The following is a 113927-nucleotide window of genomic DNA, read 5'->3' on the forward strand; positions in this document are numbered from 1 at the left end:
GTCGAGCGGCGGCGGCGGCGGCGACGGCGGTTTGGCCGGAGCAGGCGGCCTGTTCACCGCGGTTGGTGTCGGCGGCCATGGCGGCGGCGGCGGCAATGGCGGCGAGGTCGAGGTCGTCAACACCAATAGGATCACCACCACAGGCGACCTGTCACACGGCATACTCGCCCAGTCGGTCGGCGGTGGCGGCGGCAATGGCGGCAGCGCCGGTGCGGTGTCCGTCGGCGCCTTTGTCGGCGTCGGCGTGGCGGTCGGCGGCGACGGCGGCGTTGGCAGGGACGCGATGGCGGTCAACGTCACGCATACCGGCGACATCACGGTCAGCGGCGCGGAATCCAAGGCTATTCTGGCACAGGCGATCGGCGGCGGCGGCGGATGCATAGAGACCGGCACTGAACGCGCCGGAGAACGCTTTGCCGCCATTGCCGCCGCCGCCGTAGCGGTCAGCGTCGGCGGCGGCGGTGGCAATGGCGGCTCGGGCGGCGCTGTCACGCTCAAGGCGGACGGCAACCTCATTTCACTTACCGATGCCACGGGTTCGGGCGGCATCGTGGCGCAATCGATCGGCGGCGGCGGTGGCAATGGTGGCCGCACGACCTCGATTGCGGGTGCCGTCAGCAACGGCGTGGCGGTCAATCTCGGCGTCGGCGTGGGCGGTGGCGGTGGCGGCGGTGGCGAGGGCAAGACGGTCCGGGTCGAGACCGGGCTTGCCGGCGGTGGCAGGATCGAAACCCAGGGCTTCCAGGCCGTTGGCATCATGGCCCAATCGATCGGCGGTGGTGGCGGCAACGCCGGTGATACGTTCGGTGGCGCTGGCGGCTACGGCAACAATGTGACGGTCAGCGCCACCGTCAATATCGGCGGCGGCGGCGGCAATGGCGATTTCGCCGGTGACGTCCATGTGACCAATGCGATGTCGGTAACGACCACCGGCGATTCCAGCAGCGCGATCGTTGCGCAGTCGATCGGCGGCGGCGGCGGCAATGGCGGCACCAGCACCGGCGGATCGGCCAATGTCGGCGGCGGCAGCGGTGTCAATGTCGCGGCGAATTTCGCCATGGGTGGCGGCGGCGGCACCGGCAGCTACGGCAACACAGTCGACGTCATCAATTCGGGCACGCTGACCACCACCGGCGCCTTCTCGTCGGGCATCATCGCCCAGTCGATCGGCGGCGGCGGCGGCATTGGCGGCTCCAGCACCGCCAAGTCCTACAATATCGGCGGCAGCAGCCAGACCAGCGTCAACGTGAATATGGGCTTGGCTGGACATGGCGGCGGCGCCAGCGAAGCCAGAAAGGTGACCGTCATCAATTCCGGCCTCATCACCACGCAGGGCTTCGGTTCGTCCGGTATCATGGCGATGGCGGTCGGCGGCGGCGGCGGCGCGTCTGGCGCGGCTTCAGCTTCCGACGAGGACGTCGGTGGTGGTGCCGGCGACAACGGCGAGACGACCGTTTCGATCGGCGTGGCCCTGTCTCTCCCGGGTGGCACGGCCGGCGACGGCGGCGAAGTGTCGGTCACCAACAGCAACTGGATCATCACCGACGGCGCCTTCTCCTACGGCATCAGCGCCAGCTCCATCGGCGGCGGCGGCGGCGTCGGCGGCTCTGCGTCGGCCGGTGCCAAAGCCGAATACGCGATCGGCGGCGCGATAGCCGGCTTCGGCGGCAGCGCCGGCGAAGGCAAGCTCGTCGAGGTCACCAATCAGTCCACCGGCCTGATCTGGACCAGGCAGGAAAATTCCATCGGCATTTTCGCGCAGTCGATCGGTGGTGGCGGCGGCGCCGGCGGCGCCGGCAAGAGCACGGGCAGCGACGGCGGCACCGTGGACGTCAAGTTCTCGATGGGCGGTCTTGGCGCCGGCGGCGGCGATGGCGGCGAGGTCCATGTCACCAACAGCGGAATTGTCCTGACGGACAAGGCCAATTCGCACGGCGTCATGGCGCAGTCGATCGGCGGCAGTGGCGGTGTCGGCGGCGCGGCCGGTTCGACATCCGCCGACGCCTCTGTTTCCATTTCGGCGGCTCTTGGCGGCCTTGGCGGCAATGGCGGCATCGGCAAGTTCGTCCATGTCATCAACAATACGACCGGAACCATCATCACCCAGGGCGACAATTCCTATGGCGTCTTCGCGCAGTCGATCGGCGGTGGCGGCGGTGCGGCCGGCAGCGGCTCGACCGAAACCGGCGAGGCCGAGTCGGTGGCGGTCAATTTGTCGATCGGCGGCATCGGCGGCGCAGGCAGTCGCGGCGGCGACGTGACGGTCGACAATCATGGCCTGATCCAGACCACCGGCTATCTGTCGCACGGCATCTTCGCCCAGTCGGTCGGCGGCGGCGGCGGCGCATCAGGCGCCGCGGCCAGCGCCTCGACAGCCGACATGTCGATCGGCGGCGCGGTTTCGCTGCCGAGCGGCGACGGCGCTAATGGCGGCCATGTCATCGTCAACAATGACGGCGTCATCGAAACCACTAAGGACGGCGCGATCGGCATCTTCGCGCAGTCGATCGGGGGCGGCGGCGGCTATGGCGGCACAGTGTCGGCAGACACGGCCGGAGACAACTCGATTGCGCTGCAACTTGGCGGCTTCGGCGGCAATGGCGGCAATGGCGGCGAGGTGGACGTCACCATCTCCGGCGCGATCATCACCCATGGCGAACGCGCGCATGGTGTTGTCGCGCAATCGGTCGGCGGCGGTGGCGGCTATGGCGGCGACGCCAAGGGCAAGAGCTCGAATGCGCTCGCCATTGGCGGGCTCGGCGGCAATGGCGGCGATGGTGGCGACGTCACCGTCATCCGCACCGGCACGATCACGACGACGGGCAAGGATTCGATTGCCATCATCGCGCAATCGGTCGGCGGCGGCGGCGGCTTCGGTGGCGCCGGCTTTGGCCGTTTCGGCGCCGACGACGATGGCGGCGGCCCGAACGCCATCGGCTTCAACACCCCTGGCGGCACCAAGGGCACCGGCGGCAAGGTCACCATCATCCAGGACGGTGAGATCGAGACGGACGGCGACCGCGCCCATGGCATTATCGCGCAGGCTGTCGGCGGCGGCGGTGGCGCTGGTGGCATGGCCTCGCTGGCGATGGGCCAATCGGCTGCCGGCTCGCAAGGCGGCATCGGCGACGCAGCCGCGGCCGAAGCGACGGCGATGAGCCAGGTCTGGGTAAAGGGCGCGAGTTCGTATGCGCTGTTCGGGCAAAGCGCCACCGGCCAAGGCAATTCCGGCGCAGTCGACCTGATCGCGGAGGGCAATTTGTTCGCACAGGGTGCGGATTCGGTCGCAGCCTATGCCGAAAGCACGGCCAGCGGGTTGAAGGGCAATATCAGTCTGGACCTGAAAGGCCAGTATACAATAGGCGGCGGCGGCACTGGCGTGGCAGCCATGCTGGTCGGCGGTCAGAACAATACGCTGAACAATAACAGCCTGACTTATGCGATGGGGCTGACGGGATCCTTTTCTTTCCAGAATGAGGCAGACCTGGCCGAATACCTCCAGGAGCTTGTGGCCGGTGGACCCGTTGCCCCGAAGAAGGCGATCCTGGAATCGCTGCTGGACGATTTCAGCCCGTTGTCGATCACCGGCACCTCGGGCAACGATCTGGTCAACAATCAAAGGACAGCCAGCACGCTTGGCCGCGTTATCGGCAATATCGATCTCGGCGGCGGCATAAACGGTTTCCACAACTTCGCCAATTCCTCGATGGTCGGCCTCAAGACCATCGACCTCGGCGGCGGCACCTTCCTCAACGACGGCCTGATGACCAACAAGGGTATCGCGGTCGTGGAGACAGTTGATGTGACCGGCGGCTTCACCCAAATGGCCACCGGCGATTTCGTCACCGACGTCGATCTCAACAATCAGATCACCGACGCCCTTGCCTTGACCGGCGCCGGCGACTTCAACGGCGAGGCGCCGCTCAACTTCCTGTCGATCGACAAGCTGTTTACCGAATATCTGCTGGCGAAGGGCTCCTCGATGGTCGATTCCGGCATCACGCCGACGACCTTGCATCCGGCGGTCGGCTTCAATTTCCTGACCAGGGTGGACGACGGCACCGATCTCGTTCTCTACGCCGACAATCCGACCTTCCTGGAACTGGCGCAGGATCCCAACTCCGGCACCAACGACCCGGGCGTGTTCGAGATGGCGCAGTATCTCGACGATGTCGAGGCGTCGTCGAGCCCGGACAATCCGATGGCGCGGCTGATCAATATGCTGCGGTTCCTGCCGGATGAGGCGTCACTCGGCGCAGCGCTGACGCGACTGACGCCGCATTACGCGGTGCATGCGTTCGAGATGGTCAACCGCTCGGCCGACATCATGCTGGAAACGGCGCGCGAATGCACCGGCGTTCCCGCATACAGCAATCCCGACGGGCGCTGCGTCTGGGGCGTGATCAGCCCGCAGGCCGACTACAGCCGGGACGCCGGGGCGGGAACGACCAGCCGCGACGATGTGTTGAAGACGATGTCGTTCGGCGCCATTGGCGAGGTCAACCAGAACTGGTCGCTGGGCGGCACAATCGGGCGGACAGAGTTCGATTCCGAGATCCATTTCAACCAGGACCTGCTGTCGACCACCCAGGGTGAATCCTGGCAGGCCTACGCGTTGGCGAAATACGAGAACAAGAACTATTTCGTCGACTTTGCCGTTGGCGGCGGCACCGGCATGTTCGACGGCCAACGCGACACGCATGTCGACCAGGTCGGCTATATTCCCGGCGAAACGCTCGAAGGCGTCTATCTGCCGGAACTGCTGCTCGAGGGCATCGGCAACAGCGTCACCTATACGCAAAGGACCGCCCAGTTCGGCGGCTCGGCACGGTTCGGCGTGACCCAGCAGATGGGCGCGTTCTACCTGCAGCCGACCTTGCAATTCGATGCACGCTGGCTTCGCGTCTCCGGCAAGGAAGAGGGTTCGGTTGCCGCCTTCAATTTCGACGACAGTTCCAACACCTATTATTCCGCGACGCCAGGCCTCGAGCTCGGCACCGACATCGCGCTTAGCGACATCGCCAGCCTTCGCGTCTACGGAAAGGCAGGCGTGGAGTTCTCGAACAAGAAGTGGGAGATCGAGGGCCAATTCGCGGCCGCGGAAGATCTGCCCGGCAATCCGGCGCTGCACTTGACACAGGAGGTCGATTCGCCGCTCTATCGCGTCGGCGCCGGACTCGAACTCAATGGCGTGAACGGCGTCGGCATGGCCGTCAGGTACAATGGCGCCTTCGGGGAAACAGTAAAACAGAACGCGGTCAGCGCGTCCCTCAAGGTCAGCTTCTAGTTGGCTTGAGGTGAAGGGTAAGAGGGGCTTCATGAGAAAGCGGGCCTATTTCGCGGCCGTGCTGGGCATCGCCTTCATCGCTGGCCTGCCGGCGGCAATGGCGCTGGCGCAGACCAAGACCGACAAAGCGGTGCCGGCCGACGTGGCCAAGCCGCCGCAACTGCCCGGTGGCGCGTCGGCCCTGTCCGAGACGCATGGCGACTGGACGGTCAATTGCCAGATCATTGGCAAAACCAAGGCATGCAGCCTGTCGCATCAGCAGTTCAACAAGCAGAACGGCCAGCGCCTTCTGGCGATAGAATTGGCGACCAAGGCCGCAGAGCAAGCCAACGGCACCTTGGCGCTGCCGTTCGGGCTGGCCCTGGCCAAGGGCATCAATCTCGAAGTTGACGACAAGAAGCTGGAGGGCATCCTGCAGTTCAGCACCTGTCAGGCCGTCGGTTGCCTGGTTCCCGTGACATTCGACGCGAAAATCACGCCGCTGCTCAAGGCCGCCACCATTTTGAAGATCAACGCGGTCGCGGTCGATACGGGCCAGCCGATCAGCTTTCCCATCTCGTTGGCCGGCTTCAGCGGCGCGCTTGCCCGAACCGCGGGACTCTCGGCAGACTGAGCGTTGTCCACCCGGATTGTATTCAGTCAACTTCTCGCAAGCGGTATCCGACGCCGGTTTCGGTGGTGATGTAGCGCGGCTGGTCGGGCGTTTTCTCGATCTTCTGCCGGAGCTGCCGCACATAAACCCTGAGATACTGCACGTCGGTCGAATCGCCCCAGACCTGGTTCAGCAGAAACCGGTGGGTAAGAACCCTGCCGGCGTGCTGGACGAGGATGCGGAGGATGTCATATTCCTTCGGCGAGAGCTTTATCTCCCTGCCCTCGACGGTGACGATCCGTTTCACCAGATCGACCGTGAGATCGCCAGTGTGGAAAACAGGCTTCTCGCCCTGCTGCTGTAATTTGTGGCGAAGCGCCACGCGAATGCGCGCGACAAGCTCGTTCATGCCGAACGGCTTGGTGACATAGTCGTCGGCGCCCAGTTCAAGTGCCGAGACGATGCCGGCCTCATCGGTGCGGCTGGAGAGGATGACCACGGGGACGTCAAGGCCATCATCTCGCCATTTGCTCAGCAATTCGTGGCCGCCCATGCCGGGCAGGCCGAGATCGAGCAGGATCAAGTCCGGTTTTTCCGTCTCCATGAGCTCGATCGCCGCCTTGGCGTTCGGCGCCTCGCTGATCGCATAGCCCTGGCTGCCAAGGCCGACGCGAAGCAGCTTGCGGATCGGCGGTTCGTCATCGACGACCAATATCCTGACGTCCAGATTCGTCATGCCAAATCATCCAGATCGGGGCCGCCCACATTTTGGTCATCGCCGTTGGGGTCGTCCACGGCGGGCAATTCCGTCGGCACCGGCATTCTGACGGTGAAAACCGCACCCGAGCGGTCGGTCCTGCTGGCCGCCGAAATTGTCCCGCCCATCGCTTCGATGAACCCGCGGCAGATCGACAGCCCGAGCCCGGTGCCGGCACGGACCTGATCGCCCTTGCGCACCCGGTAGAATGTGTCGAAAACGCGTTGCAGATCGGCCGGCGGAATGCCCGGCCCCTCGTCCATGATCTGCAGGATGACGAAGCCATTGTCGAGCCAGCCCTGCAAGCGGATCGTCGAACCAGGCGGCGCATATTTTGCGGCATTGTCGAGGAGGTTGAACAGCACCTGCTCGAACAGGACGGGGTCAAGCCTCAGCATCGGCAGGTCAGCGGGAATGTCTATGTCGGTCTTGTGTTCGCCGATGATTTTCCTGGCTCGGTACAGCGCGGAGCCGACAATATCGCCGACATAGTGGAACGCGTAGTTCGGCTCCATCGCTCCGGATTCGATCTTGGTCATGTCGAGCAGATTGGCGATGAAGCGGTTTAGCCTTTCCGATTCGTCGAGCACGGTCGAAAGCAGGTCCGCACGGTCCTGTTCGGGAAGTGCCGGCGCGAATTCCCTTAGCGTGCCGGCCGCGCCCATGATGGCGGCAAGCGGTGTTTTCAAATCATGGGAAATGGAGGTGAGCAGCGCAGAGCGCAGCTTGTCCGCCTCGGCGGCGAGCTTGGCCCGGTCGACGTCGGCGACAAGCTGGATGCGCTCGATGGCGACCGCCGCCTGGTCGGCGAGCGCATCGAGCAGGCGCTGCTGCTCGGGCGTCAGCAGCGGGCCTTGCTTGTCGTTGTCGAGGCCGACGACACCGACGGCGGTGCGCCCCGTCCGCAGCGGGAGATAGAGGCGTTTTGCCCCTGGCAGCGTGTCGGCGCCGCGTCCCGCGGCGCGGTTGTGTTCCCAGGCCCAACGGGCGGCCGCGATGTCGGCCTCGGCCAGCGTGTCGTCGGGCGGATAGCCGGCCTTGACGGTGATCGAGCCGTTTTCGGGCAGAAGCAGCACGACCCGCAGCTTCAGCATGGAGGCGATCTGGAAGGCAGTCGCCCAAAGCACGTCATCGAGCGTGGCAGTTCCCGCTAACTTCTTTGAGAACAGATAAAGGTCCTCGGTGGTGCGAGCGCGAGACTGTGCCGCCACGGCCTGGCGCTGCACTCGTGCCGTCAAATTGCTGGCGATGATCGCGACGCAGAAGAGGAAGCCGAGCGCGACGACACTTTCCGTGTCGCTGATGTTGAAGGTGTAAAGCGGGTCGAGAAAGAAGAAATTGAAGGCCAAGGTGCTGAGAACAGAAGCGAATATCGCAGGCCACAGACCCGCGGTGACCGCAGATACCAGCACCGCCATGAGGAAGACTAGGGCGATGTTTCGCACGTCGAGCACACGCGACAAGAGCAGCCCGAAAAGTAGCCCCGCGACGACGTAGCCGGTAACGATCAAATAGGGCTTGATGTCGAAACGCGCCGGGTGGGCCGGGGTGATACCGCGCGACGGCTGCGCTTGTGCCTGGACGTCGCCGGAGACGACATGGACACTGATCTTTCCCGCGTCGCGTATCAAATCATAGGTGACGGCGCCGTCAAACAATTGCCGCCAGCGCGGCTTGCGCGGCTTGCCAGTGATGATGTGGGTGACGTTGTTCGCGCCCGCGTATCGCAGAATGTCGGCGGCGACGTCCTGGCCGGGTATGGTGACGGCAGCGCCGCCCAATTGTTCGGCAAGGCGAAGCGTCGATGCTAGCCTGTCGCGATCCTGCTCGGACAGGCCCGTCGAACGCGGCGTCTCGACGTAGAGCGCGAGCCATGGTGCGCGCAGCCGCTCGGCCTGGCGGCGAGCATAGCGCACAAGGGACGCGCTGCGCGGATCCTCGTCGACCCAGACCAGGACACGTTCGCTGGCCGCCCAGGGCCCCGGTATCGCGTGGGCCTGCATGTGGATCAGCAACTGCTCGTCGACGCGCTGGGCGGTGCGGCGGAGCGCCAGTTCCCGAAGCGCCGTCAGATTGCCCGGCGAGAAATAGTTCTCGATGGCGCGCTGGGCGGTGCTGGGGATATAGACCTTGCCTTCCTCGAGCCGCTTGATCAGGTCGTCGGGAGTGAGATCGATGATCTCGATGTCGTCAGCCTGGTCTATGATAGAGTCTGGGACCGTCTCGCGTACCCTGACGCGGGTGATCTGCGCCACGACATCGTTCAGGCTTTCGACATGCTGGATGTTGAGCGTCGTATAGACGTCGATGCCGTGCGTCAGGATTTCCTGAACGTCGAGATAGCGCTTGGGATGGCGGCTGCCCTGCGCGTTGGTATGGGCAAGCTCATCGACGAGGACCAGCGCTGGACGCCGGGCAAGGATGGCATCGAGGTCCATCTCCTCGAGGATGCGCCCCTTGTAGTCGACCTGACGACGGGGAATCAGCTCATAGCCGTCGACCAGAGTCTGGGTTTCTTTGCGGCCGTGCGTTTCGACGACGCCGATCACCACGTCGACCCCGTCGGCCAATCTTGCACGGCCCGACATCAGCATTTCATAGGTCTTGCCGACACCGGGCGCTGCGCCCAGGAATATTCGCAGGCGACCGCGCGCCTCCCGCTCCGCATGATCAAGCAGCGCGTCGGGTGAGGGTCTGGTTTCGTTGCGGCTGTCGTCCGGCATCAGAATCGATCATGAATGGCGCCGGGGATGGTGTCGATCCCCGGCCCACCATTCATTGCTTGGTGGCCTCGTCCAGTGCCAGATTGAGCGTCAGCACATTGACCACCGGCTCTCCCATGAAACCGAGCTCGCGGTCCTCGACATGGCTGTCGACAAGGGATTTGATCCTGGCTTCATCAACGCCCCTGGCCTTGGCTACCCTGGCGACCTGGAAGTAGGCGGCTTCGGGGCTGATATGCGGATCGAGGCCGCTGGCTGAGGTCGTGACCAGATCCATCGGCACCGGCTGGTCCGGATTTTCCGCCTTCAGCCTGTCGGCATCGCCCTTGATGCGGTCGATCAGCTTGGGGTTGGTCGGGCCGAGATTCGAACCACTCGAAGCGGCGGCGTTGTAGCCGTCGCCGGCAGCCGATGGGCGGTCATGGAAATAGCGGTCGCTCGCAAAAGCCTGGCCGATCAGTTCGGAACCGATGACCTTGCCGTCTTTCTCTATCAGACTGCCATTGGCCTGGCGCGGGAACACAGCTTGAGCAATGCCGGTCATGCCGATCGGATAGACCAGGCCGGTTAGCACGGTGAAGAAGACAATCATGATGATCGCGGGTCTGATTTGCTTGAGCATGGACGTAATTCCTTATGCGAGGCCAAGCGCGGTGATGGCCATGTCGATCGCCTTGATGCCGACGAACGGGACGATGATGCCGCCGAGGCCGTAGACAAGAAGGTTGCGGCTGAGCAGCGCGCCGGCGCCGATCGCGCGATACTTGACGCCTCTCAGCGATAGCGGGATCAGCGCGATGATGATCAGCGCGTTGAAGATGATGGCCGAGAGAATGGCGCTCTGCGGCGTTGCCAGATGCATGATGTTGAGCGCCTGCAGCGGGCCTGATGTCTGCCCCGGCGCGACGTAGAAGACGGCGAATATGGCCGGGATGATGGCAAAATACTTGGCCACATCATTGGCGATGGAGAAGGTGGTCAGCGATCCGCGCGTCATTAGCAGCGCCTTGCCGATTTCCACGATCTCGATCAGCTTGGTCGGATCGCTGTCGAGATCGACCATGTTGCCGGCTTCGCGTGCGGCGACCGTGCCGGTGTTCATGGCGACGCCGACATCGGCCTGCGCAAGGGCGGGCGCATCATTGGTGCCGTCGCCGCACATGGCGACCAACTTGCCCTTAGCCTGTTCGTCGCGGATCAGCTTCAGCTTGTCCTCGGGCGTCGCCTGGGCAAGGAAGTCGTCGACGCCGGCTTCCGCCGCGATCGCCGCCGCCGTCATCGGATTGTCGCCGGTGATCATCACCGTGCGGATGCCCATCTTGCGCAGCTCGGCGAACCGTTCCCTGATGCCGCCCTTGACGATGTCCTTGAGATGGACGACGCCGAGCAGGCGGCCGTCGCGCTCGACCGCCAGCGGCGTGCCGCCGGATTTGGCGATGTCGTCGGCGATTGCCTGCAGGTCGCGGACGGTGTCGCTGCTGGGGCGCGTGGCATGGGTGGCGACGGTCGACTGATTGACATGAGCGAGCACGGAATCGACCGCGCCCTTGCGAACCGATGAGCCATCGATGTCGACGCCGCTCATGCGGGTTTGTGCGGTGAAGGGCACGAAAGTGGCATGCAGTGTTGCCATGTCGCGGGCGCGGATGGCGTATTTCTCCTTGGCCAGCACGACGATGGAGCGGCCTTCCGGCGTCTCGTCAGCGAGCGAAGCGAGCTGCGCCGCGTCGGCCAATTCCTGCTCGGTGACGCCTTTGACCGGACGAAATTCCGTCGCCTGGCGATTGCCGAGTGTGATCGTGCCGGTCTTGTCGAGCAGCAGTGTGTCGACATCGCCCGCCGCCTCGACGGCGCGGCCCGACATGGCCAATACATTGAACCGCACCAGGCGATCCATTCCGGCGATGCCGATCGCCGAAAGCAGCGCGCCGATCGTCGTCGGGATCAAGGTCACGAACAGGGCGACGAGCACGGTCACCGAGATGTAGCCGCCCGAATAGGAGGCGAAACTCGGGATCGTCGCCGTCGCCAGCACGAAGATCAGCGTCATGCCGACGAGCAGGATGTTGAGCGCGATCTCGTTTGGCGTCTTCTGGCGCTCGGCGCCTTCGACGAGCGAGATCATGCGATCAAGGAACGTATGGCCAGAGGCCGCGGTGATGCGCACGCGGATCCAGTCGGACAACACCTGAGTGCCGCCGGTCACCGCGGAACGGTCGCCGCCGGATTCTCGAATGACCGGGGCGGATTCGCCGGTGATCGCCGCCTCGTTGACCGAAGCGACGCCTTCGATTACCTCGCCGTCCGACGGAATGATGTCTCCGGCCTCGACGAGCACCGCGTCGCCGACCTTCAGGCTGGTGCCGGGCACCAGCTTGAATTTGGTGCGGTCGTCGCCGGTCAACAGCTTGGCCTGAGTCTCGGTGCGCGCCTTGCGCAGCGAATCGGCCTGCGCCTTGCCTCGGCCTTCGGCGACCGCTTCGGCGAAGTTGGCGAAAAGCACGGTGAACCACAGCCAGATGATGATCTGCAGGGAGAAGCCGAGATCGCCGCCGCCGGTGACGAGATCCTTGACGAACAGGACTGAAGTGAGCGCCGAGACGACAGCGACGACGAACATCACCGGGTTCCGCATCAAGGTGCGCGGGTTCAGCTTCCTGAAGGCGCCGCCGATGGCGGGCAACAGGATACGAGCATCCATGATAACAGCGGATTTGGACTGGCTCATTTGGTGGCTCCAGTGTCGATGTTGTTGGATGGCACCGACCGATCGGATGCCGAAAGCAGATGCGGAAGCCCGTAAGCCAGCAACCAGATCACGATCATGACTGCCGCGATGCCAAGGAAGGTGGACATGGTCGGGAAAGGAGGAGGGGTTGCCTCCCCCTTCCGATCGGCGCGATGCCGGATCTTGCGACGAATAGTTTCGAACCAGGACATGACATTGATCCAAGGTGGGGATCCAAGGTGGGGCGGTTTCAGAATGTCTGCCCGTGGATGCCAGCCAGGTGCTCGACGATCGGTCCGACCGCCAGCGCCGGGAAAAACGTGAGGCCGCCGACGATCAGGATGACGCCGACCAGCAGCCCGACGAATAGCGGCCCGTCGGTCGGGAAGGTGCCGGCTGAGGCAGGGGCCGTCTTCTTGGCGACCAGCGAACCGGCGATTGCCAGAGCCGGGATGATGACCAGGAAGCGGCCCATCAGCATGCCGATGCCGAGCGTGATGTTGTACCAAGGGGTGTTGCCGGTCAGGCCGCCAAAGGCCGAGCCGTTGTTGGCGGCAGCCGAGGTGTAGGCATAGAGGACCTCGGAGAAACCGTGCGGGCCGGCATTGGCGATGGAAGCGACGCCTGTCGGCAGCACCACCGCAATGGCGGTGAAGATCAGCATCGCCAGCGGCAGGCAGAGAATGGCCAGCATTGCCATCTTGATCTCCTTGGCCTCGATTTTCTTGCCGAGATATTCGGGCGTGCGTCCGACCATCAGCCCGGCAACGAAGACAGCGATCACGATGTACATCAGGATGCCGTAGAGACCGGCGCCGACGCCGCCGACAATGACCTCGCCGAGTTGCATGTTGATGATCGGGATCATGCCGCCAAGCGCGGTGAAGCTGTCATGCATGGCGTTAACGGCGCCGCAGGACGCGGCCGTGGTGATGACCGCAAACAGCGCCGATAAAGCGATGCCGAAACGTGTTTCCTTGCCTTCCATGTTGCCGCCGTCGATACCGAGCGCATGCACCAGCGGATTGCCTGCGGCTTCCGCCCAGTAGCAGACGGCGACGCCAGCGATGAACAGGACGCCCATCGCGGTCAAGATCGCCCAGCCCTGGCGCTGGTTGCCGACCATGCGGCCGAAGACGTTGGTCAGCGCCGCGCCGATGGCGAAGATCGTCACCATCTGGATCAGGTTCGAGATCGCATCGGGATTTTCGAAGGGATGCGCGGCATTGGCGTTGAAGAAGCCGCCGCCATTGGTGCCGAGCATCTTGATGGCGATCTGTGAGGCGACAGGCCCGACTGCGATCGTTTGCTGCGCGCCTTCCAGCGTCGTTGCGTTGACATAGGCGCCGAGCGTCTGCGGCATGCCGAGATAGACATAGATCAGCGTCAGCACGATGCAGAGCGGCAACAGCAGGTAAAGGGTGGACCGGGTCATATCGACCCAGAAATTGCCGATCGATTTGCCGGAAGCCTTGGCGAAGCCGCGGATCAGCGCGATCGCGATGGCGATACCGGTCGCCGCTGACAGGAAATTCTGCACGGTGAGGCCGGCCATCTGCACGAGATAGGACATCGTGCTTTCGCCGCCGTAGTTCTGCCAGTTGGTATTGGTCATGAAGCTGGCGGCGGTGTTGAAGGCGAGCCCGGGTTCGACGGCGGTCATGCCAGCCGGGTTATAGGGCAGGCTGCCCTGCAGCCGTTGCAGGAAGTAAAGCACCAGGAAGCCGGCCAGGTTGAAGAACAGCAGGGCCGCCGCATAGGAGGTCCAGTGCTGCTCCTCGCGCTCGCTGGTTCCCGAGATGCGATAAAGGCTCCGTTCGAGAGGCCCCAAAATCGGCGACAGGAATGTGCGTTCGCCGCTGAAAACGCGATACATGTAGCCGCCGAGCGGCTTCACGAGCAAAATGACGATCCCGCAATAAACGAGGATCTGTATCCATCCGTTGAGAGTCATTGAAATAGCTTTCCGTGCCTGGCCAGTTGAAGTCAGAAGCGTTCTGGCCGAACGAGGGCGTAGGTGAGATAGGCGAGCAGGAACAAAGTCACGCCGCCACCGAGGATGTAGTCGAGAAGCATGTTGCGATCCTCCCGCTTAAAGACTGTCGCAGGCTTTGATGTAGGCAAAAGAAAGGGCGAAGAACAAAACCCCTATCCCGAGAACGACGATGTCCATCGTGCATGTTCCTTATTTTCGTTTGTTTTCGCGTCTCCTGCAGGCGGCAGGCCGAAATCATGCGGAAACGTCCCGCCACAACGGCAGAATGACCGAGATGTGTATTTCCGGTAGAATATGGCTCGAAACACCATAAAGGTTCGAGACGTGGCGAGCGGGAAAGAAATAAAAATCCTATAGGGATTTTGCTGTCGCGATCTCAACAGAGGCACGGCGTTTGAAAACAAGATGGCCCGGACAGGCCGTGCGCCGGCGCGAGACGCTGCTGAAAATCAATGATCGCGCATGTAGATCACAGCATAGTCGTCCGTATATGCCCGCTTCCAGCCCAGCTCGTCGAAGAACGGAATGCGGCTGTCGTCCGCCGTCAGCAAGGCCCAGTCTATCGCATACTTATCGAGCTGGGCTTGGAGGACAGGCTTTCCGCCGCTGCGCCCCATTTGCTCATCTGCTTTCGCGAAGCCATTCAGAAAGAGCTGGTCTGTGCGGCCATCGATGAACGTCTTGATGCCATGGAAAATCAACGTGCCGCCGAAATCGTAGGAGTTCAGCAGATTGGCTGATAAATTGCGGGTCTGGGCGAATGCGAGCGCATTCTTGGCCGAGGTCTTCTGGCTCGGCGCGACCGGATAGGTGGCAATGAAGGCCGCCGATGCCAAAACCAGCAAGACGGCAATTCCACCCCAGACTTGGCGGAACCGCCGCACGAAAAATTGTTCAAGCCCGTCGCGCTTTTCCTCCGCCCATTTCCGGGCCGAAAGTGCTGGATATTGCTGCGCAACCTCCACGGCGAGGACGATCGGGACAAGCAGAAAGAACAGGTAAATGAAACGTATGTGGGTGAGATAGATATGCAAGGTGAAGACAAGGAACAACGCCTTGGCCCAGCCGATCTGCAGTCTCGAAACCAGCAGCCCGAAAAAGACAATCAGCAGGGCCATCTCCTGGAAACCATGCTCAGAAGCGTTGAACGGCCGCCACTCCATGATGTAGGGCACCGCTTCATTGCCATAGGCCACTGTGAATGTGGCGAGTATGGCCTTGACGCCATAGGGATTGAGCAGGCTGACCAGCGGACATAGCAGCCCGAAGGCGACCCATTTGGCAAGGAGCGCGGGGTTGGACAGGCGTATGCGCATGAGAAGATCGAGGCCGGCAAAAGCCGCGATGACGAAGCCGAAGGTGAACGTCGCGTGGAGGTTGGCCCATAGGCAAAGCAGCGGCAGCAGCCATAGAGGCGGGGCCTGCTCGTTGCGCGCGGCGCCGAAAAGATACGCGGTCCAGACGACGATGATGGGCAAGGTGAAGATGTGCGGCCGCGCGATGTAGACGGGGTCGATCAGGAGCGCCAAAACGATCGTTAGTCCCACCGCCAGTGTCGGCTTCAGCCAGACGCTGAGATGCCACGACATCAAGAAGACCGTCAGGACGACCATGGCGATCGTCAGCAGCGCCACACCGCTCCAGCCAGCTGCGTCATAGGCAAGCGCTAGAAGAACCTGCCCGAGCCATTCCTTGGCGATCCATGGATGGCCGGCAAAGGTGTAGGAATAGGTATCGATCGTCGGGAATGCGCGGCTTGCCAGGATATCCTGCCCGACCTTGATATGCCACCAACTGTCGGGGTCCTGGAGCAACGAAGCGGCGAGGGCAAGGAGCGCAGCCGCCATGACACCCGCGGCGACCAGGCAAAACACCAGCCTTGCGCGCCGGGCGTCGTCTATCAACGGCGGTGCTTCACGGGAAGCCTGTATCTGGAGCATAGAATATCCCTGAGCTGCTTGCTGCCGAGCATCTCTATTGATGGTCAGACGGCAGGCTTGATCGCATGCACGAAATACTGGGCTCCAAGGGGAACCGTGGCGAGGAAGCGCTCGAACGGCCGCAATCTTGCGAATAGGCGCGGGAAAAAAATCCGGTAGACGATATCGGCCCTGGAGAAGCCCGCCGCGGCCACTCGCGCACGCATGTCGCGGCCGTTGATCAGAACCGCGTTCTCGTCGAAAGCACAGCTTCGCACTGCGTGCGTCGTCAGCGGATTCAAGGGATTGTGCTCGAACAGAAAGAAGCTGCCGCCACTGGCCAGCACTCTCTCGATCTCCTTGATCAGGCCGACATGGAGGTTTTCAGGGATGTGATGGAACACGCAGGCGGCGAAGGCGAGATCGAAACTCGCGTCCTCATATGGGATCGTTTCGCCGTCGAAGTGCCTGAAATGAGCCTGGCCGGGAAAGCGCTTGGGGGCGATGTCGAGCGACTGCGAGGACGGGTCGAGCAAGGTGATTTCGCTGTCGGGAAAGGCGGCGCGCATGGGTCCCAGCGAGTTTCCGACGCCCGCGCCGAAGTCGAGTATCCGCCGCGGCTTCACGCCCGAGCGGGCGAGCCTTGCCGCGACGTCATCGATTTTGTACTGCGCAAAGAAATCCGGCGTCTCGCCGCTCAGCCGGATGCTTGCGGCATGCTGCTGCTGATATTCCTGCGCGAATTGGTCAAATTCTGCCTGAAGCACGCGCGGCTCCCTTCGTCAGCTGCCCGGCCATCTCCTGCAGGCGATGGACGGGCAGCTTCTCGGAGGCGGGATCGTGGGCGGCAATCTCGTTTACCAGGTAGAGGGGCCGTCGCTTGGTCTCCATATACATGCGCCCGAGATACTCGCCGAAAATCCCGAGGACCAGAAGCTGAACACTGCCGAGGATCAGGACGATCGCGGCCAGGCTGGTCCACCCCGGCAACACGCTGCCGACGAACCACGAGAACAGTGTGTAGCCGAGAGCGGCAAGCCCGAGAAAACCGAAGATCATGCCGAGATGCGAGGCAAACCGCAGGGGTACGGTGGAGAAACTCGTCATCGCATCAATCGCCAGCAACACCATCTTCCTCAGGGGATAGTGCGTGGCGCCGGCGAAGCGCTGGTGCCGTTCATAGGGAAAGGCCACCTGTTTCAAGCCGATCCAGCTCACCATGCCGCGAATGAAGCGGTAGCGCTCGGGCATCGCATTGAGATGATCGAGCGCACGGCGGCTCATCAGGCGAAAGTCCCCGGAATCGAGCGCCATGTCGACATCGACCATCTTGCGCAGCAGGCGGTAGAACACGGCCGCGGTCGTGCGCTTGAACCAGCCTTCGCCTTGCCGCTTCAGCCGCTGGCCATAGACGACGTCGAATCCCTCATCCATCTTTGCCATCATGGCTTCGAGCAATTCCGGCGGGTCCTGAAGGTCGGCGTCGAGAATGAGAATGCGCTGGCCGCGACAAAACTCCAGGCCGGCGCTGAGCGCAATCTGGTGGCCGTAGTTGCGGGCAAGATCCAATCCGACGACGTGGCTGTCCTGTCTGGCGAGATCGAAAATGGCCTCTCGGGTACCGTCGGTTGCTCCATCGACGACCAAGATGATCTCGTAAGAATGCCCCGCTTGTTCACGGCAAGCGGCTGTCACGCGCCGGTAAAGCTCGGCGATTCCGTCGATTTCGTTGTAGCACGGCACGACAACAGACAGCGCGATAGCGCGTCGCGTGGCGATTTTCTCTGTTTGCGCCAAAAGCCCAGCTCCCGTTACTAGAACGGGAATAGGCCGAATTTGTTAGAAAACCGATAAACCGCTCAGGCCGGCCCGCGACGTCAGACAAACGACGCGTGACGGACACATGCGACGGGGATACGGAGAGGGCGGACGCTCCGCCAAATCGGCCGTTCAGCCTTCGGCCTTGAAGTTCTTGGCTTCCTTCTCGACCTTGGCGCTGTCCTTGCCGTGCTTGCGCATCAGATCCTTCGCTTGGTTGGGAGAAACGTCGGTGGTCTCGGCCAGGCGCAGGGCCTCCTTGTCGTCCGGCTCGCGTTTCTTCCGGTCGGCCATTGCGGTCTTCTTGTCAGCCATCACAACGCCTTTATGCTCTCGGCGATTTCGTTCAGCACCTTGCGGTCGGTGCCGTGGCGCTTGATCAGCGTCCGTGCCTGGTCGGGAGTGATGCCGGCTTCCTCGGCGAGATGCCTCACCTCATAGTCTTCGTCGCCGGCTACTTGTGAGCGATCGCGGTTGTCGGTCTTGGTCTTGTCGTCGGCCATGGCAGTTCTCCTCGTTTCGACCTAGGGCATAACGACGGAGATTTCGTGAGGTTCCTTAGTGCCGGCCTTCGCGCACGAACACATCGGCTTCCTTGGCGGCGGCCGCGAATGCCCGCCGCGCACTGCCAACCGCCCGCCGCTGCTCCATCGCATCCATCATGGCTTTCAAGGCCGCGCGATATTTCGGCCCGCGCTTTTCGTCTGGCCACTTGTCGACCAGAAGCGAGGCTGCCTGGACCGTCCTCGTCACAGAGAGGGGGCGGCCGATCCGTTCGCTCTCGATCGTCACGGGAATGTCGAATTGTTCATCACGCATTGACGCCACTCCTTGACTCCGAAGACAGCAACGGCGCAGCGGGGTTATACGTTCCGATGACGAATGGCGTGATCCATCCCGATCACAATTCATGGTTACTGAGTGGCTTACGTCGCCGGTAGTTCAGACAGTGCGCAAGCTAGGGGCGGCATGCACTAGCGAGACCGATGGTCGAACACGACCCCCATGGTCCTACCAATTGCGGTCATGACGACAAGCTCGACCAGATGATCGTCGCTGTCCTCACAAGCTGGGTCTGCTCGGCGGATGGCATCTATTGCGGCTCTGGTCGATATGGTGTCGCCGGCGCGGAATTTTGAAAGCGCAGATGAAACAAGTTCCTGGACGGTCAAGTCAACGGCAGGCGCTCTCGAGACGATGTTCATTGGCCTCCTCCGCCCTGAACCCTCTCCCATGAGAATATTACGCCGAATGGCAGTTTTCGCCAGCGAAATAGTGGTCAGACCAGAGGCCAATCGGGCCGGGGATGCTCACCTTTTTGCAGGGGTCAGCGCGACGCTGCCGATTTCGATTTCTCTCGGCTCCTCGCAGCTGGCTTGATCCTTATACGCACCGCCCCACCCTCGGGATGATCGATCTCAAAGGCATTGGTTTTCCGCACGAGATCGCTCAGCTTGCGAAAGCCGAAGGTTCTGGGATCGAAGTCCGATGCCAGATTTGCGAGCTGATTGCCGACAATGCCGAGCGGCACCCAGCCGTCCTCGGTTTCCATCTGTGAAATGACCTTGGTGATGATCGGCGTCGCGGCGCTGGGCGGCTGCAAAGATTTCGTCGGCGCCGCATCCTGAGCGTTGGCTGGCGCAGTCGGAAGCAGGTTCTCGGTGTATACGAACCGGCGGCATGCCTGCCGAAAACTCTCCGGTGTCTTCTGCTCGCCAAACCCATAAACGTCGATCCCATGCTCCCGGATGCGAGCGGCAAGGCGGGTGAAATCGCTGTCGGAGGACACTAGGCAGAAGCCTTCGAACCGCCCGCTGTGGAGAAGGTCCATCGCGTCGATGACGAGCGTGATGTCGGATGCGTTCTTGCCGGTGGTGTAGGCGAATTGCTGCTGCGGGATGATCGCGTGCTTCGACAGCACATCGGCCCACGCCTTCGAACGGGTGCTAGAGAAGTCGCCATAGATGCGACGAACGCTTGCCTCGCCGATCTTTGCGATTTCCTCGAACAGCCCGTCGGCAATCTTGGCCGAGGCATTGTCTGCGTCGATCAGCACAGCAAGCCGTGGAGAACGCGGTTCGGTTGGCACGGTGGGCCCCCCTGTTTCTGGCTTCGCACCAAATGACATAATGCCATATGGTGCAGCGGTAACCTTTTTATCGAGATTCGACGAACGTCACCTACTTCTTCCGGTACAAGATCATACCTGCGTGGTGCAGCACGCCGTCAATAAATTCGCCATCGGCGGTAAAGCCGGTGTCGTCCCAGTAGTCGATGTGGTTGCCCCGGATCTCATAGCGCCCCTGGTATGCGCTCTCACGGTTTCCGCGCGCTTCGTCATAACGACCGTTTGGAAGCAAGTTGTGACGGATATGGCCATCGGCCGTGACCCACATCCCGACATAGGGGTGGCTTTCCGAAACCTGGGTAGCTGTGGTTTGCTCGATATTCATCTGGGTGAGACCTTTCTGTGCCGGTAGGACGGCCGCGCCGGCAAGAAGCATGGCAGCGGCAAGCATCGAAACCTGTTTCATGGGACAGCTCCTCAGGGTTGTTTGCCGGGAGCGGCGCGACGCTCGGCGAACAGCTCGGAGAGCGCTTGCGATGCTGCGATCGCGCGGGGAAATCCGGCCGGAACCGTCACCATGTAGATGACTTCCTTCAGCTCACCCTCGGACACGCCGATATTCAGCGCATAGCCGGCATGAACTTTCATGAAGGCGGCCTCACCCATGGCTGCGAATACCGCGACGGCGGCGAGTTGGCGTGTGCGGCTGTCGAGCCCCGGGCGGGACCAGACGTCGCCGAGCGCATAGCCCTGGGTTGCTGCGGCCAGAAACGGAAACTCCTGTCTCATGCGTTCCAGCGTCGGTTGCGGAGCGCCACTGTTCAGGCTCCTGACGACAGCGTCGCCGCGCAGCCGCTCTTCCATCGTCTGCGATTTGGCGGTTTGAGGAACCGCACCGAGCAGCAACGCGGCGCCAATCGCGATGCACGAGCTGTGAAAACGGGAATCCATTTTTGCCTCCCTATTTGTTGGCTGTCGGCCGGATGACGATCTCGTTCACATCGACATCGTCCGGCTGTTCGATGGCAAAGCGCACGGCGCGGCCGATCGCGTCGGGCTGCAGCGCAATGGCGCGATAGGTCTTCATCGCTTCCGCCGCCACCGGATCGGTGATCGTGTCGGCGAGCTCGCTCTCGACCACGCCGGGATGGATGCAGGTGACGCGGATGTTGTCGTGCTCCTGCCGCAGACCATCGGAGATGGCGCGGACCGCGTATTTGGTTGCGCAATAGACAGCGGCTGTCGGCGACACCGAAAGCGCGCCGATGGAGGCGATGTTGATGACATGGCCGGAGCCTCGGGCCGTCATCTCCGGCAGCACCGCGGCGATGCCGTAGAGCACGCCCTTGATGTTGACGTCGACCATTCGGTCCCACTCATCGATCTTCATCGAGGCCATCAGCGACAACGGCATGACGCCGGCATTGTTGACGATCACGTCGACGCGTCCCCAGGCCCGGCGCGCCGCATCGGCAAAGGCGGCGACATCGGCGCGGTCGGTCACGTCCAGACGGCGTGTCATTGCCTCTCCGCCCTTTGCCCTGATCTCTTCCGCGAGCGCGTCCAGCCGATCGGTGCGGCGCGCACCGAGCATGACCTTTGCTCCGGCAGCACCGAGCTCGCGGGCGATGGCGGCGCCAATGCCGCTCGAAGCCCCGGTGATGAGCACGACTTTGTTGAGGGACATGTTTCGTCTCCATCTGGTTGATCTTGCGAACCGCCATGCAGCGGTTGCCACGAAGATGGATCTGTTTCACTGTTGCGATAAGACGACCATTCCTTCCCAGGGCGGAAAGCACAGCTAACCAATGCAGCCGGATCTCAATGCGCTCGCGGTGTTCGCCCTCGTCGCCGAGGAGCGGAGCTTTCGCGCGGCTGCGGACCGCATGGGCGTCACCCGCTCAGCGGTGAGCCAGACGATGAAGCGGCTGGAAGAGACGCTCGGTATCGCGCTTGTCCAGCGCACGACGCGAAGCGTCAGCCTGACCGAGGCTGGCGAAAGCCTCTACGCCGAGATAGCGCCGGCCATTGCCGACATGCGCGCCGCAATCGAGACCACCGGGGACCTTCGCGGGCGTCCGCGCGGGCAGTTGCGGCTTGCCGTCTCGTCGATCGCCGAGCGCTTTCTTTCAGGGCCGTTCCTGGCGACCTTTGCCGAAGCCAATCCGGAGGTCCAGATCGACATCACGGTGACGGACGAGGAATTCGATATCGTGGCAGAAGGATACGATGCCGGCGTCAGGCTCGGCGAGGTGATCGAGCAGGATATGATCGCGGTGTCTGTCGCCGGTGACGAGCGGCAGCTGGCCGTCTGCGCGCCGGCCTATCGCGATCGGTTCGGGGCGCCTTCGCATCCGAGGGAGCTCGCGGGCCATCGCTGCATTGGCTGGCGCCGCGCACCGAAGGTCGCGCCCTATCGCTGGGAATTCGCCGAGAACGGCAAGGAGTTCAGCGTCGCCGTTGCGCCGGAGATCACGACCAACGACATGGCGTTGATGATTAAGCTCGCCATCGCCGGCGCCGGCATCACCTTCGGCATGGAAGAGAGCTTTCGCCCGTGGATCGATCGGGGCGAGCTGGTGCCGGTTCTCGAGGATTATTGCCCGCGCTTTGCCGGCTTCTACCTCTATTATCCGAGCCGTCGCAACGTAGCGCCAAAGCTGCGCGCCCTTGTCGATCACCTGCAGCGTTTTGGTTAGCGCGTTTCGGCGCGGCCGCTGATGAAGGCATGGCAGGACGCCGTGCTGACGCGTTTGTTCTACAAGACCTACGTGGCGGCGCCAACCAGCCCACCATCTCTTTGGGGCGGGAGTCCAGATCGTCAACCTCGCTGGACGCACCGGCATCTCGATGTTGCAATTACATTAGCGTAAGCGCATGTTTTCATCAGCCGGCGCAAGCCGGTTAGGCCCGGTAGCCGGCCGGTCACCCCCAATAGGCTGCCGGGCCGCCCGCCTGCCGCGTTTTCGCGATGTCACGGCTTTTCCGGTTTGCTCGGCAATCCGGTCCAGACGTGCTTCGCTACCCATCGGCCACGCAGATGCCGACATCGGCGGCGCGGCAATGCAAGTCGAGCCACGCGTTCAATTTACACACAGCGACAGCCGAGCAAACATGGCAAAAAGTGCACTGTCACCGTAATTCGCAAACCCTTGCGCCATAGGGGATAGAATCAATTCGCGACGAAATGACGGTCGTTTGCGACCTCGCGACGCAACAGGTCACGCGCAATGGGCGGGATCCCACCACAGGGCGCCGCACAGGGTCAGCGGCACCTCGGTCGGGGGAGCGGCTGCTAGTCCCCATGGACGGCGACGTAACTGGACCCGCAGGATTGATAGCAGGTCCCGCCACATCGCAATTACGTGGCGGCCACGTAACTTACACACTGCTGCTGGAACGCCACGAATGCCGAGCCTAGGCTGCTTTGACAGCGGGTGGCGCAATGGCAGCGAGTACCAGACTAAAGGGCAGAGAGAGCGCATTTTCAGCGGCAGCACGACGGTTCCCGCAGTCCGAATTCTTGATCCGTCGGTTGATGGACCGAAGCGAAGCTTTTTGTGACATGTGCGAAGAACTTGCTGAAGCGGAAGACGCATTGTCGAAGGTCTACACCGTTGCGGTGGAATTGCGTGAGACGAGGGGGGCCGAGTGGCAAGAATTGATAAGCAGGTTGACCGAGGAAGTCGGAACCGCACTGCAGGACAAGGAGGGGCTCGTGAAGCCGCGCCCGAACGGCTGATTAGTCGGCGCCTGCGAGCGTCATCCATTTTGTCCCAGCCTTGCTATCGCAGCGTCAGCACAGGACGACGCGCGGGAGCTCGCCAAGACCCAAAAAAATGAGAACACCGGCGCCGCCTGCCGGCGCGAACTGACGAAAAGAATTGTGAAATACACGAACTCGAAAACTGATCGAATGATAAAGGAGTACGGCAAATGTTGACAAAGCGAGATTTACTTCGCTCGGTCGCGGCGATTGCCGCTGGCGCCGCGATTGCGAACCCAAGCCTGCTGATGGCGCAGAGCTACCCCGGCATCATCGAGGCAAAGGACATCGCCGAGGAAGGCTTCATCTACGGCCTGCCGCTCGTGATGAACTATGCCGTGATGAATGAATTCGCCGTCGACCCGAAGTCCAGCCAATTCAAGGCGCCGTTCAACGAAATCAACAACATGCATCAAGTCGCCTCCCCGGCGGACACGGCAATCATCACCCCCAACAGCGACACTCCTTACTCGATCCTATGGCTGGATTTGCGCGCCGAGCCGATGGTGATCTCGGTGCCGGCGGTGGAGAAGGAGCGCTACTACTCGGTTCAGTTGATCGACGGCAACACCTACAATTTTGGCTATATCGGCTCGCGCGCCACGGGAAACGACCCGGGTTCCTATCTCGTTGTCGGACCCGACTGGAAAGGCGAGAAGCCCGTCGGCATCAGCCAAGTCTTTTCCTCGACCACCCCGTTCGTATTTGCCAACTTTCGGACCCAGCTCATCAACGCCGAAGATATGCCGAACGTGGAAAAGGTGCAGGCCGGCTACAAGGCGCAGCCGCTTTCCGCGTTTCTAAAAAAACCCGCCCCGCCCGCCGCACCGACGATCGAGTTCCTTCCTGCCACCACTGCCGGGATCAAGGAGAACTTCTTCCAATATCTCGATGCGGCCCTGCAATTCGTCCCCGAGACGCCACGGGACAAGGATATTCGCGCGAAACTAGCGAAGATTGGCATCGGTCCCGGCAAAACCTTCGAGTTGAAGGACCTATCGCTCGAACACAAAGCCGAAATGCTGATCGGCATGAAGCAAGGTGACGATAAAATCAACAAATGGCTGGCCAGCGGAAACAAGCCCATCAACGGCTGGAACGTCAGCTCGCTTCTTGGCGACGAGGCCTTCTACAACGGCGATTGGTTGCTGCGGGCCGGAGCTGCAAAGGCAGGCCTCTATGGCAACGATGCAGCAGAGGCCATGTACCCCTTCACCAGAACGGATGCCACCGGGGAACCGCTCGACGGCAGCAAGCACAACTACACTCTCACCTTTCCCGCCGGGCAACTCCCGCCAGTGAATTCCTTCTGGTCGGTAACGATGTATGACGGCAAGAGCCAGTTCCTGATCAAGAACCCGATCAACCGCTATCTCATCAACTCGCCGATGTTGTCCGGCATGAAGAAGAACGAGGATGGCTCGCTCACCCTCTATATCCAGAAAGACAGCCCCGGCACGGATAAGGAAGCTAACTGGCTGCCTGCTCCCGATGGCACGATCTATCTCGTGATGCGCCTGTACTGGCCGAAGACGGAAGCGCCTTCAATTCTGCCGGCCGGCGAAGGCAGCTGGCAGCCGCCCGGTATCAATGTGGCGCAATAATTATCCCGACCGTGAATTATCCCGACCATGCTGAGATGTCGATGAGGAGAGAGTTATGATACGCACGACGAGAATGCTTTGCGCCACCGCCGCGGTGGTCCTGATAGGCTTGGGCACCGCTTCCGCCGAAGCGCCGAAGATGAAAATGACGACGCCGATACCGGATTCGATCGTCACGCCGGAGAGTGTGGACACCAGGCTTGGCAAGTTGAACTTTTTCGATGGCTTCCCGGATGACGCCACCTCGGAGAAGATCTACGACAATCTCGATTTCATGCGCGGCGTCGACGCTTTTCTCAACGCCATGCCCGGCGCGTCGGTTGAAGCCCTGCGGGTTGGATTGGCTAGCCAGGGCGCCGACAACAATCAGACCATTCTGATCTTCGAAAACCTGATGGATTCGCATTCGTTGTTCCTCACCGGCAACACCGAAAGCATCTACAATCTGATGTGGCTGGATACCAAGGCCGGTCCGCTGGTCATCGAGACGCCGCCCAATATCCTGGGCATGATCGACAATCACTGGTTCCAATATGTCGGCGATGTCGGCAATGCCGGCCCGGACAAGGGCAAGGGTGGAAAATACCTGCTTTTGCCGCCGGGTTATCAGGGCGAGATACCCGAAGGCTATTTCGTGTTTCGAACCTCGACTTACGGAAACCTGTTCTTCTGGCGCGGCTTCCTCGAAAACGGCAGCACTGCAACCGCGGTCGAAAACACCAAGAAATTCGCCAAGGTTTATCCCCTTTCGGAAGCCGGCAATCCGCCGCCGATGAAGATCATCAACACCTCGGGCAAGGAGTACAACACGATCCATGCCAATGATTTTCACTTCTTCGAGGAAGTTAACGACATCGTCCAGTACGAGCCGAACGAGGCCTATCACCCGGAAGTGCTCGGACAGCTCGCCGCCATCGGCATCGAAAAGGGCAAACCCTTCGCACCCGACGAGCGGATGAAGAAGATCCTCACCGAAGCCGTCGCCGTCGGCAATGCGACGGCGCGCACCATCACATTCAAGACCCGCATGAAGGACGCCTATTATTATCCGGACAGTGCCTGGTTCACCGGCTTTGTCGGCGGCAACTACGAGTTTCTTCTGCAGCCGGGCGTTCGCTATCTGGATGCCCGTGTCCTGTTCCACTACTATGCCACGGGTATCACGCCGGCCATGGCGATAAAGCGCGTCGGCATCGGTTCGCAATACGCCGGCGCCACCACCGACAAGGACGGCAAACCGTTCGATGGCGGCAAGACCTATAAGATCCACCTGCCGCCAAACATTCCGGCAAAAGAATTCTGGTCGTTCGTTGCGTATGACAATCAAACGCGTTCGATGCTGCAGACGGACCAGCAATTCCCCAGCATCGGCAGCGACAAGAAAGACATTGTGATCAACGCGGACTCCTCGGTCGATGTCTGGTTCGGTCCGACAGCGCCGGAAGGCCATGAGGCCAACTGGGTCCAGACAGTTCCCGGCAAGGGCTGGAACGTCCTTCTTCGCCTCTATGGCCCGCTGGAGTCCTGGTTCGACAAGACCTGGAAGCCGGGCGAGTTCGAACTGGTGCAGCAATAGAGCTGGTTAAAGGCATTCCGCGACAGCCTGTCGAATCCGGTGGCCTCAAACGTTACGGCTGTCGATCATTGTAGCTGGCCGTGTTTGACGGCGGGATAAGCTATTGAACGGATCGGATGGATTTTGCTTTCGGGTCATGGCTTTTCGCAAACCTTCTCTCAGAGAACGGCTGCAATGGGATCAAACCCGGGCATCCTGCCGTCGTTGCGGGCGTTTTAGCGAACGTAGTCAGATACCAAGACATCGACCCTTAGGTGGCGTTCGTATGAGATGCCAACGGCCATTTTAGCGTCGCGGACTGAACGGTTTGCATTGCGCTGGGCCAGTACTAGCCCGTAGGTTACAGTTAGTTACGTTCCCTGACGTGAGCCGATCGGCCAAGGTCACTCACAGCCGTCATATCCCATCGCCCCGCAAGAGGACAGCAGCCTCTGGAGCAAATGGTGCCCGTAGCCAAAGAACAATTCAGCCTGCACACAAGGGGAATAGCAATGCGAAAATACATGACACGCATCGCGGCAACGTCAGTAGCACTTTCGACTGCGATGGCAGCCTACGCACAAGATCAAAGCCCCCTTCCAAAGGCCAGCGATGTGCTTGTCCGCTACGGGGACGACGTCGAGGGCTGGACCGTCTATGCCAATCAAACCCGCGGTGATTGCTTGATCGTGCACTCAGATGGCCCAAGTTCGGTGCAAATGGGTGTTACCGCAAATCGGGAGGTCGGCTATCTTGGCGTGTTCACCAAAGAGGATATCGGCCTTCAGAACGGGACCAAGTCGGACATCTTCGTCTCCATTGACGGCCATCTCTATCGTGGTGTGGCCACTAGCACGAGCGGCGAACTCAAGGGCGGATACTCTGGCGGCTACATCTTGACAGACGACCCGAAGTTCAAGCGCGACGTAGCGAAGAAATATAAAATGACCGTGTTTCCGGAAACCAAGGGAGCCTTTGTCGTCGATCTGAAGGGGACCTACAAGGCAATGGCAATGGGCCACAAGTGCCTCACGCAGTGACTCCGGCGGTCAAGGTCTATAACGAAGTTTTTGAAAAATAACGACTTTCATGGAAGTCAGTTGGCGGAGAGAGCGTCCTCCATACTTATGTCCTCCATCGTCTTCTGATGTCCACCAACCTATTGTAAATAGGTGATTTTCTTTGACCAACTGTCGTCCATTGACGTGACGCCAGAATACTCCATAAGTACTACGCCTTCTGGATCCACCGCAGGACATTGTCCTCTATATCCACTAACCTTTCCACGCATTATAGTGCTCTAAACGCACGCGATCATGGTGTGCGGGTTGGGAGGACTATTTCATGGCAAAGCCAGTGTTAGTACCAGTCGGCCCGGATTTCTCGCTGTCGGCGGCAAGTGTCGACCTGAACCTGAAAGCACACAGAGTCCAACTCGAAGAGAACGTCCCGCCGAGCGCGACAGTCACCGACGAGGGCGCTTATTTCGCCGGCGGGACCGCGGTGACAACAGATTTCACGTACACCGGTATCTGGTTCGGTTCGAACTTCTCAGACCGAATGATCGGTGACGACTTCGGCAACCTTTTTTTCAGTGGCCTCGGCAACGATTTCCTGCACGGCGGGGCCGGGGATGACTCCCTCAGCGGCGGTCTCGGCGACGACACCATCAACGGCGGTGACGGCAACGACACTATCAGTGGCAGTGACGGTAATGACATCTTGAACGGTGGGGCTGGCGATGACTCCATCAGCAGCAGCGATGACAGCGGAGGTCACTCCTCTCCCGGTGACGACACCGTCAACGGCGGGGCCGGGAACGACACTATCAGGGACGGTCGTGGGAACGGCATCCTCAACGGTGGGGCCGGGAACGACATCATCGGCGGCGGCGAGGGTAACGACACCATCTACGGCGGTGCCGGCAACGACACCATTCGCGGCGACGGCGGCAGACCCCTCAATAGTAACGGCACCGACATCATTCACGGCGGTGCCGGTGACGACATCATCTACGGTGATGAATTCCTTCCATCCGGCCGGGATAACATCCTATTCGGCGACAAAGGCAACGACACCATATTCGGTTACCTCGGGAACGACACCATCGACGGCGGTGCCGGCAACGATATCATCGACGGGGGTGATCCCGTCTTCGGAGATTCCGGGAGTGATACCTTGACAGGAGGAGGCGGCAACGACACCTTCATCTTCCACGACTGGGTAAAGGACACGATAACAGATTTCAAGCACGGCCAAGACAAGTTCGACCTAAGGGACACCCACGCCACCTCGTTTCTGCAAGGTGTCGATTTCAACTCAGCACAGTCGGCTCTCGATTACCTCGACGCCAACGAAATATCCGCCGAGGGCATGGTAGTAAAGGTCATCGACGGTTCTGCCGGAACCCTCATCGGTTTCAGCGACGACGCCGGCACAATCGACCTCGACGTGTCAGTGGGTGCGAAGGCAGCAGCTCTCATAACCGATTCAGACTTCATCTTCTAACCCAGAGTGAGGGGCGGCGCACAGGTCGCCCCTCACACCTGAGATACACGGAAATGCGGACAGAGCTAGGGAGTGCGCGGCTTAGGGGACGCCCAAACCGGTATCAGAGCCAACCTGACCGCTCCACACACCTCGGCTTCCCCGGGCGGCGGTAACACAGACGGCTTCCAAGTCTCCGACGGGCTCGGCGCCACGACCGCCTGAGCATACGCTCCGCTGAAAGCTTCACGGCTCCCGGAACTGAAGCAAGACCATGCCCAGCTATTCGAAGCGGCGAGCGCGGGCGATTGCTGCAGCGCGTCGGCATCCTTATTTTTTAGCAAAATTTTTGATCACCCTTTGCAGAGGTTAGTCTGCATCTTTGCTAGAAGCCGACCGGTCTACCGCGGGGGTGGTGGGTAGGTTCCACAGGCTTCGCAGGCAATCGAAGGGCAGGTACCTGCTCGGAGGGGCATAGTGGGGAAGGAAATGGGGAAAGATTACAACCAAGCCGTAAAGCCAAACGTTTTCAGCTGGATAGGACGATAGTTGGCGGAGAGAGCGTCTTTCGACTTGACGCTTACGTCCTTGAAAATATTGAGCTTTTCGCGGCATTTGTTACACAGTCTGTTACACGGCTACAGCGTTAATTTAAGCTCTCGGCATCTGAGCTCGCGCGCCCGAGCATCGACCTAATCAAGCGGCTCGAGGAAGGCAAGGTCAATATCCCCAGCACCGCCACCGCGCCATCAAGAATTACTTCTCGCGGGGTAACCTGAGGGCGTAGGGAACTGGCGCTCCGCCGCACCGCTCAGCCTGGTACAGCAAGCCGGCAAGGTTCTCACCCACCAATTTCTATTGAGCGAGGTCTGGGGCGATTCCACCGACGTCAATGTCTCAGAGTTCCGCCAGCTCAGGCAAAAGGCTGAAAAGGTGCCCGTCGGCCGCGCTATAACACGACCGAGCGATACCGGCTGCGCGGAGCTCGAGTAGGTTTGCGGCGAAGGGCAGCCAAACTATTCCACTATGCGGGCAGTCTCAAAAATCCGATACTGGCTCGGGGCAGCGTTGCTCCCGGAGCTTCAGCATAGTCTCGCAAAAATTCCCAAGCCGCTTCGGCGCTGACGAGTCTGCGAAGCCGACGAGCGATAGGCAATACCGAGACGCAGACATTACGTGACGGCACTTGATATTGCAGTGCAGCAAGCGTAGAGCACCGCCCGCTTATCGGAGTGTCGTCCATGGCCCTTACCAATGCTGGTAAAGAGGCAGAACCTGTCGAACAATCGAGCCATTCTGAGGTCGAGCAGCACAGCACCAAGGTGCTGATGCTGGGCGCGTTGGGCGTGGTTTACGGCGATATCGGCACCAGCCCGATCTATGCATTCCGAGAGGCGTTGCACGCATCGGCCGATGGCAACGTCGCCAACCGTGGCGAAATCCTCGGCGTACTCTCGCTGATCATCTGGTCGCTGACGATCACCGTCACCATCAAATACATCATGTTCGTGCTCCGTGCCGACAATCGCGGCGAGGGCGGGGTGCTGTCGCTGATGGCGCTGGCGCGCAACAGTTTCCCGACGCGCTCGGCGGTGATCCTCGGCATCGGCATTGTCGGCGCGGCGCTTTTTTTCGGCGACGCAGTCATTACGCCGGCGATCTCGGTGCTGTCGGCGGTCGAAGGTATGAATGTCGTCACGCCGACATTCCAGCCCTATGTGGTGCCGCTGACACTGGCCATTCTGGCGGTCGTGTTTGCGGTACAGCGGTTTGGCACCGGCGGCGTAGGATTGGTGTTCGGGCCCGTTACCGCGCTGTGGTTCCTGGCCATCGGCCTTTCCGGCCTCAACCACATCATGGACGACCCGGAAATCCTGCTGGCAATCAGCCCGCATTATATCGTGTCATTCCTGATCAACTCGCCCGAAGTCGCCTTCGTCACGGTTGGTGCGGTTTTTCTCGCCGTCACCGGCGCTGAGGCGCTCTATGCCGACCTCGGCCATTTCGGGCGCAAGCCGATCGTGCTTGCCTGGCTGGCCATCGTGTTTCCTTGCCTGTTGCTCAACTATGTCGGGCAAGGCGCCTTCGTGCTGGCGAATGGCGGTGTCGTCGGTCATCCCTTCTTCGAGATGAACGAAGGCTGGATGCTTATCCCGATGGTGGTGCTGGCGACGGCGGCGACCGTGATCGCCAGCCAGGCGGTAATCTCCGGCGCTTTCTCGCTGACCAGGCAAGCAGTGCAGCTCAACATGCTGCCGCGCCTGGAAATCCTGCATACGTCGGAAAGACAATCCGGCCAGATCTATATGCCGCGCGTCAACATGCTACTGGCGCTCGTGGTGATGCTGCTGGTGGTCGGCTTTGGCGAATCCAGCAAGCTTGCCTCGGCCTACGGCATTTCGGTGACAGGCAACATGCTGGTGACGAACATACTGCTTTATGTCGTCATGACGCGCATCTGGAAATGGCCGCTCGGCGTCGCGATCGCCTTGATGGCGGTGTTCGCCTTCGTCGATACCGGCTTCTTTGCCGCCAACATCGTCAAGGTATTCGAAGGCGGCTGGGCCTCGCTTGCCATTGCCGCAGTGATCGTGATGACCATGTGGACTTGGATAAGAGGCACCAGGTATCTATTCGACAAGACGCGCAGGAACGAGATTCCGCTCGATTCCCTTGCAGGCAATCTGTTGAAGAGGAAACCGCAGCTGATGTCCGGTACGGCCGTGTTCCTGACCAGCGATCCCGCCAGCGCGCCGACCGCGTTGATGCACAGCCTGAAGCACTACAAGGTGCTGCACGAACAGAATGTCATCCTCTCGGTGGTGACGGCGCAACAACCCGTCGTGCCCGACAGTGACCGGGTCAAGATGGAAACGATCAACGAGCTGTTCATGCGGGTGACGCTGACCTTCGGCTATATGGAGCAGCCCAATATCCCGCGCGCGCTGGCGATCTGCCGCAAGCAGGGCTGGAAGTTCGACATCATGACGACCTCTTCTTCCTGTCGCGGCGCTCGCTCAAGGCCTCGCCCAATTCCGGCATGCCGGTCTGGCAGGACAAGCTGTTCATCGGGCTGGCGCGCACGGCGGCCGACGCAACGGAATATTTCCAGATCCCGACCGGACGCGTCGTCGAGATCGGGACACAGGTGGCGATTTAGTGCATGCCGCAGTTCAGCAGCTGAGAAGCCACTTGAGCGTGTCCATAGAAAGCGCCTCACTGAATACCAAACATCCCCATCCTCTGTTTGGTACGTTTCCAACTCTTGATTTCTTTAGGAATTGACCCAAGGATCGCTGCTTGGGTTCTGTCTCGGGAGGCGCGACTTCGGTGAGCAGAACTCTAGCAGCCCTTTCCCAGACTCTCCGCATGAATCGGAGTAGTCTGCTTCCATCGGCGATTTACATCATGGGCATCGCCGTTGAGCGACGGCCACGCTTCCGCCCTAATGGGAGGAACAGCTATGGTCAGTAACACCAGCTCAATGAGTGGCATTGACTATCCCAGCGACCTGGCTTTGTTGAAGCAGGTCTTTGATCGTGTCTGCGCCGAGGCAGGTATCTCCGTTAGTAGCATGCAGGCGGAGCGCCTGAGCGTGAGCGTAATGGCACTGTTCTCGGACGGCGAGTTCGATGAGACCGTTCTTCATGAACGCCTTAAGCTTGATGCCCGCTCCCTGCCCAGAACGGGCAGCGTATGACCTCCGATCATCAGGAAGTCCTCACGAGCCTTGTAGCTCGTTATGAAACCGTAGTGTCGATACAGGACCGGATCGTTGAGCACGACCGGCGTTTCGGCCTAGTATCCGAATTGGAAAGGCCTACTGGAGCGGCTGCTCGTCTCGTTACGGAAGGCCCGCGTCGCCCTGGAGCGCGAGATTGGGCCTACTTTTTAGTCCCGCTATAACTTTGGAGGTCCGCCACCGAGAGGAATTGGCGACGGACCTCGACAGTGGCTGCACCGAGACGGATCGACCGCTGCAAGTCTTTAACCGACGTGGACCTGCATTTGTTCCCCTAATGCAACCATTCCCTGATCTGCGGGTTACGCAAAAGGCGGGGAACCTCGGCCGACATGATAAAGCGCGACATAGCTGGGCATAAGTCCCTTGCAGACGCCGTTCGGGAGTTGATCGGAACCGAAGACAATCGTCGTCATGTACAGAAGCTGTTTGGGCCAGTCGACACAGAGCTAAGCCAACCCTAGCTTAATTACTCGAGGCGATTGGTAAGGCCAGAGGCGACGAAGCTCTATAGCCGCCCTACATTCCCCTAATGGTTACCTATTGGTTCTCCCCGCCGGTGTACGTCAAGACCGACCGGGCCTACGGAGTAAACCACCTAGAGGGTGCAGCCGAGGAACTCATGAAGTGGTCCAAGCGTGGACCTAAGTGGAGGAGGCGGTCCAGGCCTGCGTTGACGCGTTTGAGAACCGGGCGACCCCGATGGATATCCGTCAGGCCTTCGAGGCTGCTGCCAAGGAGGAGGGGGTGCTACGGTCCCGTGAGTAGCGCTCCGGGTTTGTTTCCGACTGCCGGCCCAATCACTGGAAGGGAGTCAGGAGCATGTCAGACCGGCATCTAAGGACATCAAAAAACGCGTAGCTTCGCAGGGCCGTTCAGCCGTGCGTCAAGGCTGTGTGAAGCATTTCAAGGGCGAGAAGACCTAGGCCCGCTTCACTAGGAACAATCTCACAGTTCGGCAGTTCTCTTTTGTCACAAAGGAGATTTCAAATGTCAGAGTCGCGAGAATGGCTGGTGCAATGGCTTCGGGACGCTCATGCCATGGAAGAGCAGGCCGAAACAATGTTGAACGGGCAGCTAAGCCGTATTGAGAACTATCCGGAACTCAGCGATCGAATGCGTCTGCACCTTGATGAAACGAGGGAACAGGCTGCTCGGCTGAAAGCCTGTCTCGACGGGATGGATGAGGGTTCATCCACTATGAAGGATGCTGGCGGAAAGTTGACTGCCCTGGCGCAATCCTTGAGTGGCGTCTTCGCAGGCGACGAGGTGATGAAGGGCTCCCTTGCGAGCTACACGTTCGAACACATGGAAATCGCCGTACCGGCTAAGAGCGTTCGCCCCCAGCTGGAGCGGATCATACGCCCGTTCATGCATCATTGCTAATTTAATAAAATGATCATGTTACGTTCCCAGTCGCCAGTGAAGCGCGTCCAGCAGCACGCAGCCCAGAGTGTCAAGAAGCGACCCGCGACCCAGTGGGTGCAGCCGGGGGAGGTCAAGCTGCGCGTCAAGCACCTCCGTGGCGAGCACAATATATACGCAGCGCTTCGCTATTGGGCTTCGGTGATGAGGAGACATAATACCCGTGCGCCGATGGATCCGTCTGTTGATCGCACAGCGTAGAGACCTCGCTAAGAAAGGCGAAGACACCGAGAGAAAGGCGCCGCCATCGCACGTGAGCGGCTCAGCTATCGAGTGGTTGACGCCTGAACGCGGAGGGCTAGCTAGATCCCAATTTTGCTTTTGCCCGGCCCTCTGCGGCAACGGACTCTGTTCCCCAATGTGCCGCTACATGCGGATCGCTATGTTCGAAGTACCGGCCTTCTAGGTTCTGATAAAAGGAGTGACCCCATTTGTTGCGTGCGAGATCTTTTCCCATCGCGGCAAGGGCTGCTTTTCTGGTCACACTGGCCGGTGTCCTCGTGCTCGCGCTCTCACCGGTGTGGCTTCTGCAGAATTTTGGTTTCGGCTTCACCTCTCATGATGACAAGCTCAATCACGCCGCAGCATTCGTCGTGTTGACGGCCATCGGCTCGGTTGGCCAGAGCGCAGGGCAAGACTGATAATTTTTCTCGCCCTTACCGGCGCCGGGATCGAGATCCTGCAGGGCACGCAAATAATAAGTCGCGACATGGGCATATTCGACTGGTTTGCCGATTGTGTCGGCATCGCCTGGCCAACCGACGATCTTGCGTGCTTCTCCCTCAGCCACGTCGAGCCGCGCAAAATATCCAGATGGGATATGGTTGGTGGGTCCCCATTCGGGGCCCGGGTGACCGAGGTCTGGGTCTGGAGGAATGAACCCCTGTTCTCTCCATTGAAAAAGACCATTATCGTTTTCATAGAAGACTACGCGTCGCTTGCCGTCTGCGGATAAGAGGACCTTGGGTGTTTGTTTCATTCTTGCCCCACAGATTCCTTTGAAAAATAATCAATCAGAAATCGAACAATCAATCACGGCGCGTGGTGGCAATAGTGCCCATTCAACCCCGCAAGTCTGGCGTGGCTCCCTCCGCCATACAATCGATTTTATCCGACGTGTCACATCCGCGTGATCTAGCGGTGCCCAATGAAACCGGCTAAGGGGGATCGCGGGTTTGGGGGAAAATTCTCGTGAATAGCCAAAAAGACGCAGAGCGTATCCGTGCCGAAATGTCGATCGCACAGGCGATTTATGACGCCATTTGCGAGATGAACGGATCTTCGTACAGGCAAGACAAAGAACCTTTGCGGTGGGACACTTCGTCGGGCACACCGTTGAGCCTGATGAGTATTGACGGCTTTTTCGAACTGCGGGAACTCGCCCGGCGCATAGCGTCGAAAATCGACACGCCTGCGCTGATCAGTCTGAAAAGCCACACCGCGCAACTGCCAAAAAAGATTGACTTCCACTAGGATAGATTTGCCATCGTGGGCCAGATGAACGTAGCCTCGTCGGCCAGGATCATTATCCCGCGTCTTCGTGCGCTTTTTCGAGCCCCGCCTGAACGATTCACAGCGTCCTCCAAACATCGACGCTGGTATAGAGTTCGGATTCGCCGGAGCTAACGGCGACGCCAAAGCCGGCCGTGTTGCTTGTTGTCGTGCAGAAATGCTCAATGGGGTACGCCTTCCCAGCGACAGCGGTTCCCCATCCAACCGAGTCAGTTTGGGCGTGAGGGCTGGTGTCCGCCACGGAACGCGAGCCCGGATGAGACGACCACTCGGGTTTTGACGTGTGCTTCCCGCCGCAACAGAAACTCGGGTGGTCGCTGATGTCTTCGCCCGATCTCGAAGGAAGCCAACGGCTGGTAGGCGTCGGAGAATCATGGCACGGTGGAGCAATAGGCGTTAGGAGCCCCTAGATGTTCGGCCCTCTAGGTGCTCTGGTTCTGGCCGATAAACTAGGCCCAGAATGGTTTGGCGGACCGGCGTCTTTCGATTTCACGCCTATCGCCATGAAAACATTCGACTTTTCGCGCTCTTTGTTACACCGTTTGTTACGCGGCTGCAAGACGATTCACAATCGCGCGAAGCTCTCAGTATTGAGTTGTTGTAGACACTCCCGCGTGTGTAATTTGGAAGCCTGGTCAGAGGGTGACCCTATGACCAGGTCGCTGTCGCCGGCGGCTGGAAACATCTGACCAGGGCGGCGTATGCCGACGCCATCCGCAGTGCAATCGGGGGTAACGAGCGCGCTGCCGACCTCACGCAGTCAGAGGTGCTCGTGCTGATGTGTGGCGTACTTCCAGCCGATCACCCACGCCGAGTTGTCGTCTTTCTTCGGCAAGGAGATCAGTCGCGATTTTATTGGTCATCTGCGGGGTGCCGGTCTGATCGCGTCCGGTCCGCGCAGTCCGTCGCCCGGCGCTCCTTACACCTACGTCACCACGAAAGCGTTCTTGCTGGAGTTTGGGCTCGACACGCTGCGCAGATTTCGAGGCGCTCGAGGATGCCGGCCTGCTCTCTAAGGAGAAGCTGTTAGCCGGACAGATGCCGACAACTTTTGCCAACAACGCGGAAAACGACCCCGATGGCGACTCGCTGGACGGCGGTTAGGCAACGTTCCAAAGGAGGCGTCAGCGGTGCGGCCGGTGCGCCGCTTGATGGAGCCACGGTGCGACCTGTCGACCGTGGCGGTCGGCGCGGCTCTGGACGATCTCTTTCGACAGGGCGTTGTTAATCCGAATTCGCCCAGCATTCTCGCGATCGAGGATCTTGCGGCGGCGGATGGGGTCAAACTCCCACAGTAGCGCCCCCTGACATTCCAGGATGCCGGCGCGCTCGATCAACACTTTCGGTGCGCGTGCATCCAGCGCGCAAAGGCAATGGCCCCCGGCGTTTGCTGCCAGAGGCCGCCGTAATGCTCCAGATATTCGCGGGCGATTTCTGGTGCGGCGAGGTTCGAGCCGTGCCAGATCGCGAGCGGCATCGGGTCGGGATTGCCACATAGGATTTCGGCGATATAGCCGTTCGCAACAAAGCCGTGACGCAGGCTGGTCGCGGCGGAGACGGGTTGTCCGGCACGGAGCTGCAGCAAGGCGCGCTCATAATGATAGGGTGGATAGTGGGCAGCCTCATCCGCAAAGATGCGGTCGGCTTTCTCTAGCTCACCAGCGCGCAGATATTCCGAGCCGATCAGGTGGCGAATGCCCTGATTGTCGTTGGGATTCCATGCGAGGATCTTTTCCATGAGCGCTAGCGCCTTACGACGTTGACCAAGCCGAAGTTGGCACAACATTGAGCCCTGGGCGGCACGGAGAAAGGGACGGTTCTCCAGAATCCCCCATTCGATTGGCCCCGTGAAACCCGAAGGAATGGCGCTTTCGCCTACTTCGAGGCCGCGCAAGCGCGCCTGAAGCGCGAGCTTCGGCTTGCCCTCTTCCATCAAGGCGCTTCCGAGATGGGCGTAGCCGTCAATGAAGTGCGGCTAATGCTCGACCAGGCGTTTTGAGTGTCTTGAGATATTTCGCCGGCGTGATCCGTCCAGCCTCGCGCTGCTCGAGAGCTTCATCCAGTTTTTCGACGACCTCTTCGTGGTTCTCGCCGTGCCGGAAGACGCCACCGTCTTCGAAGATTTCCAGTGCGAGCGGGCCGTCCATGGTGTCGAGGCTCCTCCTTGCTAGCGATTGCGTTGAGATTGATCGACCGCTCTTGGATCGCACGAATCGCAACACCATATGCAACGATTAACCGGGGAGGGCGTATTTTGGCAGACTATCTTGTTACTTATGACTTCAAGGACGGAGCTAGCAAGCAATGGGAAGAGTTCGTCGATTGTGCTGAGGCGGAAGGGCTGCTTTACGTGTTTCATGCCACGTCAAAGCTCTTCCGTTTGACAAACACGACCCTATGGGGCGTGTTTTCCGACACCGATGCTGCCACAGCCGCCTTCGACAAAGCTCTGTCCGCTGCCGAAAAGGCTGTCGGTCGCAAGATCGTCCTCGAAAAGCGGTTTATTGCAGCGATTCCCACCTGGTCCATAGGGTCGGACAAGAACAAGGCGCCAGAGAGCCGTTGGACGAAATCAACGAAGTTCGAGACTTGCCGCGCGGATCAGAAGAATGATCCATTCTTCGCGTACTGATCCCGTGTGGTGGTGTCCGCCTGTTCGTTCTGCGAGCGTGCCGGAAAAGCCGATCACGCCTGCCTGATGCGACCTGTACGAAGGGCGGAAGGGGTCTCAGCTCTTTCCGATGAACAATTTCACTGCGCAGCAAATATTGACTCGACGTCGAATATGCGATAATTTCATGTTATTCGCTGCGCAGAAAATGACGATGGAAGAACAGACGGTCGAAGCACTCATTGAGAATTTTGCCGAGGCCCTGACCGAAATCGCCGGTGCCGCGCCCCACATTCTGCGGGAGCCGGAGGGCGCGCGAGGCTCGTATCGACCGGACTTCATGATGGAAATGAGCCCGGACGGCGAGCCCTATCGGCTCATTGTCGAGGCCAAGCTATCGCTCTTTCCTCGGGATGCCCGTGAGGCAATCTGGCAGCTCAGGAACTATCTCGCCCACCACGATGTCGGTGCCGATCCGGTTGTGCCCGTTCTTATGGCCGAGACTATTTCGCCAGGCGCCCGTCAGCTGCTCCGCAAGGAACGAATTGGCTATTTCGACTCCAGCGGGAGTCTGTTCATCGCAGCGAGGGGGCTTTACCTGCGTGTCGACAAGCCGGCATCGAGGAAACAGTCCCGCTCACTGAACAACCTGTTCGCTGGCCGACGTGCCCAGGTCCTGCACGCTGTCTGGGTCGCCAAATCGGATTGGTTCGGCGTCCATGAACTCGCGGAGCGGGCCGGTGTGTCGCCCGCGACGGCGTCGGAAACCTTGATCGCTGTCGAGCGCCGGGAGTGGGTCGAGGTGCGCGGCGCTGGTCCCTCGAAAGAGCGCCGGTTGGTCAACCCCCGTGCTCTGCTGGACGCCTGGTCGACCTATCAAGGCTCAGTTAAACCGAACGCCGTGCGGCACTACTACGTCCGTTCGACGACGCCTCCGGACCTGCAACGTCGGCTTGATCATGCATGCCAGGTCGAAGGCGTTCCTTACGAGCTCACCGGCATCTCAGCCGGGCAAATCCATGCTCCTTACCTGTCGAGCGCGTCCCAGGTTTCCTGTCGCATTCCTGCTGGTCGGGCGATGCATGCCGTGCTGGACGCTATCGAGGCACGTCCCGTCCGGGACGGCTGGAATTTTGGCGTTCACGAGTTGAAGTCCGACGACGAACTGCGATTTCGCCAGAGGATCGATGATCTGTGGGTTGCCGATCCGCTCCAAACCTATCTTGACTTGCTGCAAGCGGGAGGCCGGGCCAAGGAACTGGCGCAGCATCTTCGTGCCGAGAAACTGGAGGCATGATGTCCAAGCCGCAGTTTCTCGTCGACTACAGCCAGGAGGTCACGCGGGACTGCGAGCGTGTGCTTGTCACGCTCTTCAGCGGTCTCGGACCGTGGCGAAATTCGGTGTTCCTGGTCGGCGGTCTGACGCCGCGCTATCTGGTGACGGCCCGGCCGCCGGCCGTTCCGGCCCATGCCGGCACGGGTGATATCGACGTCGTCGTTGATCTTGCCGTTCTCGCGGACACCGAAGCCTATCGTACGCTTGAGGAGAACCTCAAGCGGATGGGGTTCGAGCGCGCGGAAAACGACAAAGGCGTGAAGGTCAATTGGCGCTGGAAGACCAAGACCGACCACGGGGTCACGGTCATTCTCGAATTCCTGGCCGACGACCCGAAAGTGAAAGGCGGTGCGCTGCAAGAGCTGCCGACCGAGGGAAACATCTCGGCCGTCAACATTCCTCACGCATCGCTCGTTTTCGATTTCCATGATCGTATGGAGGTGACAGCCGATCTCCTTGGTCAGAAAGGGCGAGCGACCGAAACGATACCTTACGCGAACATCGTATCGTTCAGCTGCCTGAAGGCGTTCGCCTTCGACCATCGTCGCGAGGGCAAGGACGCCCATGACCTTGTCTATTGTCTCGAGCATGGCGAGGGCGGGCTGTACGGCGCTATCGCTAAATTCAAGGATGCCCTGACTAGCAAGCACGCCGGAATCATCGGCGACACGCTGGCTATCCTTCAGAAGCGATTTTGCGACCCCAAAGCGGATGAAGGCTACCTTCGCGAGGGACCGGTTGCGGTCGCGCGATTCGAGATCGAGGGCGATGATGGGGATCCCGACATTCGCGAGCAGCGTGCACTGCGGCAGCGCACGGTGAACGATGTCGTTTCTCGGCTACTCGGCGACTTGGGCATCGGGGGTTGACCGCTTTTTATGTCGCTTCTCGCCGCCACCCAGATTCCAAAGCCTGCCGACGAGCAAGCCTTCGAGCGCGCCTCTGTCGTGCTGTGGCGAGGCTTGCTCAATGATCGGTCGATGCAGCGGAATGGTCGGCGCGGCCAACGGCAGAACGGCGTCGACCTTTTCGGGATCCGTGACGATGACGCGGATTGGCACGTTGGCATTCAATGCAAGCTGAAGAGCGAAGGGCATTTCCTCACCGAGGATGAGGTTCGGGAGGAAGTCCGAAAGGCCCTGACCTTCAAGCCGCCTCTCAAGGAATACTACGTCACGACCACTGCGCCGGACGACGTCGCGATGCAGGAGCTTGCACGCGGGATCACGGCCGAGCTGGCGAAAACGGGACGTAAGCTCCGCGTGTTCGTCTGGGGATGGAACACCCTAGAGGAAAAAATCAGCGAGGACGCGGGGGCCCGCAAGGCATTCGATCCGACCTACGGCCCGTTCAGCGAGCATATTCTCGACGAAACCCGCCAGATCACCATCGCCCAGACCGAGACCCGTGCCGAAATGGGTGCGGGTTTCTCTCGCATGGAAGCGATGCTCACGGAGGTGAGCGCGCGGCTGGCTGTTCCGCCAGGTGACGCAACGGTGGCTTTGAGCGGGTTCGAGGCGCATCTCGACGCGGAGATCGACGAGTACCGGGAGCTCAACAACAGCGGAAAGACGCTGACGGCGTTACCGCTTCTGGAAAAGCTGCTCGAGCGTGTCCGGAGCACGGCCTCTGGCCGCATCCTCTTTCGCGTCAAGGCGAATATTGGCCATTGCCTGCTTGCGCTCGGTAAGGACGACGAAGCCTCAGCGATGCTGCTGTCGTCCTATGACCATGCGCCGGACGAACCGAAAGCCGTCGCCAACAAGGCTTTTGGGCTGCTGTTGCGAGGAGAATGGCGGGAACTTCTCGCCTTTGGCGGAGCGAAGCTTGACGCGGACCCGGGAAACGACGGCCTTGCGGGCTATCTGGTGCAGGCCGCCCGGTTCGATTCTTCCGTCAGCGATCCGCTCAGCATCATTCCCGAACAGCTTCATCACACTGCGGCTGTGCAAATCGGTCGGGTGGATTTTATCCGGCGCCGTGGACAGCCGGGCGAGTGGTGGCCCGTCGCCAAAGAGGTACTCGAAGCACACCCGTCCGAACCCCACGCGGTCCAGTTTGCGGCGGAGGCCGAGCTCGACCAGATTCTGACGAGTGAGGGCTTTCAGCGCACGCGTGTTTTGTCGCCTGCGGAGCGGGCCAGACTGGAAGCCGCTACGGCAACGCTGGTATCGCAATGGGATCGCGAGCGGGTGACGGAGGGCGCCTTACGGCCTGAGGATGCCGCGCTGTGTGGCAATGTCCTGGTTGGACTGCATGCGCTCGGCGATCTGCCCAAGGCGCTCGAGGTCGCGCGCCAGGGTCTTTCGCTTGCGCCCGATGATGTCGAAATCATCACCCGAGCGGCCGTTGTCGCTCTAGACGCCGATGATGAGGCCTTGGCGCACGAGCTCCTCGCCAAACTGCCTCGGAACTCCGATGCGACCGTCCTGAAGTTCCGCTTCCACGCATCCCGGGCCGATTGGGGCGAGGTCGCACGTCTCGTTGAGGAAGATGCCTCTTTGATCCCGCCGGTGGAAGCGCCGATCATTTCGACGACCGACAAGCTGGCAGCGGTCAAGATCGGCGGCAGTGAGGAGGAAGCGCGTCGGCGGGAGATTTCCGCTGTCGCGGTGGAAGCGGCCAGCAACCCGCGCGCAAGCGTCGTTGTCGCCGATTTTGCCCGCCGGGAAGGTTTCGAAGAAATCGCAGACCGCGCCTTCAAAGCCGCCCTAGGTCATATCGCGATTGGAAGTCACGCTGCAGACAGGCTGATGGTCGCGCATCATGCAGCTCGCCGTGGCGATTCTTCGATCGTTGCGGATTTGTTGGATGGCCACGTCGCGGAAGATCACGACAACAACGAGTTGCGGGTGCTGGCTCGCGCCTTTGTCAACGACAGCCCCATCCGGCAACGAGCGCTGTCCTTCTTCGAGCGCCTTCCTGCGGAGGTGCGGGGGCTTCCATTCTTCCTCCATGCCGAGGGCCTGCTGCATTTCAACCGCGGTGCGCTTCCCGAGGCGGAAGCGGCGCTGAGGAAAGCCATCGCGACGCAACCGGAGCTCGACACCTACCTGGCGCTGTTCTCGGTCCTGCATCGTCTCGACCGAGGCGCCGAGGTGAAGGCGGTCATCGAGGGAATTGATCTCGATGAGGTGGTGGGGACGCCTGGCCAGAAGATGTCTTTGGCACAGGTTATGCGCAAAGTGGGGGAGGGAGCCAAGGCGCTCGAATACGCCTACGCCGTTCTTCAATCCGCCAGGAACGATCACGAGGCGGCTCTCCGCTATTTCGGCCTGATCATGATGGAACCGGAGGACGGGTTTATTCCGTCTGCGGAAACCGTGGCCGTCGATACCTGGGTCCGTCTGGAGAGCGATCGTCGTGAGGTGCACGCCTTTCTCATCGAAGAGGGGGAGGACCGGCCTGCGGAGGGTGTTTTAAGCCCGACACATGCGACCGCGGCCGCTGCTCTGGGCTTGAGCGTCGGAGATGAATTCGAAATGCCGGCGGTCTTCGGCGAAGTTCGCAAATGGCGGGTCGCCGAGATCAAGCACAAATATCTGCATGCTCTTCACGACGTGATGGAGAACTTCGAAAAAAGGTTCCCCGACGCGGAGGGCTTCTACAAAATCACAATGGAAGAGGGGGATATTCAGCCTGCGCTGGATCAGGTGAGGCGCGTGTCTGAGAGCAATCGCAAGCTCGCCGATCTCTACCTGCGGAACAATTGCCCGCTCAGCCTGGTCGTCTCCAAACGCGGCGGCGATACCATCCGGTTTGTCGAGTACGTTCGCTCCCTCGATTTCGACATCCGAACCTGCGTCGGCACGGACGCCGAGCGCGTCGCCGCTCGCCAGATCATCGAGCGGCATAGAAGTTCTGGCGCCGTCCTCGATACCTACACCGCCTGGACCGTCTCCACGATGGATGCCTTCGATGTTCTGAAATCGATATTCGGATCGGTCATCGTTGCGCAATCCGTCATTGATGAGCTGCGAACGCTGAGAGACGAGCAGGATCTCACGGCCGAACGCTCGATGACCGTCGCTTGGCATAACGGCGAATACATCAAACAGGAGCACACCGCCGAGGACGCCGCTGCACGGCGTGCCTATATCCAAGAGCAGCTTTCTAGGATCGAGGCGGCCTGCGAGGTCCGCCCCGTTATTGTCGCCGACAATCCGTCCGAACTGGCGGCGATGATCCACCAATCCTTCGGTAGTCATGTGCTCGACGCCGCCAATTTGGCGGGAACGGAGCATGTGCTCGTTTCGGAGGACATGCATTTCCGCCAGTACGGTGAAGCGGCGTGCTCGACCAGGGGTGTTTGGCTACAGACCGTTTTTTCGTTTGCCCAAGACGTCGGAACGATCGATCAATCCCGGTACGTCGATCTCGTCGTGAAGCTGGCGTGGCGTCGCCATGGGCATCTTTCCTTGGAAGCCGACGTGATGCTCACATCTCTTCGACAGGACCAGACCGACGATCTCGCAAACTTCCGCGCCTTATCGAATTTCATGGGTACGGCGAACGCCGACATGAGGTCCCATCTCAAAGTATCCATTGAATTTCTCAACAAGCTTTGGAGTGGGCTTGGGCACTACGATCTGAGATCCCAGCAGGCTACCAGCATTCTGCTCGAACGCATGATCAGGCATCGCGCCAACGGGTGGGCGCTAACGCTAGCGTTCATCAAAAGAGGAAGCGCCCAGCCCGTCAAAGACTACATCAACGGATGGATAACCGGCCACTTCCTTTCTGCCGGCGCGATTGCGCTTGCTGAGACTGAAATCGAGAAAATGGCGCAGCGTTTGAAAGCGCGTCGTGAGCCACAGCCAAGATCTCAGCGCGAAAAAGCAATCCGCGGGAGGGACAAGCGCCGGAAAAAGAGAAGGTAACTAATGTCACCTTGCTGGCGGCGCCGCCGACAGGACTAGCTGCCTGGTCGCCATTGCGACACGGGTCACTTGGAGTGTAGCAACCATAATTAAGAGGAAGCCGGTAGAGACTTCCCAGGACGGATAATCGCCCAGCTGGCATCAATGAGGCCATTCTCGGCTTTTGGCTTGGCTGATTGGTGACTCGAATTGCCGACATACCTCATTTGGCATCTGGAGGCGAAAAGGCAAATCGCCGCTTGTTGACGATGCTGCGCTTTTCAGACAGGACCTGCTATGGCGCATTAGCGGAACGCTGCCGAGTATGTTCGTGATATGTTCTTGTAAAGGGGATTATATCGTTGACAAACCAAGGGAGATAGAAATATGGTCCTTGACAGGCCGGCAACTCAACCCGCACCAAGGAACCGCGTTCAATCGTCCGCGTTGGAGCGGATGGACCAAGACACCCATAGTCTACGAAGCTCGCATGGCCATGCCTATGGACGCGGGGATTGCTCCGTACGTGCATGTCTTGCGCGGGGAAGGGATTGAGACCTCGGAATCCTGCGAGGGCGGGAGCGGTCACGTATTCCCAAGCCTACTATTCGCTTTTTCGGCGGTAAAACGGAAGGCTTCAGGAACTTTGCCGTGGCGGCGGCTCATGGCCTGCCGGTGCTGTCGCTGCGGCGTATCTGGACCGTTGATGATGGGAGTTAACTGGGCCTCTCTGGGAGATGGTCTTCGCCAAAAAGGCCCAGTCCTGATCACGACAAGCGTTTGCAATGATCGCACTTCGGCAAGCCGCCGGTGCCGGAAACTCGGTTCTTCGTTTCGATGTTATTCCCTTCCGTGCACTGATTGTTGTCGTGGTGCACGCTAGTACCGGAAAGTTTTGAGTGGAAGGCTGAAACTTTTGACATTGGCTTTCTCCGAATCGATGGTTTTCTAACGCCACGACATTTATCAGAAAAGAAGCCGAAGAGTCTGTTCTGGATTTATTCCTTTCCATTATTTTTAGAAATTGGTCAGTAATGCAGGCTTATGATGCAATTCGGTGTAAAGTGCAGTGCAATATTTTCCGCGCCTTGCGAGAATTGACCGGGGCCTCTAAAGTCTTCTTGGTCTTTGAGCGGGGCGGGCATGGCCATTCGTCGTCAATGCGTTGTCGCTCTTGGCGTTGCATTGCTCATTAGTTGCGCCCATGCCCAGCAAGCCTGCGATCCAAACTACACAGGCAGTTGCGTCCCCATAGCCAGCGATGTTGATTGCTCATCCGGGTCCGGCAATGGCCCAGCTTATGTGAGCGGACCGGTCAATGTCGTCGGTGCAGATATCTATAATCTCGACCGCGATCACGACGGGATAGGCTGTGAAAATGGCTAAGCCGCGCTACCCCAGCCTAGGGGAATGGCGGCCACTTCGTATCAATTCCAGTATTTTCCGGCCTTCATAAGTAAATGAAGCGTTAACCGGCTAGTCGAAATCTTCCTTAACCATATTCATCCACTCTAGCCGGCGCGGCGAGGAGCTACGGCGATGAATAAGCTGTATTTTGGTGACAATCTCGATTGGCTGCCGAAGATTGAACGCGAAAGCGTCGATCTAATTTATCTTGATCCGCCGTTCAACTCGCAGGCTACCTATAACATTCTATACAAGTCCCCAAGTGGCAAAGACGGAGGGGCTCAGTACCAAGCTTTTGAGGACTCTTGGCAATGGGGGCCAGCCGCCGACTATGCATTTGCCTTGGTTCGAAATAGCCAATCTCCGGCATATGGCATTCTCACGGCTCTGAATAACTTCATGCAGAAAAGCGATCTCATGGCGTATCTCACCATGATGACCGCTAGGCTGTTGGCAATGAAGCGTGTCTTGAAGCCAACCGGTAGTATTTTTCTGCACTGTGACTCCAGCGCTAGCCACTATCTAAAAATCATCCTTGATCAGATTTTTAGCGAAGGCGGATTTCAAAACGAAATCATCTGGCGGAGGTCCACAGGTAAGTCCCTGATGACGCGCCGATTGCCGACGAATCATGATTCGATCTTGCTTTATTCTGGCGGTGACAGCGCATGGAACGCGGATGAGGGGTTTGCCCCCTATGATCCCGACAATCTCCCCGAGACGATCAAAACAAAATATCGGTACGTCGACGATCAAGGGCGTCGCTACCGCTTAGACAATCTTATCAATCCAAACTCAAATCGGCCAAACCTGACCTATGAATTTCTCGGCGTGACGCGCGTTTGGCGGTGGACGCGAGAGAGAATGCAAGCGGCCTACGAAGCCGGTCTTATCGTCCAAAATTCGTCCGGTCGGGTACCTAGCTTCAAGCGCTTTCTGGACAAGCAGCGCGGAATGCCACTGGACGATGTTTGGACTGACATTCCTCCCATAAACTCACAGGCAGCGGAAAGGCTCGGATATCCAACTCAAAAGCCGCTGCCACTTCTGGAGCGCATAATCAGGCTGAGTACAAATCCAGGGGATGTAGTTCTTGACCCATTCTGTGGCTGCGGAACGGCAATTGAGGCCGCTCAACGGCTTGGCCGGAAATGGATTGGGATCGACGTAACCGTGCTGGCAATCGACGTTGTGGAGCGCCGACTCCGCAAGATGAAAGTTCAAAACAAAATTCATTACGAGGTCGAGGGCATTCCAAGGGACGTGGATGGCGCACATCGCCTATTCGAGGAAGATCCCCACGATTTCCAGCTATGGGCCTTAACAATGGTTGATGGCCAGCCGAGAGAAGGCGGGAAAAAGGGCGCGGACAAGGGTGTTGATGGCCTCATCTACTACCAGCATGACGGCAAGACGATTCTTCCGGCGATCGTCTCAGTGAAGGGCGGTAGGAACATTCATGCAGACCACATTCGCGACCTAATCGGCACGATGCACAGTCAGGATGCAGAACTGGGCGTCTTTATCACGCTGAATGAGCCCACTTCGGCTATGATGAAAGCTGCAAGGGAAGCAGGTTCTGTAGAAGCCTTCAACAAGCTTAGACCTCGCGTCCAAATTCGCACGATTGAACAATTATTTGCGGGACAAAAACCCGATTTGCCGCCCGTGCATGATATCATCTCGGCCGCCGCTGCCGCCCGGCGCCTATCTGCTCGTCGCGTGCCGCCACCTGTGACGCCGGAACAAATCCGCGCGCAACCCTCTTTCAAGTATCCAATATCGGGCGGGAGAGCGCAGGACGCACAACAGGCGATGGCATTGGATGACCCCCTCCTGATTCCTCAGCAAGATAGACCGCCACGAAAGAGCGCTCGGCGAAAAGGGTAGCCGCTACTTGGTAGCTTTCTTGTCGCTATCCTTAGGAAGAGGCGACTTCACCACCTTCTTCAACACGCGGTCAAAGTTTTCCTCGGACTCGTCGGTTTCCAGTTCGCGCGCCTTCTCTACAAATTTCTGATACTGTCTGTCCTTCGCTTCGGACTTTTCAGAGTTCTTGTGTTGCATAGCGACTCCTTGGCGGGGGTTGGGCTTGGTGGCTATTCGTGCTTCACCGATGAAACCGATCTCACTGCCCGGTATATGACTATTGGCGGCATTACGTGCGGGACGGCGTTCCTTCCCGATTCATTTTTCGATTCTCGCTCGATACCAGGAGCGAATGCCGTTCCACGGGCGCCTCGAATGGAAGTGTATCACAAAACACAACCGACACGTTTTCGAAGATCTGATTAACGAGTTTTTTGAACTGAACCGCGAGCACCTTGTGGATTTTCACGGCCTTGTCGTGGACATGCATAAGTTCGACCACTTCACCTACAACGATGGGGACCGGAAAGTCAGCTTCGACAAGATGCTTTTCCAGAGCCTTTTCGCTGTCCATAAACGGTACTCCGGCTGCACCAAAGTTCGGTGCTTTCATGGTAACCGCGACTCGCCCTATCCAATCGCGAACCTTCGCGAGATGCTGAACAACAAGGCCTTTGCGTTGAAGTTCGGGCGCATTTTCGTTCCCTATGTGGTGGTCAAAAACTTGGAGGTAAAGCGCAGCCTGCCGATGCAGCTCGCCGACCTGTTGATTGGCTGCCTTGGCGCTCATTGGAACAAGCGCAAGGGTTACACAGCAGGCTCGCCGAAGGACATTGTAGCGCAGAGATTCAAGCTGGAATGCCCCGTTAGTGATCTGCTTCGCAGTTCGCCACGACCATCCAAACACTTCGTAATTTGGGAGCTCAAAGGTAGGCCTGCGGGCCTAGGCGGTTAGCCGTCCAGACGAGGCTGGCACACCAAACTGGTGAGACTTCGGACCCGCAAGGTCACCCTAATATAAGCGAATCTTCCTTAAGAATCAACGTTTATTCCGTTTCCGAAACGGTTCTCCCTTCCAAAGAGGGAACTTCAACTGCACCGGTTTGCGGTAGTGATCCTTCTTGGCGTCAATAAGCTTGTCGATACGTGAGGCGCTTGCCTTTGGCACCCTTCAAGGCAATGAGCGAGCGAACATTATCCTCGATGCCCATGGCCGAACGGTTCGAATAACGGAATTCGAACTCGGCCAAATAGCGGTGCAGATGGTGTTCGGCGCAATGCTGGGTAAACGCCCTTCATGCGGCGCTTGAAGATCGAATAGTAGCCTTCCACGGTATTGGTATGGATCACGCCGCGAACGTATTCCTCGCGACCGTGATTGATCTTGCCATGCGCCGCGAACTCAGGGCCGATGTTGTCGTAAACGCGGGCCTCGTCCGACATGAAAACGCTTTCCTTGTGGATATTTGCGTTGACGATCGGCAGGACGCGGGCAACTGAAGCGCTGTCGATATGGAACGAGCGGGCGATGCCGCCGCGCTCCACAAGGGTAAGCACGTGTTCTTGTGTGCCGCGCCGCTTGTCTGCTTCGGAACACCGACTAGACGGCCAATGTAGGTTTCGTCAACCTCAACGAACTTGCCAGCGCCGCCCATAGGCGTGAAGTCATCCGAGCGCATAGCCTCGCGAATGCGGTGCGCCAGAAACCAAGCCGCCTTGTAGCCGATTTCCAAAGTGCGGTGCAGCTGATGAGCGCTAATACCCTTCTTGGACGAGCACATTAGATGGATAGCCTGTAGCCATGTCGTGAGCGGCAGGTGGCTATCTTCCAAGACAGTGCCCATGCGGACAGTGAACTGTCCATGGCAGTCGCGGCACTTGTACAGGCCATGACGCTCTACACCGTTCGGGTTCTTCTTCGAAGGCTTCGAACGAACGCCGACCAGCTTGTAATGCTTCCCCATCGAGCCGCAGTGATGGCAGACCGGACCATGCGGCCAAAGCATACCCTCGACGTGTTCGAAAGCTGCGGCTTCGTCGCGGAAGTGAGGGCGGGACAGGACGGACATGGCGGAAGGTTCCTAGGTTGTAGGAAGTTTGTACCTTCTATGTTCTGGTTTGTCAACGGTATAATCGCCGAATCCGCAGGCAAAATGGAATACTAGAGGCTCTTGACGAGCCGGGAAACCAAGATGGCAAAGCCTTATGCCGCGGAAATGGAAAAACTCGCTGAGACCTTTGCTTGGTCGGCCGCAGTCGATATTGCCCCGCTTCGCAAAGCCGTGCGCACGGCCGGCCTTTCCTCCCTTCTTGCCATCGGATCTGGGGGCTCGCTGACCGCCCGCCCATGCGCTGGCTGGACTCCACCAGCGGTTCACCGGTCGAATTGCCGCGGTGGCTACACCGCTCGACGCAGTTGCCGATCCACTGGAAGCCAGTGTTGCGCCGTGGCTACTCAGCGCAGGACGGTGGCAACGTAGATATTCTCGCCGCCACGAAAGCCAGTATCGCGCGCGAACCCCGCCAAGTCGGCATTCTATGCGGGCGGGAGAACAGCCCCCTTGTTTGGGCCCAAAACGTCGCAGAAGTTGTTGAATTGGCGAAGGTCGGTGGAAGCGCGTTTGTGTTTGACCCGTCGCGAGCAATCGATCCACGCGACATCGCACAGATTGACCAAGACATTCTCGGTGACCGCAAGCGGCTGCAGGGCGCTTTGGTCCTCGGCTTAGAGCAGCTCAAGCAGACAAGAGCCCAGATCCTTGCTGCCCGCGAACACAGTCGCCCCGAATCGGAGCGGTTGCGATTGGCATTCGATCAACCGCAGCCAATGTTGCCGCGGTTTCAGGGTAGTCTGGGTAGCGCTATGGGGTCGTCAGTCACTCGAAGGACCCTGCTAGTCTTCAGGTGGGGAGTTTAGTCAAATACCCTCATCCCATGTTCATGGTCTGTGCCTCGAAAGTCGTATAATTGGCAGTGTGGAACACAGCGTTGTAAGGACGGCATGGAGAAGCAGTAGCCCCTTCTCTAGTCTCGCTACGGGAAAAATTCTGGAAAATGGGTCTGCTTGGCTGGACGCAGAACGTTGTGGTTATTCAGCCGGCATTTCTGAAGCTTCTCGAACACAAACAGCTTGCCGTCGCGCACACTGTCTTCGAGCGGCTTCGCCTTCGCCAGATGCGCCGCAATCGCGCTGGCCAGCATGCAACCTGTTCCGCGCATTGATGCGGCAAGGCGCGGTGTGTCGAAGCGGGTTGGTGGTTGATCGAAACGCAACAGAATATCGGTCGATTGAGGTCCCGACGCATGCCCACCTTTGATCAGCAGGGCTTGAGCGCCGGCGGCCAGCAGTCTTTTTCCTTGTTGGAGCGCTCCGTCCTCATCCGATGCCAGTTCGGAACCAATAAGGAGCGCCAGTTCAGGGAGGTTGGGCGTGACAATGCCGCAAAGCGGCATCAGATCGCGCTTCATGGCAGCGATAGCGCCTGCTTCCAGAAGTGCGCGGCCTGAGGTGGAGGCCAGCAAAGGGTCGAGTACTGCGGGGACATGCGGAAATTTGCGCAGCACTGCGGCAACGGCAACAATGATCTTGGCAGTCCCCAGCATGCCGATCTTGATCGTGGCCACGTCGTTGGCCTGCAGCGCGCCGCACATCTGATTGGCCACCAGGCTGGGTGGCGAATGATGGATTTCGATCACGGCGTCGTGCGTTTGCACCGTTAGCGCTGTGACGGCCAGACAGGTGCGCACGCCAATGGCAGAGATCGTCTCGATGTCGCGTGCTATTCCAGCACCCCCGCTGGAATCTGATCCGCCAACGACAAGCACATGCGGTTCTTGTCTCATCGCCATCGGTCCGTCTTTTCGATCCATTCTCGCGTGCGCGCTTCGGGGTCGGAGCTCAACGTGATGTCGGTGACCACTGCCGCGCTGTTGGCTCCGGCCTCAAAGACGCCGTCGAGGCGGTCGGGGTTGAGGCCGCCGATGGCGACCAATGGGATCGGCGTCACTCGCCGGTTCCACTCGCTGATCCGCTCTAGCCCTTGTGGCGCCCACTTCATCTTCTTCAAGACGGTGGGATAGATCGGACCGAGCGCGACATAGTCGGGCTCAGCAAACATGGCCGTTTCCAGCTCGACATGATCATGCGTGCTCAACCCGAGCCTGACACCGGCTGACCGTATCCTCGAGAGGTCGGCGGTTTGCAGATCCTCCTGGCCGAGATGCACGAAATCGCAGCCCTCCTCAATTGCCAGGCGCCAATGATCGTTGACGATGAGCTGGCTTTTGTATTGGACACACAAGGCCTTCGACTTGCGGATCTCCGCGCGCAGCCCGGTTTCGTCCATGGTCTTGATGCGAAGCTGCACCAGCTTGACGCCGAGCGGCACCAGCCGCTCGATCCAGGCTGCACTATCGACGATCAGATAGAAGGGATCGAGCTTCATGAAAAAACCGCCCTGCCGATCGTCGGCGTTGACGGCATCGCGACCTCGCGCGGTTCGAGCATTCCCGAGCAAAAGGCTTCGCGGCCGGCTTCGACCGCCTTGCCGAAAGCACGCGCCATGCCGACCGGATCGGCCGCCTTGGCGACCGCCGTGTTCAGGAGCACGGCGTCAAAGCCGAGTTCCATGACGGTCGCCGCGTGCGACGGCCGTCCGAGCCCGGCATCCACGATCATGGGAACGTCGGGGAAATGTCTGCGCATCGAGCGTAGCGCCATGATGTTGATCGGCCCGATGGCGGAACCGATCGGTGCGCACCACGGCATCAGGACCTTGCAGCCCGCTTCCAGCAGCCGCTCGGCGACGACAAGATCGTCGGTGGTATAGGGAAATACCGAAAAGCCGTCCTCGGACAGGATGCGGGCGGCTTCGACCAGGCCGAGCACGTCAGGCTGCAGTGTGTCGTGGTTGCCGATCACTTCGAGCTTGATCCAGCTCGTCCCGAACACTTCGCGCGCCATTTTCGCTGTGGTGACCGCTTCCTTGACGGAGTGGCAGCCTGCCGTGTTGGGAAGGACTCTCGTGCCAAGCGAGCGGATCAGCGACCAGAATTCTTCGCCGGCCCTGCCGCCCGCCATCTCGCGGCGCAACGAGACAGTCACCACCGACGTGCCCGATGCGCTAACCGCATCGGCAAGGATGGCCGGCGAAGGATATTGAGCCGTGCCGAGAAGCAGCCGCGAGGAAAGCGCCGTTCCAAGAAGATCGAACATGCTAGCCTCCCTGCATGGGTGAGAGGATTTCGATCCGGTCGCCGTCGCTCAACTGGAACTCCGCCCGGTTGGCTTGGTGCACCAGGTCGCTGTTGACGGCCGTCGCCAGCCAATCGCCCTCATAGTCGAGCGCGGCAAGCAGTTCGGCCAGCGTGGTGGCGGCCACCTCATGCGCTTCGCCGTTGACCATCAATTTCATGAGCAAGCTCCTTGGTTCCGTCTTGATTGAAAACCAGGTCGGCAGCCTGGCGCGCCATGGCTGGGGCGAGGAGAAAGCCGTGACGATAGAGCCCGTTGATGGCTATGATCTCGCCGTTCGTTTCTACGCGCGGCAGGTTGTCGGGAAAGGCTGGACGGACGCCGACACCGGTTTCAGCGATCTCGGCCTCGCCAAAGGCCGGATGGAGGGCGTAGGCGGCACCCAGCAGCTCCATCATCGATCGCGCCGTGACCGGTCCGACGGACTGGCTTTCAATCATCGTCGCGCCGATCATGAAACGGTGGTCGGTGCGTGGCACCACGTAGAGCGGAAAGCGCGGATGAAGCAGCCTGACTGGGCGCGACAGCGAGACATCAGGCGTATTCAGGATCAGCATCTCGCCGCGAACGCCGCGCAGTCGGCCATCGCCCGCGGCCATTCCCGTGCATTCGATCTGGCGATCGAAACCGGCACCAGCCGAAGCGTCGGCGCCGAAGTGGAACTCGACGCCCATCGCCGCCAGCCCATCATGAAGTGCTGCCATCGCCTGACGCGGGTCGAGATGGGCTTCGTCGGGGAAGAGCAGTCCGCGGCGGAAGCGGCCGGCGAGGTCGGGCTCGAGCAACACGATTTCATCCTCATCGACACGCCGATGACCCGAGGTGCGGCTGGCGAACCGGTCGAGTTCGCCCGCATCGCGCGGTGCGGCCACGAGCAGCGTGCCGGCCCGTGTGACCTGGCCTGGCGTCGCCGCATCCCACCAGTCGGCGGCATCGCGTCCGAGATCGAGCACCGGCTGCTCGGCGCTTTCGCACCACGGCGCCAGCATGCCGCCGGCGAACCACGATGCATTGCCGCCGATGCCGTGCCGGATCTCGGCGACTGTGACCGTCGCGCCTCGGATGGCGAGTTCGAAGGCCGCGGCAAGGCCGGCAACGCCTGCCCCTTTGACCAGCACCCTCATGACGGTTCCGGCGCCTCTGGCATGAGCGGTACGCCGGCCTCGTCCGCTGGCATGTAGAGATCGCCACCTTCGCGATATTTTGCCGCCATGGCCGCCATGCCCTCTTTCTGGGCCTCGGCACGGATGTCGTGGGAGATGCGCATGGAGCAGAATTTCGGCCCGCACATCGAGCAGAAATGCGCCACTTTGTGCGCTTCCTTGGGCAAGGTCTGGTCGTGGAAGGAGCGTGCTGTTTCGGGGTCGAGCGACAGGTTGAACTGGTCCTCCCAGCGGAACTCGAAGCGCGCGCGGGAAAGGGCATTGTCCCTGACTTTCGCCGCCGGATGCCCCTTCGCCAGATCGGCCGCATGGGCGGCTATCTTGTAGGTGATGACGCCTACCTTGACGTCGTTGCGGTCGGGAAGGCCGAGATGCTCCTTCGGCGTGACGTAGCAAAGCATTGCGGTGCCGAACCAGCCTATCATGGCGGCGCCGATCCCTGAGGTGATGTGGTCATAGCCAGGCGCGATATCGGTCGTCAGCGGTCCAAGCGTATAGAACGGCGCCTCTCCGCAGACGGCGAGCTGCTTGTCCATGTTCTCCTTGATCTTGTGCATCGGCACGTGGCCCGGGCCTTCGATCATCACCTGGCAGTCCTTCGCCCAGGCGACCTGCGTCAGCTCGCCGAGCGTTTCCAATTCGGCGAATTGCGCTGCGTCATTGGCGTCGGCGATCGAGCCTGGACGAAGCCCGTCGCCGAGTGAAAAGGACACATCATAGGCGCGGCAGATGTCGCAGATTTCCGCGAAATGCTCGTAGAGGAAGCTCTCCCGGTGATGGTGCAGGCACCATTTGGCCATGATCGATCCGCCGCGCGAGACGATGCCCGTGACCCGGTCTACGGTCAGCGGGATGTAGTGCAGCCGCACGCCGGCGTGGATGGTGAAATAGTCGACACCCTGTTCGGCCTGCTCGATCAGCGTGTCGCGGTAGACCTCCCAAGTCAGGTCCTCGGCAATGCCGTTGACCTTTTCGAGAGCCTGGTAGAGCGGCACCGTGCCGATCGGCACCGGCGAATTGCGCACGATCCATTCGCGGATGTTGCGGATATTGCGGCCGGTCGACAGGTCCATCACCGTGTCGGCGCCCCAGCGGATCGCCCAGACCATTTTTTCGACCTCTTCGGCCATTGACGATGTGACAGCGGAGTTACCGATGTTGGCGTTGATCTTGACCAGGAAATTTCGCCCGATGATCATCGGTTCGCTCTCTGGATGATTGATGTTGGCGGGAATGATCGCCCGCCCGCGCGCCACCTCGTCGCGCACGAATTCCGGCGTGACGAAGTCCGGGATCGCCGCGCCGAAGCTCTCACCGTCGCGCTCAAGCTTGCCGCGCACGATCTCGCGTCCAAGGTTCTCGCGGATAGCCACGGACTCCATTTCAGGCGTAATGATGCCGGCGCGCGCATAGGCAAGCTGAGTCACCGCCTTGCCGGCCTTGGCCCTGAGAGGCCGGTTGCGAATGGGGAATTCCGGCGTCAGGCGCTCGCCCGTGACGAATCCATTGTCTTCCGGCCGGACATGGCGGCCGTCATAGGCCTCGACATCGCCGCGAGCCGTGATCCATTCGTGGCGAAGCCGGGCAAGGCCCCTTTCCATGCTGGTTTCGACAGTCGGGTCTGTATAGGGGCCGGACGGATCGTAGACGGTGACGGGTGGCTCGCCGGCAGTCGGATGAACAGAGATTTCGCGCATCGGCACCCTGATCTGGGGGTGGAGGAGGCCGGGCTTGTGGATTTTCCGCGAGGCGGGCAGTGGTCCCGTCGACACGGCGGGGGTGAGGGCATTCATCGTGAGGCTCCTTTGCTCATGCATTGGAGACCCAGTTCTGTGCCGGAAGGATGAAAAGACGCTTCTGTCGACCTGCCGAAACAGGACCTCGGGCATAAACTCCCGCAAAGCGCTTGCACCGTCCCTACGCCAGTATGAACTGGATCAGGTTCAACGGGTCACTGCGCCGCGAAAGCAAGCAGTATCTCAGCCCCTTGCCGGGACTCCCCTGGTGAATGCGTCAGGTTGGACGGGCCGACGCTATCTTGTCAAGCGCATTCGGGCGCCTTCGGCCGGTGGCGATGACCGGCGGCCTGTCAAAACCGGGCGGAGAGCTCGCGCATGCATCGGGGACAAGTCACGCCCCGGAGACCAGGGCTGGAATGGCCAAAGCCTCTTTCGCTTCGTGAAGGATGGAGAAACTGTATCGGCCATGTGCGTCGAGATCCACCGAGTAGCTCAGGCGGTCACGGATGTGGTTATCCTGGTCCAAGGTGACGATTCGCGGCTTCAGCGAGGTGATTTGCACCTCGTCCAGGTAGATGGAGTTGCAGATAATGATCTGGTCGTCGGGCTGGCAGGTGCGGGCGGCCGCTCGATTCAGGATGCAGCATCGGCGGCGTTCCCGATACCAATGATATCTTGCGGGCAACTTATGCAATCACCGGCTTCGTAAAACCCGACGGCGGCGGCCGTGTCCTGGCGCTGAGGATGTGCCGCTGTTCCAGCAGAGAAATCGCATGGGCCGCGGAGTTTTCGCTCTGCGTGGACGAGTTGACGCAATCGTTTAGCTTGCTTGCAGTTCGTACGACCGCCTTTGAAAGCAACTAAGCTATTGCATGCGGCGATCGATCGCTACATATCCGGCCGCCATTATCCGAGTATTGATCCGCCTGCTGTTGGCGTTGCCGTACATGGCAATCCCTGCGGGGTCGTCGGCGGCCGGATCGGCCGTGCCCTCCAGTCTGAATTCCCCTGCCGAAAACTTCCCTGGCTTGGCTATGCATGCGGTAGATGAGATCGCCGCCTACCGCGACCTGGTCGAGGAAGGCATCGACGCGAAGAATATCGCCGCCCAGTTCGGACAGTCTGGTTATCGCCATGCGTCAGCGGCTCAGACTTGCGGTCTCGAGAGCGGCCTTGCGGGTCACCTCCCTTATGATTCAGATGTTGGAAGACGGCTTCTCGTTACCAATAGAAATGGCGACTACGGAACGCGATCGCGGCCATCAGGAAACACCTGTCTTCGGCTCAACCTCGACATGGCGTCCGATCGACCGCAGATATACAGCTATCTCGTCCATGAGATGATCGCGTTCGCCGTAGATTTCAGCAATCCTACGCAGCTGTGGCTCGACGGCCCTCCGTTGCGCCGGCGTCAAATCAGCATCGCCAAAGACGTATCCCAAGTTGCCAATCGCGCAAATGTTGCAGCCGGCGTCCGCAACTGCTTGCACGAATGCGGGAATGTCTTTTTCTTGCATGGTCTTCATGTCGAATCTCTCGTGAATGGCGAGCTCGCGCCCCCATGCTGCCTTTTCAGCGTGTCCTCTGGGCGGCGCAAGCCTTGAGCGTGGTTGTGCCCGGGCAACCTCGACTATCCCGTCTGCCACGCTCTTTAGAGTCGGTGGGGTCTGGTGATCGCAGGCTGGGCCACTCAAAAGCCTGCAAGAAGAAAGTCATGGCGACCATTGCTCAAGATCGCAAGGGTGCGTGCAAGACCTTCCGTTGGCAGTCATGCACGCCCACTCAGAGAGAGTCCGGCCGCGGAAATTCTCCCTTATTCGTAAGAAAGCTCATTGAGCAACTGGGCATTGAGCAACTGGGTCTCACGTCGCGGGTCTCGTGTGCTTCACAGCCGAAAATAGGGTACCGCCGTGGCAATTCTCGAAAAGTGCAGGTTACCTCGTTCAGGACACGGCGGATTGCCTTCCGACGGCACCCTTGCTGCAACGTGCGACCTAACGAGACATATCTCGTTCGCGTTCCCTCGACCTGTCTTCGTATTGCTGCTTGCCCTGCGATTTCAGGCCCTCTGCTAGCTCCTCGGCCGCTCTTTGGCCTGCAATGTCACTATTCAAGATCATGTCCGGCATCCCTGGATGGTGATAACCGTAACGCGCATGCAGCTTCCCTCAAGCGCAGCGCGTATCCGTCGATTAGTTTCGTCGTCCGGAACCCGAAGCCCTTATCCGGCCTGGTGTATCCATCATTCAACCGGTATACCGTTCCAAACTTTGGCGGACCATTTACCTCAGGCATGATCATCTCGCGTGACATTGTTTTTTGGCGGCGCCATCATCGCACGTGGCATTTTCTAAAAATCAAGACGTGTTAATTTGTAAAATCAGGGATGTGGCCGCGCCCGCTGCGAGGATTTGCAGGTAGCTCTTCAGCTCCAACACGATGTGTGAGGCGGCGGTGGAAAAAGGCAACCGACTTTTAATTGGCGGTACTCACTTCGGAAGCGCTGCAATCGATCCTGAGGATACTAGTGATCGCGAGCGCCCAATGCGTCCGCCGTTGGATCCAGGTGACCTCGCCGCTCGCTCCGCGTTCGGCGCCCGTCGCAGAAAGGTAATCGCGCAATTGCTGCACATGCGCCTCGCGGACGTAGGCGTGGGATTCACGTCCGATTTCCAATTGATCGCGGCGTCGACCCGTCCTTTGATGATCGCGAAGGCATCGGCCCGTCCGGCGATATGCTTCGTCGCGAGCTCAGATTGCGATCTCGGGCACAAGGCGAGATCACAGTTCTGCGATCTGTGGTAACGCGAGCCCGCGAAGCGCCGCCGCGGCCTCTCTTTGGAATCTGGCCGAGAATCGTCGTCGTCTGAGATCAGTTGATCGAGCAGTTCGCGCGCGCGGGACGCGCTTGCGTCCAGTCTCTCCCGCGAGCTCGCCCGTGACAAGCTCCTCCATCAGCTTCTGAAGGATGACGCCCCGACGCGCTCCGGCACCGACCACCTCCGGATGCTCAACGTGGCTCTCTGAGGTCACGACCCCATCGAGAGGGTCGCCCAGCCGATCAGCGTCGTGCCAACTGGGCCGGCGCCAGACGACCGGTGGGGCACTTTCCTCAATGCACCGCTGTTCGGCGGCAAACATGTCGGAAGACTGCTCGTTCGGCCGGGAGGCCAGCGGCTGCGTTTCCCGACGCGCAAAGGACGAAGCTCCAGCTCGGGAATTTCATACTGACGCAGATCGATAGAGCTGAACCAGGAGTCTTTTGACGCCTGAGGGTGTGTGGGACAATCAGAATATCTCGCACCCGTATGCAGGCCACATACCAGGTACGCTCACGCTGATTGGCATCTCGCCGGTTCACCGCCATTGCCTCAAGATGGCGGCCCCGCGACACGCTGTGTGGGGTTTGTCAGGTCCGCGCCACAGGCTTGGTAAGCCGATGTGTTGTTTGCCGTCGGCTAAAGAGCTGAACAGCAAGCATAAACTTCTGTCGCCGGCTCGATCCGTCAGATTGGAACGAGATTTGCACCCTTGAGGGTGAGACGACGGCAGCAGCCGACCGGCTCTCCTGTCGCGGACCCCGCGATCGACATAACCAAGGAAGGAGCCCAGCATAGCACAGGCACCGCCAGCCGAGAACTCCCCGATGGCCGGCGCGAGCCATGGGTCGGTGGTAGATCGGCTGGTCGGCATCGACCTCGCTCGGGGCCTGGCTGTCTTCGGGATGTGTGCCGCCCATCTCGGTCCCGACCCCGGCGAAGGAGGACTAGTCGGGTTTCTGATGGAACTAACCCATGGGCGGTCGTCCGCCCTGTTTGCCGTATTGGCTGTTTTTTCGATTCTCCTGATTACCGGTCGCAAGGCGCCGAAGTCGGGGGTTGCAGGTAGACAGGCCATTGCCAGAGTCGCAATTCGTGCCCTTGTTTTGGTCGCGCCCGGGATGCGGCCCGACGCTTGGGCGGTGCCATGAAAGATGAAATGGCCGCCTCCGGTCTCGTTGACGAATTGGAGGCTATGGTGGCAAATAGGCGCGTTGTCTGATCGCCGCTTTGATACTGGCGGTCCGATCCTGCTCAGACATTTAGATCCTTCAAGTTCACCTTCGGCCGCGTCGGCATCTTGCCGACTGGCTTTACGCATCCACGTCATTCCGCCGATGCTTCTGCACCGGGCCAAGTCGACATTTATCCCCACTTGGTGCCTCTTACAGACCATCGTGTTTCAGCATCAGTCGGTTCCTATTTTGCCGAGACTCAGGACCGATTGATACTGTGCCGTTAGACCGCTTCCTAGCAGTCGGCCTCCGACGCCGCGCCACTACCCGTAAGTAAAATATGTGCGCAGGACGCTGCATACACGTTAGTGGTGGGTTTGGTCGGGTTACGACCGTCGATCAGCTGACCAGCTGTTTGATCGGGAGCTGGATCATCTGCCGCCGGAGGCGCGGTGGCGCGAATGGATGCAGCGCGTCGAGGCGACGATCTTTGCAGCCAGCGAGCCCGTTGGCCGTGCGACGCTGGCGCGGATCGTCGGCAAGAACTGCAGCATCGATCTGCTAATCGACGATATCCGCGAAGAGTTGCGCGGCCGGCCCCTATGATTTGGTCTCCGTCGCCGGCGGCTGGAAACACCTGACCCGCCCGGCCTATGCCGACGCCATCCGCAGTGCATTTGGCAAGGCCGTCGGAGACAGCGTGCGTGGTGTAGACCTGACCCAGTCGGACGTGCTGGTGTTGATGTGCATCGCCTATTTCCAACCGATCACCCGTGGAGAGCTATCGCCATTCTTCGGCAAGGAGATCAGCCGCGACCTGGTCGGCCATCTGCGTGGTGCGAAGCTCATCGCCTCCGGTCCACGCAGCCCGACCCCAGGCGCGCCCTACACCGACGTGACGACAAAAGAGTTCCTGGTGGAGTTCGGGCTCGACACGCTGCGCGACCTGCCGGATTTCGAGGCGCTCGAGGATGCTGGACTTCTGTCGAAGGGGAAGCTGCTGGAGGGCGCCATAGTGCCCGGCTTTTCCTCCCATCACTACAACGCCGACGTCGAGATCGAGGATTAGCTGCTCGCTGCCGCGCAGCAGCCGACCGCCGGCGCGTGATGCTGTTCAAATCTCCGCCGAACGTCGGGATCTTCGGTACGCATAAAGAGAAGCGGGTCTAATCAAACAATGAAGCGACACCCTTCGGTAGCAAGCGCCTCAAGTTGCGAGCTTGGCGTCCTTGGAAAACGGTAGGCGAAGGAGACGTGTACGTCAGTCAGTTATTACTGTGCTCAGGTGCTCTCTGGCTTGGCGCGAAGTCACTTCTTTGGTCTCATCTGCGGTCGAGCTGCCTCTGCGGCGTCACTTTGGATCTGCGATTAAAGTCTCAAGCTCCACGATATCTGCAGTGAATTTATGAGAGACGGACCGCGATGGGTACCGGCAGCTTGATTGTCGTAACTGTGGGTTTTAGCCGATCGTTAAAGATTCCACCCCTTTGCCATGTGGGTAACAGCGCCGTTTTTCCCATTGACGTCAAAACATCAGAACAAAGTACCTTAGCTCTACAGATTTAATAGAATATCGTTTGATCTGGTTTGGTGCGGCCTAGCGCGCATGCAAAGTGTGGGAGATTGATGACTTGGCACGATTATCGGTTCTCGGAATATCGGGCGGCGTAAGCAACCCGTCCCGCACCACGGCGGTGGTCAATGCGCTGGTCAAGGCGGTCGCGTTGCGCGTGCCTGCAGACACCGGTCTGATCGAGATCACGGAGGCGGCACCCTCACTTTTCGCCGGACTATCCCGCGGCGCACTTGGCGCATCTGGAGAAGCGATTATCCAGCGTGTCGAGAAGGCCGATTTGCTCGTGGTCGGAACGCCTGTCTATAGGGCTTCCTACACTGGCGCCCTCAAGCACCTGTTCGACCTGGTCGATTATCGCGCGTTGACGGGCAAGACCGTGCTTCTCGCCGCGACCGGCGGGAGCCCATACCATGGCCTGGTCCTCGAACATCAGCTCCGGCCATTGTTCGGCTTTTTTGGCGCTGTCACCGTCCCTACGGGCGTCTACGGCGCGCCCGACGATTTCGTCGATGGCGAAATCGTCGGCGCAGCCATCATCGAGCGCATTGCAAGGGCTGCCACCGACGCGGTCTCCTTGCTCAACTTCAGTCACGCAAATGCTGCCGTCGCCACCCGCGTCGGCTGAGCCAATCAACAGGGGAAACGACGACATGAGTTCGCATTCCGACGCCATCAAATTCGCCTACTGGGTCCCGAATGTTTCCGGCGGCCTGGTGATCTCCAACATTGAGCAGCGGACAGGTTGGGATATCGACTACAACCGCAAGCTCGCCCAGATTGCCGAGGCCAACGGGTTCGACTATGCGCTGAGCCAGATCCGTTTCACGGCCGGCTATGGGGCCGACAACCAGCACGAATCAGTCTCGTTCAGCCATGCCTTGCTTGCCGCGACCACAACGCTGAAGGTTATCGCAGCGATCCTGCCCGGCCCGTGGAACCCTGCGCTGGCGGCCAAGCAGATCGCTACCATCAACCACCTGACCAATGGCCGCGTCTCCGTCAATGTCGTCAGCGGCTGGTTCCGAGGCGAGTTCGCCGCGATTGGCGAACTCTGGCTCGATCATGACGAGCGCTATCGCCGGTCGGAGGAATTTATCCGAGCGTTGCGCGGCATCTGGACGGAAGACAGTTTCACGCTGAAGGGCGATTTCTACCGCTTCACCAACTATTCCATGAAGCCGAAGCCGATCGAGCCCTTGCCCGAGATATTCCAAGGCGGCTCGTCGCGAGCCGCTCGCGACATGGCGTCTCGTGTCTCCGATTGGTATTTCACCAACGGCAATACCCCGGAGGAGATCCTGAAGCAGGTCGACGACATCCGCACCAAGGCGAAAGCCAACGGCCACAAGGTTAGGATCGGCGTCAACGCTTTCGCCATCGCCCGCGAGAGCGAGCAGGAAGCGCGCGCCGTGCTCGACGAGATCATCGCCAAGGCGAATCCGGAGGCGGTGCAGGGCTTTGCCGATCAGGTCAAGAATGCCGGCAAGGCCTCGCCGGAAGGCGAAGGCAATTGGGCGAAATCCTCCTTCGAGGATCTCGTGCAATACAATGACGGCTTCCGCAGCAATCTCATCGGCACGCCTGAACAGATCGCCGAACGCATCCTGAAGCTCAAGGATGCCGGCGCCGACCTGATCCTGCTCGGCTTCCTGCATTTCCAGGAAGAGGTCGAGTTCTTCGGCAAGCGCGTCATCCCATTGGTGCGCGAACTGGAAGCAGCTCGCGACAGGGAGCTTGTCGCCGCGGAATAGGTCAGGCGCGGCCTTCGGGCCGCCGCCAGCTCTCCTTCAAAAACAGGGACGTTTCATGATTGGTGCTTCGCTGGGAGCCGCCGCATACGAGCGCGCGCCCGAAATTTCCCGCATTCTTGCTGGTGTTGGCCCCGTGGAGGACACGCGCCGGGCGCGCCTGTCGGCAAAGGCTGATGCGATCCTGACGCTGAATGGGATCGGTATTTCCTTTGGCGGCGTCACGGCATTGAGCGATGTCGACCTTGAGGTCAAGAGCGGCGAGATCCGCGCGGTGATCGGCCCCAACGGCGCCGGCAAATCCTCGCTGATCAACATCATCAGCGGCCTCTACCACGCCGACCACGGCACGATCACGATCGACGGACAGCCATTTGCCCGGGTGCCGGCGAGCCGTCTGGCGCGACTGGGCGTTGCACGAACCTTCCAAAACCTGGCGCTGTTCGGCGGGCTTTCGGTGCGTGACAACATCGCGTCCGGCCGCGTCCACACCAGGCGCGCGAGTTTTGTCGAACACATTGCAGGCCTGCCACGCGCCCGGCGCGAGGATGGGGTGATCGCCGAAAAGGTCGATCAGACGATCGTCTTCCTGCATCTTGAGGCCGTCGCCAATCGGCTGGTCGCGACGCTGCCCTATGGCCTGCAGAAGCGGGTCGAACTCGCCCGCGCGCTGGTCGCCGAGCCGAAGATACTGCTGCTCGACGAGCCGATGGCCGGCATGACAGCGACTGAAAAGGCCGAGATGGCTGGCTTCGTGCGTGCGGCGCGCGACCGGCACGGCGTCACCATCATCCTGATCGAGCACGATATCGGCGTGGTCATGGGGCTCTCCGACCGGGTCGCGGTGCTCGACTACGGCCGCAAGATCGCCGACGGCACGCCAGCCGAGGTCAGGGCCGATCCGGCGGTGATCCGGGCTTACGTCGGCACTGTCGAGGGCGAGAATGGCGAGGGCATCTGATGAACTACTATGATTTCCTCTTCGCTATCGAAGTGCTGGTGGGCGGCCTGCTCTCCGGCGTGATGTATTCGCTCGTCGCGATCGGCTTCGTGCTGATCTACAAGACATCGGGTGTGCTGAACTTCGCCCAAGGGTCGATGGTGCTGTTCGCGGCACTCACCTTTGTAAGCCTCGTCGAACGCGGCGTCCCTTTCGCGCTTTCGCTGCTCATCACCTTCGCGGTCATGGTCGCGCTCGGCTTCACCGTCGAGCGGACCGTGCTCAGGCCGCTGGTCAACCGCTCGCCGATGACGCTGTTCATGGCGACGCTGGGCCTCTCCTACATCATCGAAGGTGCCGCCCAGCTTATCTGGGGCACGCAGGTGCACGGGCTCGACCTCGGCATCGACGACACCCCCTTCGAGGTCGGCGGCGTACTGATCTCGTCCTTCGACCTGCTGGCGGCGGCGATCGCCGCCGCCATGGTCGCAGGCCTCAGCGCCTTCTTCTATTGGACGCGGATCGGCCTTGCGTTTCGCGCCGTCGCCGACGATCAGTTCGCGGCCCTCGCCGTCGGGCTGCGGCTGCCTCGCATCTGGGGCACCGTGTGGACGGCGGCCGGCTTCGTCGCGCTGGTCGCCGGGCTGTTGTGGGGCGCGCGTCTCGGCGTCCAGTTCTCGCTGTCGCTGATCGTGCTGAAGGCGCTGCCGGTGCTGGTGCTTGGCGGCTTCGATTCCATCCTCGGCGCCATCGTTGGCGGCCTCATCATCGGCGCCAGCGAGAAGCTGGCCGAGGTCTATCTCGGCCCGTTCGTCGGCGGCGGCATCGAGGGCTGGTTCGCCTATGCGCTGGCGCTGGTGGTGCTTTTGGTGCGCCCCTCCGGCCTGTTTGGCCAGAAAACCGTCAAAAGGGTCTGAACCATGGCCGTGCAAGCTCTCGACACCGCAAGGCTTCCAGTCGACTGGGCGAAACTCGTTCAGAAGCTGGCATTGCCGACCGCCCTGTTCGTCGTCGCCTACGGCGTGGTCCCTGCCTATGCTTCGGGCTATCTGGTCGAGGCGATCCTGCTGCCATTCCTGGCGCTCAGCCTGGCGGCGGTCGGCCTCAATTTGCTGACCGGCTATTGCGGCCAGCTCTCGCTTGGCTCTTCCGCCTTCATGGCGGTGGGCGCGTTCGGCGCCTACAATTTCAACCTTAGGGTCGAAGGCCTGCCGCTGGCGGTGACCATGATCCTGGCCGGAATTTCCGCCGCCGGCTTCGGCGTCGTGTTCGGCCTGCCCAGTCTCAGGCTGCGCGGCTTCTACCTCGCCGTCTCGACGCTCGCCGCCCAGTTCTTCGTGCAATGGGCGCTAACCAAGTTCGGCTGGTTCTCCAACGACAACCCGTCCGGGGTGGTCTCGGCGCCGCACCTGGCCGTCGCCGGTCTTTCGCTCGACAGCGCGACCGGCCGCTATTTGCTTTCGGTGACGACGGTGATCCTGATCACAGTGCTCGTGTCGAGGCTGGTCAACAGCGCCACCGGCCGCAACTTCATCGCCGTGCGCGACAACGAGACCGCGGCACGGGTCATCGGCGTTCCGGTGCTCAAGACCAAGCTGCTCGCCTTCGCGCTGTCGTCCTTCATCATCGGCGTTGCCGGCGTGCTGTGGGCCTTCACCTATCTGCGCACCGTCGAGCCGGCCGGGTTCAACCTCGACCGCTCGTTCCAGATCCTGTTCATCATCATCATCGGCGGGCTGGCTTCGATACGCGGCGCCTTTCTGGGCGCGGCGTTCATCGTCGTCTTCCCGCTCTTTCTGTCCCGGCTCGGCGCCTTCGTGTTCGGCGGCCTGTTCGATTCAGGTGTGCTCGACATGAGCCAGCGCATCGTGCTTGGCGCGCTCATCATCATCTTCCTCATCGCGGAACCGAACGGGCTGTCGGCCCTCTTCGACCGCCTGAAACGACGGATCGGCTCGAGGTCCAGCTGAGCGCCGCTCGACATCCTCTCACGGACCACAACCTCAGGAGATGCAACCCATGACCTTCTTCAGTCACCTACGAAAGGCGGCGATCGCCACGGCCTTCGTCTTCGGCGCGACGGCGGTTCACGCCGACGAACAGTATTTTCCTCTGCAGAGCTACCGCGTCGGCCCCTATGCCGCCGGCGGCACGGGCTTCTTCGGCGGCTTCATCGACTATCTCAACCTGATCAACATCCGAGACGGAGGCGTCAACGGCGTCAAGCTGACCTGGAGCGAAGGCGAGACGCAGTATGAGGTCGAGAAGGGCGTCGAGGTCTACGAACGATTGAAGAGCAATCCCGGCATCGCCGCCTGGAACCCGCTTTCCGTAGGCATCGCATACGCCATGATCGACCGCATCACCGATGACAAGGTTCCACTGATAACCATCAACCACGGCCGCACCGACACGACAGATGGGCGCGTGTTCCCTTACGTCTTCCCGCTGCTGCTCAATCCCTACAGCGAGACCTCCGGCATCGTGAACTACATCGCCTCCAAGGAAGGCGGCCTCGACAAGCTCAAAGGCAAGAAGATCGTGGTGCTCTATCACGGCTCGCCCTACGGCAAGGAGACGATCCCGATCTATGAATTGCTTTCGCAGAAATACGGCTTCGAGCTGTCGCAGATCGAGGTGCCGCATCCCGGCAACGAGCAGCAGGCGCAATGGCTGACGATCCGGCGCGAGCATCCGGATTACGTGGTGCTGCGCGGCTGGGGGGTGATGAACCCCGTTGCCCTGAAAACCGCCCAGAAGACCGGCTTCCCGGCCGACCATATCGTCGGAAACGTCTGGTCCAACTCCGAGGAAGACGTCATCCCCGCCGGCGATGCCGCTAAGGGCTACACCGCCATCACCACCCAGGCCTCGGGCGAGCAGTATCCGGTGGTCCAGGAGATCGTCAAAACCGTCTACGGCGCCGGCAAGGGCAATCTCGAGGACAAGAGCCGCATCGGCTCGGTCTACCATAATCTCGGCATCGTCAATGGCATCCTTAATGTCGAGGCGGTCCGCATCGCACAGGCGAAGTTCGGCAACCGCACGCTGACCGGCGACGAAGTGCGTTGGGGCTTCGAGCATCTCAAGCTCGATCCGGCGCGCGTCGAGGCACTCGGCGCCAAGGACCTGTTCCACTCGATCAACGTCTCCTGGGACAATCACGAGGGTGACGGCTACGTGACCTTCCAGCAATGGGACGGCAAGAAGTGGAATGTCGTCTCCGACTGGATCGCTCCCGACTGGAAGCTGCTGCGTCCGATCATCGAGAAGTCGTCCGAGGCCTATGCCAAGGAAAAGGGCATCAAGATCCGCACAGCCGAGGACGCCGACGCGGTGGTCAGCAACTGAATTTGGTATGGCGCGGCCGACAAATCTGGCCGGCCGCGCCATCCACCTTCCCGAGCGGAGTCATCGATGTCCATCCCGGAATACCCGATACTGTCAGTTAGCAGCGTGGAAGCTGTCTACAACGGCGCCATCGCCGCACTACACGGCGTCGACTTGTTGGTTGGCAGGGGCGAGATCGTCGCGCTGCTCGGCTCCAACGGTGCCGGCAAGACGACACTGCTGCGCGCCGTATCCAATCTCCTTCAGGCTGAGCGCGGCGCCATTACCGCCGGTCGGATCACCTTCGGTGGCGAGGATGTTTCAAGGGCAAGCCCCTCGCACCTAGTCCGCAGCGGCCTTGTCCAAGTCCTCGAGGGCCGGCATTGCTTCCGCTCGCTGACGGTCGAAGAGAACCTCTTCACCGGCGCGCTCGGACGCTCGTCCTCTCGCACTGGCGTCAAGGCCGACCTCGATCGTGTCTATTCACTTTTCCCAAGGCTCGCCGAGAAGCGGCGAACCCGGTCCGGCCTCACTTCCGGGGGCGAGCAGCAGATGACGGCTATCGGCCGGGGTCTGATGTCGCGGCCGAAACTCTTTGTTCTGGACGAGCCGTCGATGGGGCTGGCACCGCTGATCGTCGACGAGATCTTCAGCGCCCTGAAATGGCTCAACCGCGACGAAGGCCTTTCGATCCTCGTTGCCGAACAGAATTCGGCGGTCGCGCTGAAATACGCCGACCGCGCCACCGTGCTCGAGAACGGCGTCAGCGTGCTGGAAGGATCGGCTGCCGACTTGCGCCAGCGCACCGATATCAAAACCTACTACCTCGGCGGCGCGCCGCTTCCACCGCAACATTTTCCCAAGGAGACAGCAGCATGACCATCCAATCCAGGCAGGCGTCGGATAGCCGCAGTGCCGTCCCGCCGGTCGAACGACCCTCTGCCAAGGCGCATGTGATCAAGGCCGATGCCGAGGCAATCGCTGTCGCCGAAAAACTCGCCGCCGAATTCGCCAGGGATGCCTCCAAGCGGGATCGTGAACGCATCTGGCCGAAGGAAGAGCTCGATGCGTTTTCGCAGAGCGGCCTGTGGTCGATCAACGTGCCGAAAGCCTATGGCGGGCCGGAGCTCTCCTATGTGACCCTGTCGAAGGTGATCACCATCATCTCGGCGGCCGATCCGTCGCTCGGCCAGATTCCGCAGAACCATCTTGGCGTCGTCGCCGCTATCCGCACCGTCTCCGACGAGGCGCAGAAGAAGCTGCTTTTCGCTGAGGTGCTGTCCGGCACGCGCTTCGGCAACGCGTTCTCCGAGTTCGGCTCCAAGCGCGCGGCCGACTTCGAGACAAAGTTCGTCGACGCCGGCGACCATGTCGTGGTCAACGGCCAAAAATTCTATTCGAGCGGTGCTCTGCTTGCCCATCTGGTGCCGATCGTGGCCCTCGATGACGAGGGGCGTGCCTGGTATGCCATCGCCGATCGCGGCGCGCCCGGGCTGACGGTCATCGACGACTGGTCGAGCTTCGGACAGAAGACGACTTTGTCCGGCACGGTCCTGCTCGACAATGTCAAGGTGCCCAAAACGCATCTCGTCCCCGGCTATAAGGGCTACGACAGGCCGACGGCCGACGGCGCCATCTTCCAGATCATCCAGGCCGCGGTCGATCTCGGCATCGCCAAGGCGGCGATCGACGAGACTGTCGGCTTCGTGCGCACCAAGTCGCGCGCCTGGATCGACAGCGGCGTCGATCATGCCTGGCAGGATCCTTATACGATCCAGGCGATTGGCGACCTTCGCCTGCGGACCAACGCGGCAGAGGCGGTTCTGGAAAGGGCCGGGCTTGCGGTCGATCGCGCCGTGGCCGACCCGAACGAGAAGACCGTCGCGGAAGCGCAGATCGCGGTTGCCGAATCCAAGATTCTCACCACAGAGATCGCCATCATTGCCACGAACAAGCTGTTCGAGCTCGCCGGCACACGCTCGACGCTGGCCGAGCACAATCTCGACCGGCACTGGCGCAACGCCCGCACCCACACGCTGCACGATCCGGTGCGCTGGAAATACGCGATCCTCGGCAACTACTACCTCAACGACGTAAATCCGCCACTCCATGCCTGGAGCTAGTGAGCGCCTCCAAATCACAGAGGACCATTCATGAGCATTGCCACTCCCGACAGGATCAAGGTCCTGTGGTTTCTGCCGACTCATGGCGACAGCCGCTATCTCGGCACCTCAGAGGGGGGAAGGGCGGTCGACTTGCCCTATCTCACCCAAGTCGCGAAAGCCGCCGATGCCATCGGCTACTATGGCGCGCTGCTGCCGACAGGACGCAGTTGCGAAGATAGCTGGGTCGTGGCGTCGGCGCTGGCACCGCTGACGCAGCGGCTTCGCTTCCTTGTCGCCGTCCGGCCGGGCCTGCAATCGCCGACGCTAGCCGCGCGCATGACCTCGACGCTCGACCGCATTTCCGGCGGACGCCTGCTCATCAACGTCGTCACCGGCGGGGATCCGGTCGAGAACAAAGGCGACGGCATCTTCCTCAGCCATGACGAGCGCTATGAGGTGACGCGGGAATTCCTCGACATCTACAAGGCGGTGCTTCGCGGCGAGACCGTAGCGTTCGCAGGCAAGCACTTCCGTATCGAGGACGGTCGCCTACTGTTTCCGCCCGTGCAGACGCCACATCCGCCGCTCTATTTCGGCGGCTCGTCCGATGCCGGTAACGCGGTCGCCGCCGAACAGATCGACAAATATCTGACCTGGGGCGAACCGCCGGCGGACGTCGCGGCAAAGATTGCCCATGTGCGCGGTCTTGCCGAGAAAGCCGGGCGCCAGGTGACTTTCGGCATCAGGCTGCATGTCATCGTCCGCGAGACCAATGATGAGGCCTGGGCCGATGCCGACCGCCTGATCAGCCGCCTGGACGACAACACGATAACCGAGGCGCAGAAGGTTTTCGCGCGCATGGATTCCGTCGGCCAGTCGCGCATGAGCCGGCTTCATGGCGGCCGCCGCGACAAGCTCGAAATCAGTCCGAACCTGTGGGCTGGCGTTGGCCTGGTGCGCGGCGGCGCCGGCACCGCCCTGGTCGGCGATGCGGCGACAGTTGCGGAACGGATCGACGAATACCGGCGCATTGGCATCGATAGCTTTATCCTGTCCGGCTATCCGCATCTGGAGGAGGCCTATCGGTTCGGCGAACTGGTGTTGCCGTTGTTGCCGCTCGATCATGAAATCTCGACCCGCCCGACGACCGTCAACATGGGACCGTTCGGCGAAACGGTGGCCGGCGACCATCGGCCTTCGGCACCGCGCGCGAGTCAGTCTTGAGCGCCAGAGACTTGGGCAGGGGACCGGTCGTAGCCATCATCGGTGGCGGCTTTTCCGGTGCGGCGACCGCGTTTCATCTTGCGCGGCTGCTGCCCGCCGGTGCTGCCGATATCGTGGTCGTCGAGCCCAGAGACGGGCTCGGCTATGGCCTGGCCTACTCGACGGCCGATCCTTCACACCGCATCAACGTGCCGGCGTCGAGAATGACGCTGATCTCCGGCCAGGACAGCCACTTTGCCGATTGGCTGGAGCAGACCGGCGCGATTCTCGACGATGCCGAGGCTATTGCCGCAAATGGAGCACTCTACCCACAGCGACGCGTTTTCGGGCGCTACGTGGAATCTTATCTCCAACCCTTTCTCTTCGGCAAAGTGATCCGTCATGTCAGGTCCGCCGTCGCGTCAGTCGAGCTCAGTGGCCAGGGCTACATCCTGATTCTCGCTGATGGAAGGACGCTCGCAGCCGACGCCCTAGTGATTGCGGCGACGCATCCGCCACCCGCCTTGCCATCGGCCCTGCGGTCCGTGGCTGCTGCAGCCCGGCTGTTGGCCAATCCCTATGATCTCGGAGGGCTGCAAGCGATCGGCCGCGACGACCATGTGCTCGTAGTCGGCACTGGACTGACGTCGGCGGACATCATTGCCACGCTGGACCGCAATGGGCATCGTAGCCGCATCGTCGCGCTGTCACGTCATGGTTATCGTTCGCGCAGCCACGCGGTGCTCCCGGTCGACCCGATTGGTGATTTCATCAGTCTGCCTTCACGCAGCGCAACAGTGATGCTCAGACGCATCCGGGCCACGATCCTAGATGCCAAGCGTCGGGGCGAAGACTGGCACCCGGTGCTCGATGCCGTCCGACGTCAGGGACAAATCATCTGGCAGGCCCTGCCGCTCGACGAGCAACGCCGCCTCGTGCGCCATTTGCGCACGCTGTGGGATGTGCATCGCTTCCGCATCGCGCCACAGGTCGCGGACGTGCTCGATCGCCGCGTTGCCGAAGGCATGCTCGCCTATCGCGCCGCATCGATCGTCGGCGCCGAGCAGGTCGACGGGCGCATTCGCGTCGCGATGCGGCCAAGGCGCCAACCCACTCAGACAACCGAGACGTTCGACAGGGTGGTCGTCACGACCGGGCCGGCGCATGCCGATATTTTCCGGACCAACACAGCAATTGCCGATCTCGGGCGAATGGGACTGGTCCGGCTAGACCCGATTGGCCTTGGCCTGGCGACCGACAGCCAAGGCCGTGCGCTCAGCACTTCCGGCCGACCGACCGACAGCATTTTCGTCAGCGGGCCGCTGGCGCGCGGCAGCGTTGGCGAATTGATGGGAATTCCCGAAGTCACCGCGCATGCCGAGCGTATAGCCGCTGAAATCCACCAATGGCTTGGATACCAAACGGCGTTGCGTCGTAAGGCGTCGTGAAGCTGCAAACACGACGAGGCTATCCAGATGACACTCACCGAGCGTATTGCGAAGTGGAAGCCCATCGTGTCGTAAATAGGCCACTGGTCGCGTGCCGCTCCTGGCGCTTTTAGCAGATCCGCTCGACCTCGGAGGTGCCGATCTCCATGCCCAGACTTCGCACCGGCGTCCACCGCTTTGATGACGATCCGAGACGATCAGCCCACCGCGGCGGGTCGAGAAAGCACTGGGCGGGAAGACGCCTACAGCGAGGCTGCTCGCCTTGTGGCCGCAGAGAGGGAAAGAATCTGCCGCCGGACATCGACTTCAGTGGTTTAGAGAAGGCGGCTCGGCAGCGACCTCTGCGTGAACCCAGACGCCTTGAAAAGCCCGATGCGTCCGGATTTTTGGCGGTGATCTTCATCAAATGCGATGAGCTGCAATTTCTGGCGACGGCCACGCTAAGGGCGGGCCTCCAGCACCATGTTGAACGGTGTCTCCGCGGCGCGACGCAATCGCTTGAAGCCGCCGCCGGTCACAACCTTGCGCAGCCTCGCCTCACCGGCCTGGGCTCCAAGCGCGAGCCCGACTTCCTGCGACACGGACGCGGGCGTGCACACGAACGTGGAAGCGGCATAGTAAACGCGTCCGACGGGATTGAGGTTCGCCGCCAGATGATCATGCGCGAACGGCTCGACGATCATCCACGTGCCATCCGGCTTGAGCGATCCGTGGACATGGGTGGCGGCGCCCGTCGGGTCGCCCATGTCGTGAAGGCAATCGAAGAATGTGACGAGGTCGTAGGTTCCGGGATAGCTCTTGGCGGCCGCGACGTCGAACCGCGTGTTGACGCCGACGCCGGCTACCTCGGCCGCCTTGCGGGCGCGCTCAATCGAAGGGGCATGATAGTCGAAGCCGACGAAGCGCGAATTGGGGAAGGCCTGTGCCATGAGCACGGTCGATGCACCATGACCGCATCCAACATCCGCGACGTCCACGCCGCGTTCGAGCTTCTCGACGACGCCCTCCAAGGCCGGCAGCCAGGAGTCGATCAGATTGGCATTGTAGCCTGGACGGAAGAACCGTTCCGTACCGCGAAACAGACACGCGCTATGATCGTGCCACCCGACGCCATTGCCGGACTGGAATGCCTGCCTCACCTTTTCTTCATCGAGCCACAGCGCGGACAGGAACTCGAATGCGCCTGCCATGAAGGCCGGGCTGTCTTCATCGGCGAACACCAGCTCTTGCTCGGCGTTGAGATAGAATTTGTCGCTCGCTTCGTCGTAGTCGACGTAGCCCGCCGCCGCCTGCCCGGAAAGCCATTCCCTTACGAGGCGTTCCTGGGTGCCGGTGCGTGTCGAAAGTTCGGCGGCCGTCATCTTGCCGCCTTCGCGCAATGCCTTGAACAGGCCGAGTCTGTCCCCCAGCAGGACTCCCGCGCCCGTTGCGATCGCACCGAGATCGCCGACCATTTTCCCCAAGAATGCGTCCAACTTTTCCTGATTCGCTTCAGACATCTGAATCTCCCTTTGGGTTCAATCTCTCCAGGCGACGGAGCCGTGCTCGTCATGAGGCGCCTTGAGCATCAGATGCTCGAAGACATGCAGATATCCCCGGCGGCTCATCCGCGCTGCCGATCCTGCACCAGACCATATGGGTGACGACCGGCGCGGTGGTCGGGAATGACAGCCACCTCCATGCCGTTGAAAAGCAGGAAATCCGTCACTTTGCCCTCGTCGGTAACCGGCGGAGCCGGAGTGGTCGTCACCAGGGCAAGCCCTGTTGCAGCAGGTATCCTTGGGCAGCCTGTCATAACATCGATGACTCCGGTTGTGGTGCCGGGGCGGGCGATCAGGGGCCAAGTGATTGTTCCGCGGCGGCTGTATGTTGTGGTAAGGTGATCATGCGAATTCTTGTTGGTCGGTCACGTGTTTTGCGGATGACCCGCATGTACTGTGCCAAATGAGAAAACCATTCAAACGCAATCCAGTAGATCTGACTGTATCCGACATTGTCGGAATTTGGACATCGCCGAACGCGAAGCGCTCGGGGCTTGTGACGATACTTGAGCGTGCTGCTTCGGAGGAGGGATGCGCCTCGAACCGGCCGCGAGGCCTTTTTCTGGCAACGGATATTCCGGCCGGGTTAGGCCGCGAGGAAAGCGACGGTGAATAAGAGGTAGAGGACCAACCGTTTTGAGCAGGTAGTTGCCGTGTTGCGCCCCCAGGCAAAGGCCAGCACCACGGAGCAGTATTTCTGGTGGCGATACTACAACGCCTTTAAGTGCCGGTTACCCGTTTTTACCCAGTTGGCCTGGTGCATTCAGAGCGAGGTCGTTGGAAACCGCTTATTGTGGCTATGGGCGAACTCGGGATGGAGGAGTGGGCGATTATATATTTGACAAACCCAACGGGATGAGCGATAACGATTCCAAGGAGTTAAAGCCATGTCCGTTTTGTCCCGCCCCTACTTCCACGACGAAGCCGCCGCATTCGAGCATGTAGAGGCGATGCTTTGGCCGCAGGGTCCGGTCTGCCATCACTGTGGATCAATGGATAAGCACTACAAGCTGGCTGGCGTTCGCTCCAAGCCTTCGAAGAAGAACCCGCACGGCGTCGAGCGCCATGGCCTCTACAAGTGCTCGGCCTGCCGTGCCCAGTTCACGGTTCGCATGGGCACGATCTTCGAGGAAAGCCATTTGCCCCTGCACAAGTGGTTGCAGGCCATCCACCTTATGTGCTCGTCAAAGAAGGGCATTTCCTCGCACCAGCTCCACCGCGTTCTGGAATGCACCTACAAGACGGCTTGGTTCCTGTCGCACCGCATTCGCGAGGCCATGCGCTCGGATGACTTCACGCCTATGGGCGGCAACGGCAAATTCGTTGAGGTTGACGAAACCTACATCGGCCGCCTTGCTGGCGTTCCGAAGCAGAGGACCGGCGCGGCTCACAAGAACACCGTGCTTACCCTTGTGGAGCGTGGCGGCATTGCCCGCTCATTCCATATCGACAGCGCTTCGGTTGCCCGCGTCCTGCCGATCGTCAACGCCAACATCCACAAGGAAAGCGTCTTCATGTCGGACGATGCGCGCGTGTACGACAACATTGGTCCCGAGTTCGCAGCCCATGGCAAAATCAATCATGGCCGCGAGGAATACGTTCGCGGCATCGTCCACACCAACACCGTGGAAGGCTATTATTCGATTTTCAAGCGCGGCATGAAGGGCGTTTACCAGCATTGCGCCGAACACCATCTGCACCGCTATTTGGCTGAGTTTGATTTCCGCTACTCGAACCGTTCGGCCATGGGCATCGAGGACAACGTTCGCTCGCTCATCGTCTTGAAGGGCACCAAGGGCAAGCGCCTGACTTATGGGGGGCCTCGTCAAAGCGAGGCATGAGCACTGCCGCAAGCCGGTCCAGTTGAAGCTGCCGCTATGGAAGTACGAAAAGCGGAAACGGCGCTGCTAAAGGCTCATTTCGGAACCGGAATGAACAATCAAGTGACACCCGCTTGATTTGGTTGACGAACTAAATCATATTGCTGATGCGGTTGGCACCCAATGATAAGCGCCCCGGGGCGCTCCTCTAAAAAAGGTAGTTGGGAGTGCGGCCGCTTTTTTCTTGTCAGTAGTAGTGCTTGTCGCCGTGCTTCCACAGGTCGAATTCGTACGTGATTTTGTCACGGATGAGTTCATAGGAGCGGGTATCCTTGCCGCCCGATTCCCATTTTCGTTGGATGGCCCAAGTGCAATAGTCGGCTATCTGCAAACATGGATCTGTGTTGGCAGGCCAGAACGCAACCCGCCAGCTATCACTGCGAATCTTCTGCTTCACTACGTCCCTTACAGAGTCCTCGAATGCGATCCGCTTTTTCTTGGTTCCGATAGACGCGACGGTGATCATGATTTCGTTGGCCGCCTTAAGATAAGCATCGGACGAATTCTGAAAATGGAAATGCCAACCGATCTTGTAAAATCGATCCTCTGTGACTCGCACCTTTGGAATGGCTTTGGACTTTTCCATCATGGTCGCTTGGATGGTGAACTTCTCATTCGCCAGGACATCAAAGACAGCGTTGCGCACCTCTTGCCGATCGGTCGTGGCGTGGAAGTAGTCGCCTAGCGGCGCACCTTGCCAAGCTAGGTCACGTCTCAACTCCTGAAGTTTGATGCCTATGCTGCAATCGGGTAGAATGGCCGTGCAGACGATGTAATAGCGGCTGACATTTTGCGCCTTGGAGAAATTGAAACAGCCAGCTTCATCGGCGAACAGAAAGATTCGACTCATGCCAGACAAAGAAGCAGCACAGATCGAAAAGTTCAAGCAAGCAGCGCGTGAACTGGAAACCGACCAGTCAGAGGAAGCCTTTGACCGCGTGTTGAAGAAGGTGGTGAAGGCCGCGCACCCTAAGGACGACAAGGCACCGCCGCAGCCTAAGAAGGCCTAGTCATACGGGCTGGGTGTTGACCGGTTAGCTTAGCCTTTTTTCGCGTCCGCCTTTTGGCCAGCAAACCGTCCTTCATATCCCTTTGTGGGAGTGCCAAGCGTCTGCTCAAAAATCAATTGGCAGATCTTCATCCCTATCCGTAACCGCACCGGCAGCTTGTTGTGGTTTACCATCTCAAGTCTGATCTGACCGGTAAAACCAGCATGAATGGTAGGGGCCGTCAGGTGGATGCCAATGCCCAATCTGGCCAGCGAACTCTTTCCTTCCACTCTCGCGGCAATCCGAGAATGAATTTTCAGCTCAACCACTTCACGAGTCCAAGCTAGGACCATCTGGCCGGGCTTAAATTCGTAACCGGCATCGGGATCAATCTTGATGGGACTGGTTGTCTCAACCATCACCTCTTCGTGATTGTATCCCTTCTCCGAAGGATCGATGCAAATACCCAAGCCAATCTTTGGGTCTTTAAAAACGGTGAGCAAATCACCGAGAGTTAGATCGAGGCTGGTGGAACTGTAATATGATAGGTCAGGGACGGGCTCTATTCTTATCGCTTCTGTACTGATTGCGATTTGGATTTCTCTGTCGGTAAGTATCATAGCCCGTCCCCCCGTTTAGTTTTTTAGTCTACGACTAACCCTTGCGGAACCCACACCCGCCATGAACCATTGATTGTCTCGCGGGGCAACTCAACTAAGAGATTTGAGTCCTCACGATCAACTGGCCAACCAATATCCAAACTATCGCCACTCAGCGAGCGATGGTGAACCACCAGACGTTCTGTTCCCGCTACTGTGTCAAGCGATACAACCACCTCGCCAGGATGGTTTCCTTCGCCGATCTGTTTGACCTTTAGTTTCATCAATAACCCTCCATGCTGCTTTTAGTTCTTTTTTTCACAAGATCGAATCGACGTTGATTCGCATATGGTCTCGACACGGTTTCGTCACATTCTCCGTGGGAGTGCTTTCTGAGTCACAGGGAACATAACATGAACAGTGTGGCCCAGATTTGACAACTAAGCGAATCACAACGTGTTTCAAGTGTCGCCGGCGCTGGGTTAATGAACCGTTCGCCGGGTTTGTCAAATATATAATCGCCGAGGAGTGGACCCAAAAATTGGCAAAATGCCCCAGGGAGGATTACATGGGTCGCTCATTCCCCGTACTCGTTACAGGTGCGCGTCGCTACGCAAACAGCTTGCTTTTGACTTGGCGTTTTTTGCCGTCTCGGCATCGCTCACTAATTCGGCCGCTGCCGACACCGTGAACTGGCGTCAATTCGAAGGGACCAGCATAACTTGGGCCTACGACATCCACCCCTATGCGGATGCTCTCGCTGCGCAACTTCCGGAGTTCGAGAAGCTGACCCGGCATCAAGGTCACGCCGGAACTCTACCCAGACGATTCTTACTGGAACAAGATGACGATCCAACTGACGACGAAGTCGCCAGCATGGGATGTGTTCGGCACTGGCATTCAGCCCGCGTAGGACCTCGCTCCGAGTGGCGCCCTGGAGCCGCTGGACAAATACCTGAGCGATCCGAAGCTTACCGATGCTGGATACGACTACATTACGTGGACATGATCAAGAAGTGCGCGGCTCCTTCCTTCGCCAATGATAACTGGTACCAGGTCGTGGACGGCATCTCGTCCGGCCGCACCGCGATGACGATCGACTCAAATATGTTCGGCTTCTGGAACGATGTTGCGGGGAAGCCGGCATCCGGCAAGATCGCCTTCGCTCCGCCGCTGCACGCACCGAGCGCCACGAGCTTGGATTCTGACATCTGGATCTGGGCTCTCGCCATGAACGCGGCTTCCGAAAAGAAGGGCACGGCCTGGCTGTTCATCCCGTGGGCCACCTCCAAGCAGGTGGCGCTCAAGGGTGCCCTTGCCTGCCAGCTCGTCAATCCGCCGCGCACGTCGACCTGGCAGGACGACACCTGGACTAAGTACGCTTCGCAGCCCGAGTTCAACAACTTCGTTGACAGCTTCAAAAAGATACAGGACCACGCCGCGCTGGCTTTCACACCGCGTGTCGGCTTCGGCGAAGCCATGAACGCATGGGCCGTGGCGATGCAGAAGATGGTAAACGGCGATGACGTCGAGACGACGTTGAGGGCGCTTGCCGAAGAAATCCGCACTGGCCTCTGATCAAAAGGAACAGGGCAGTACTATTGCACTGCCCTGTTCCCGCCAACGGCGGAGATCACGCCGTGTCACCCCAAGCACTTAAACCCAGCGTGCCGATGGCAGCCGAAGGACCTGGCGCGCGCGCCTCGTCCGGTTCGGCTTCGCTGGAGGGGCGTTCCATCGACTGTTTCAGCCTTGCAATCATCCAGGCGCTGGCCAAAAGCCAGATGGAGCGCCGGCTCAGGAACCGGCGCAAAAACTCGAGCCTGCCGGCGCTGATCGAGCTGGTGCTGGCGCGGCCGCTGGTGTCGGCAGGTCTGGTCGCGGCCGAGCTGAAAATTAGCCAGCGCGCTGCGCTCGGGCTGGTGCCGAACTCGGCATCCGTGAGGTGACCGGCAGGGGGCGCTACCGGGCGTGGGGCCCCGTTTAGCTGCGGCGGGCTTTGGCGAAAGCGACAGCACTGATGATTTTTGCTGTACGCTCATTCTCCCTCATCTGCGCGTTGACAGAAAACCAGCAGCCGAGGGTCACAGCACGCTGTGCTCCCCGCGATTTCCGGAAAACCAATGAAAAACGACTTTGATCGATCGCGCGGGACGTATCATTCAACCATGTCGAGAACGGGCGTGACGGCACGTACACTATGGACCGAGAGAACTTTGTCTGGCGACTTTGCGCACGCCTGCAGAACTCTTCGGAAAACTTCCTTCTGTTGATCCAATGATCGTAATGAGCTGGAGTGGCATCGCCGCTCTCCTCGGTTCTTGCTCTCTCAGTTGAACTTGATGCTAGCCTGCACGAACACGCCGTAGCGCTTTGCCTTCCAATCGTCGGCCTGCGGGGAACCACGACCGCCCATTGCCTCTTCGAAATGAGCGGTGCCGTTATTCGCCACGGCCCAAGACCGCCTCGAGCTGGACGCCATGCCCATCGCCGTCTTCGGGAATTAGCTTGATCTTGGGGCGCATGTGGTGCTGATCTTTGCCGTCGAGCCGCGTGAAGAGGAACGCCACGTCACCAGAAAGGCTGAGTCGCTCGGTGAGTTGCGTCTGCCCGGCCAAGCCGAGTCGCAGCGAATGCCAATCGTTGTCCTGGCTGATGAGGTTGACGTAGGTGGGACGGTTGGCACACAGGTTCCCCAGTTGGTCGCCTGCTGCGTGCAACCGAAAGCGTCGTAGCTCTCGTGCCAGAAATTGTTGCCAACAAAAGCACCGATGCGGTAGCGCGGCGAGTTCAAGAAATTATATCCAAGATCGGCGGTGAAATAGCTGACGCCGCCCCCGCGCTGATCACTGAATGTGTTTGAGTAGCCCCCCATTTCCGTAAGAAGTCCTCGTCATGAGAAAACCCTCCCTGATGCCGCCCGCACCGAGGAGGCCTTTACGAAAATGCCAGTCGGATTGTGGATCGCGTTGAAGAAGACTTCACTCGAACTCGCGTCTAGATCGTCATAGGTGAGCCGCGAGACCAGGTACCTTTATGATTGTAAAGTTCCTTCGATGCTTTGCCGGTACTGGGCCAGTAGCGTAGTCCACCCTCGAACGAAAAGACTGAGGCCGCCGACCCGGCTACCGACGCCGACTCGCAATCACCGGCACTCGACGGCGGTTCGGAACTTCTCGGTGCCGCAGCGCCGGCCAAGCCGGACGGGCCCGGTGAAAAATTCGTCGTCGAGGGCAAGGCGCCCGCTGCTTCGCCCGGCCGCGCCGACGATTTTTCTTGGCCGCCAAGGCGGCAGCCTGCGGCCGGGGCCACAACCGAAACGACCACGGCGATCAGTCCGTAAGCTGCCCGGGGCAGCGGAAGGGCGGAAAGCGCCTTCAGGTGGCCGCACAAGTAGGGTCTCGAGACGGACTCAGCGCGGCAGCACGCTCGATCCCATCAGCGCCTCATCGATGGCGCGCGCCGCCTGGCGGCCCTCGCGGATCGCCCAGACGACCAGCGACTGGCCGCGCCGCACGTCGCCCGCGGCATAGAGCTTTTCGACGCTGGTCCTGTAGTCCCGGTCATTGGCCTCGACATTCTTCGAGCGGCGGCTGTCAATGGCGATCTTCATCTGGCCGGCCAGTTCCGACACCGGCCCGCGAGCGGCTGGCCCGGCAAAGCCGATGGCGATGAACGCGAGATCGGCGCGGATGACGAATTCGGTGCCGGCGATCGGCTTGCGCTTTTCGTCGACTTCGCAGCATTTGACCCCGGTCAGCTGGCCGTCTTCGCCGATGAATTCAAGCGTCGCCACCTGGAATTCGCGCTCGGCGCCTTCGGCCTGCGAGGATGACGTGCGCATCTTGGTCGCCCAGTAGGGCCAGACCGACAGCTTGTCTTCCTTTTCCGGCGGCTGCGGCCGGATGTCGAGCTGGGTGACGCGCACCGCGCCCTGGCGGAAGGCGGTGCCGACGCAGTCGGAGGCAGTGTCGCCGCCGCCGACGACGACGACATGCTGGCCGCCGGCAACGATCGGGCGCGATGGCCATGCCACCGACTGGATCGGCTCGCCGCCGATACGCTTGTTCTGCTGAACCAGATACGGCATCGCGTCGTGCACGCCGTCGAGATCATCGCCTGGGATGTTGGCCGGACGCGGTGTTTCGGAACCGCCGCAATAGAGGACCGCGTCATATTCGGCGAGCAGTTCGGCGACCGGCTTGTCGACGCCGACATTGACGCCACAATGGAAGCTGACACCTTCGCCCTGCATCTGCTCGATGCGCCGGTCGATATAATGCTTCTCGATCTTGAAATCGGGGATGCCGTAGCGCATCAGCCCGCCCGGCCGGCTCTCTCGCTCATAGACGTGAACGTCATGGCCGGCGCGACCGAGTTGCTGGGCAGCGGCCATGCCGGCCGGCCCCGAGCCGATGACGGCGACGCGCTTGCCGGTCTTCCGTTCCGGCGGATAGGGCCGGATATGGCCGGTTTCATACGCCTTGTCGGCGATCGCCTGCTCGATCGTCTTGATGGCGACCGGAATGTCCTCGAGGTTCAGCGTGCAGGCTTCCTCGCAAGGTGCCGGACAGATGCGGCCGGTGAACTCCGGGAAATTGTTGGTCGAATGCAAGTTGCGGATCGCATTGTCCCAGTCGCCATTGTAGACGAGGTCGTTCCAGTCCGGGATCTGATTGTGGATCGGGCAGCCGGTCGGCCCATGACAGTACGGAATGCCGCAATCCATGCAGCGCGCGGCCTGCTTCTCGACCTCCTTGTCCGACATCGGCAGCGTGAATTCGCGAAAATGCCGGATGCGGTCGGAAGCCGGCTGGTACTTGTGCACCTGCCGGTCGATCTCAAGAAACCCTGTTACCTTGCCCATAGTCCAGTTCCTGCTGTCCAGATGGCGCGCCTGGCGACGCCCTGCAGCTGGATCAGATGGGGCATCCCGTCCACACATGGGCCGCACCAAGTTGCCCAAAATTCGACTATGTACACTTGCCGGGCTCAAAGCTCGTGAGGGGCTCGCCATGCAGCCAGTTCTCGACTCTAATCGAAGGAGCCGGGGACTCCATCTGCAATACCACGTTGCGGCCCAAAGCTATTTCCAAAGGTTTCTGCACGAGCTGGTTTCCTCTCAGAGACGGCACACGGGTTCAGGGAGGAGCGCATCGCTCGTCTTGCCCCATTGAGTGCAGTCACAGTCACTCAGTCTCAAAAGCCATGCCAACGCGCTCAGCGCGCAGTTAGCGCCCATTGCTTCGAAAAACCTCGTCAGTGCCCAGATGTTGGTTGTAATGAACCTGACATTTGTCTGACGCTGTCAGCTTTTGGACACGCGATCACGCGCTTCGTGCCGCCAGAAGGCCAGGCCGAGCCCTGTGTTGCCAGCGGTCGCTTCGATGATTGTACCGCCCGGCGCGAGCTGGCCACGCTGTTCGGCATTAACGATCATCGACAACGCAATGCGATCCTTGATCGATCCGCCGGGATTCTGGCTTTCGAGCTTGACGAAGAGACGACACCTGCCGGTATCGAATCTCTTCAGTTCGACGACCGGCGTCTCCCCAATCAGATCGAGCACTGACAAATGGCGGACGCAGGCGAGAGGACGCCTTTGTCGACGGTCGGCGGAACATCTCGAGGCTCATGCGGCTGCGGTCTCCAGAATGTCGGCATAGTGCCGTTGCGCAATATCGGGATGCGAGCGCAGTCGGCTCTTCAGCAGTTGCGGAACAGTGGATTGTCGGGGTCGCTGGCGGGGCACCCGCTTCGGCAGCCAGTTCAGGCGGCAGGTCAAGAAACCGTATGTCGGCATCAAGCCGCGCGCCGAAGAAGAAGGGAATCGAAACAGTGCCCTTCGAAAGACCCAGGGCGACGGAAATCATTGCATCGGGCGAGTTCATGCGCCTGAAGCAGCGCTGGCTGCAACTGCTTCATAGCGACAGGCGGGCGGAGACTCTAGCGGGGCTTTCGCCGCTTGGTTGATTGAGGCTCTCGACGAAGCCACTAAGATTCGGCGGCCGATAATAGCTTGCTGCTCATTGGGACGCCGACCAACGCCGGGATTGAGAAAGGCAACCCTGCCCCACAAGACGGGTGTCACACGTGCGGTGCGTCCGCTCGTCGCGCCGGATGGTCTTTGAGACCTGGGTTCACGGCTATTCAGATGCACCCCTGTCGGCTTTTCGGTGCAGGCCGCCAGGCGGGTGTTGCAGCAGCGGCAATTAGTTTGAGAGCGTGCGAGCACGGGGCTGCATAGTGAGATCATTTGCCGGCGTGGGGACCAAGGTGTGGCGCAGCCTTAGAGAACTCAACACCGAGACCGGAGCAACGGAGACGGCTCTTTCGTCGAGACAGTTTAATTTGGAACATTATTTCTATGTTTTAGTCGATTATCTTGTTCAATAGCTCTGTCGACTAGCGGTGAGACTTTTCAACGCAGCGCGGACATCCGCTGGCCGGATGTCACTTGCTATCCCTTTCAAGATAAAACAGGAGACCCGCATGAGCAATCCAGTCCTCGTCAACCGGACCATTCCTGACTCCGACGTTGTACCGCTGACCAGCCGTGTTGGAGCTGAAATCAGAGGCGTTCGCCTTGGCGGAGACCTTTCGGACGCAGCGATAGCAGCCATCAACCAGCTTCTTCTAAAACACAAGGTGATCTTCTTCCGCGGCCAGGAGCATCTCGACGATGCGGAGCAGGAATTGTTCGCGCGGCGTCTGGGTAACCTTGTACCTCATCCCACGCAGGGGCCGGCAGCCGGCACGGCCTCAATCCTCAATCTCGATTCCGGCCGTGGCGGTGGCAGGGCAGACCAGTGGCATACCGATGTGACTTTCGTCGATGCCTATCCGAAATTCTCGGTCCTACGTGGCGTCGTCATTCCGGCGGCGGGGGGCGACACGATCTGGTCCAACACGCACGCCGCGTACGAGAATCTGCCGGCGCCGCTCAAAATATTGGCGGACAATCTGTGGGCTATTCATAGCAATGCCTACGACTACGCAGCCGTGCGCCCGCGCGCCACAGCCGAAGAGAAGAAGCACTTCGAGGAAGTCTTCACATCGACGATCTACGAGACCGAGCATCCGGTCGTGCGCGTCCATCCGGAAACCAGGGAGAAGTCGCTGCTGCTCGGCAATTTCGTGCAGCGCCTCGTCGGCCTTTCCAAGAGCGATTCCGCCAAACTCTACGAGGTGTTCCAGTCCTACGTCACTGCCCCGGAAAATACCGTGCGGTGGCGCTGGCAAGTAGGCGACGTCGCTATCTGGGACAACCGTGCTACCCAGCATTATGCGGTCAACGACTATGGCGACCAGCACCGGGTTGTGCGTCGCGCTACGGTTGACGGTGACGTTCCGATCGGCGTCGACGGTCGCCGCAGTATAACCCATGTCAAGGCAGCCAAGGCGGCGGCGAAGGCAGCCTGACCGTCTGAACAGGGTAAAGATGAAAACTTCGTATCGCCGCGGCCATATCGCGCTGCTTAACCGCCCCACAAAGCCTTATGATTTCCGAGAAGCAAGGCGAGTTGCGGGCTCGAGGCTTGGCCCGAAATCGAGGTCCTGCAGCGTGGCGCATGGCTCGAGTCGCTGCTCGTGGCCCCGCTGCAGCGGTACAGGTCCCCCGCCGCCCCACCATCTCGCCCGCCCTGCACCTCGGATAGCGATCATTCACCGTTTGTTCATTATGATAGCGCACGATCATAACTGGACATGCTGGTAGCTCGTACATGCCTGAAGGCCCTGCGCGCCGACCCAGCGCCGGGGCCTTTTTACTTCCGCAAAATCGATTCCAGCAACGCGGGCACTTCGCAGGATGTCGCAATCCCGCGCTTGCGATGATACGCCGCACAGCGAATTGCGCGAGTCAACGAATTTGGGTTTCTCAAATATAGAATCGTCGATACCGATCCTGATGGATCGAGCCTCGACGACGAAGTCAACCATCTTCAAACGGAATTATTCAACATTGCCGAGAGCTCCCGGTGTGCCGTCGAAGCCGACATTCGGGAGGTCAGCGGTCACCAACGATCATGGTGATCGCCAGCATCTTTCGTATTCACATGACCGTCGGCCTGGTACTTTCCCGAGGCCATGACATGAGTGGGTCTTCCAAGCACCGATTTGGCCCGGTAAGATTTGCAGGGGGCGCGGACAAGCGGATGAACAAACGGAATGATGCTGGAAAACTGCGCGCCTGCTGGGGATTTAGCCGACCGTCGATAGGGACGTAGCCCTGGTCGACGGCTTTCTGAAGGGCAAGAGTTTCGCCGACCTGGCTCAGGAACATGGCTTGTCGACAACGAGGGTGCGCCAAATCATCGAGAAGGCCGATCGGCTCGTGGGCCGCGCATTCAGACCAAGACTGAAACGTCCAACGCCTCGCCTCGATCCGATTTCATGGTCGACTATCCCTATGTGTGCAAATTGGCCGAGAAGCACCGGCTGGCTAGCGTCACGCCGCATCATTCTTTGCGGAGCTGGAGCGCGCGGGATCGCTGGAGCGGCTGGTGAAAGCGGTTGCCGGGGCGCACGCCAACAACAACACGTGAGCTGGCGCCTCGTGTGGCAAAAGGAGAGGGCGAGAGCCCATGGCCTGCAATGAAGCGATCAAGCATTGCGATCGTGGAACCAAGCTGCCCAGTCGACCATCCGGACCGCGGCCTTCAATGCCAGCTCGCCTTGGAATCGGCCTTCCAGGAATTGGCTGAGCGCGCAGCGGAATCCGGCTGGACCGAGGAGATAGCCACGCGCTCCTCGAACTCGCCGGCGCGCGCCTCAGGAGCGACTCCGCCAATGACGAGACTGAGAGGACGATTAATCGTGCCAGGGCAACGAGAGAGCGGCAGGTTCAAGAAGCTTCGCCTGACCCGATAGGAACGTCGCTGCGCCAATAAAATTGGCGGTGAAGGCTGACCGCGGCCGAGTCGGGCAAGCGAGCGAAGTGCTGAAATAAGGGCGTGAGAATCCAAGACATCGTTTGTAGAGAGCATCGAGCTTCGCGAGATTGTGGTACAGGATCGACCGCAGGTGTTCTCGGAGCGCTCGCAGAACCCGGGATTCTTCCGCGGCACCCCCCAAGGCGAAGAACGGTCAGAGTTGCACGATAACGCTTAAAAGCGAGCCTTCCTCCGAAAGTCTGCGCGCGCAGTTCCACGGTCCGATACGCCTTCATAGCTATTCCAATCGCCGCGCCCATTCTCTCCCGGATCAGGTCCAGCGGGTCTGCAGTGCATGCGCCCCCAAAGTGGACGCCATTGGGCCGGGTGAACCGGCCTCGATTGCGCGCCGAAGGCCCGTTCCAGGCCCGGAAATCCGGGTCCGTCAGGGCGAGCGCGTGCGGGTCGAGGTAGAGAACGGCCTTGCCGAGAAAACGACCGTGCACTGGCATCGCGTGCGTGTGCCACATGCCATGGATGGCGTGCCTCACCTCACGCAGAAGCCGATTGGAGCGGGCGAGCGCTTCGTCTACGAGTTCGACGCCGTCGACGTCGGCATCTGCTGGTATCACCCGCACCAGCGGAGCTTCGAACAGGTCGGGCGCGGACTTTATGGTCCGCTGATCATCGAGGAACCGAAGGCGGTGCGGGCCGATCGCGAGGTGACCTGGATGCTCGGTGACTGGGGGCTGACGAAATCTGGCGCAATCAGCGAGGATTTCGGCAACCGGCACGACATTCACCACAATGGCCGCGTCGGCAACACGGTTACCATCAATGGCCGCGTGCCGGATACCTTTGCGGTCAGAAAGGGCGAGCGCATCCGGCTGCGGCTGATCAACGCCGCCAATGCACGCATCTTCAGTCCCGACTTCACGGGTTTTCAGGCCGGCCGTCATCGCGCTCGACGGCCAGCCGGTGACGCCACACGCGCCGGAGGCGGGTGGTGCTGGGTCCCGCAATGCGCACCGATCTGATCCTCGACATGACGGGCAAGCCGGGCAGCCGGCTTTCGATCTTCGACCAGTTCTACGAGGGGCTGGAATATGAGCTCGTCGATCTTGTTTATTCCGACACTCCGCTTAGGGCACGTGTGCCTGATTGGCCGCTGACCCTGCCGACCATTCCGCTGCCGGAGCCGGACCTCGATACAGCGTCCCGCAACGAAGTCGTCTTCACCGGCGGCATGATGGGCGAGATGGTGGCGCAGGACATGGGTGAAAGCATGGGTCCGGGCGCATGATGCAGGACGATGAATTCCGGCACCGCCTGGTTCATCAACGGCGTCGCCGCCGACGAGGCCAATCACGACATGAAGCCGGGGCTGACGCTCTTGCGGAATAAGAGCCACGTCATCGCCACGACCAACGCAACCGCGTGGCATGATCCGATCCATCTCCACGGCCATTCCTTCCGGGTGATTTCCCGCAACGGCCAGCCCACCCCACGTCGCGAATGGCAGGACACGGCGCTGGTTTCGCCGCGCGAGAAGGTCGAGATCGCCTTCGTCGCCGACAATCCCGGCAATTGGATGTTCCACTGCCACGTTCTCGAACACCAGGCGGCCGGTCGCCTGACCAGTCCACAAGCCGAAGGAGAAGCAAAAATGTCCAATACCCTGATAGCTCTTGTCCTCGCCTCGATCCTGTCAGGCGCCGCTCCGGCGTTCGCCGGCGAAAGGACGTCACGCTCTACAAGAACCCGCAATGCGGCTGCTGCGAAGGTTATGCCGGCTATTTGCAGGAAACGGCTTCGCTGTCACCGTCAAGGCCGACGCACGACCTTTTCGCCATGAGCCGCGAAGAGGGCATTCCGCCGGAAGCCGATGGCTGCCTTCTCTCGTTCATCGACGGCTATGTGGTGAGCGGCCATGTGCCGGTCGGCACGGTCAACAAGCTCTTGACCGAGCGGCCCGACATCAAAGGGCATGACGCTGCCCGGCATGCCGATGGGCTCCCCCGGCATGAGTGGCACGAAGGAAGCGCCCTTCGAGATTCTCGAAATCCGGAAGTCTGACGGGACCGGCGGCGTCTACGCCACGGAATAGGAGGCTTCGATGATGGAATGCATGAGCGGCATGATGATGTTCGGCATGGGCCTGGTGTGGCTGCTTGTCGTCGTCGTGCTCGTCTCGGGACGGCCGCGCTGATCAAGTACCTGTTCTCCAGCGGCGGCAAAGGAGAAGGGCGTCGGTCCTCTTATCGATGCGTGGCCGCGGCAGGCCTCGGATTGGTCTGGACATTGCCTTGGCTCGCCAACCGGATGGCCGGTGGCGCCCCGGCCGCGGCGATAGCGCTAGGCAAGACGGTTTTAGCCAGGCGAAGGTCAGCGCGATTGGAAAGCCCGCTGCCTTCGGGACGCATGCCGGCGCCGGGACCGGCCGCGGTCGTCGGCGGCGGCTACCAGAGCGACATGCCGGGCTTCGGGAATGTCCTCACCGACGAGGAGATCCGGGCCGTTCTGGCCTTCATCAAAAGCACATGGCCCGAGCGGGAACGCGCCTATCAGGCAGATGAGCCGCCGGGAGCGGGAGCAGACACAGTGAGACCAATCCTAGCCGCGGAGCCCTCGAACGCCCCCAACCGGAATGCATTGTCCATGAAAGCGAAACCGTCGCTTGCGATTCAATTTCTGGCGCTGATCCTCGCGACCTCCGCGCTGGCCCACCATCCGGGCGCCGATCTCGACAAGATGAGGGACAGCGCGGAGAGGTTCTTCCAGGCGGTCGACAAGCAGGCCGCGCAACCTTTCGAACTGGCCGACGCGGACGGAAGGGCCGTCCGCCTTTCCGATTTCTCCGACAAGATCGTGGTGCTCTACTTCATGACGAGGTAACCTTGGAAGAAGAAGGCGACGGCCACTGGCGGCAGGATGGCAAGCACGCTGGCCGCAAAAAGCGGCCCATACTCATAGAAGCGGGCCGGTTCTGTCGCAAATCGTGCTTTGGGCCACAACTGGACGCTTTCGCGCGCTTATGGACCAGCTCACATGTCCAACAACGCAAGCAGATGACAGGGCTCGACGTGCCCCGGGGTGGCGCCCTACTTCCACGCTCGCACTGTCACACTCCCGCCGAAAGGCGGGTTTAGTGAGTTATGGCAGTGACTGTGCCACCAGTCCAAACGTCGAGTTTCGCGGCAACTTCGACGCTTTCCTTAGCTGACTTGCCCAAAACCAGCGCGGCCAAAGCATACTGCTTGCCGCTCCCGATGGCATAATATTCACCTTTCACGGGATCACTTGGCAGCCAATTGCCGTCCAACAATACGGCTTCCCCATTTTTGCGCACTATCAGCGCCTCAAATTCAAAATTGTCGTCGTTGCGCGGCACAGGAACATCAGAAACATCCATGCCCTTCTCAACCCAGTCTCGAACGGCCTTTGGAATACCCAAGGACGAAGAGGAAACGCCGATGAGTGTGCCGTCGCATAAGCGAAACACCTTCGTTTTCTCACCGACGGATACTGAGTCAAAACCCAAGGCTCGGCCGTCGCCAGCCATGGTTCCGTTCCTGTAAGCTATTGTTGTCATTGGCACCCTTCTATCGCTACATCAAACTTCAGGACCTTGCGCATGTCCCCTGTGTCAAGGTCACTGACCGACGGCCTATTTGCCTGATACACGATACAGGCTGCGCTCCTTGAGTTCGCGCACGGGTGGCCGTCATCTTGCCGCCTTCGCGCAATGCCTTGAACAGGCCGAGTCTGTCCCCCAGCGGGAATGACAACCACCTCCATGTCGTTGAAAAGCAGGAAATCCGTCACTTTGCCTCGTCGGTAACGGGCGGAGCCGGAGCGGTCGTCACCGGGCAAGCGCGGTCGCAGTAGGTATCCTGGGCAGCCCGTCAGACATGGATGGCTCCGGTTGTGGTGACGGGGAGGGCGATAAGCAAGTTCGGGCCAAGTGATTGTTCCGCGGCTGTATGTTTTGGTGAGGTGATCATGCGACTTCTTGTTGGTCGGTCACGTGTTTGCGGATAACCAGCATGCGCTGTGCCAAATGAGAAAACCATTTAAAGTCAATCCAGCAGATCTGATTGTATTCCGACATTGTCGGAAATTGGACATCGCCGAACGCGAGCGCTCGGGGCTTGTGATGATACTTGGGCGTGCTGCTTCGGAGGAGGGATGCGCCTCGTACCGGCCGCGAAGCCTTCCTGCATTTAAGGCGCCAGATCAATTGAACGCGCATACCAGTCAGCCGTCCCGTCGTTTAGTCCAAATGGCGATCCATCTCAGCGCGCTCACGCCATCCACCTTTCTGCGCGACCCAAGCTAAACACGCTCGGCGATGATTAGGATACCTACTACATCTGGACCCGCCCGGCCTTGCTCGCCTGCGAGACTTGAGGCGTTCGTCGATCGGATAGAGGTTTCGATTCAGGAGACGTGCTTCGTGATGCGGCCATGATAGGCCGGTCCCTCACCGACTGCCGCACGCTCGGAAGAAGCCAAGGTAGGCGACAAGCCTCTGTGGATCGCTGAAGCGCCGAATGTTGCCGATTGCCGCGGCAACGTTCGCACCCACGGTGACGTCGGAGGCAACGTCATCAGGCGACGGATTGTCGGATCCTAGTGGGCACCACCGCGATATCCGCCTCGACCACCGTCAACGCCTCGTTGATCTGATTGATCAAGCCGAGGTGGCACTCGATGGCGGCGCGCTCAAGGAGCAGCATGAGTTAACACCTACTCCTAGCGCCGCTCCTGGAGTCCTATTTCCGCCGGCGCCTGACGAAGCAGCGCAATGCGACTCCCGCGACCGTGGCCAGCTATCGCGATGCCTTGCGCATGCTGATCCTCTTTGCCGCCGCCCGATTGCGGAAGAAGCCGGGGGCGTTGGCGCTCGAAGAGCTGATCGAGATCTCGTTCTCGCTTTTCTCGACGAACTCGAGGAGAAGCGGAACAATTCCGTCACCACGCGCAACGCCCGCTTGGCCGCGATCCGATCTTTCTTCCGCCACGTCGCTGCCGCCGACCCGGCATCCTTCGGCGTCGCCCAACGCGTGCTGACGATTCCCATTAAACGGACGCACATTGACGTGACGTACCACCTCACCACGGCCGAAGTGGACACCCTCATCGCGGCGCCAGATCCAAAGACGCCCCGTGGTCGGCGCGACCGAGCCTTTCTGCTCTTTTCTTGGCACGAACCGGCGCCTGGGCCTCCGAAGCCACCGGCGTCAACGCAAACGACCTTCAGTTGGAGCGGCCGCACCCACAAGTGCTGCTGCGCGGCAAAGGGCGTAGAGACCGCGTCGTCCCCATTGCTAAGGACCCGGCTGCGGGCGCTGACATCCTTGTTGAGCGAGCGCGGGATCGCCCATCACGAGCCGCGACCGATATTCCTCGGCGCCCGCAACGAGCGCCGGGCCTACCAGACCGGCTTTGGCCGACAAGCCCATATCGCCGCACATCTTCCGGCACTCCCTCGCCATGAAGCTTCTCCAGTCCGGCGTGGACCTTTTGACGATCCAAGCCTGGCTCGGGCATGCACGGGTCGCCACGACCCACCGCTATGCCACAGCGGATGTAGAGATGATGCGCAATGGACTCGAGAAGGCGGGCGTCACCGGCGATCACGGCGTGCGTTTCCGACCAAATGACTCCGTTCTGCAACTGCTGAACTCCATCTGAATGTTTATGTGGCGGAGGCAAGCTGGGTTTGGCCGGTCCGAAGGGGTCAGGGCGGCTCCGCCACATAATCTCGCCCGACGCATAAATGCGGATCCCGGCCCAATGTCTCCTGAACCTGCAGAGCGAGACGCTGCATTCCGCGACGCATATCGGTCCGGCCCACCGCCAACCAGATCCGCACCTGGCTCGGGACCGGGATCATGAAACGCCCCGCGCCTTCACCATCGCCGCTGCCAGTGTTGGCGGCGTGGTCAGTGGAATCCGCAGCCGCACCTTGCCGGCGACCTCCAGCTCGATCACCACTGGCGGCGGGAGCGGCTGGGCGCGTTCGTCAAGAACGTCTTCAGTTGCCGGCTGCCCGGTCTCAGGTCGAAACAGCTCGTTGCGCCGGTATCGGCTGCTGGGCGCGACGCTGTTCGCTGTGTCACAGGAAGAAAGGAAGGTCACCTTGGAGCTCAGGTCAGTCGCCCCTCGGGCTTTTTGCCTATGGCGGCAAAGGGCTCAAGCAAGCCCGAGCTTTTTCCTGAGCTCGGCGTTTTCTTTCCGGAGCCGGTCAGCGAGGAGCTTCTTCAGACGGGCGTTCTCTTCTTCAAGCTTCACAAGATCCTTGAGCTCATCGCTCTGTGTTGTCTGCCCAGCAGCCCTTTTCCAGTGATAGTACGTCTGTTCCGATATTCCAGCGTTCTGAACGGCTGCCTTGATACTCTCTCCCCGTCCGATCTGCTTCTCGATCTCGCCGAGCTTCTGGGCACGCTCGTTCTCAGAGTAATTTCTCCGCGCTGCCCGGACTGTAGGCGAAGCGATCGCTTTAGATGAAGACGCCTGAAGAGCCGAGCTGGCGGCTCTGGTTCGTATAGCACCTGCGCGCTGCGCGGTCCGCTTCCGCGTCTTCGGCGCCTTTGTATCGGGTGTCTGTTCCTTCACGGGCACCTCGCCTGCTGCCTGGGTTGCCTCAGTTTCCTTAAGGTTGGACATCAGAAACTCCCTGCGATTTCAAACATCTATTCTAGCACGCAGCATCTAGAACTTATGGGCTTTGTCAACTGCGGCCACAAAACCGTGCTCGCCAATGTCGCCGTCCGACGCGTTAACATGATGCCAGTAACTGCGGCAATGCAATCGGTTCGCAATCCGCAACAAAGAGTATCGGCTGGATGTGCACGACGCCCCAGTCTCTGAAACAGCGTAGCCGCCCGGTAAGAGCCGCTTTCAGTCTGCCTTAGAAACAAAGTGGTCGGTCGCCACTCCCGCGCATACTATCCGTCTACTCTTGCTCCTCGCACGGCGCCAGGTCCTCGTCATCGATGCCGGGCAGCGTCGCAGCGGCTAAGCCAGCCACTCGCATTGCTCCCTGACAGGATGGTGCCGATCCTGCTGAGATCGCATGCTGGCGCGACGTTGCTTTGCGGCCACCGTCGCGCCTGCCCGTGAACTGTTCGCGCCTGTGCTCATGCTCGCCTTGACACCCTCGATGGGTCCATCCGGGATGGTCAACCATCCGGAACATAGCGGGCAGGCGCGCATCTTCACCAGCAGTCTCTGTGTCGCTCTCCTGGCGGCAAACAAGATCGAGGCTGGCGGGGTGATGATCAACGGTCCTCGAACCATCGATTTTGATCGCGGTGGCCGTTCAGTGTGTTCAAACACGAGGCGCCGTTAGACGGCACCGCAGCATCATAGCGAAGTGCCATGCAGGACGACTCCCTGCAGCATCGTCTCGCGCAGCCAAACACTTGCCGGATCACTGTTGTGAACGGCCGGACGTTTGACGGCCTGTGACGCGAAAAGGCAGCGGAAGATCTAGCATTTATGGGGGAAATGTTTTTTCGGAGTGCTTGACCCGCAGGAAGGGCAGGGCATGACTGCCTATCGCCCGACCCGGCAAGGCCGCACTCATGACCGGCTGGGCTCGGATCCTGCATGCCGCGCCCGTGAGGTTGCGCTCTGTCGGGAGTGCGTCGAGCACAACGAGGAGATGTAGTTCACGACCTTTGAAACGCGTGGTCAACTATCCAAAGTGTGGATGCCTTTCATCGAAACAAACGATTTCATCAATGTTCTGGAATCCTGCATGGGCAGAAGCACCTGACGCACACCGATGCCCCCACTGCCTCATGGCGTGGCGAGCGTCTTAAGAAACCGCCCGAAAGGAGATTTTTCATGCGCTCTACCGGGCAGTGGAGTGCTGGGAAAGGGAGTTGCAACTGACCGGCCATGTCAAACTGTCCGACTTCTTCCGAGCCTATGGACAGACTGGGAGACGCGCACGGTGTAGCGGCTCACATCGTCATACTGCACCTACGCCACACACCGGCCGGACCTGATCCGGCTTTATGAGCATTGGGCTTTGTCAGTTGCCCAAGCGTGATGGCTTTCGCGACGCGGCGCGCCTCAGGAACTGAGCCGCGTCCAGGTCGAAACGCGGGAAAGAAAGACAGGAAACAGAATGGCCGATCAATTCGCAACGGACGTCATTGCCCTGATCAAGAAACGCGCCGAGTCGGAGAGCGGTGAGGGAATGCCTGCGTCATTCGTCGGCGAGATAACAATCGCCACGGAACTGGACGCGCTCGGGTTCGATTCGCTGGGTTTGGCGGACGTGCTCTGGGATGTGGAGCAGGCCTACGGCATCAAGATCGACATGAACACGGCCGATGCCTGGTCCAATCTCAAGAATGTCGGCGACGTCGTGGAAGCCGTCCGCGGCTTGCTTGCGAAGGAGGCTTGAATGGACAGGCGCGTCGTTATCACCGGAGTGGGCGGCCTGTGCGGACTGGGCACCGACGCCGCCTCTATGTGGAAAGAGATGCGCGAAGGCCGCTCCGCCATCGGCCCGATCGCCAATTCCGAGCTTCATGACCTGGAGGGCATGACCGGCGCTGAGATCAAGGCGCTGCCCGAGCACGACATCAACCGGGGGCATCTCATCTCCATGGACCGCTTCAGCTTGCTCGCCGTGCTTGCAGCGCGCGAAGCCATGCGGCAGGCCGGACTTTCCTGCGACGAGGGGAATGCCCATCGCTTCGGCGCGACAGTGGGCGTCGGATTTACCGGTTCATACGCAACAGAACAAACTTACCGCTCACTGCTTTTGGGTAGCGCAATCCGTGCTGAACTCTTCACTGGAGTAAAGGTGATGCCCAGCGCCGCTTCCGTCCATCTTAGCTTGAGCCTCGGCTTGCGCGGGCCGGTCTTCGGGGTGACCTCCGCATGTGCCTCGGCCAACCATGCGATCGCTTCGGCGGTGGATCAGATCAAGCTGGGCCGGGCCGACGTAATGGTTTCCGGGGGCAGCGACGCGCCGTTCGCATGGGGCGTGCTGAAAGCATGGGAAGCAATGCGCGTGCTTTCACCCGATACATGCCGGCCCTTCTCCGCCGATAGGAAGGGCCTGGTGCTGGGCGAGGGTGCGGGCATGGCCGTGCTGGAAAGCTACGAGCATGCCACGAGGCGTGGTGCCACAATTCTTGCCGAGATCGCCGGCGTCGGCCTTTCCGCCGATGCCTTCCACATTGCCGCGCCATCTGTCGAGGGGCCAGCGTCGGCGATGCGCGCCTGCCTTGCCGATGCCGGGCTGAATGCCGAGGACGTCGACTACCTCAACGCGCACGGCACCGGTACCAAGAGCAATGATCAGACTGAAACGGCGGCGATCAAGCGTGTGTTTGGAAACCACGCTTATTCGATGTCCATCTCTTCCACCAAGTCCACGCACGCGCATTGCCTCGGCGCAGCGAGCGCGCTTGAAATGATCGCCTGCGTGATGGCAATCCAAGAGGACGTCGTGCCGCCGACCGCCAACTATCGCGAGCCAGATCCCGCTTGCGACCTCGACATCACCCCCAATGTGCCGCGCGAGCGCAAGGTGCGCGTCGCCATGAGCAACGCCTTCGCCATGGGCGGCACGAACGCAGTTCTGGCATTCAGGCAGGTGTAGAAGCCATGCAAGACGCCTCATTTGAGGTCACCTGTCGTATCTAGCTGCTTGAGGGGCGGGGCATTGTGATACAGGGGGAGCTGTGGGGCCCCTCTTTCTCGGCCTCGACGATGTGGAAGGAGCCTGTGCGGCGAAACGGGCCGACGCCCCCCAGGCCCAGAACTTGGGCGAAACCAACTCCCACCAAAGGACAGCCGGTTTAGTAGCCGAACAATGAAGCCTCGCTCGACGAGCCGCCGCCTCTACTGTCTCCGGCATCACGCGGTTGAAGCGAACAGCGCAGCGGCTACTGTTCCGCACAACTCGGATGGCAATTGGGACAAGTCCGCACATGTCGTCACGTACGCTGAACGCCGCAGGTACAGCCAAACTGGGGGCGGGGCGTTTCTGCCGTTTTGATAGATTTCTATCAAACTGACAATTTTCCTTGCACAAATGCAAGGAGAGCTCGATTGACCCCTCCCTCTCTTGCGTCAACGATGGGTTTGCAGGCTGCGGTGCGGCAGAAGCCGGACAGAACGGCGACCGGTCGAGTAAAGGCCTGCGCAAACCGCATATTGCGAGCGCCCGCGCGGAGGAGAAGACGCTCGTCCTGGTGAAAGGCAACGATGCTCAGGCGCCATTGCCATTTGCCGAGCGCGCCGGAAATTTCGAAGCAACAAAGGTGAGATCGAGAATGATGATGACGAAATACAACACAGCTCACCGTCCAGTGCAGTTCTACCGGCGGGTGGCGGAGTGGGATGGGCTGCCAAATGGAGCGTAAAAAGATCAGAAAGGAGATGCTTGGCGATAGTCAGGCGCTGCGCAAGCTGCGTGAGCACCTTGTCAAGGTGGCCAAGGCGAAGACTACGGTCCTGTTGCGAGGTGAATCCGGAACCGGCAAGGAGCTGGTTGCCAAAGCCATTCACGAGCTCTCGCCTCGCGCCAAGCAGCCCTTCATCAAGGTCAATTGCGCGGCGCTCACCGAGACGCTTCTGGAATCTGACTTGTTCGGTCATGAGAAGGGTGCCTTCACCGACGCGAGCAGTTTGCGCAAGGGGCGCTTTGAGGCTGCCGACAAAGGCACATTGTTTCTGGACGAGATTGGCGAAATATCAGGTTCGTTCCAGGCTAAGCTGCTGCGTGTCCTGCAGGAGCAGGAGTTTGAGCGCGTCGGCAGCAACCACACCATTAAAGTTGATGTTCGCGTGATTGCCGCAACGAACAGGGACTTGGAAACGGCAGTTCAACGCAAGGAGTTCCGGCAAGACCTCTATTATCGCATCAACGTCGTCACTTTACGCGTGCCGGCATTGCGCGAAAGGCGAGGTGATATTCCGCTCTTGGCCGCTCAGTTTCTCAAGAATTTCAATACTGAGAATGATCACACGCTGACCTTCGCTCCCGAAGCGATTGAGGTGCTAATGAACTGCGAATTTCCAGGTAACATCCGAGAGCTCGAAAACTGCGTTCAACGGACGGCAGTTCTGGCGACGGGTCCATCAATCCTCAGAACTGACTTTGCCTGTTACGCGGATCAGTGCTTGGCCGCGGCGCTGTGGAAGAACGGACCGCCGACGTCAGAGAAGTCGACTACGATCGAGCCTTCCGCCGCCTGTGCCGCCCCGCCCGTCGGCGACGGGCAAGCGCCGATAGGCCCTGCCACGACTCGTGGTAGGGTGCCCGATGCCGATACGGTCATTGCTGCCATGGAAAAGTGTGGCTGGGTGCAGGCAAAGGCGGCGCGCCTGCTCGGTTTGACCCCGCGCCAGATCGGCTACGTGCTGAGAAAACGCGGTATCGAGATCAAGCGTCTCTGAAACAACCCGCCGAGCAAGAGCTGGAGCAGGTCAAGCATTGGTGCTCTGGCGCCGAGCCCATCGGCCACCTTACGAACGTGGGTGTGAACAGCGCTGCCAAGATTCCGGCCGTGTGCTTTCTACCACCAGTCGTACTGGGGCTCTGCGACTGACAAAACTAAGAAGGAGGAATCCTATGGCTAGTAACTTCGCTCTACACCGCAAGGGAAAATCAATCCGACGTGCCTGAAATCCAGAAATAGTCGATGTATCATTGGTGACACGCCAGCATGCGTAGAGGCGACGCACAGATCTCCGCTGGCGGGCCTGGTCGATACATAAGCTGATCGCTTACCGCTCGACATCGCGCCAATCTGAGATGGGCATGAAAGTGAGTTCGAGCGCTGGACAGTTGCCGACTTCGTCAGGTATTGGCCCCTGCGACCGGTTGATCTGCGATATTTCCAACTTCGCAGAAGTTGGTCGAGACGAAACTGTCGCCCCGGCTCGTGACCGCGCGCCCGGCAAGACCGAGTTACAAAGTTGCCGAGGCCAGTTTGATGTGCGTTCCTGCATCACTACACGGGACACGACCTGACGGGAGACTATGATGCGTAGCCAAAAAGAAAAGATGCTCGCAGGCGAGTTTTACAATGCGGCGGATCCGGAGATCCAAGCTGACCTGTTGGCCACCGGGGCTTGGCTCAAGCGGTACAATGATACGCTGGGGCAGACCACGGGGCATTGGCATGAGCTTTTGTCCGAGCGGCTGGGAGAGGTTGGGCGCGGAACGGTCATCCGTCCGCCCTTTTTTTGCGACTACGGATTCAATATCCGCATTGGCGCCAATGCCTACATCAACTTCAACTGCGTTATTCTTGACGTGGTAGAGGTCAAAATCGGGCAAGGAACGGCAATTGGGCCTGCCGTGCAGATTTATACCGCCGATCATCCACATGATGCCGAGCAGCGGCAGGCCGGCCTGCAGGTCGGGCGTCCTGTTCGCATTGGCAGCCGTGTCTGGATCGGCGGTGGAGCAATCATTCTGCCTGGCGTCACGATTGGCGATAATGCGGTCGTAGGCGCTGGCAGCGTGGTCACACGCGATGTTCCCGCCGGGGCAAAGGTAGTGGGAATTCCTGCTCGCGTCGCCAACCCACATAAACAGGCATAATCAGCCTCCTTGACCCTGGAGGTGCATGCGAACTGTCGAAACTGTGCCAAATTTCTGCCGAAGCTATTGAGCGCTGCATATCTTGTCGCGGTTCGGCTCGGGCGCTTCAGTTCTTTTGCCACGGGTGTCACAAAATCATGTGCGTAATGCCGCCGCAACGTGCTCACGTCCCGCAGCAGCGGGCCCTTTCACATGGCCCAACGAATTCAGAGCCTTCGTTGTGCTGCCAGTAGCATTACTGCTCAGATGTATTCCCAACTGAGTTTTCGCCCTTGGAGGCAAGCGACTCACCAGCAATCGCCGGCCATTAATCCTGGCTAGCATCGACCCCGACGAGGCGAGCCGCGGCGTTGCCGATCGGCATGTCGATGACCGTGATTGCGCCTTCGGCAAGGAAACGACGTTCGTTTCTGGTCAGCGTAGCCGAATCGATCACCGCAAAATGTGGGCCAGTGGAGCGCTTCATCATCTGTCTGGCATATGTGCGCAGCACCTGATCGTTGAAGCGACAGCCAACGAAGAAAAAGCCCCGGTTGACGCGCCGTTGCTTCACCACGTCCGGGATCGGCGTCTGGATATCAATTTCGGTTAGGACTTCGACGTAATCGGAATCAGCCACGAGGAAGTTTGCGGCCGGCCTGACGCTGCCGTGCGGCGCATAGAGCACCGTCCTTGCCACTTGTTCGGCGTCGAGTTCTGTTCCTGACAAATCGTAAGTTCTCGTCCAGATGTTACCAATTCCGGTCGCGCGCGTCGTTCCTTGTATCTCGACAACGTCTGTTTGGCCGGCCTCTGCAAGGGCTGCCCGCATGGCGCCATCGTACCAGCTGTCGATGATGACAGACAGTTGAAGGGTTGCGAGCCAGGCGTGAAGAACGGTCGGCTCGGCGGGGGCTGCGAATATCTCCGCCATCCACGCTTGAAGAGTCCGACGATGTCGGCGCTGCTCGATAAACTGGGCGACCGACCACATATTGGTGCGAATCCTGGAAGGGGCAGGCGCCCGCTTGTTGAGTGCCGCGGCGACATCTTCCGGGGTGCAAGGTACAGGTGATTCCGGCGCGTTAAGCTGCAGAAGACCAGGACCGAGATAGGGGATCACTCGATCGGCCTTGAGAGCGCCCTTCAGCAGGTCAATCAGCTTTTTGGCAAAACTGCCCCGGACGACGACGAGATGGTCCCAGCTCAGCATCGTGTTCATACGCGTTTCCTTTCCGCCACTGAACCCACCGGCATCAGGCCCCGTCGGAAATCTTCATCGCCTCGACGGTGATCGGCAAACGCGTATCGCGCGGAAGGTCGGGCAGCATGAGCCGCCAACCGTTCCTGAGCGTCACGGTCCCGCCCCATAAGTCTGCGTTCTCAATCTCGGTGATCGGCTCTTCGAGATCCTTCTTGGGGACATAAGCCGACAAGCCAGTAGCGGTCCTGCGAATCATTACTTTCATCCGGCTGTTCCTCCGTTGGAAATGCCTTCAGCTCCGCAGGGAACCTCGACTTTGTCGAGGCTAATGAGTTCGCGCGCTCGCATGCCGACGACCGTGCCACGATCGATCCATTCGACCGCATAGATGAAGAATTGCTGGAGAAAGGTTCCAATGTCGCGCACGTAGCCTTCGTCGCCCTTCCGCACGAGGTTTTCGCCGACCTCCTTGCCGGGATAGGTGCCGTCGTTTTTTATGTGGCGTGTCGCACGGACCCGCTCACCCTGCATGAACCGTGGCGGTCTGCCGATTTCGACCTCCTGTTCGCGTCTGGACCACATGGTGTCCACTCCTTTCTCGAGGCTTTTGGTGTGGTCCCGGTTTGCAGGCGTCCTCGTGCGGCGAACCCGACCGTTTCGGCAGGAATCAAGCGGGAACGCAGGTTTTCGATACCGGACAGACCGACACGCATTGCTGCGTATCGAAGGCCTCCTTGCATTCGGTGCACTTGTTTGGATCGATCACATAGGCGTCGCCCTTGAACTTGATCGCTTCCGAGGGACATTCGAACTCGCAGGCCCCGCATTGGGTACATTGGGATGCGATGATCTTGAAAGCCATTCTAACTCCTGGTTATCGGACGAGACGGCTCAGGCCGTCGCCGCTAGTGGTCTGATCCCAAACTCTGCCGCGTAAAGTGCGCTGACTGCGGTCTCGATGTAGTCATGGCCATAGGCGTCGGTTACGCGCAGTCCAGCTCGCGAGAGTTGTTCCTTCGGGCGATTTCCGATCTTGGCGCATAGGACTATGTGTATGCCTTCCAGCGCAGCGATGACGCCCTCGAGGGTGGCGTCTTCGCCCCCGCCTCCGAGGCAATACCGCTCGACCTTCCGATGCCCGACCAAGCTGATCCCTCTAGGCGAGACTTCATAAACCTGGAACTCCTTCGCGTGGCCGAAGTGTTCATTGACGCGTCCACCTCCCTTAGTGGCCACCGCAACCAGAAGCGACTTTTCGGAGTCTGTTGCCTTGATCATACCGATGGCCTCGCCCCTCGCCGCCTCATGATCACGGCGCTCGTGTGCGACCACCTGCCGATAGGCCTGACGCTTGCCAGCCTCGTAGGTGACATCGTTGGGAATCCCGTCCAGCGTGAATTCCTGGCCACGATCTTCACCGAGCAGGCCGACAGCATCTGCCCGGCACTGCCGGCAGTGGCGCATCAACTTGGCGCCACCTTCAAGTCGATCCTGAAGGGCCATCATCTCCATTGCCGTTGGGCCGCGCTGCCCGATGAGTCCGTAGTGTGTGCCGTGTGCCGGGTCCGAAATCAGAGGCATCACGTTGTGCAGGAACGCGCCCCGCTCCTTGACCATTTTGTTCACCTCAAACAGGTGCTGGTCGTTCACTCCAGGAATCATCACCGAGTTGATTTTGGTGAGGATGCCGCGCGCGCTCAGCATTTCCAGGCCCAACATCTGCCGCGCGTGCAAGATTCGAGCGGCTTCGATGCCGAAGTAGCGGCGATTTTCATAAAAGATCCAAGGATAAATCTTTGCGCCGACTTCCGGGTCGACCATGTTGATGGTGATCGTCACGTGATCAACATTCATTTCGGCAAGCTCGGCGACATGGTCCGGCAGCACGAGCCCGTTGGTGGAGACGCACAGCTTTATGTCGGGGATTTCCCTGATGACGCGGTCGAACGTTGCCTTCGTTTTCTCCCAGTCGTAACAGGCATCCCCCGGCCCAGCGATGCCAAGAACCGAAAGCTGCGGAACTTTGTTGGCAACCGCGATGACCTTGCGTAGCGCTTGGTCGGGCGTCAGCTTCTCAGACACAACACCAGGCCGGCTCTCGTTGGCGCAATCGTATTTGCGATTGCAGTAGTTGCACTGGACATTGCAAGCCGGCGCGACCGCCACATGCATACGCGCGAAATAGTGATGCGCTTCCTCCGAAAAGCAGGGGTGATCCTTGATCTTGTCCCAAATAGCCGGATCCACATCGCCCGGGCTGGTCGGCGACGAGCCGTAGGAGGACGGTGCGCAGCCACCGGATTTCGCGGCTGCCAGAAAACCCTCGGATGTCGTGCTAGTCGGCCCCTCAATCGAAATTATCGGTGAGGACATCAAACGGCTCCGTTGCTGGTACGTCGCGGTTCAAGGTGCAAGAGCCATACCAACTTAAAAAAGCGGCTTCAGTTCACTATTTGGGTCGATGTCGGGTTGTGTGAGGCCGGCGCGACACAATTTTGTCCTGCTTGCGACAGTGCAAGTCCAAATCCGTTCAGAAGCACAAAGCACTCCTTGTCGCGCAGAGGGCGCGCAAGACCACTGGCCTGACGATTGGCTCATCCAGGCTCTTAGAATTTCCTTCACCTCGATGCTATGCCGGCGTATCGCCTAGCCGACTTGTCGCGGCGTGAGGCCGAGAATTCGAGCCGCATTAGCCTGAACCCAGCCGGCCTTCTCCATTGTGTCGATCAGCCGGTCACGCTCCGTCCGCCGCGGACCCAGCGCCGGTCCGGCCGTATCGTTAGAATCGCAACCGGCTATCTCGTGTTCAGGGGCGCCGATGCGCCGAACCGGCATCGTGCTGGGCCGTGAGAGCTCGTCGATGACATTGCCACGTTCCGAAAGATTGGTTCCTTCCAGAGGAGAACGCGCAAGTGTGGCTGTTCTTTACACGCAGTTCTCCAGCTCGCGGACGTTGCCGGGGGAAATAGCATTGCGAGATCAGCTCAACTGCCGACGGCGTAAAGCCATGGTTCTCCATATTTCAAGGGTAAGCGCTGTGTCCTTCCAGGAGTGCCCGCGATCTGTGGGCCTGCCATTCTGAGGTGGATCGGAGATCGGCTTGTGTCTGAACTTGAACTTACGATTGACCCTGAGCGGCAGCCTCGGCGTTTCGAGGTGATCAACGGCGCTGTTAGTCGACGGCATTGGTCGATGGACGACAAGGGACGGAGTCATCGCCGAGACCCTGGAGCCGAACGCGGTGATCTCGGAGGTTGCCCGGCGCTACGGGCTGCGGCCGCGGCGGAACGCTCGCAAGCTTGCTACGTCCGCAGGACAGGCCACTCCCGCCTTTGTTCCGGCGGTGGTTTCGGTGGCGCCACCGGAACGACCCGTTGGGCCTACATCCGTGCACCAGAACTCAAGGCCGCGGCCTGAGAATCGGCCGCCGCTCACCCTTTACTTGGTTCCTCAGCCGACAGCGCTAAGAAGGAGAGCAACTTCCGTCGGTGCGAGGATCATTGCGTCGTGGCCAGTGGCGAGTTCCTGCCACGCCCAGCCATCCTGCTTCGCGACCCATTCTCGCGCTCCCGCCATCGGCGGGTGGAGTGGATTAGTGCAGACGACATAGGTTCGGGGCCTGCCGTTGCCGAGCGGGTGCACGAGCTTAAGTCCGCTTTCGTAGGTGCCTGCCGGATGCGGTGTTATCCGGCGCCGCACCCAGTCCGTGAGCGAGTGTCCCTCGGGAATGCCGAATGCTGTTGGCGGCGGAGTCGGCATGAAGATACCCCGTCCTTCCTCCGCAACCAATTTTCGACGGGCGGCGACGATGTCGGGGGGCATGGTGCTGAATACACTTTGACCGCTCTCGACGATGGCGCCGTCGAGATAAACGAGATGGCTGATATGGTCGGGTATCCGGTCGGCGGCGCCGGTGATGCTGATGCCGCCTAGACTGTGACCGACAAGGATCACATCGCTCAGCTCTTCCGTCACAATGTGGTTGACGATGTCGGTCACGAATGTGTCGGGCGTGATGTCCTTGCACAGCAAATGTGCGCGTTCGCCGACACCTGTCTGGGTCGGCGTGGTCACGTAGTATCCCATCTTGCGAAGATTGGCGGCCACGTCCCGCCAACACCATCCGCCATGCCAGGCACCATGCACTAGCACATACGTCTTTGTCATGGGTTGTGCCGTTCCACTTGCTCACCGGCCGTTGTGGCTGCCATCCGGCACGATGGCCGGACGTTGTCCCAAAGGGGCTCGACCACGTGACCGGTGGTAAGTCCGGCGCACAGGGCACCGCCGTGGCCTGAGGACACCGCTAACGAGTCGAGGAAATTTGAATTGCGAAAGGCCAATATTCACTAGCTCTTTGCAAGTGGATGGAGAGGCTCATGGTGTGCCGCAGTTGCTCGCTGCCGGCATGCTCTTGGCACGGTCCTGGCTGATCATCCGAACTTGAACAGGACACCAAAGCCGCCGCGCGGATAGTTCCACTCGATGTCGCCGCCTTTCTCGCACAATATCCGGCAGGTGCCGCATTCCATGCAGCCGTCGGCGGTGATCTCGACTTGACCCTTGTCATTCAACTCATAGCATTTCGCTGGACAGACGTAGGTCAACGCAAGCAAGTTCGCGCTTGGCTTGTCGTGCGGTCGCACTATAATATGGGGGCGGCCGGAATCGACCAGATAGCGGTTCTGGTAAAGCTTGTCCTCGACACGAACCTTCGTCACTGCGATCGTCATCTTGTACCCTCTTCAGCGCCATGCCAATGCCAGGCGGACCGCGTCGCTGACCAACCCCCAGCGCGAGCGCGCGTTGATGAAGGCGGCCGTGGTGTTCTTTTCCTTCTCGATCTTCGGCGTGCCGTCGACACGCATGAAGTTCTGAGCGGCATGCGACATCAACCGCGGATAGCTGTCAAAAAAGTTGCTGGAATTGGTGTGGAGTAAGGCTGGCATGTCCTTGTATTTCTTAAGATCCTTGATCACAAAGGAGTCATCCAGCATCGTCTTGTAGAGCGCAAGGTTCGCTTTGGTCATAGGACCGTTGCGGCTTTTGACTTTGACGATCGCCTCAGCCGCGACACGACCCGAGGTCATGGCAAGGTTCGAACCCTCACGGTGAATGGCATTGTTCAGTTGCGCTGCGTCGCCGACGATGACCCAACCGTCGCCGAAGAGCTGCGGAATGGCCCTGTAACCACCTTCGGGGATAAGATGGGCGGCATATTCTTTCACCTCCGAGCCAGCGATCAGCGGCCGGATCGAAGGATGGTTTTTCATCGCATCTAGGAGGGCGGACGGGCTCTCCATCGTCGCGGCGAAATCCGAGACCAGGCAGCCGATGCCGAGTGAAATCGACTCCTTGTTGGTGTAAAGGAAGCCGAGCCCGGCCATGCTGCGAGAGATCGTGCCCACGGCCTCGATTACGCAGCCTTCATCGCCCTTGACACCGAACCGCTGGCCAATGACCTCTTCGGGCAAGAAATGCATTTCCTTGACGGCAAGCGCCACGGTCTCCGGCTTCGGCATCTCGCGCAGGCCTGCGCGAGTGCCAAGCAATCCCGACACCCCTTCTGCGAGAACGACCACATTCGCGAAGACCACTCCGCCAGCCCGGTCTGTGCGGACGCCGATCACCTTGCCATTGCCATCACGGACGAGTTCCGTCGCGGTCGTCTCACACAGGACCGTCGCGCCAGCCTCGCGCACCTTGCGGGAAAACCATTTGTCGAACTGGGCGCGGATGATCGTGTAGCGGTTGGGTTTCGCCTCATTGAAGTCGTCCGACCGGTAATGAATTCCGGTGTGAGACGTGTCGTCCATCACCCAAAGTCGCTGTTCGACCAGGTGCCGCTCGAGGGGCGCATCATCCCGGAAGTCCGGGATGATCTTCTCCAGCATGTTCGCGTACATTATGGCACCCTGGACGTTCTTAGAGCCCGGATATTCCCCGCGCTCCAACTGCAGTACCTTCAGCCCCTTGCTTGCCAAAGTGTAAGCAGCTGCGTTTCCGGACATGCCGGCTCCGACCACAATGGCATCGAATTGTTCAATCATGTCCTCTCCCTCAACTCGCAAGCTTGTCTCGACTGTGCGGCGACAGCCGCCGGGTGAAGGCTTCCGTCAGTGCGGGCAGGAAGCGGATTGCATCCGTGACGATCCCGAGGTGGGCGAACTCGAAAATCGGCGCGTTCGGATCGGTGTTGATCGCGACGATGAGATCGGCCCCCTCGACCCCAACTCGGTGCTGGATGGCGCCGGAAATTCCGGCCGCGATGTAAAGCTTCGGTCGAATGGTCTTGCCAGTTTGGCCAATCTGCCGATCAGCCGGCATCCAGCCCTTCTGGACCAAGGGGCGCGAACAGCCATGCTCGGCGCCGATCGCTCGGGCAAGATTCTTCACAAGCTGAAGGTTCTCCGCCGCGCCGAGACCGAGGCCTCCCGCAACCACGACATCCGCATAGGCAAGATTTGCCATTGCCGACTGGTTATCCGGCAGGAAGCCGAGGACTTTGGTGACGATATCGTCCTCAACGAGCGACAGCTTGTGCCGCATGACACGCCCGACCGGCTTATCCACCCGCTGCGGCATAGGCATGACCCTTGGTCGCACCGTCGCCATTTGCGGCCGGTAGTTTAGTGTATAGATCGTACACAACAACGAGCCACCAAAAGTCGGACGGGTCGCGGCGAGTGAACCGTCGGAATCTACATCAAGTTCTGTGCAGTCGGCCGTGAGCCCCGTCTGCAGGGTCGTCGCTACCGAGCCCGCAAGATCCCTGCCCAGTGTGGTCGCGCCGAGAAGGAGGATTTCGGGTTTATGGGTATTGACCAGATCCGTGAGCGCCTTGGCGAACGGCTCGTTCCGGTAGTCGGCGAGCGGCGGCGCATCGACGATGTAGACAAGATCCGCCCCGTAAGCGAAGGCCTCGGCAACAGCGTCCTCGACCATCTCGCCCGGCGGTCCCAGCACGACGCCCGCGAGCTGGACTTCAAGCTTGTCGGCTAATTTGCGGCCTTCACCCAGCAGTTCGAATGATACAGGATGCACATTGCCGCGTTCGAGCTCGAGGAAGACCCACACGTGCCGGTAGTCTTTGAAACGGTCGGGAAGTTCTTTCTTTACACCGGCACGGCCGGGGGCAATGCGAGGGGTAGTTTGGCTTGCGGTCGACATTTTCTGCTCCTGGCCGTCACGTGCCGCTGTTGAAGGCCAGCTCATGTTCCAGCGCCGGCCGGCGGGTTAAGATATCGGCGATGAGTTCATCGGCTATGTCCTGCAAGCCCCTTTCCGCGGTGTCGATCTGCGCCGCGCTTTCTGCCCGTGCGGTGGGGGCGAAAACACGCTTGACGACTGTCGGCGAGCCACGCAGACCGCACCGGGTGAGATCGTCAATGCCGGCGTCGGCTGCAGTCCACTTCACGACTTGGCTGCGCGCCGCGCAAAGAGCCTGCTGGAGCGAGCCCCGGCGGATTTCGTTGGTGTCTTCCAGCATGGTAATGAGGCAAGGGAGTCTGCTCTTCAGCAACTGGGTGCCGCCTTCGGCGCGACGCGCGACTTCGATCTCGCGCGTTTTGAGATCGATGGAGGCAATCTTCGCGACATAGGTAAGTTGCGATAGATCCAGGCGCTTGGCTATGCCGGGTCCGACCTGGGCGGTATCGCCGTCAATCGTCTGCTTGCCGGTGAAGACGATGTCCGGCCTGCCGAAAGTCTCCCCAATTTTTGCGATTGCTTGCGAAAGAGCAAAGGAGGTCGCCAGCGTATCGGATCCGGCAAAATAGCGGTCCGTCAAGAGAACTGCTCGGTCAGCACCGTAACCGAGCGCCTTTCGCAGCGAGTCCTCCGCCATGGGCGGACCCATTGTGAGCACAGTAACCTCGCCACCATGAACGTCGCGCAGTTTGAGCGCTTCTTCGAGGGCGAACAGGTCGTAAGGATTGATGATGGTCGGCACACCCTGACGCATGATCGTGTTCGTCACCGGGTGGACGCGGATCTGTGCCGAATCCGGCACCTGCTTGATGCAGATTACGATGTGCATTGGCGATTTCTCTAAGCTCCCAGTCCGGATGCGTGCTTGGCGGTTCACCTCATGCCTGCATCGTTCATGCCAAGTCTTCTGCCTGCCTCTATTCCAGAAGGTGGCTTCGTTTGCTTCCGAGGAGCGTCATGAGGACTGGATTTGTCGACTTCTCGACATTGTCGCGTCGCAGCCGTGTCGGGCTCATTACTTTCCGAACCGCTTCAGTGCAGAGTCGAGCGGGACGAAGGCGCGGCCAGGTGCGGGACATATGTTTGGATCGTGGTCCCTTAGCACCTTGAACACACGTTGCGTGAGCGGCGAGGAAGTCGCGAAATCTTCGTAGGCGCGTTCCAGCTTGGCGCGCACCCGCGCGGCGATTACCTGGTCAGGCAGACCGGAGAAATCTTCTTCGGCAAGGTATTGGCCCACGCGCTTCATGATATGGAGCCGCGAGACATTCATCACTTTCGGGTCGTAGGAGACGCCAAGGCAGGCGAAGAAGTCCTCCGCAGCCGACAGGCCTTTCAGTCGCGCCAGGATATCGGTGCGATCGATCGGGCGGCTGTCAGCGGAGCAGTTCATTGTATTCTCCCGGCGCGAAATTGTGGTGTCGATGCGTTGGTGACATTGCTGACGGCGTGCCGACCTCTGACACGGCGGCTGGGGCAAGAGACTTGGTGATCTCAAGCTTTTCTGAAGTGGTGAAGGCGACCCCGGGTTTGACCGCTCTCCATTGCGCAGGGTCGTCACGTTGAGGAAGACCTCACGGCTCGTCGGCTATTGTGCCGCTCGGACCCGGGCCGGAATGAAGCTGTTCTGCACCTCGCCCGCACAGTCCAGCACTGGGAAGGGCCCGTAGCTTCTCGGTGATCGCAGGCAGGACCTCAAGCACGCGGTCTACGTCATCTTCGCCGTTGTCACGCGACAAGGAGAAGCGGACTGCCCCACATGCCGCGTTCATAGCGATCAGAACATGGCTCGGTTCCAGTGAGCCAGAGGCACAGGCGGACCCGGCGGAACAGGCGATTCCCAGCCGGCTCAGGACAATTGGGATTGCATCGCCTTCGATACCTTCGAATCCAATGTTTGCAGTGTTTGGCAATCGCTCTTGCGGATCGCCGTTGATGGATGTGTTTGGGATGCGCTGGATGATCCCGTTCTCAAGGCGGTCGCGCAACCATTTTATTCGTTTTGTCTCGTCCATGAATTTCAAGGCGAGTTCGGCCGCCATGCCCAGTCCGACTATGCCGGGTGTGTTTTCAGTGCCTGCACGCCGGTCGCGCTCTTGGTGCCCACCCTTGATCATGGAGGAGAAGCGCACGCCACGTCTTACATAAAGCGCGCCTATCCCCTTTGGACCATGCAGCTTGTGGGCGGAGAGCGACAGCATGTCGATCGCGGTCGATTTCAGCTCAATCGGAAGCCTTCCGACCGCCTGCACTGCATCAGTGTGGAAAAGCGCGCCGACTTCCCTGGCTAGATCGGCAAGCTTAACCACGGGAAAGATCGTACCGGTCTCATTGTTCGCCCACATTATCGAGACGATTGCCACTTGTGGGGTGAGGGCGGTTCTGTAGGCGTCCAGGTCGAGCCGGCCGTGGTGATCGACTGGGATAATGTGCACCTTGACGCCGCGCGTCTTTTCAAGGTGCGCGCACAACTTCAGAACGGCCGGATGTTCAACCGCGGAAGTCACTATTTCCGTTCGGTCGGGCATCACCTCCAGCGCCGAAAGGATGGCTGTACTGTCGCTTTCAGTCCCGCCCGAGGTGAAGATGATCTCGTCCTCGAATCCCGCGCCGATGAGGGCTTGCAACTGTTGCCTCGCCTTTCTCACGGCTTCAGCAACCGATGCGCCATAGGTGTGCATGGACGAATGATTGCCAAATTGCTCCGTAAAGAAAGGCAACATCGCTCCAACGACTGCAGGATCAACCCGCGTCGTTGCGTTGTTGTCGAGATAGACAGGGCTCATGGGAGTGATCCTTCAACTGCTGAAATGATTCAAGGGTAGGCGGGCCATTGAACCTCTGGCGCATATCGTATCTGGTAAGGTGGGCGGCCGGGCGAGCGATGGCTTGGCTGACCGGTCGCTGTCGACATTGCCCTTTGGTGGCGGCATCCGCCGGGAATTCAGCTGTTTCGGGCAATTTTGTTTGCTTGCCCACGGCAACGATCGATGATCGCGATTTCGCGCATCACCGAACGCAATTGTTCCGGGCCGACAGTGCGTGTCGGCCGGTTCCAGAGCGCCGGCGGTTACCGGTTCGACGCAGTATTCCTTGGCGTCGCTATAGTCGAACATAGCCTGTTCCCTCGCAATCATTTGCAGGACTTGCCGCAGCCGCACGTCTCACGCGCATTGGGGTTATCGAAAACAAAGCCGGATGTTTCGAGCCCAGTGACGAAGTCCACGGTCATGCCGGCGGCATGGGGTTGGGAGCCTCTATCCATGAACACCTTGAGCCCATCTCGCTCGATGATCGCATCGCCCTCACGTGAGACGCTCTCCAGGCCCATTGAGTATTGGAAGCCGGCGCAGCCGGCATGGACCATGATGCGAAATCCTTCCGCCGGCTCGCTGGCGCGGTAAAGAGCGGCCTTGATGGCGGCAACAGCGTTGTCGGTGAGCGTAATCATGGCTCGATTTCTCCTCGGTCCGACGTTTTCGCGGATCATCTCGCATGGACCGTGCCAAAGGGAAGACGTGTCAAAAACCGTAGGACATCCCGACGTCTCTTATGCTCGATTGCTGGGGAGACGTCCGACAACCGACACTTACTGTCGGGTTTGTCGCGTCCGCGTCACAGGAAGGGCGCCTGAGTTCGCGATGCACTCACGCGTAAAGCAATGAACAGAGCCAAAGATGTTCAGAGCTTGCCGCGGAGCAACTGGCACGATTTTTGTGAAGCCTTCGTTGCGGCGGCAAAATTGCCGGCCGATTCACCTTTGGGTTGCCCTCGCAATCGAAGAACGAAGGAAAGCAATATGATCCATCAGACCCGCCTTGAGTGGGAAAGCAGCACCGCCGGTGGTACCCGAATGCTCGATCGGCCGATTGGCGCCGACCACCCAACAATCGCTCTCTACCGGCGATTGGCCGCTGACCGCCCGGAGACAGGATTCGACTGGCATGTGCCTGACGATCGATCGCGTCCGCCGTGCACACCCCTGAGGCCCGTTTTTCGATCGATCGTCAAAAGAAGAACGGGGCGGGGGTAAAAACATGGATCAGCGCAAGAAGCGGTCGCCCAACGAAATCCGGCGTGCGTGGGAAGTCTGTCCGAACATTCCCGCGCGTGATTTCGCCGCCCAATTGGCCATTTCGGAAGCGGAACTGGTCGCGGCCCATTGCGGTTTCGGCGCGGCACGCATCGACCCGCGCGTCAATCACCTTCTGACGGGCCTCGAATTCGTGGGCGAAGTGAGGGCGCTGACCCGCAATCAAGGTGCCGTGCACGAAAAGATTGGCGTCTTCAACAGAGTGATAACCGGCAACAATCACGCCATGGTCCTTGGTGACGAATTCGACCTTCGCGTCTTCCCGCAGGCTTGGAGGTATGGTTTCGCTGTTGAAAGGCGCCATCGCGGCGGAATCCAGCGCAGTTTGCAATTCTTCGACGCCACCGGCGCAGCAGTGCATAAGGTGCATCTCAGGCCGGTCTCCAACCTTCATGCCTATCGAAAGCTGGTGGCCGAGCTCGTATCCGCCAACCAGGAGCCGACCATGTCGCTTAAGGCGAGAGTAGCCGACCTGGGCGCGAGGACTGCGGACTGGGCCGGCACGGTGGACGACCTACGCGAGCACTGGAGCCGGCTGACTGACGTCAACCTTCTAAAGACGCTCAAGCTCAGCCGCTGCCAGGCTTTGCGCATGGTCGGCCAGGATTACGCTTGGCTGCTCGACAATGCCGCAGTTGGCGCCGTGCTCCAGCGTGCGGCCGAAGACGAATTGCCGATCATGTGCTTCGTCGGCAACCGAGGTTCTATCCAGACCCATTCCGGCTTAATCAAGTCGGTCAAGCAGATCGGGCCGTGCATCTATGTGCTGGACGAAACGTTCCGGCTGCATCTCAGGACCCACCAAATCCGTGAGGTTTGGGCCGTGCGCAAGCCGACCAATGACAGTCACGTCACCTCGCTCGAAGCATATGGGTCCGACGGCAAGATTATCATCCAGTTGTTCGGTGCGCGCAAGGAAGGCGAACGCGAGCGCGACGACTGGCGGGTTCTGGCGGAAAACCTGCCTCGTTTCCCCGACAGCTACATGAGAAAAGACCGATCGTCGTCGGTGGGACGCCGGCGCCCATCTGCCTCCGCAGCCAGTAGCCGGGCATTGAAGCCGAGATCGGGGACACGATGACGCAATAAGCGCGCTGTATTATCGTAACGCGATGAGCAGGAAGCAATTTGGCGCTGCCCCATCGACCGCATGGTTACGACGAAGCCGCGGCCTTTGGGCCGAGCTCAGAGGTGACAATAGCGTGAACGCCGCCGACCGTCGTCACTCCCCACCAGGCGGTCAGGTTTTGCGGTTCGGGCCGAGCAAAAATACTGTCAAGACAGCGAGGAACGTAGCAACCGCGCTGTAGACAAAGACACTGGCAATACCCGTGTGATCCACCAATAGGCCACCGAAAGTTGTGCCGGCTGCGATGGCCACTTGGAAGGTTATGACCATCAGTACACCAGCGCTCTCGGCCTGTTTCGGAGCGGCGCGTAGCACCATCCATGTCTGCAATCCGACCGGGACCGCGCCAAAAGCAAAGCCCCATACGGCAACTGCAATTGCCGAGGTCAAGGCCGATGCTCCCATAGTCAGGAGCGAGACAGCGGCTACGGCAATGAGCAGGGGCGGCAGGGCCGCGACCGCCTTGAGACTGTGTTTGGTGAGGAATGCGCCGGCTAAATTGCCGAAGACGCCGGCCGTGCCAAAAGCAAGGAACACGAGCGGGATCGACTTCTTGTCGAGCGCAGGAACGCTCTCGAGAAAGGCGCGGATGTAGGCGAAGCTGGCAAAATGGCCGGAAGCGACCAATAGCACGACTAGCACCGCAACCTTCATCGCCGGATTCTTCGCGACGTCCAGCGGACTGCGGAATCTGCGCACTTCGATCGGAGGCAGTGGCGGAATGGTTACGAGTTGCACGAGCAGCGCAACGGCACTCACGATTGCGGCGACCTTGAACGAGGCTCGCCATCCCCAAATGTCACCGACATAAGCGCCGATTGGAGCCGCGCAGACGGAGGCGACAGAAACGCCGGTGAGGATGATCGACATGGCGCGCGGCATGAGGTGACTTGGAACCAGCCGCATCGCCAACGCTGCCGAAATTGACCAAAAACCACCAAGCGATATGCCAAGGACGACGCGTGCCGCCAGCAAAACCGGCAGCGACCCCGCAACCTCCGCCAGAACGTTCGACAGGATCAGCAGGAGCGTCATCGCCCAGATGACGACCCTGCGGTCCAGACGCTTTGTCACGATGGCGATTATCGGTGCCGAGATCGCCGCGACGATTGCGGTCGCTGTTAGCGCCTGTCCAGCCGTGCCCGTGGTGATACGGAGATCATGCGCGAGCGGTGTCAGAACGCTGGCGGGCAGAAACTCTGCCGTCACAAGCCCGAAGGTGCCGAAGGAAAGCGAAATGATGGCACCCCATGCAGGGCCAGAACGTTGATAGGGACTTTC

The 113927-nt window shown here is 60.2% G+C and carries 101 protein-coding genes, 16 pseudogenes and 1 riboswitch (1 of these 118 running past the window's edge); of the genes and pseudogenes, 51 read left to right on the forward strand and 66 right to left on the reverse strand.

The window, feature by feature from the left end; all coding sequences use genetic code 11:
- The first annotated feature begins 31 nt into the window (after positions 1–31).
- Both EOC94_RS35130 and EOC94_RS25540 read left to right on the forward strand, forming a co-directional pair.
- Positions 32–5287 carry an autotransporter outer membrane beta-barrel domain-containing protein gene (locus EOC94_RS35130; RefSeq protein WP_281032980.1) on the forward strand — a complete coding sequence of 1752 codons (5256 nt, stop codon included), beginning with the start codon at positions 32–34 and terminating at the stop codon, positions 5285–5287.
- A 31-nt stretch (positions 5288–5318) separates the two neighbouring features.
- On the forward strand, positions 5319–5900 hold the full coding sequence (locus EOC94_RS25540) for an invasion associated locus B family protein (protein ID WP_127294233.1): 582 nt from the start codon (positions 5319–5321) through the stop codon (positions 5898–5900).
- Positions 5901–5922: 22 nt separating this feature from the next.
- Here EOC94_RS25540 and EOC94_RS25545 read toward each other — a convergent pair whose 3' ends face one another.
- The 13 genes from EOC94_RS25545 to EOC94_RS25605 all read right to left on the reverse strand — a co-directional run bounded on the left by EOC94_RS25545 (position 5923) and on the right by EOC94_RS25605 (position 18639).
- Positions 5923–6615 carry a response regulator transcription factor gene (locus tag EOC94_RS25545; RefSeq protein WP_095488435.1) on the reverse strand — a complete coding sequence of 231 codons (693 nt, stop codon included), beginning with the start codon at positions 6613–6615 and terminating at the stop codon, positions 5923–5925.
- Positions 6612–9359, reverse strand: a complete 2748-nt coding sequence (locus EOC94_RS25550; protein WP_127294235.1) for a sensor histidine kinase KdpD — start codon at positions 9357–9359, stop codon at positions 6612–6614. The genes EOC94_RS25545 and EOC94_RS25550 overlap by 4 nt, the downstream gene beginning before the upstream one ends.
- 52 nt (positions 9360–9411) lie before the next feature.
- Positions 9412–9981, reverse strand: coding sequence for a potassium-transporting ATPase subunit KdpC (gene kdpC / locus EOC94_RS25555; protein WP_127294237.1), 570 nt, complete (start codon positions 9979–9981; stop codon positions 9412–9414).
- 12 nt (positions 9982–9993) lie between these two features.
- The gene (gene kdpB / locus EOC94_RS25560; RefSeq protein WP_127294239.1) at positions 9994–12087 is read right to left on the reverse strand and encodes a potassium-transporting ATPase subunit KdpB; all 2094 of its coding nucleotides are present in this window, start codon (positions 12085–12087) and stop codon (positions 9994–9996) included.
- The gene (locus EOC94_RS25565; protein WP_127206111.1) at positions 12084–12299 is read right to left on the reverse strand and encodes a hypothetical protein; all 216 of its coding nucleotides are present in this window, start codon (positions 12297–12299) and stop codon (positions 12084–12086) included. Before EOC94_RS25565 ends, kdpB begins: the two co-directional genes overlap by 4 nt.
- Positions 12300–12337: 38 nt before the next feature.
- Positions 12338–14041, reverse strand: coding sequence for a potassium-transporting ATPase subunit KdpA (gene kdpA / locus EOC94_RS25570; RefSeq protein WP_127294241.1), 1704 nt, complete (start codon positions 14039–14041; stop codon positions 12338–12340).
- A gap of 32 nt (positions 14042–14073) precedes the next feature.
- On the reverse strand, positions 14074–14163 hold the full coding sequence (gene kdpF / locus EOC94_RS25575) for a K(+)-transporting ATPase subunit F (RefSeq protein WP_032918612.1): 90 nt from the start codon (positions 14161–14163) through the stop codon (positions 14074–14076).
- A 369-nt stretch (positions 14164–14532) separates the two neighbouring features.
- Positions 14533–16023 carry a hypothetical protein gene (locus tag EOC94_RS25580; RefSeq protein WP_127294243.1) on the reverse strand — a complete coding sequence of 497 codons (1491 nt, stop codon included), beginning with the start codon at positions 16021–16023 and terminating at the stop codon, positions 14533–14535.
- Positions 16024–16067: 44 nt separating this feature from the next.
- Positions 16068–16769 (reverse strand): class I SAM-dependent methyltransferase, encoded by a 702-nt coding sequence (locus EOC94_RS25585; RefSeq protein ID WP_127294245.1) that lies wholly within the window; start codon positions 16767–16769, stop codon positions 16068–16070.
- The gene (locus EOC94_RS25590; protein ID WP_127294247.1) at positions 16750–17799 is read right to left on the reverse strand and encodes a glycosyltransferase family 2 protein; all 1050 of its coding nucleotides are present in this window, start codon (positions 17797–17799) and stop codon (positions 16750–16752) included. Before EOC94_RS25590 ends, EOC94_RS25585 begins: the two co-directional genes overlap by 20 nt.
- 153 nt (positions 17800–17952) lie before the next feature.
- A complete protein-coding gene (locus EOC94_RS25595) occupies positions 17953–18135 on the reverse strand; it encodes a hypothetical protein (protein ID WP_164546994.1) in 183 nt (60 codons plus the stop codon).
- Positions 18135–18323, reverse strand: a complete 189-nt coding sequence (locus EOC94_RS25600) for a DUF3606 domain-containing protein (protein WP_095488451.1) — start codon at positions 18321–18323, stop codon at positions 18135–18137. Before EOC94_RS25600 ends, EOC94_RS25595 begins: the two co-directional genes overlap by 1 nt.
- 55 nt (positions 18324–18378) lie before the next feature.
- Complete coding sequence (locus tag EOC94_RS25605; RefSeq protein ID WP_126104909.1) at positions 18379–18639, reverse strand: DUF982 domain-containing protein; 261 nt, start codon at positions 18637–18639, stop codon at positions 18379–18381.
- Between the two features lie 167 nt (positions 18640–18806).
- On the opposite strand from EOC94_RS25605, the gene EOC94_RS34365 reads away from it, so the two are divergent.
- On the forward strand, positions 18807–18959 hold the full coding sequence (locus EOC94_RS34365) for a hypothetical protein (RefSeq protein WP_210212093.1): 153 nt from the start codon (positions 18807–18809) through the stop codon (positions 18957–18959).
- 188 nt (positions 18960–19147) lie between these two features.
- Here the strand turns inward: EOC94_RS34365 and EOC94_RS25615 are convergent, their stop codons facing one another.
- The 4 genes from EOC94_RS25615 to EOC94_RS25630 all read right to left on the reverse strand — a co-directional run bounded on the left by EOC94_RS25615 (position 19148) and on the right by EOC94_RS25630 (position 21575).
- A complete protein-coding gene (locus EOC94_RS25615) occupies positions 19148–19909 on the reverse strand; it encodes an NYN domain-containing protein (protein ID WP_126104910.1) in 762 nt (253 codons plus the stop codon).
- 91 nt (positions 19910–20000) lie between these two features.
- A complete protein-coding gene (locus EOC94_RS25620; RefSeq protein ID WP_127294251.1) occupies positions 20001–20354 on the reverse strand; it encodes an Atu4866 domain-containing protein in 354 nt (117 codons plus the stop codon).
- 11 nt (positions 20355–20365) lie between these two features.
- Entirely contained in the window at positions 20366–20752 is a 387-nt protein-coding gene (locus EOC94_RS25625) for a carboxymuconolactone decarboxylase family protein (protein WP_245465656.1), read from the reverse strand.
- 97 nt (positions 20753–20849) lie between these two features.
- The gene (locus EOC94_RS25630) at positions 20850–21575 is read right to left on the reverse strand and encodes an SDR family oxidoreductase (protein ID WP_127294255.1); all 726 of its coding nucleotides are present in this window, start codon (positions 21573–21575) and stop codon (positions 20850–20852) included.
- Between the two features lie 121 nt (positions 21576–21696).
- Between EOC94_RS25630 and EOC94_RS25635 the strand changes: the two genes are divergently transcribed.
- The 11 genes and pseudogenes from EOC94_RS25635 to EOC94_RS25685 all read left to right on the forward strand — a co-directional run.
- Positions 21697–22587, forward strand: coding sequence for a LysR family transcriptional regulator (locus EOC94_RS25635; RefSeq protein ID WP_127294257.1), 891 nt, complete (start codon positions 21697–21699; stop codon positions 22585–22587).
- A gap of 746 nt (positions 22588–23333) precedes the next feature.
- A complete protein-coding gene (locus tag EOC94_RS25640) occupies positions 23334–23630 on the forward strand; it encodes a hypothetical protein (protein ID WP_126104914.1) in 297 nt (98 codons plus the stop codon).
- 194 nt (positions 23631–23824) lie between these two features.
- Positions 23825–25258, forward strand: coding sequence for a DUF1254 domain-containing protein (locus EOC94_RS25645; RefSeq protein WP_127294259.1), 1434 nt, complete (start codon positions 23825–23827; stop codon positions 25256–25258).
- Between the two features lie 55 nt (positions 25259–25313).
- Positions 25314–26834 (forward strand): DUF1254 domain-containing protein, encoded by a 1521-nt coding sequence (locus EOC94_RS25650; RefSeq protein ID WP_127294261.1) that lies wholly within the window; start codon positions 25314–25316, stop codon positions 26832–26834.
- 491 nt (positions 26835–27325) lie between these two features.
- Positions 27326–27853 carry a hypothetical protein gene (locus EOC94_RS25655; protein ID WP_095488462.1) on the forward strand — a complete coding sequence of 176 codons (528 nt, stop codon included), beginning with the start codon at positions 27326–27328 and terminating at the stop codon, positions 27851–27853.
- A 304-nt stretch (positions 27854–28157) separates the two neighbouring features.
- Positions 28158–29321, forward strand: a complete 1164-nt coding sequence (locus tag EOC94_RS35135; RefSeq protein WP_126104919.1) for a calcium-binding protein — start codon at positions 28158–28160, stop codon at positions 29319–29321.
- 795 nt (positions 29322–30116) lie between these two features.
- Positions 30117–30280 (forward strand): annotated as a pseudogene (locus tag EOC94_RS34710) (helix-turn-helix domain-containing protein); the annotation flags it as partial.
- A 333-nt stretch (positions 30281–30613) separates the two neighbouring features.
- Positions 30614–32460: pseudogene (locus tag EOC94_RS25670) on the forward strand (potassium transporter Kup); the annotation flags it as partial.
- 303 nt (positions 32461–32763) lie between these two features.
- Positions 32764–33000, forward strand: a complete 237-nt coding sequence (locus EOC94_RS25675) for a hypothetical protein (RefSeq protein ID WP_127294263.1) — start codon at positions 32764–32766, stop codon at positions 32998–33000.
- Between the two features lie 690 nt (positions 33001–33690).
- Positions 33691–33810, forward strand: a complete 120-nt coding sequence (locus EOC94_RS34715; RefSeq protein WP_245465648.1) for a DUF982 domain-containing protein — start codon at positions 33691–33693, stop codon at positions 33808–33810.
- 222 nt (positions 33811–34032) lie between these two features.
- Positions 34033–34362, forward strand: a pseudogene (locus EOC94_RS25685) (DUF892 family protein); the annotation flags it as partial.
- A gap of 679 nt (positions 34363–35041) precedes the next feature.
- Here the strand turns inward: EOC94_RS25685 and EOC94_RS34185 are convergent.
- A complete protein-coding gene (locus EOC94_RS34185) occupies positions 35042–35446 on the reverse strand; it encodes a hypothetical protein (protein ID WP_185928327.1) in 405 nt (134 codons plus the stop codon).
- 212 nt (positions 35447–35658) lie between these two features.
- Between EOC94_RS34185 and EOC94_RS25695 the strand changes: the two genes are divergently transcribed.
- Together EOC94_RS25695 and EOC94_RS25700 are read left to right on the forward strand one after the other, a co-directional pair.
- Positions 35659–35940, forward strand: a complete 282-nt coding sequence (locus EOC94_RS25695; RefSeq protein ID WP_127294267.1) for a hypothetical protein — start codon at positions 35659–35661, stop codon at positions 35938–35940.
- Between the two features lie 673 nt (positions 35941–36613).
- A pseudogene (locus EOC94_RS25700) lies at positions 36614–37083 on the forward strand (SMC-Scp complex subunit ScpB); the annotation flags it as partial.
- Between the two features lie 20 nt (positions 37084–37103).
- Here the strand turns inward: EOC94_RS25700 and EOC94_RS34370 are convergent.
- The 3 genes from EOC94_RS34370 to EOC94_RS34380 are packed head-to-tail and all read right to left on the reverse strand — an operon-like array spanning position 37104 to position 38126.
- Complete coding sequence (locus EOC94_RS34370) at positions 37104–37319, reverse strand: hypothetical protein (protein ID WP_210212094.1); 216 nt, start codon at positions 37317–37319, stop codon at positions 37104–37106.
- Positions 37313–37912, reverse strand: a complete 600-nt coding sequence (locus EOC94_RS34375; RefSeq protein ID WP_210212095.1) for a hypothetical protein — start codon at positions 37910–37912, stop codon at positions 37313–37315. The genes EOC94_RS34370 and EOC94_RS34375 overlap by 7 nt, the downstream gene beginning before the upstream one ends.
- A gap of 28 nt (positions 37913–37940) precedes the next feature.
- The gene (locus EOC94_RS34380; RefSeq protein WP_210212096.1) at positions 37941–38126 is read right to left on the reverse strand and encodes a hypothetical protein; all 186 of its coding nucleotides are present in this window, start codon (positions 38124–38126) and stop codon (positions 37941–37943) included.
- 107 nt (positions 38127–38233) lie between these two features.
- On the opposite strand from EOC94_RS34380, the gene EOC94_RS25710 reads away from it, so the two are divergent.
- The 5 genes from EOC94_RS25710 to EOC94_RS35140 all read left to right on the forward strand — a co-directional run bounded on the left by EOC94_RS25710 (position 38234) and on the right by EOC94_RS35140 (position 48082).
- Positions 38234–38611 (forward strand): hypothetical protein, encoded by a 378-nt coding sequence (locus tag EOC94_RS25710; protein WP_127294269.1) that lies wholly within the window; start codon positions 38234–38236, stop codon positions 38609–38611.
- Between the two features lie 166 nt (positions 38612–38777).
- Positions 38778–39887 (forward strand): hypothetical protein, encoded by a 1110-nt coding sequence (locus EOC94_RS25715; RefSeq protein WP_245465649.1) that lies wholly within the window; start codon positions 38778–38780, stop codon positions 39885–39887.
- Positions 39888–39991: 104 nt separating this feature from the next.
- On the forward strand, positions 39992–40795 hold the full coding sequence (locus tag EOC94_RS25720) for an antitoxin (RefSeq protein ID WP_245465650.1): 804 nt from the start codon (positions 39992–39994) through the stop codon (positions 40793–40795).
- Positions 40796–40804: 9 nt separating this feature from the next.
- A complete protein-coding gene (locus EOC94_RS25725; protein WP_127294273.1) occupies positions 40805–44806 on the forward strand; it encodes a GreA/GreB family elongation factor in 4002 nt (1333 codons plus the stop codon).
- Between the two features lie 1518 nt (positions 44807–46324).
- Positions 46325–48082 carry a DNA methyltransferase gene (locus tag EOC94_RS35140; RefSeq protein WP_127294277.1) on the forward strand — a complete coding sequence of 586 codons (1758 nt, stop codon included), beginning with the start codon at positions 46325–46327 and terminating at the stop codon, positions 48080–48082.
- 3 nt (positions 48083–48085) lie between these two features.
- On the opposite strand, the gene EOC94_RS25740 is transcribed toward EOC94_RS35140, so the two are convergent.
- The 11 genes and pseudogenes from EOC94_RS25740 to EOC94_RS25795 all read right to left on the reverse strand — a co-directional run bounded on the left by EOC94_RS25740 (position 48086) and on the right by EOC94_RS25795 (position 57743).
- Positions 48086–48259, reverse strand: a complete 174-nt coding sequence (locus EOC94_RS25740; protein ID WP_127294279.1) for a DNA-binding protein — start codon at positions 48257–48259, stop codon at positions 48086–48088.
- Between the two features lie 91 nt (positions 48260–48350).
- Positions 48351–48851 (reverse strand): hypothetical protein, encoded by a 501-nt coding sequence (locus tag EOC94_RS25745; RefSeq protein WP_127294281.1) that lies wholly within the window; start codon positions 48849–48851, stop codon positions 48351–48353.
- Positions 48852–49188: 337 nt separating this feature from the next.
- Positions 49189–50130: pseudogene (locus EOC94_RS25750) on the reverse strand (IS1595 family transposase).
- Positions 50131–51094: 964 nt separating this feature from the next.
- Positions 51095–51910, reverse strand: a complete 816-nt coding sequence (locus EOC94_RS25760) for a hydroxymethylpyrimidine/phosphomethylpyrimidine kinase (RefSeq protein WP_127294283.1) — start codon at positions 51908–51910, stop codon at positions 51095–51097.
- A complete protein-coding gene (locus EOC94_RS25765) occupies positions 51901–52506 on the reverse strand; it encodes a thiamine phosphate synthase (RefSeq protein ID WP_127294285.1) in 606 nt (201 codons plus the stop codon). Before EOC94_RS25765 ends, EOC94_RS25760 begins: the two co-directional genes overlap by 10 nt.
- Positions 52503–53276, reverse strand: coding sequence for a thiazole synthase (locus EOC94_RS25770; RefSeq protein ID WP_127294287.1), 774 nt, complete (start codon positions 53274–53276; stop codon positions 52503–52505). The genes EOC94_RS25765 and EOC94_RS25770 overlap by 4 nt, the downstream gene beginning before the upstream one ends.
- Before the next feature lies 1 nt (position 53277).
- Complete coding sequence (gene thiS / locus EOC94_RS25775) at positions 53278–53475, reverse strand: sulfur carrier protein ThiS (RefSeq protein ID WP_127294289.1); 198 nt, start codon at positions 53473–53475, stop codon at positions 53278–53280.
- The gene (gene thiO / locus EOC94_RS25780) at positions 53444–54439 is read right to left on the reverse strand and encodes a glycine oxidase ThiO (RefSeq protein ID WP_127294291.1); all 996 of its coding nucleotides are present in this window, start codon (positions 54437–54439) and stop codon (positions 53444–53446) included. The genes thiS and thiO overlap by 32 nt, the downstream gene beginning before the upstream one ends.
- Positions 54436–56271, reverse strand: a complete 1836-nt coding sequence (gene thiC, locus EOC94_RS25785) for a phosphomethylpyrimidine synthase ThiC (protein WP_095486997.1) — start codon at positions 56269–56271, stop codon at positions 54436–54438. Before thiC ends, thiO begins: the two co-directional genes overlap by 4 nt.
- Before the next feature lie 103 nt (positions 56272–56374).
- A riboswitch (TPP riboswitch) is annotated at positions 56375–56491 on the reverse strand.
- Between the two features lie 117 nt (positions 56492–56608).
- Positions 56609–56866 (reverse strand): annotated as a pseudogene (locus EOC94_RS25790) (aspartate 1-decarboxylase); the annotation flags it as partial.
- Between the two features lie 613 nt (positions 56867–57479).
- On the reverse strand, positions 57480–57743 hold the full coding sequence (locus EOC94_RS25795) for a hypothetical protein (RefSeq protein WP_095487001.1): 264 nt from the start codon (positions 57741–57743) through the stop codon (positions 57480–57482).
- A 2933-nt stretch (positions 57744–60676) separates the two neighbouring features.
- Here EOC94_RS25795 and EOC94_RS25805 point away from each other — a divergent pair.
- The 11 genes and pseudogenes from EOC94_RS25805 to EOC94_RS25855 all read left to right on the forward strand — a co-directional run bounded on the left by EOC94_RS25805 (position 60677) and on the right by EOC94_RS25855 (position 72561).
- A pseudogene (locus EOC94_RS25805) lies at positions 60677–61280 on the forward strand (SMC-Scp complex subunit ScpB).
- Between the two features lie 562 nt (positions 61281–61842).
- On the forward strand, positions 61843–62412 hold the full coding sequence (msuE, locus tag EOC94_RS25810) for an FMN reductase (protein ID WP_127294293.1): 570 nt from the start codon (positions 61843–61845) through the stop codon (positions 62410–62412).
- A 25-nt stretch (positions 62413–62437) separates the two neighbouring features.
- A complete protein-coding gene (gene sfnG / locus EOC94_RS25815; RefSeq protein ID WP_127294295.1) occupies positions 62438–63538 on the forward strand; it encodes a dimethylsulfone monooxygenase SfnG in 1101 nt (366 codons plus the stop codon).
- Positions 63539–63593: 55 nt separating this feature from the next.
- Positions 63594–64496 (forward strand): ABC transporter ATP-binding protein, encoded by a 903-nt coding sequence (locus EOC94_RS25820; RefSeq protein ID WP_127294297.1) that lies wholly within the window; start codon positions 63594–63596, stop codon positions 64494–64496.
- Positions 64496–65392, forward strand: a complete 897-nt coding sequence (locus EOC94_RS25825) for a branched-chain amino acid ABC transporter permease (protein ID WP_127294299.1) — start codon at positions 64496–64498, stop codon at positions 65390–65392. The genes EOC94_RS25820 and EOC94_RS25825 overlap by 1 nt, the downstream gene beginning before the upstream one ends.
- Before the next feature lie 3 nt (positions 65393–65395).
- Positions 65396–66445, forward strand: coding sequence for a branched-chain amino acid ABC transporter permease (locus EOC94_RS25830; RefSeq protein WP_095487013.1), 1050 nt, complete (start codon positions 65396–65398; stop codon positions 66443–66445).
- 49 nt (positions 66446–66494) lie between these two features.
- Positions 66495–67826: an ABC transporter substrate-binding protein gene (locus EOC94_RS25835; RefSeq protein WP_126104949.1), complete on the forward strand. Its 1332-nt coding sequence runs from the start codon at positions 66495–66497 to the stop codon at positions 67824–67826.
- A 66-nt stretch (positions 67827–67892) separates the two neighbouring features.
- On the forward strand, positions 67893–68684 hold the full coding sequence (locus tag EOC94_RS25840; RefSeq protein ID WP_127294301.1) for an ABC transporter ATP-binding protein: 792 nt from the start codon (positions 67893–67895) through the stop codon (positions 68682–68684).
- Positions 68681–69928: an SfnB family sulfur acquisition oxidoreductase gene (locus tag EOC94_RS25845; RefSeq protein ID WP_095487019.1), complete on the forward strand. Its 1248-nt coding sequence runs from the start codon at positions 68681–68683 to the stop codon at positions 69926–69928. Before EOC94_RS25840 ends, EOC94_RS25845 begins: the two co-directional genes overlap by 4 nt.
- Positions 69929–69958: 30 nt before the next feature.
- Positions 69959–71134 (forward strand): FMNH2-dependent alkanesulfonate monooxygenase, encoded by a 1176-nt coding sequence (ssuD, locus tag EOC94_RS25850; protein ID WP_127294303.1) that lies wholly within the window; start codon positions 69959–69961, stop codon positions 71132–71134.
- Complete coding sequence (locus tag EOC94_RS25855; RefSeq protein WP_127294305.1) at positions 71131–72561, forward strand: FAD/NAD(P)-binding protein; 1431 nt, start codon at positions 71131–71133, stop codon at positions 72559–72561. Before ssuD ends, EOC94_RS25855 begins: the two co-directional genes overlap by 4 nt.
- Before the next feature lie 440 nt (positions 72562–73001).
- Here the strand turns inward: EOC94_RS25855 and EOC94_RS25860 are convergent, their stop codons facing one another.
- Both EOC94_RS25860 and EOC94_RS25865 read right to left on the reverse strand, forming a co-directional pair.
- The gene (locus EOC94_RS25860) at positions 73002–74060 is read right to left on the reverse strand and encodes a class I SAM-dependent methyltransferase (protein WP_095487025.1); all 1059 of its coding nucleotides are present in this window, start codon (positions 74058–74060) and stop codon (positions 73002–73004) included.
- A 57-nt stretch (positions 74061–74117) separates the two neighbouring features.
- Positions 74118–74356: pseudogene (locus EOC94_RS25865) on the reverse strand (insulinase family protein); the annotation flags it as partial.
- 633 nt (positions 74357–74989) lie between these two features.
- Between EOC94_RS25865 and EOC94_RS25870 the strand changes: the two are divergent.
- Complete coding sequence (locus tag EOC94_RS25870; protein ID WP_127294307.1) at positions 74990–75943, forward strand: IS1595 family transposase; 954 nt, start codon at positions 74990–74992, stop codon at positions 75941–75943.
- Positions 75944–76169: 226 nt separating this feature from the next.
- On the opposite strand, the gene EOC94_RS25875 is transcribed toward EOC94_RS25870, so the two are convergent.
- A complete protein-coding gene (locus EOC94_RS25875) occupies positions 76170–76832 on the reverse strand; it encodes a DUF3800 domain-containing protein (protein WP_095488096.1) in 663 nt (220 codons plus the stop codon).
- On the opposite strand from EOC94_RS25875, the gene EOC94_RS34190 reads away from it, so the two are divergent.
- Entirely contained in the window at positions 76831–76992 is a 162-nt protein-coding gene (locus EOC94_RS34190; RefSeq protein ID WP_164897471.1) for a hypothetical protein, read from the forward strand. The two genes, EOC94_RS25875 and EOC94_RS34190, sit on opposite strands and share 2 nt — an antisense overlap.
- A 29-nt stretch (positions 76993–77021) precedes the next feature.
- Here EOC94_RS34190 and dcd read toward each other — a convergent pair whose 3' ends face one another.
- Complete coding sequence (gene dcd / locus EOC94_RS25880; protein ID WP_095488098.1) at positions 77022–77591, reverse strand: dCTP deaminase; 570 nt, start codon at positions 77589–77591, stop codon at positions 77022–77024.
- A 23-nt stretch (positions 77592–77614) separates the two neighbouring features.
- Positions 77615–77854 (reverse strand): hypothetical protein, encoded by a 240-nt coding sequence (locus EOC94_RS25885; RefSeq protein ID WP_127294309.1) that lies wholly within the window; start codon positions 77852–77854, stop codon positions 77615–77617.
- A gap of 349 nt (positions 77855–78203) precedes the next feature.
- On the opposite strand from EOC94_RS25885, the gene EOC94_RS25890 reads away from it, so the two are divergent.
- Positions 78204–79148, forward strand: coding sequence for an extracellular solute-binding protein (locus EOC94_RS25890; protein ID WP_245465651.1), 945 nt, complete (start codon positions 78204–78206; stop codon positions 79146–79148).
- Between the two features lie 188 nt (positions 79149–79336).
- Positions 79337–79557 (forward strand): annotated as a pseudogene (locus EOC94_RS25895) (helix-turn-helix domain-containing protein); the annotation flags it as partial.
- Positions 79558–80011: 454 nt separating this feature from the next.
- Here the strand turns inward: EOC94_RS25895 and EOC94_RS25900 are convergent.
- On the reverse strand, positions 80012–80290 hold the full coding sequence (locus EOC94_RS25900) for a hypothetical protein (protein ID WP_095488100.1): 279 nt from the start codon (positions 80288–80290) through the stop codon (positions 80012–80014).
- Between the two features lie 428 nt (positions 80291–80718).
- On the opposite strand from EOC94_RS25900, the pseudogene EOC94_RS34730 reads away from it, so the two are divergent.
- A pseudogene (locus EOC94_RS34730) lies at positions 80719–80913 on the forward strand (DUF459 domain-containing protein); the annotation flags it as partial.
- Positions 80914–80982: 69 nt separating this feature from the next.
- Here EOC94_RS34730 and EOC94_RS25910 read toward each other — a convergent pair.
- The 4 genes and pseudogenes from EOC94_RS25910 to EOC94_RS34735 form a co-directional block, all read right to left on the reverse strand.
- The gene (locus tag EOC94_RS25910; protein WP_095488102.1) at positions 80983–82437 is read right to left on the reverse strand and encodes a glutamate synthase subunit beta; all 1455 of its coding nucleotides are present in this window, start codon (positions 82435–82437) and stop codon (positions 80983–80985) included.
- A 41-nt stretch (positions 82438–82478) separates the two neighbouring features.
- A pseudogene (locus EOC94_RS25915) lies at positions 82479–82642 on the reverse strand (thioredoxin domain-containing protein); the annotation flags it as partial.
- A gap of 278 nt (positions 82643–82920) precedes the next feature.
- Positions 82921–83194, reverse strand: a pseudogene (locus EOC94_RS25920) (pyridoxal-phosphate dependent enzyme); the annotation flags it as partial.
- 8 nt (positions 83195–83202) lie between these two features.
- Positions 83203–83407 (reverse strand): annotated as a pseudogene (locus tag EOC94_RS34735) (isopenicillin N synthase family oxygenase); the annotation flags it as partial.
- 655 nt (positions 83408–84062) lie between these two features.
- On the opposite strand from EOC94_RS34735, the gene EOC94_RS25930 reads away from it, so the two are divergent.
- Positions 84063–84992 carry a TauD/TfdA family dioxygenase gene (locus EOC94_RS25930; RefSeq protein ID WP_127294311.1) on the forward strand — a complete coding sequence of 310 codons (930 nt, stop codon included), beginning with the start codon at positions 84063–84065 and terminating at the stop codon, positions 84990–84992.
- Between the two features lie 1238 nt (positions 84993–86230).
- On the opposite strand, the gene EOC94_RS34195 is transcribed toward EOC94_RS25930, so the two are convergent.
- A complete protein-coding gene (locus EOC94_RS34195; protein ID WP_158302651.1) occupies positions 86231–86419 on the reverse strand; it encodes a hypothetical protein in 189 nt (62 codons plus the stop codon).
- A gap of 482 nt (positions 86420–86901) precedes the next feature.
- Here EOC94_RS34195 and EOC94_RS34740 point away from each other — a divergent pair, with 482 nt between their 5' ends.
- The 5 genes from EOC94_RS34740 (at position 86902) to EOC94_RS35260 (ending at position 89338) form a co-directional block, all read left to right on the forward strand.
- Positions 86902–87480, forward strand: coding sequence for a multicopper oxidase domain-containing protein (locus EOC94_RS34740; RefSeq protein ID WP_245465652.1), 579 nt, complete (start codon positions 86902–86904; stop codon positions 87478–87480).
- The gene (locus tag EOC94_RS34745) at positions 87450–87746 is read left to right on the forward strand and encodes a hypothetical protein (protein ID WP_236473614.1); all 297 of its coding nucleotides are present in this window, start codon (positions 87450–87452) and stop codon (positions 87744–87746) included. The genes EOC94_RS34740 and EOC94_RS34745 overlap by 31 nt, the downstream gene beginning before the upstream one ends.
- A 9-nt stretch (positions 87747–87755) precedes the next feature.
- The gene (locus EOC94_RS34750) at positions 87756–88298 is read left to right on the forward strand and encodes a multicopper oxidase domain-containing protein (RefSeq protein WP_236473613.1); all 543 of its coding nucleotides are present in this window, start codon (positions 87756–87758) and stop codon (positions 88296–88298) included.
- The gene (locus EOC94_RS34755) at positions 88295–88519 is read left to right on the forward strand and encodes a DUF411 domain-containing protein (protein WP_236372580.1); all 225 of its coding nucleotides are present in this window, start codon (positions 88295–88297) and stop codon (positions 88517–88519) included. Before EOC94_RS34750 ends, EOC94_RS34755 begins: the two co-directional genes overlap by 4 nt.
- A gap of 87 nt (positions 88520–88606) precedes the next feature.
- Positions 88607–89338 (forward strand): hypothetical protein, encoded by a 732-nt coding sequence (locus tag EOC94_RS35260; RefSeq protein ID WP_245465653.1) that lies wholly within the window; start codon positions 88607–88609, stop codon positions 89336–89338.
- Between the two features lie 250 nt (positions 89339–89588).
- On the opposite strand, the gene EOC94_RS25965 is transcribed toward EOC94_RS35260, so the two are convergent.
- The 3 genes from EOC94_RS25965 to EOC94_RS34765 form a co-directional block, all read right to left on the reverse strand.
- Complete coding sequence (locus tag EOC94_RS25965; protein WP_127294313.1) at positions 89589–90005, reverse strand: hypothetical protein; 417 nt, start codon at positions 90003–90005, stop codon at positions 89589–89591.
- 1048 nt (positions 90006–91053) lie between these two features.
- A complete protein-coding gene (locus EOC94_RS35155; RefSeq protein WP_259980032.1) occupies positions 91054–91182 on the reverse strand; it encodes a hypothetical protein in 129 nt (42 codons plus the stop codon).
- A 93-nt stretch (positions 91183–91275) separates the two neighbouring features.
- Positions 91276–91653: a hypothetical protein gene (locus EOC94_RS34765; protein ID WP_245465654.1), complete on the reverse strand. Its 378-nt coding sequence runs from the start codon at positions 91651–91653 to the stop codon at positions 91276–91278.
- 238 nt (positions 91654–91891) lie between these two features.
- Here EOC94_RS34765 and EOC94_RS34770 point away from each other — a divergent pair, with 238 nt between their 5' ends.
- Complete coding sequence (locus EOC94_RS34770; RefSeq protein WP_236372574.1) at positions 91892–92140, forward strand: tyrosine-type recombinase/integrase; 249 nt, start codon at positions 91892–91894, stop codon at positions 92138–92140.
- Between the two features lie 46 nt (positions 92141–92186).
- On the opposite strand, the gene tnpB is transcribed toward EOC94_RS34770, so the two are convergent.
- The 3 genes from tnpB to EOC94_RS25990 are packed head-to-tail and all read right to left on the reverse strand — an operon-like array spanning position 92187 to position 93115.
- Complete coding sequence (gene tnpB, locus EOC94_RS35160) at positions 92187–92342, reverse strand: IS66 family insertion sequence element accessory protein TnpB (protein ID WP_084831567.1); 156 nt, start codon at positions 92340–92342, stop codon at positions 92187–92189.
- Entirely contained in the window at positions 92339–92587 is a 249-nt protein-coding gene (locus tag EOC94_RS34775; protein ID WP_245465655.1) for a transposase, read from the reverse strand. The genes tnpB and EOC94_RS34775 overlap by 4 nt, the downstream gene beginning before the upstream one ends.
- A gap of 54 nt (positions 92588–92641) precedes the next feature.
- Positions 92642–93115, reverse strand: a complete 474-nt coding sequence (locus tag EOC94_RS25990) for a transposase (protein WP_091600632.1) — start codon at positions 93113–93115, stop codon at positions 92642–92644.
- A 409-nt stretch (positions 93116–93524) separates the two neighbouring features.
- Between EOC94_RS25990 and EOC94_RS25995 the strand changes: the two genes are divergently transcribed.
- A complete protein-coding gene (locus tag EOC94_RS25995) occupies positions 93525–93800 on the forward strand; it encodes a hypothetical protein (protein ID WP_127294315.1) in 276 nt (91 codons plus the stop codon).
- 222 nt (positions 93801–94022) lie between these two features.
- Here EOC94_RS25995 and EOC94_RS26000 read toward each other — a convergent pair.
- Positions 94023–94148: pseudogene (locus EOC94_RS26000) on the reverse strand (LysR family transcriptional regulator); the annotation flags it as partial.
- 438 nt (positions 94149–94586) lie between these two features.
- On the opposite strand from EOC94_RS26000, the gene EOC94_RS26005 reads away from it, so the two are divergent.
- The 5 genes and pseudogenes from EOC94_RS26005 to EOC94_RS26025 all read left to right on the forward strand — a co-directional run bounded on the left by EOC94_RS26005 (position 94587) and on the right by EOC94_RS26025 (position 99032).
- Positions 94587–94868 (forward strand): acyl carrier protein, encoded by a 282-nt coding sequence (locus EOC94_RS26005; protein ID WP_029356603.1) that lies wholly within the window; start codon positions 94587–94589, stop codon positions 94866–94868.
- Entirely contained in the window at positions 94869–96077 is a 1209-nt protein-coding gene (locus EOC94_RS26010) for a beta-ketoacyl-[acyl-carrier-protein] synthase family protein (protein ID WP_127294317.1), read from the forward strand.
- Between the two features lie 427 nt (positions 96078–96504).
- Positions 96505–96843 carry a hypothetical protein gene (locus tag EOC94_RS26015; RefSeq protein ID WP_127294319.1) on the forward strand — a complete coding sequence of 113 codons (339 nt, stop codon included), beginning with the start codon at positions 96505–96507 and terminating at the stop codon, positions 96841–96843.
- Positions 96836–97879: pseudogene (gene nifA, locus EOC94_RS26020) on the forward strand (nif-specific transcriptional activator NifA); the annotation flags it as partial. The gene EOC94_RS26015 and the pseudogene nifA, both read left to right, overlap by 8 nt.
- A 586-nt stretch (positions 97880–98465) precedes the next feature.
- The gene (locus tag EOC94_RS26025; RefSeq protein ID WP_095484269.1) at positions 98466–99032 is read left to right on the forward strand and encodes a sugar O-acetyltransferase; all 567 of its coding nucleotides are present in this window, start codon (positions 98466–98468) and stop codon (positions 99030–99032) included.
- A 307-nt stretch (positions 99033–99339) separates the two neighbouring features.
- Here EOC94_RS26025 and EOC94_RS26030 read toward each other — a convergent pair whose 3' ends face one another.
- The 15 genes from EOC94_RS26030 to EOC94_RS26100 form a co-directional block, all read right to left on the reverse strand.
- Positions 99340–100233, reverse strand: a complete 894-nt coding sequence (locus EOC94_RS26030) for an SIR2 family protein (protein WP_095484270.1) — start codon at positions 100231–100233, stop codon at positions 99340–99342.
- Between the two features lie 34 nt (positions 100234–100267).
- Positions 100268–100480, reverse strand: a complete 213-nt coding sequence (gene nifT / locus EOC94_RS26035; protein ID WP_024505230.1) for a putative nitrogen fixation protein NifT — start codon at positions 100478–100480, stop codon at positions 100268–100270.
- Positions 100477–100797, reverse strand: a complete 321-nt coding sequence (locus tag EOC94_RS26040; RefSeq protein ID WP_095484271.1) for a nitrogen fixation protein NifZ — start codon at positions 100795–100797, stop codon at positions 100477–100479. Before EOC94_RS26040 ends, nifT begins: the two co-directional genes overlap by 4 nt.
- Before the next feature lie 85 nt (positions 100798–100882).
- The gene (locus tag EOC94_RS26045) at positions 100883–101077 is read right to left on the reverse strand and encodes a 4Fe-4S binding protein (protein WP_095484272.1); all 195 of its coding nucleotides are present in this window, start codon (positions 101075–101077) and stop codon (positions 100883–100885) included.
- Between the two features lie 29 nt (positions 101078–101106).
- Entirely contained in the window at positions 101107–102588 is a 1482-nt protein-coding gene (nifB, locus tag EOC94_RS26050; protein ID WP_095484273.1) for a nitrogenase cofactor biosynthesis protein NifB, read from the reverse strand.
- Between the two features lie 273 nt (positions 102589–102861).
- Entirely contained in the window at positions 102862–103050 is a 189-nt protein-coding gene (locus EOC94_RS35265) for a helix-turn-helix domain-containing protein (protein WP_348627402.1), read from the reverse strand.
- 615 nt (positions 103051–103665) lie between these two features.
- Positions 103666–104382, reverse strand: coding sequence for an alpha/beta fold hydrolase (locus EOC94_RS26060; protein ID WP_095484274.1), 717 nt, complete (start codon positions 104380–104382; stop codon positions 103666–103668).
- Between the two features lie 266 nt (positions 104383–104648).
- Positions 104649–104948, reverse strand: coding sequence for a ferredoxin family protein (locus EOC94_RS26065; protein ID WP_024505235.1), 300 nt, complete (start codon positions 104946–104948; stop codon positions 104649–104651).
- A 12-nt stretch (positions 104949–104960) separates the two neighbouring features.
- Entirely contained in the window at positions 104961–106265 is a 1305-nt protein-coding gene (locus tag EOC94_RS26070) for an FAD-binding protein (RefSeq protein WP_095484275.1), read from the reverse strand.
- 10 nt (positions 106266–106275) lie between these two features.
- Complete coding sequence (locus tag EOC94_RS26075; protein WP_024505237.1) at positions 106276–107385, reverse strand: electron transfer flavoprotein subunit alpha/FixB family protein; 1110 nt, start codon at positions 107383–107385, stop codon at positions 106276–106278.
- Between the two features lie 16 nt (positions 107386–107401).
- Positions 107402–108253: an electron transfer flavoprotein subunit beta/FixA family protein gene (locus tag EOC94_RS26080; protein ID WP_095484276.1), complete on the reverse strand. Its 852-nt coding sequence runs from the start codon at positions 108251–108253 to the stop codon at positions 107402–107404.
- A gap of 186 nt (positions 108254–108439) precedes the next feature.
- Positions 108440–108817, reverse strand: a complete 378-nt coding sequence (gene nifW, locus EOC94_RS26085; RefSeq protein ID WP_095484277.1) for a nitrogenase stabilizing/protective protein NifW — start codon at positions 108815–108817, stop codon at positions 108440–108442.
- A gap of 181 nt (positions 108818–108998) precedes the next feature.
- Entirely contained in the window at positions 108999–110210 is a 1212-nt protein-coding gene (nifS, locus tag EOC94_RS26090; protein ID WP_095484278.1) for a cysteine desulfurase NifS, read from the reverse strand.
- Between the two features lie 12 nt (positions 110211–110222).
- Positions 110223–110540: a hypothetical protein gene (locus EOC94_RS26095; RefSeq protein ID WP_126038026.1), complete on the reverse strand. Its 318-nt coding sequence runs from the start codon at positions 110538–110540 to the stop codon at positions 110223–110225.
- Between the two features lie 17 nt (positions 110541–110557).
- Entirely contained in the window at positions 110558–110875 is a 318-nt protein-coding gene (locus EOC94_RS26100) for an iron-sulfur cluster assembly accessory protein (RefSeq protein WP_095484279.1), read from the reverse strand.
- A 586-nt stretch (positions 110876–111461) separates the two neighbouring features.
- On the opposite strand from EOC94_RS26100, the pseudogene EOC94_RS26105 reads away from it, so the two are divergent.
- Positions 111462–112493: pseudogene (locus EOC94_RS26105) on the forward strand (ChuX/HutX family heme-like substrate-binding protein); the annotation flags it as partial.
- A 264-nt stretch (positions 112494–112757) separates the two neighbouring features.
- Here the strand turns inward: EOC94_RS26105 and EOC94_RS26110 are convergent.
- Positions 112758–113927, reverse strand: the 3' portion of a protein-coding gene (locus EOC94_RS26110) for an MFS transporter (protein ID WP_095484281.1). Its footprint extends 63 nt past the window's final position; only the last 1170 of its 1233 coding nucleotides appear in the window; the start codon falls outside the window, past its right edge — the gene reads right to left on this strand; its stop codon occupies positions 112758–112760.

It is taken from the genome of Mesorhizobium sp. M6A.T.Ce.TU.016.01.1.1 (assembly GCF_003997065.1).
GTDB lineage: Bacteria > Pseudomonadota > Alphaproteobacteria > Rhizobiales > Rhizobiaceae > Mesorhizobium > Mesorhizobium mediterraneum.

What these genes read in the sequence shown, in the direction of transcription:
- EOC94_RS25620 (WP_127294251.1), bottom strand. Translation starts at nt 20,354, where the DNA reads ATGAAACAGGTTTCGATGCTTGCCGCTGCCATGCTTCTTGCCGGCGCG.
- EOC94_RS25965 (WP_127294313.1), bottom strand. Translation starts at nt 90,005, where the DNA reads ATGGCTGGCGACGGCCGAGCCTTGGGTTTTGACTCAGTATCCGTCGGT.
- nifB (WP_095484273.1), bottom strand. Translation starts at nt 102,588, where the DNA reads ATGTCCTCACCGATAATTTCGATTGAGGGGCCGACTAGCACGACATCC.
- EOC94_RS25650 (WP_127294261.1), top strand. Translation starts at nt 25,314, where the DNA reads ATGATACGCACGACGAGAATGCTTTGCGCCACCGCCGCGGTGGTCCTG.
- EOC94_RS25580 (WP_127294243.1), bottom strand. Translation starts at nt 16,023, where the DNA reads ATGCTCCAGATACAGGCTTCCCGTGAAGCACCGCCGTTGATAGACGAC.
- EOC94_RS25625 (WP_245465656.1), bottom strand. Translation starts at nt 20,752, where the DNA reads ATGGAAGAGCGGCTGCGCGGCGACGCTGTCGTCAGGAGCCTGAACAGT.
- EOC94_RS35135 (WP_126104919.1), top strand. Translation starts at nt 28,158, where the DNA reads ATGGCAAAGCCAGTGTTAGTACCAGTCGGCCCGGATTTCTCGCTGTCG.
- EOC94_RS25825 (WP_127294299.1), top strand. Translation starts at nt 64,496, where the DNA reads ATGAACTACTATGATTTCCTCTTCGCTATCGAAGTGCTGGTGGGCGGC.
- EOC94_RS25635 (WP_127294257.1), top strand. Translation starts at nt 21,697, where the DNA reads ATGCAGCCGGATCTCAATGCGCTCGCGGTGTTCGCCCTCGTCGCCGAG.
- EOC94_RS25860 (WP_095487025.1), bottom strand. Translation starts at nt 74,060, where the DNA reads ATGTCTGAAGCGAATCAGGAAAAGTTGGACGCATTCTTGGGGAAAATG.
- EOC94_RS25990 (WP_091600632.1), bottom strand. Translation starts at nt 93,115, where the DNA reads ATGTCCAACCTTAAGGAAACTGAGGCAACCCAGGCAGCAGGCGAGGTG.
- thiC (WP_095486997.1), bottom strand. Translation starts at nt 56,271, where the DNA reads ATGAATGCCCTCACCCCCGCCGTGTCGACGGGACCACTGCCCGCCTCG.
- kdpF (WP_032918612.1), bottom strand. Translation starts at nt 14,163, where the DNA reads ATGCTTCTCGACTACATCCTCGGTGGCGGCGTGACTTTGTTCCTGCTC.
- nifT (WP_024505230.1), bottom strand. Translation starts at nt 100,480, where the DNA reads ATGAAAGTAATGATTCGCAGGACCGCTACTGGCTTGTCGGCTTATGTC.
- ssuD (WP_127294303.1), top strand. Translation starts at nt 69,959, where the DNA reads ATGAGCATTGCCACTCCCGACAGGATCAAGGTCCTGTGGTTTCTGCCG.
- thiS (WP_127294289.1), bottom strand. Translation starts at nt 53,475, where the DNA reads ATGAAATTGATGGTCAACGGCGAAGCGCATGAGGTGGCCGCCACCACG.
- EOC94_RS26080 (WP_095484276.1), bottom strand. Translation starts at nt 108,253, where the DNA reads ATGCACATCGTAATCTGCATCAAGCAGGTGCCGGATTCGGCACAGATC.
- nifS (WP_095484278.1), bottom strand. Translation starts at nt 110,210, where the DNA reads ATGAGCCCTGTCTATCTCGACAACAACGCAACGACGCGGGTTGATCCT.
- EOC94_RS35265 (WP_348627402.1), bottom strand. Translation starts at nt 103,050, where the DNA reads ATGCCGGTTCGGCGCATCGGCGCCCCTGAACACGAGATAGCCGGTTGC.
- EOC94_RS26100 (WP_095484279.1), bottom strand. Translation starts at nt 110,875, where the DNA reads ATGATTACGCTCACCGACAACGCTGTTGCCGCCATCAAGGCCGCTCTT.
- tnpB (WP_084831567.1), bottom strand. Translation starts at nt 92,342, where the DNA reads ATGATCCCGGTCCCGAGCCAGGTGCGGATCTGGTTGGCGGTGGGCCGG.
- EOC94_RS34185 (WP_185928327.1), bottom strand. Translation starts at nt 35,446, where the DNA reads ATGAAACAAACACCCAAGGTCCTCTTATCCGCAGACGGCAAGCGACGC.
- EOC94_RS25540 (WP_127294233.1), top strand. Translation starts at nt 5,319, where the DNA reads ATGAGAAAGCGGGCCTATTTCGCGGCCGTGCTGGGCATCGCCTTCATC.
- EOC94_RS25835 (WP_126104949.1), top strand. Translation starts at nt 66,495, where the DNA reads ATGACCTTCTTCAGTCACCTACGAAAGGCGGCGATCGCCACGGCCTTC.
- EOC94_RS34190 (WP_164897471.1), top strand. Translation starts at nt 76,831, where the DNA reads ATGCCAGACAAAGAAGCAGCACAGATCGAAAAGTTCAAGCAAGCAGCG.
- EOC94_RS25630 (WP_127294255.1), bottom strand. Translation starts at nt 21,575, where the DNA reads ATGTCCCTCAACAAAGTCGTGCTCATCACCGGGGCTTCGAGCGGCATT.
- EOC94_RS25645 (WP_127294259.1), top strand. Translation starts at nt 23,825, where the DNA reads ATGTTGACAAAGCGAGATTTACTTCGCTCGGTCGCGGCGATTGCCGCT.
- EOC94_RS25640 (WP_126104914.1), top strand. Translation starts at nt 23,334, where the DNA reads ATGGCAGCGAGTACCAGACTAAAGGGCAGAGAGAGCGCATTTTCAGCG.
- EOC94_RS26070 (WP_095484275.1), bottom strand. Translation starts at nt 106,265, where the DNA reads ATGATTGAACAATTCGATGCCATTGTGGTCGGAGCCGGCATGTCCGGA.
- EOC94_RS25830 (WP_095487013.1), top strand. Translation starts at nt 65,396, where the DNA reads ATGGCCGTGCAAGCTCTCGACACCGCAAGGCTTCCAGTCGACTGGGCG.
- EOC94_RS25930 (WP_127294311.1), top strand. Translation starts at nt 84,063, where the DNA reads ATGAGCAATCCAGTCCTCGTCAACCGGACCATTCCTGACTCCGACGTT.
- sfnG (WP_127294295.1), top strand. Translation starts at nt 62,438, where the DNA reads ATGAGTTCGCATTCCGACGCCATCAAATTCGCCTACTGGGTCCCGAAT.
- EOC94_RS25600 (WP_095488451.1), bottom strand. Translation starts at nt 18,323, where the DNA reads ATGGCCGACGACAAGACCAAGACCGACAACCGCGATCGCTCACAAGTA.
- EOC94_RS34750 (WP_236473613.1), top strand. Translation starts at nt 87,756, where the DNA reads ATGAATTCCGGCACCGCCTGGTTCATCAACGGCGTCGCCGCCGACGAG.
- EOC94_RS25595 (WP_164546994.1), bottom strand. Translation starts at nt 18,135, where the DNA reads ATGGCTGACAAGAAGACCGCAATGGCCGACCGGAAGAAACGCGAGCCG.
- EOC94_RS25820 (WP_127294297.1), top strand. Translation starts at nt 63,594, where the DNA reads ATGATTGGTGCTTCGCTGGGAGCCGCCGCATACGAGCGCGCGCCCGAA.
- EOC94_RS25765 (WP_127294285.1), bottom strand. Translation starts at nt 52,506, where the DNA reads ATGAAGCTCGATCCCTTCTATCTGATCGTCGATAGTGCAGCCTGGATC.
- EOC94_RS26065 (WP_024505235.1), bottom strand. Translation starts at nt 104,948, where the DNA reads ATGACGATCGCAGTGACGAAGGTTCGTGTCGAGGACAAGCTTTACCAG.
- EOC94_RS26025 (WP_095484269.1), top strand. Translation starts at nt 98,466, where the DNA reads ATGATGCGTAGCCAAAAAGAAAAGATGCTCGCAGGCGAGTTTTACAAT.
- EOC94_RS25550 (WP_127294235.1), bottom strand. Translation starts at nt 9,359, where the DNA reads ATGCCGGACGACAGCCGCAACGAAACCAGACCCTCACCCGACGCGCTG.
- EOC94_RS26005 (WP_029356603.1), top strand. Translation starts at nt 94,587, where the DNA reads ATGGCCGATCAATTCGCAACGGACGTCATTGCCCTGATCAAGAAACGC.
- kdpB (WP_127294239.1), bottom strand. Translation starts at nt 12,087, where the DNA reads ATGAGCCAGTCCAAATCCGCTGTTATCATGGATGCTCGTATCCTGTTG.
- kdpC (WP_127294237.1), bottom strand. Translation starts at nt 9,981, where the DNA reads ATGCTCAAGCAAATCAGACCCGCGATCATCATGATTGTCTTCTTCACC.
- EOC94_RS25795 (WP_095487001.1), bottom strand. Translation starts at nt 57,743, where the DNA reads ATGAAGACCATGCAAGAAAAAGACATTCCCGCATTCGTGCAAGCAGTT.
- EOC94_RS25770 (WP_127294287.1), bottom strand. Translation starts at nt 53,276, where the DNA reads ATGTTCGATCTTCTTGGAACGGCGCTTTCCTCGCGGCTGCTTCTCGGC.
- EOC94_RS25910 (WP_095488102.1), bottom strand. Translation starts at nt 82,437, where the DNA reads ATGGGCAAGGTAACAGGGTTTCTTGAGATCGACCGGCAGGTGCACAAG.
- EOC94_RS25875 (WP_095488096.1), bottom strand. Translation starts at nt 76,832, where the DNA reads ATGAGTCGAATCTTTCTGTTCGCCGATGAAGCTGGCTGTTTCAATTTC.
- EOC94_RS25995 (WP_127294315.1), top strand. Translation starts at nt 93,525, where the DNA reads ATGCTGGCGCGACGTTGCTTTGCGGCCACCGTCGCGCCTGCCCGTGAA.
- thiO (WP_127294291.1), bottom strand. Translation starts at nt 54,439, where the DNA reads ATGAGGGTGCTGGTCAAAGGGGCAGGCGTTGCCGGCCTTGCCGCGGCC.
- EOC94_RS25715 (WP_245465649.1), top strand. Translation starts at nt 38,778, where the DNA reads ATGTTATTCGCTGCGCAGAAAATGACGATGGAAGAACAGACGGTCGAA.
- EOC94_RS25740 (WP_127294279.1), bottom strand. Translation starts at nt 48,259, where the DNA reads ATGCAACACAAGAACTCTGAAAAGTCCGAAGCGAAGGACAGACAGTAT.
- EOC94_RS25725 (WP_127294273.1), top strand. Translation starts at nt 40,805, where the DNA reads ATGTCGCTTCTCGCCGCCACCCAGATTCCAAAGCCTGCCGACGAGCAA.
- EOC94_RS34375 (WP_210212095.1), bottom strand. Translation starts at nt 37,912, where the DNA reads ATGGAAGAGGGCAAGCCGAAGCTCGCGCTTCAGGCGCGCTTGCGCGGC.
- EOC94_RS25605 (WP_126104909.1), bottom strand. Translation starts at nt 18,639, where the DNA reads ATGCGTGATGAACAATTCGACATTCCCGTGACGATCGAGAGCGAACGG.
- kdpA (WP_127294241.1), bottom strand. Translation starts at nt 14,041, where the DNA reads ATGACTCTCAACGGATGGATACAGATCCTCGTTTATTGCGGGATCGTC.
- EOC94_RS25745 (WP_127294281.1), bottom strand. Translation starts at nt 48,851, where the DNA reads ATGAGCGCCAAGGCAGCCAATCAACAGGTCGGCGAGCTGCATCGGCAG.
- EOC94_RS25870 (WP_127294307.1), top strand. Translation starts at nt 74,990, where the DNA reads ATGTCCGTTTTGTCCCGCCCCTACTTCCACGACGAAGCCGCCGCATTC.
- EOC94_RS26095 (WP_126038026.1), bottom strand. Translation starts at nt 110,540, where the DNA reads ATGTTCGACTATAGCGACGCCAAGGAATACTGCGTCGAACCGGTAACC.
- EOC94_RS25565 (WP_127206111.1), bottom strand. Translation starts at nt 12,299, where the DNA reads ATGTCCTGGTTCGAAACTATTCGTCGCAAGATCCGGCATCGCGCCGAT.
- EOC94_RS34755 (WP_236372580.1), top strand. Translation starts at nt 88,295, where the DNA reads ATGAGCCGCGAAGAGGGCATTCCGCCGGAAGCCGATGGCTGCCTTCTC.
- EOC94_RS26030 (WP_095484270.1), bottom strand. Translation starts at nt 100,233, where the DNA reads ATGAACACGATGCTGAGCTGGGACCATCTCGTCGTCGTCCGGGGCAGT.
- EOC94_RS34380 (WP_210212096.1), bottom strand. Translation starts at nt 38,126, where the DNA reads ATGGACGGCCCGCTCGCACTGGAAATCTTCGAAGACGGTGGCGTCTTC.
- EOC94_RS26040 (WP_095484271.1), bottom strand. Translation starts at nt 100,797, where the DNA reads ATGTGGTCCAGACGCGAACAGGAGGTCGAAATCGGCAGACCGCCACGG.
- EOC94_RS26060 (WP_095484274.1), bottom strand. Translation starts at nt 104,382, where the DNA reads ATGACAAAGACGTATGTGCTAGTGCATGGTGCCTGGCATGGCGGATGG.
- EOC94_RS25760 (WP_127294283.1), bottom strand. Translation starts at nt 51,910, where the DNA reads ATGGCGATGAGACAAGAACCGCATGTGCTTGTCGTTGGCGGATCAGAT.
- EOC94_RS26075 (WP_024505237.1), bottom strand. Translation starts at nt 107,385, where the DNA reads ATGTCGACCGCAAGCCAAACTACCCCTCGCATTGCCCCCGGCCGTGCC.
- dcd (WP_095488098.1), bottom strand. Translation starts at nt 77,591, where the DNA reads ATGATACTTACCGACAGAGAAATCCAAATCGCAATCAGTACAGAAGCG.
- EOC94_RS25675 (WP_127294263.1), top strand. Translation starts at nt 32,764, where the DNA reads ATGGTCAGTAACACCAGCTCAATGAGTGGCATTGACTATCCCAGCGAC.
- EOC94_RS25545 (WP_095488435.1), bottom strand. Translation starts at nt 6,615, where the DNA reads ATGACGAATCTGGACGTCAGGATATTGGTCGTCGATGACGAACCGCCG.
- EOC94_RS35155 (WP_259980032.1), bottom strand. Translation starts at nt 91,182, where the DNA reads ATGCTGCTCCTTGAGCGCGCCGCCATCGAGTGCCACCTCGGCTTGATC.
- EOC94_RS25885 (WP_127294309.1), bottom strand. Translation starts at nt 77,854, where the DNA reads ATGAAACTAAAGGTCAAACAGATCGGCGAAGGAAACCATCCTGGCGAG.
- EOC94_RS26045 (WP_095484272.1), bottom strand. Translation starts at nt 101,077, where the DNA reads ATGGCTTTCAAGATCATCGCATCCCAATGTACCCAATGCGGGGCCTGC.
- EOC94_RS25840 (WP_127294301.1), top strand. Translation starts at nt 67,893, where the DNA reads ATGTCCATCCCGGAATACCCGATACTGTCAGTTAGCAGCGTGGAAGCT.
- EOC94_RS34365 (WP_210212093.1), top strand. Translation starts at nt 18,807, where the DNA reads ATGGTCGAACACGACCCCCATGGTCCTACCAATTGCGGTCATGACGAC.
- EOC94_RS26010 (WP_127294317.1), top strand. Translation starts at nt 94,869, where the DNA reads ATGGACAGGCGCGTCGTTATCACCGGAGTGGGCGGCCTGTGCGGACTG.
- EOC94_RS25845 (WP_095487019.1), top strand. Translation starts at nt 68,681, where the DNA reads ATGACCATCCAATCCAGGCAGGCGTCGGATAGCCGCAGTGCCGTCCCG.
- nifW (WP_095484277.1), bottom strand. Translation starts at nt 108,817, where the DNA reads ATGAACTGCTCCGCTGACAGCCGCCCGATCGATCGCACCGATATCCTG.
- EOC94_RS25655 (WP_095488462.1), top strand. Translation starts at nt 27,326, where the DNA reads ATGCGAAAATACATGACACGCATCGCGGCAACGTCAGTAGCACTTTCG.
- EOC94_RS35140 (WP_127294277.1), top strand. Translation starts at nt 46,325, where the DNA reads ATGAATAAGCTGTATTTTGGTGACAATCTCGATTGGCTGCCGAAGATT.